A 115,343-nucleotide genomic window follows, 5' to 3' on the forward strand; every position below is an offset into this window, starting at 1 on the left:
TGCTGAGCAAATAAATAAGGTCAGCTCTGGTTCAGGCACATTCCATTTAGAATCTGCCCTGATGCGGATGTTTTCTCCAGGCCCTACTGTGCGGTAAGCGGGTGACTTAAAAAAAAGTTCGGGCCGGTCTGCATCGTATACCCTGGCATAAAAATCGCCACCTTTTGCATCTTTTGATTCTTCTATTCTGGCCTCCCTGCTCCGGAAATAAGTTACACCAGATGCCCATACTTCCTGGCTGCCGATGGGTGTTAAAATAGCGGAATGGGTGAGTGCCTGTAAATCTTCGTTAGGTTTAAGATTTTGCAACTCGTTACTTACTACTTTAAAGAGGTTGCTCCTGTTAACGAATGTATCCCAGTTTTTTTCTCCGATTAAGAAATATTGATTATTATGGTTGATAATAATCCCGCTCGAGGTATTATAGATTCTCATAATTATTTGGTTAAGTTTTTTTGGATACGTAAATTAGATTTAAACTTAATTTATGTATCCAGGCGGTAAAATCGAAAAGCAAATAAATGCTTTTAAAGCATATTTAGAGCATAATGTCAATATAATACAATAAAATGCTGCAATACTAAAATTACGGGTTTGTATGGGCTGATTGATTAGAATCTGATCTTTATTTACTAAAGTAAGTTTTGCCCTTAATTTCGTCATTGCGAGAAGGCTTTTTCAGCCGACGAAGCAATCTTACAACGATCGCTACTGGCGTGCGCATTAAGATTGCTTCGTTCCTCGCAATGACGATTCTTCACAGTTTTACAGCTCGTTAAAAATTCGCCTGTCCATTTATATGATTCTATAAAATAAACTACCACTACCATTTACGTTATTTTATAATTAATTATTTATTACTGTATTGCGGCATTATGCATTTCCATCTAGCAGGGCCTTACCAATGTATCTCCGTTCTACTTAAATCCGGCCTAACAAATTTTTCGGGCTCCAGTGACCAAGCCTTACCACTGGCTTTGAAAGAAAACGGCGCAGCCCTCATGAATGCAGCTGAAAATTATAACTACAAATGAATAAATTTTCAGCCGGCATTTTTTGTTACTTTTTGATGCCAAAAAGTAAGAGCCCTTCGGCGGCAATGAGCCGAGGCAAGACTGCACGGAGACAAAAAAAACGTCACTTATATCTATTTTTATAAAATAAATTATCCCTCGGAGTTATGGCTATGAGTGAAAAATATCTGTAGTAGACTTTTAAAGGAATATTAATAACCGAACTGAGGCTACTCAGCAAATTTCCGCTCTTCGGTTTTAATATAATTGGACCGGTAGTCCATTGGATTTTTTTTCGTAAGCGCTTTAAACTGGTGATAGAAGTGAGAAATATTGTTGTAGCCACAGGCATAACCTACCTCAGTCATATTAAATTCCTCTTCTAACAACAATCGGCATGCATTTCCAATTCTCACTTCCATTAAAAACTGGATGTATGTTTTCTTTGTTTTGGATTTAAAGTACCTGCAAAAAGAGTGTTTTCCCATGTTAATTAATTCAGCTACATCTTCCAGCGCTACTTTTTTGTGGTAATTATTAAACGTGTATTCGAATATCGTGTTAATGCGGTTTTGGTCGATGCTGTTCACCTCCGGGTTAAAGCCGTTGGATGATATAATTTCATATTCTTTGGTAGCCGCTATGATTTCTAAAGCGGACAATAAACTGATCAATTTACGGGCAGGCGATTCGTGAAGCATTTCCTCCGCTATTTTGCCAACCTTTCGCCTGGTTGCTCCTTTTAAACGCAAACCCAGCTTACTGGTATGGAGCAGTTTAACAATCGGACTAATTTCTGGAAGACTCAAAAATGTATCGCCCCAGATGTTATTCTGAAAAAGAACTACAATGGTTTCTCCAATTTTATCGGTATCACTTTCCAGATATTCCTGTTCACAACGGAAAGTATGTGGCAGGTTTGATCCAAAGAGAAATACGTCGCCATTTTTAAAAGGACCAACGTAGTCACCTATGAGGCAGGTGCCGTAGGTTCTTTTAACCACTAATAGCTCGCATTCGGGATGATAATGCCAGGCGCTTAATATCGCATGTCCGATATCCTTATGGATGTTAAAGGAATGCTCAGGGTTTGGAGTAGCCTTTTTTAAAGTAGCCTTCATGTTTATAATTGGTTAACGAACATGAAATTAAAAATTATGTGCAATATAAATGCATATCTATCAACTATTGTTGGTTAGGTATGTTAACAACGCCAGGTTTTATTATTTATATAACAGATTGGTTTTGTGCTGAGGAGTTGGTGTAAGTTATTGATAAACAGGTAGATTTATGGTGCTTTGTTAAAAGGGGCCAAAATTCAGAAAGACCTGCCTATGTTAATATGTTACAATTTTTTGCGGTAATACTGAAATTGCTTTTCATTAAAGTTGTCTTTATTTGCTTAAGTAACATAACTGTTTCACAACCAAATATAAATGAATGTAATGCTTATATGCTTACCACTATTTTCTTCAAATCAGATATTTCCCTAAGCGTGTTGGCCTTAAATTACCTAATCAGCGATTATTAACTAACCAATATTTTATATGAGATAGATTTACTTAACCTCCCAACTGCGGCACCTGGCTGCTCATACGGCTTATCTTCCGAATTGATTACACCGCGTTTTCCGGCGATAGATAAGCTACTTATTAAAAAACCAATTCTAACCAAACTATAAATTATGAAAAAAAAATTACTTCCACTGGTATTTACCTGTACTGTGTTAACGGTATTCATTCTTTTCGAATCCGCGAGCGCTTCAGCTGGTGGGCTAACAACCGCAATATTTAGAAAATCTTTACCAACAAAAAAGTTAAAATTAGCTCCGATAGGCATTACAGGTAAAGTTACCGATGAACAGGGCGTGGGTTTACCCGGCGTTAGCGTTGCTGAAAAGGGAACGCGAAATGCCACTATAACCAATTCATCTGGCAGTTATACGATAAATGTTGCCAATACCAATGCCGTGTTGGTGTTCACATCCATTGGCTATAAACCGGTAGAAATAACGGTAAATGCAAAAACCGTTGTTAATGTTTCAATGCTGGCGGCTACAAATGCTTTAAATGAGGTGATCGTAACTGCCCTCGGTATAAAGCGGGAATCCAAAAGCCTGGGTTACTCGGCTCAAAAAGCTGATGTAGAGGCATTACAAACCAACCGCACGACTAACCTTGCCAATTCACTTGAGGGCCAAATCGCCGGATTGGACGTTTCCCCTCCAGCTGCAGGGCCAGGTGGGAGTACAAAGATTCGTTTGCGTGGACAATCTTCTTTCACTGCAGACAATTCGCCGCTAATCGTAATCAATGGCTTGCCAATGTCACAGGGTGCAAGCAGTAGTAATGGTTATACACAAAATGTAGACCAGGGAGATAACCTGCAAGGCATCAATCAGGACGATATCGAATCGATGACTGTTCTGAAAGGATCTACAGCTGCAGCCTTGTATGGTTCGCGTGCCGTTAACGGAGCAATCATTATTACCACAAAGTCGGGAGCTAAGAATAGTGGAATAGGGATTGACTTTAACTCTAATTTCACGGTAAACCAGGCGCTTGATTATACAGATTTTCAATATGAATACGGGCAAGGTGAGAATAATATTCGCCCGTCTTCAGTAGGTACTGCGCAGAGTTCTGGTGCATGGAGTTTTGGTGTGCCATTTGACAATGTACCAACATTCCAGTTCGACGGCGTTCAACGTCCCTATGCGCCTGTTAAAGACCGGATAAAGACGTTCTTCAGACTTGCCCCATCCTGGAGTAATACCGTTGCACTTTCTGGCGGTAATGATAAAGGAAGTTTCCGGGTATCCCTCTCTAATCAGGATGCTCAGGGCATAGTACCAAACAACGATTTTCATAAAAAGATTTTTAACGTTGGCATTAACTATAAACTTACCGATAAATTATCTGCACAATTTTACGTTAACTACGATCACCAGTTTAATAACAATCCGCCACTTATAGGCGTACAGGGAAATGCAATTCCTACCTCAATTTACAGGTTGGCTAACTCCATTTCTTTTGATGTACTCAAGGCAGGCGCAATAGATGCCAACGGAAATGAAACACCTACTTCGAGGTTTGCTACCATTACCAACCCCTACTGGATATTAGCGAAGCAATTTCAAAGACAAACAAAAGATCATTTATTAGGTACTGCTGTGGTACGCTATCAGTTTTTCGATTGGCTATATCTTCAGGGCAGGGCAAATATGGACCTTTTGCAAACTACCTATGAATCGAACACGCCGACGGGTACGCTGGCTGTATCTGCAGCGCCAACGGGGCTGTATAACGGTAGCTATGGAATAAGTACATCAAGTACACGCCAGAATAATTTTGACTTCTTGCTGGGTGGCGGGCACAAGTGGAAAGATTTTTCATTTAATGCAACAGTAGGTGGTAATCACTTTCCCTTAATTACGTCTACATTTAACGAGGCGGTAACCAATTTTTACATCAGAGATTTATATACCATTGGAAACGGTGTTACGGCAAATTCGAGTTACAACCTAACTAAACAAACCGTAAATTCATTGTATGGTACTGCAGAATTTTCCTACAAAGATTTATTATACCTGAATGTTACCGGCCGTACAGACTGGTATTCTGTACTCGCCAGAGATATAGATCATTATTTCTACCCTTCAGTTAGCGGAAGTTTCGTTTTTTCGGAATTACTTCCAAAAACAAAATGGTTAAATTTTGGAAAGCTTAGAGTTGCTGTTGCAGAAACGGGGAGTGCCCAGGGCGTTGGTGCCTACAATGCATTAACATTTTTGCTTGCTCAGAATTCATTCAACGGGCTTCCCTTAGGCAGTATAAACGGAACAGCTTCACCAAACACCCAGATTAAGCCTTTTGGCGTAAATGAAAAAGAAATTGGTATTGAGTTGCGCATGTTCAACAACAGAGTGAATCTGGACGTAGCTGCCTACCATAAAAAAACGACTAATCAAGCCGTTCCGATAAGCCTGTCTGCAGCAACCGGATATGCCACAACGCTGGTTAATTTAGGTGGTTTAGCCAATAAAGGATTAGAATTTAACCTGGAATTAATCCCCATCCAGAACAAAAACTTTACCTGGAAAACGGCTTTTAATTCTGCTTTCAACTCTTCAAAGGTATTGTCATTAGCGAACAACCAATCGCAACTTGTAGTGGGCAGTCCTGAATTTTTTGGGTCTATTGTCCACATGGTAGGCTTACCCCTTAACCAGATTGTAGGTTCCACTTACAAGCGTGATGCTTCCGGAAACATCGTATTATCGGGAGGCAAACCCGTAGCAAGTGATAAACCGGTTAGTTTTGGTAGTGGCCTTCCTACAGCAACAGGGGGCTGGCTAAATACGTTGAATTACAAAGGCTTTACCTTTATCTCCCATATTGATTATAAAGCAGGTGGTAAATTGCTCTCGAGCACAAGTTTAAACTTATTAAGAGAAGGTTTATCAAAAGAATCATTACCTGGCCGTGAAGGTGGCGTAATTTTTCCTGGCGTAAATGCTACTAATGGATTACCAAATACCACTGCTGTAAACGCAGAAGATTTTTACGCAAATTATCGTTCAACGAATATCTTAGACCCATTCATTTACAGCTCAAGCTTTGTTAAATTAAGAAGCCTTTCGTTGGGATACGACTTGTCTAAATTTATCAATAAAAAATACGTAAAAAGCTTAGTGCTATCGGCCGTATGCCGTAATGTATTGATCATCAAGAAATATACGCCCAACATTGATCCCGAAGCAATAGCCTCAAGCGGTGATAACTTAACAGGTTATGAGCAGGCATCACTACCAACAACACGTACTTACGGATTTAACTTAAATGTAAAATTCTAACGCTTTATACAATATGAAAAATTTAATCAGAATTATAGCCATCGCCATCTGGGTTACAGTAATTTCCAGTTGCAATAAAGGGTTTGATAAATTAAATATTAATCCAAATAATCCGACAGAACTCGACGCGGCATTCTTGTTTACGAGTGCACAATTTGGAACGCATGGAGCCACGATGGAAACCGAGCCAACCATTGTGCAGCAATTTGTTAATCCGTTTTCGGGAATCACCTCGGCATTTAATTTTAACCAGCTGAATCAAACTTATACTTCGTCAAAATGGAATGCTGAGTATACGGGAACAAATACTGGCGCAACAAGTTCTTCAGGCCCTGTTCAATTACTCGTGCAGATATTAAGCCAAATCAAAGGCAATCCGGCAAGAACAAATTTATATAACGAAGCCAGAATCTGGAAAGCTTATCAATTTATGATGTTGGTAGACACTTATGGAAACGTACCGTACAGCGAAGCCGGACAAGCCTATTTATCGAATGTGCTTACCCCTAAATACGATAACCAGGCAGCGATTTACACCGACCTGATTAAAGAAGTTACGGAGGCAACGGCAGCTTTAGATCCGGCAAAGGATATCGTAAAGGCTGATGTGTTTTACGGTGGCAATATCGCCCAATGGAAAAGATTGGGTTATTCCTTATTGCTTCGATTGGGCATGAGGTATAGTAAAATAGATCCTGCAAAAGCGCAAGCTATTGTGCAAGCTGCCGTAACTGGTGGTGTAATGACATCAAATGCCGACAATTGTTATCTGAAATACAATACCACTTATGTGAATCCGGTGAGCCAAAGTATTACGGCGATAGCGAATACCTATTATTTAGCGGCCCCCTTTGTAGATCAGCTAAAAAATAGCGGCGATCCACGATTGAAGTATATATCTGGTAAATATGCAAATCCATTGGCAGCACCTACATCCGTGCCAGATACCACATCGGCAAATCAGTTCGGACTCCCTATAGGATATAGCAGTGCTACTTTACCAACTGCACCGGGATTTAGAGGTGCTAACGGCTCGGGTTTTAATTATTCGCAGGTTAATTATAGTATTTTTGGTAGTTTAACTGCACCGCAATTTTTTATCACCCACGCTCAAACGCAATTCCTGCTGGCAGAGGCCGCTGTTAGAGGCTGGATAACCGGTGGCAGTACACCAGATGTTTATTATGCTAATGGTATACGTGCGGCAATGGACCAATGGACAACCTATAACCCCGCAGCCATTATTCCTTTAGCTACGCAAAATGCATTTATTAATAATCCCGTTAATGCTTATAATGCGGCAAATGCACTCAACCTGATTAATACGCAATATTGGGTGGCTTCCTGGGGCAATGGTACCGAGGCATTTGCTAACTTCAGGAGAAGTGGTTTCCCTGCTTTATCGCCCAATACCATCCCAGGGCAAAGCATAACCGGAGGTTTTGTTCGCAGGTTTGTTTACCCAACGCTTGAGCTTTCTGCTAATTTAACAAATTACCAGGCAGCCGTTGCAGACAATGGCGGGCCAGATAATATGGACACACGTATCTTTTGGGATAAATAGAAATGCAAGAGCCTGTATCATAATTGATCAGGCTCTTTTTTTTGATAGAAGTACTAGTAAGAAACTAATGTCGTTACGCTGGAAGGAGCGAGATTAATTCCAAAGTTACTACCGGTTACAGCAAAACTGTTTGTACTAAGGTTGGCTGAGCTGGTTGTAAAATATCGGTTGAAACCGGAAACGGTGATACCACTGAAATTGAAGCTTTGATAAGTGGTCGCTGCATTTTGGTTGATGATCACAACAACTAATTTTGTTCCGCTTTTATATGCAGTAGCATATACACCTGTTGAAGGATTTTCTGAACAGGCTATTTTATTAAAACCCGGGCGTACATATCTGGCATATTGAGCTATAACGTAACCAATTTTTTGAATATTGCCGCTTTCACTGATCGGGCCGTAACTTCTTCTGATGTACCACCAGACATAGGCACTCCATCCTGAATTCATACAGTCGTGTATTTCTTTGGCAGCAGTCATGGCATTTGACCAGTCCTCTCCACTGATATTTGAGTTTGTATAGTGTTCTGTCATCCATACAGGTTTACCAATGTTGCCTAAGTTGTACGGGGTCTTACCATATATATGTCCGCAAACGAAGCTTGTTTTAGATTTTGCTGTGGCATTGCTGAGGTAATTGTTTATGTAGGTTTGATTCATCTGGAAAGGTTCGGGTGCCATAATCGGGGCACCACAATTGCTTCCTTGAGCAGCAACAAAGTCTGCTACTTCCGGAGCGGTGAGTTCCATAGATTCATAATTAACTTTGTAATCTGGTTCATTTGTAGGACTAATTGCAGCAAGCCCGCCGACTGCTGTGTTAAATGCACTTAAATGTGCAGCATAATTTGCGTAAGATGTTGTTTTTATTTTGCCACCTACAATACTCCCATTGGTTTTCATCGATGCAGGTGCTGACCAGGCGGAGGCAATTGCTGAGCCACCGAACGACTTGCAGGCATCTATGGTTGCTTTTTCAGCGGCAAATTCTGAACTGGAATTAGGAACCCGAACCCGGACTATACTAAGTCCGATGCCACTTGTAGGTGAGAACGCGGTATTTCTTTGGGTGCTCGTCAGGTCGCCTGTCCAGGCAACAATATTTGCTCCGCCAAAACCTTTGATCGTTTGTTGTACAGTACCAGCGTCAATTGTTGCTGTTGCTAAAAGATCAGCGTTGGTGATTTTTTGTTTATCAGCGCTAATTTCGGAGCTGAATTCGGGCTGAGTCTGGTTTTTAGCACAGCCAGCTAGCAATAGCATTGCAATAGCTACTTTAAATAGGTTTTTTTTCATGGTGAAAGATGTATTTAAATATTTGGTTATGTGGCATATACCACCAGAACTAATTTAAATGACTTAAGGAACAGGAAAGGTAACGGATGTTTATAATTAAGCTATAAATGTTGAATAAAAAAACTACCTTCATCATACTTCGTTATAATTTATAGCGAAAACAGTTAGACTGTGATTTACCTTTCAATTCACGTATATTCGTTCATGCTTTTCCAATTTGGCCTACGCAGTTCACTTTTACTCATCTTTTTTACGCATTTACTGGTTTACGCTTTTTTGTTTTGGAAACGCGGACACCTGCAGGAGCGTTTATCCGATAGGCTATTGGGTACATTTGTTTTTTTATCGGCGCTTTTTATATTTCCATGGATGTCTGGATTTGCCGGTTGGTATGATACACAGCCTTACCGCGAAATCTTATTTTACACGCCCTTCATTCATGCACTCTTTTTTGGCCCGCTGCTTTATCTGTATTTAAAAAGTCTGACCAATGCACAATACCGTTTGCAAAAACGCGATTGGTTGCATTTTATACCCGGATTACTTTATGTTATTTGGGCTTTAATTACGGCAGTTACCGACAAATTGATTGTAGGACATTATTACCTGATGAACGGGAAATCAGATCCGGATTTTGACAGTTGGTATAATTGGGCCTGGTCTACCAGTTTAATGGTTTATCTAATCTTATCCATCCGCTATTATCGGCAGTATGTTGTTTTTTCATGGTACGAATTCTCTTTTGCCGATGCGGCCAGTTTTAAATGGTTGCGCAATTTCCTGTATGCCTTCGCCGTGTTGACCATTTTGCTCATCTCTGAACATGTACTGGGTTTATTTATTGATCTTTTTTACATCAGAACCTGGTATTATTTCTTCGCTTTCGCGATCATTACTTATTATATGGCAATCAGCGCCTATTCAGCCAAGCCAATCATCAAGCTGAATTTTGAGCCCGCCTTGCTGCTGAACTATCAGCCTTTGCTAATAGAAGAACCTATTTCAGTAGTGGAAGACAATAGCTGGATGCTGGCGTGGATAGCCAGTATCGAAGTACTGATGGATATTCAAAAGGTTTATCTGGAACCGGAATTAACCTTGACTGAACTGGCAAAAAAGGCTGGAACAAATGCATCTGTACTGAGTAAGGTCATCAATAAAACCTATGGTTTAAATTTTAGTGATTATGTGAACCGTTATCGGGTTAACGAAGTAATCCGCCTTTTGGAACAACCTGAATATAAAAACTTCACTTTACTGGCGGTAGCCTACGATGCGGGTTTCAATTCCAAATCTACTTTTAACCGGGCCTTTAAAAAGGTAACCGGTATGAGTCCTAAGGATTATCCAAAAAAATAGTGGTGTCAGATCATATTTTGAAGCGACCTGCTTTAATCCGCAAGCGACTTTTGGAGTATGAAAACAATTCTCCTCAGTTTATTTCTTTTTTACAGTCTGAATGCAGTGGCCCAAATCACAGGTACTGTAAGCGACGAAAAAATGCAACCGCTATCCAGCGCCGTAATCAGGTTATATCAGTCCACTAAACCAGTCAAAATTTTACTCACAGATAATCAGGGACGGTTTGCCTCTAATGGTACAGCCGACTACATGATCATTAGCTATACAGGTTTTCTGGCAGATACCTTAAGAAACCTAGGTCCGGATATGATTATCCAACTCCGTCCAGATGTCAATATGTTAAAAGAGATCGGTGTAATGGCTCGCCAACCGATCATTAGTCAGGAAACCGATCGTATGGTAATCAGTGTTAATGCGCAGGTTAAAAATTTGGCCAGCAACGGGCTGGATATTGTGAACCTTGCACCAGGTGTAACGGTAAGTGATAATGAAGACATGATTATGATGAGTGGTAAGGCTGAAGTGCAGGTAATGATCAATGATAAAGTAGTGAGGATGACTGCCCGCGATCTGGCCAAAATGTTGAAGGCTATGCCAGCAAGCAGTATAAAACAGGTAGAATTCATGAGTAATCCACCGGCTAAATACGAAGTAAACGGCAATACCGGCATCATAAATGTTAAAACCAATGGCGTTACCAAAGGGTTAAGGGGTAATATAGAATACAGCACTTCGCAAAGTAATCATAACTGGACCGATCTTTCCGGCTTATTAAATTATGGTACAGGTAAATTAGCTATTAGCGGTTATGGCGCCTGGCATAGTGGTGGTTATCTGATTGAAAATACGAAAATTCGACAGCTGTATCCTGATGTGATCAATCAGCAAACCATAAGCCTTGATAAATGGAGCGATCCGGTTTTTCGGATAACTGCAGATTATGCTTCCAGCAGAAATAGCACTTTTGGTGCGGTAATAGAACGGGAGTCCAGTACGAATATGGGGAGCTATGATACTTATTCGCAGCAAGGCGCTAACAGCTATCAAACCTTCAGCCATAATTCTAGTGTGCGGTATTGGAATACCTATAACTTGAACTATCGGTACAGCGATACGTTGGGTACGGAGTTGACTGTAGATCTGGACCGTGCCGATTTTTATAAGGACGGCAGTATCGCCCAGGTAACTACCGGACAGCCGCAGCTGAACTACCAAATAACAACTGGTATAAAGATCACAACTTTTAAAGTAGATTATACACATTCATGGAACAATAAACTCAAAATCGAGTCAGGTCTTAAAATTGCTGCTGTACAAACCGATAATACCCAGGATGAAAAACTTTTTCATTATCATGAAAATATCCGGGCATTATATACCAGTTTAACACAATCTAAAGGCAATTGGGGCTGGCAATTGGGTTTGCGGGCAGAACAAACAGCAGCCAGGGGTGAAACCAATTCACTCATTAAGCCTGATACAAGTTATGTTAACTTATTGCCTTCAGCGTTTTTTACTTATGCGCCAAACGCCAAACATCATTTTGGCTTGTCGCTGAGCCGCAGGATCAAAAGGCCAAATTACAGTGATCTGCAGCCTTTTTCTTATGTGCTCGACCCACTTAACCAGCAAACGGGTAACCCTGGTCTGCATGTGCAGCGCACTGACCAGGCTGAGCTTACTTATACTTTTAACGATAGGGTATCGCTCATCAGTACCTTTAGCCATGCAACTGATTATTTCAATACTGTTTATCGCCAGTCGGGCAGTATTCTGATAGAAATGCCTGCTAATGCTGGCACATTCAGTACGCTGAATTTCGACTTGAACTACCCGGTGAAGATCAAAAAATGGTGGAATATGCTGAATAAACTTAATATTGGGAAAGATCACTTTAGCGGCGAATTGTTGCAAGGCAAACTTAATCAGGGCAAATGGCGCTATCAGATTTCCAGCAGCCAGCGTATTACCCTGTTCAGCAAATATCAGTTGCAATTGAGTGGGCGATATACTTCTGCTTCGCAAAATCTGATTTACCAGCAGCAAAGCAGCGCCAATGTTAGTACAAGTATCGGCCGTAAATTTTTTAATGATCAGGCTTTACTGCGGATCGGGATCAGTGATATTTTTAAAACCCAGCGTCAATATACGAGTGTAAATTTCGGTAGTTTACAATATACTGATTTGGGCACTTTTGAGAGCCGCCGTGTTTCCCTCAATTTCAATTGGCGGTTTGGCAATAACAAAATTCGGCAAACTGAAGAACGGCGCCGTGGTGATGCTGATGAAAAGGGAAGGAGCGGAAGTTAATTGATGTAGCATTGCTTCAGGTAAAAGAAGGCGATTTTTAAATTATTTGGCTTTGTTATGTAATTTATACGATGGTCTTAGCGAGACGCTAAGACTAGATTGTGACTAGGTTCTTATCAAACTCGTTATTAAGGTTTCTTGTTAGACTCAAAACCATATAATCGATTTTGGTAGAGGTAGGAAGCCATTTGGTAATTGGATATCGCCTCGTCAATCAATTTCTGGTTTGCTGGTATAGCTACTGCACCTCCAGTGGTAAAATCGGGCTTGTAAGTAGCTACTTTTTTATTCGGGTTAAGAATAACCAGGGTTTTGTTTTTGATGTATCCCAAGCTCTGGTAAGTGCTAATGAAAGCCCTTTCATCGCTATCTTTCATTTTAAATACGTCCTGACCAAAAAACTTGCTGTCGTAACTGAAATTCAGGTAACCCAAAATGGTCGGACCAATATCAATTTGCGCAGTGAGTTTTTCGAATTTGCCTGGCGCAATGTGTCCCGGGCTGTAAAAAATCATCGGAATATGGTATTTATCAACCGGTAACTCTACCTTACCTGCGCTTGAAGCACAATGATCGGCAACGATAACAAATAAGGTATTCGAAAACCAGGGTTTCTGCTTCGCTTCGCGTATAAACTTACCAATAGCATAATCAGTATATTTAACTGCACCTTCTCTGCCTGTATGCGAGGGAATATCAATTCTTCCTTCAGGATAAGTATAAGGACGGTGGTTCGAAACCGTCATAATCTGTGCGAAAAAAGGTTTTTTGTTTTGATAATCCTTATCCAGTTCGCGTAATGAAAGCGTAAATAAATCTTCATCTGCCACACCCCAAATATTCGAGTAATGGATTTCTGAATCCTGAAGCGCACTTCTATCCGTTACCTGATAACCATTATTAGAAAAAAACTCGTTCATGTTATCAAAATATCCATAACCGCCATAAATAAACCTGCTGTTGTAGCCTTTCGAACGAAATATGCTACCTAAAGTAAACAGGTTTTTATTATCAGGACGTTTTACAATAGATTGGCCTGGTGTAGGTGGGATACAAAGCGATAGCGCCTCTAAACCACGTACTGTACGTGTTCCAGATGCATATAGGTTACTAAAAAGCAGACCCTGTTTGGCCAGCGAATCGAGTTGAGGCGTAATGTGCTGTGTATTGCCAAATGCACCTAAAAATTCAGCACTTAAACTTTCTACACTAATCAGTACTACATTCATTTTGTTTTCGGTACCCGTGCTGCTGATGTTTCTGGACGTATTTTTAAATGCCCCTTTTGCAACTGTATCTTGTTGCAGCAAATTGCTCAGAATATTCTCCGCTTTTCTGATCGGAAGTGTTTTGTAAAAAGTGTTATAGTCCAGCTGATTATTCCAAAAAGCAAATCCAAAATCATACATGCCATTACCAGAAAGCTCGTTTACATATTGGTTTTTGCTCAGGTATTTCAGTTTATGGCTTACACAGAAATAGGTAAGTACAGGCAGGCACAATAGAATAAGGGCAGTTTTGGTCCGTTTACCAAAGCCTGTTGCATTGGTGGTAGAGGTGGTGATCGGTTTTCTTAACAAATAAACAACTAATGATGTTACGATAACCAGGCCAACCATAATACTGTTTATCGGGTACGATTGGCGGATATTTCCTATAACTTCTGTGGTGTAAACCAGGTAATCGACCGCTATAAAGTTGTAACGGACCGAAAATTCTTCCCAAAAGAACCATTCTGAAATGGCATTAAAAATAAGCGTAAAAACGACAAAGAAAAAGTAAATGAACAATAATACCCTGTTAAATTTGCTGGCATGCCATTTAGAAGGGAGCAGCCATAGGTAAATAACAATCGGAATGATGGCAAAAGATGCTGCTGCAAGATCATAAAATAAACCAATAATCAGAATTTTAAGCAGATTCAGAACCGACCAATCCACAGCAGACGCACTATAAATTAACAAGGCCACTCTTGTAATCAGCGAAATACTACACAATAGCGCAGTAACTAAAAAAACTGGTCCAAATCTGTGATATAGTAATTGATTGATTTTTTCTTTAATGCTCATAGTTGATGATGGATCCAAAATTTGAATTTACTTGCCAGGTGTTAAGTAATTGGCGAAGGTAGTTTTCAATTCTGAAGAAATCCTGAAGGTTTGGTTAGGCTTAAAGATATTATTAAAGTAATATATTTAATAATTTTTTAATCTTATTTTAATTTGGGGTATGATCCAGGGAAATCGCTTTTAACATTTCTCTGATAATTCTTCTTCTTTTTGCGAATGTCTAAGCGTTATGTTTGCCACTGAAGCACGAAAAACACGGAAAGACTTTAATTTCCTCCGTGATTTCCGTGTTTCCGTGGCTAGTTAATTTCTGCACATGTTTTAAAAGCAATTTCCCTTGGGTATGATCAATTACCACTTGAAAATTGCCTTCTATTTTAATTTCATCAAATAAAACGAATTCATAGCAGCCCAAGAAAGGTACTTATACTACAGTTTTCCTTCAGTATTGGCCGATAATATTGCCGTGTTTATGGGGAGAGAAGTACATGGATTTACTAAAATGATAATTGCATTTTTAATTTCCCGGTTTTAATGATTACTTTATGGATAACGAAATAATTAACTAATGAAAATTTTAGTCATTGAAGATGAACAGGCTTTACTGGAAAGTATCCTTGCCTATTTTATGGGAGAGGGCAATATTTGTGAGCATGCTTCAGATTTTGTCGCTGCCGATGAAAAAATATCACTTTATAGCTATGATTGTATTCTTTTGGATTTAGGCTTGCCCGGTGGGGAAGGACTGGCGCTCTTGACCAAGCTTAAACAACTAAAAAAAAGAGATGGGGTATTGATTATTTCTGCACGGCACTCTTTAGATGATAAACTAATGGGGCTTGATCTCGGTGCAGATGATTATTTGGTTAAACCTTTCCATTTGTCTGAGCTTAAAGCCCGTGTTAGTGCTATTATACGCCGCAAGAATTTTGATGGCAATAATGAGATTCTTTTTAATGAGATCACTGTAGATGTTTCGGCAATGAAAATTACTGTTAAAGGCAAGCAGGTCATCCTCACCAAAAAAGAATTCGATCTGTTGGTGTATTTTCTTTCTAACCGCAATAAAGTGGTTACTAAAAATGCAATGGCTGAGCATTTATGGGGCGATGAAATGGACCTCTCAGATGATTTCGACTTTATTTATACCCACGTTAAAAATCTCCGTAAAAAATTGATTGAAGCAGGATCAGCTGATTATCTTCGTTCTGTTTACGGAATCGGCTATAAATTTGGCGAGGTATGAAACTTTCCAACCGTTACAATAAGGCAAATATTTTAACCTCTATCGTTGTATTAATCATTACAGGGATTATTTACTATGTTGTAATTCATTTCATTCTGACAGAAAAATTAGATCGGGATTTAGCAGTTGAAGAGAATGAAATTAATCAATATGTAAATACTTATCATAAACTTCCCTTACCTGCAAATTATCTCGATCAACAGATATCATATAAAACCCTAAATGGAATTAATCCAGAAAGAGAATTTTTAAATACCATTTATTTTAATCCGAAAGAGCGCGAAAGCGAACCTGGACGAAGTCTCGTCACCATTGTACATTTAGATGGTAAAACCATAGCGGTCACCATAACCAAATCGAGGGTAGAATCAGAAAACCTGATCAGGATCATTCTCTTAATAACACTTGGAATTACTGTTGTTTTACTTTTATCCTTATTGCTGATTAACCGATTCGTATTGAACAGGCTTTGGCGGCCTTTCTATTCTATTTTAAACAGAATGAAAGCCTTTGAGGTGGCCCGAATGGATACCATTGAACAAGAACCTACTAAAATAGATGAGTTTAATGAACTCAATAAATCTGTAAACGCCATGGCCGAAAGGGTAAGGCAGGATTATAAAGAACTTAAAAGTTTTACCGATAATGCCTCGCACGAAATGATGACCCCACTGGCCGTAATTAACTCTAAATTGGATTCTTTACTGCAAACAGAATCGTTTACCGAGCAACAGGGCGCATTATTAGAAGATATTTATCATGCCACAGGCAAATTATCAAGATTGCATCAGTCACTATTGTTGTTGGCCAAAATTGAAAACAACCTGATTCCTGATTTTCAGCAGCTCGAACTTAAAGAAATGGTAGCGGTTAAAGCCCGTCAGTTCCAGGAATTATTGGAAAAGAATAAATTAACCCTGACCGCCGATCTTTCCCCGGTTAAAGTTACCATGAGCCGCTACCTGGCAGATATTTTGTTGAACAATCTTTTTAGTAATGCGGTGCGGCATAATATAACCGGCGGGCACATTTTTATTAAATTAGATCAACGCAGTTTAAGTATTTCTAATTCAGGTAAAGCCCGCCAGATACAAACAAAAATTTTCGATCGCTTTTCTAAAGCCGTAGATTCTGATGGGATGGGGCTTGGTTTGGCCATAACCAAACAGATCTGTAACCTTTATGGCTTTCGCATTGATTATCAGGAAAAAAATGGAGCGCATACTTTTACGGTCTATTTTAATGTAGAATTGTCATCCTGATGGTTAATTTATTTGATAAAATCAATATAAATTTACAGATGGATAAAGAATGAATGACCTCGAAGTATCATTTCGACCGTAGTGTAGAACCCGAAGACTCTGCGAAGCAAAATCTTTTAAATTTGATTTCAATAACTTAGTCCAAAGATCTCTCCACTTCGCGTTGCTCCGGTCGAGATGACGACCATTCTATTAGAGTCTGTCAATGGTAGCTTGTCGAAGGACCTGTTTTAAATGTCTTAAAAGGCGTTTCGACGACCTGTCCCGATTCATCGGGAGGCTAAACTTGATAAATTTAAATGAATTACAATTGATTAGACAGCCGCTGTCAAATTACCTGTTGCAAATCTGATTTAGAAACCAGAGTTCGACTAATACTTAAAAATTAATATACTTAATTAGGACAAATTGCTAGCCGTTTCGTCATGCTGAATTTATTTCAGCATCTTTCCTGTTAAACCGCCTTGCTATAAAGACCCTGAAACAAGTTCAGGGTGACGGCCGTTCATGCAAAAGTACCAAAGAACCCAAATTAAAGCACATTATTAATCGAACCCAGATTAGAAAATAGTTTCGTTCACCCATATCTTCAGAATTTCTCCATAATTCGATCATAGTTTTGATTAAAATTTAAACTATGAAAAGGTTTTTAGGAATGCTGTTGATTATGGTAATTTATTCCGGTCAAACTTATGCCGCTGCCCTTATTCAGTCGATCCAAATTATAGATTCGCTTAAAAATGTTCCTGCAGATTCGCTAGGGCGATGGTATGCGGGTAATCCGATTCCTAAAAAAAAGTTTCAGGCAACAGCGTTTATTGCACCTGTGTTACTTGCCGGCTACGGTTTTGCAGCGGTATATGATCATGGTGCATTAAAACAACTGGATGTAAGTACCCGGGCAGAATTACAGGAAGATCATCCTTTATTTGCGGCCCATGTTGATGATTATCTTCAGTTTGCACCTGCTGCAGCAGTTTATGCGCTTAATCTATCGGGCATAAAAGGCAGGCATAATTTATTTGATGCATCCATGTTATATGTAACCTCTGCTGCCATTATGGGCATTTCTACCCATTTTGTGAAACAGGGCGTTGGTAGGGAGCGGCCAGATGGGTCGGGGTATAACTCTTTTCCTTCAGGACATACTGCTTCTGCATTTATGGCTGCAGAATTTTTGCACCAGGAGTATAAAGATGTTAATCCGTGGATTGGTTATGCTGGTTATTTTGTTGCCACGGCCACCGGAACATTGCGGATGTATAACAATAAACACTGGTTTAGTGATGTTGTGGCAGGTGCCGGATTCGGGATTGCTTCCACAAAAATATCCTATCTGGTGTATCCATATATCAAAAGCCTTTTTACCACAAAAAAAGATGGGAATTTTACTTTCATGCCTTTCCATCAGCAAGGCAGTACAGGTTTAATGCTTTCGGGCAGATTTTAATATTATTCACACCAGAATGGATATAAAGGTTAAATGTCTGATTTTATGCTTGATTACTTTTTGTGTAACGAGGGCAGCGGCGCAAACCGCCTCAAAAAATCTGGGCTATTATCTAAAACAGGCCGAGTCGGTTAGTCCGCTACTTAAAGATTATCAGAGTCAGCAGCGTGCTGCTGGCATAGATAGCCTGATTGTCCGTGCTACTGCAGGAGCACAGGTTACGGCCAGTTCTACGGGCATCTACGCACCCACTGTTCGCGGTTACGGTTATGATGAGGTGCTTACCAACGGACAAGCGCTGGAAGCTTTACTTAATGTAAATTACGATCTGCTAAACAAAAAGCGGATCAAAAATCAGCTTGAGGGGATTAAAATTCAAAGCGATTCCATCAAATATGCAAGCCAGCTATCCTTATACGATTTGCAAAGAGCCGTAATCGATCAATATATTTCAGCTTATGCCAGTCAGGAACAGGTTGGTTTTAACCTCGAAGTGGTTAAACTGCTTGAAACGGAAGAAGTATTACTTAAAAAACTAACCCGGAGCAACATTTACAGGCAATCTGAATATTTAACCTTTCTGGTGACGCTGCAACAGCAGCAATTGTTGCTTAAACAAGCCGAATTGCAACTTAAAAATGATTTTGCAACATTAAACTACCTGGCTGGGCTTGCCGATACCATCCCGGTTAAGTTAGTCGATCCAAAATTACAGGCTGACTTTAGTACAACTGCTCAGGGTTTTTTTAATAAACGTTTCGATATTGATAGTTTAAAAAACATCAATCAAAGAAACGCAGTTCAATTTAATTACCATCCTAAATTAGGCGTGTATGCAAACGGTGGTTATAATTCTTCATTTGCGCTTCAGCCCTACAAAAATTTTGGCACCAGTGTGGGTTTCACTTTTTCTGTTCCCATTTACGATGGACACCAGAAAAAAAAGCAGTACGAAAAGCTCAGTTTGGCCGCTAAAACAACTTCAAGATACCGCGATTTTTTTACCCGGCAACAGCAGCAGCAATTACAGCTTATTCGACAGCAGATTAACCAGACTGATGCACTTTTTCCGAAAATTAAAGAGCAGATCCGTTTAAGCAAAGGTTTAATCGAGGTAGATAGCAAACTGATGCACACAGGTGACCTGAAGGTCGCTGATTTTGTAATTGCAATCAACAACTATATGGCAGCTCAGAACGTGTTGAGGCAAACCAATATTAGCCGATTAAAACTAATCAATCAATTAAATTACTGGAACCGATAACCATGAAAAATATATTAAAATTGTGTTGTGGGTCTATCGCCATATGGTTTGTTTTTTCGGGGTGTAACCATTCAGCCCCTGCAGATACTCAGGATGACCCTTCGCCAATTACTCCCGTTCAGGTCACTACGATACGCGATAGTGCACTGGCAGAATATGTAGAGCTTTCGGCAGCATCGGCCTATCTGGAGAAAAGTTTTGTAAAGGCAAACATCAATGGTTATGTAGAAAATACCCATGCCGTATTGGGAAAGCAAGTAAGCAGCCATCAACTATTATTTAGTTTAATTACCAAGGAAGCAAAATCTATTGGCAATAGCGTAAATAAACTCGATGCCGGTTTTAATTTTTCAGGTATTTCCAATATCAGAGCCGATCAGTCCGGAACAATTATCCAGGTAAACCACCAAAAAGGAGATTATGTCCAGGATGGAGAAGCCCTTGCTACTATTAGCAACCGCAATAGCCTGGTTTTTCTGCTCGATTTACCTTACGAATATCATCAACTGATTAATCAGAATAATAATGTGGATATTCTTTTGCCAGATGGAACCAAAATGACCGGAAAGGTTTCAGGCACAATGCCTGCTGTAGATTCATCTGCACAGACCCAACGTTATGTGCTTAAGGTAAGTTCTGGCAAAGATATTCCCGAAGGTTTGATTGCAAAGGTAAGATTAACCAAAATGAAACATGCACAGGCCCAGGTATTGCCAAAATCGGCGGTATTGGCTAACGAAACCGAAGATGAGTTTTGGGTAATGAAACTCATCAATGATTCAACAGCTGTAAGAATAAACGTGAAAAAAGGCATCGAAAACCAGAATACCATTGAGGTGCTCGATCCGAAATTTTCGAAGACAGACCGGATCATTACAACTGGAAATTACGGAATTGCTGATACGGCTAAAGTCAAAATCCAGAAATAGCCATGAACAAGTTTTTCATTTCCCATAAAAATCCTATTCTGGCCACGCTGCTCATCATTATTGTGGGTGGGGTATATTCCTTTAATCAACTCAAAACGGGACTTTTTCCTGAAATTACTTTTCCAAAGATCAAAATTATTGCCGATGCAGAATTACAACCGGTTGATAAGATGGTGGTTACCGTAACCCGGCCTTTAGAAAATGCGGTAAAACAAGTGCCCGATCTTCAATTGGTTAGAAGCACCACCAGCAGAGGCAGTTGTGAACTTTCTGCATTTATGAATCCTGGTGCCGATATTGATCTAAGTCAGCAGCGCATAGAATCGCAGATTGCCAAAATTAGTGCTTCATTGCCGGCAGGGGTTAATATTTCGGTAGAAAAAATGAATCCGTCTATCCTTCCGGTAAGTGGATACAGTTTGGAGAGCCATAATTATTCATCTGTTGAACTGAAAAAAATCGCTACTTATACCGTAAAACCTTTTCTTTCGCAAGTTGATGGGGTTTCCGAAATCCGCGTAATAGGAGGTAAGAGTAAGGAATATTGGCTGGAGCTTGATGTACAAAAAATGCAAACGCTAAGCATTACCCCAGATCAGATCAGCACGGCACTCAGTCAAACCAATTTTATAAAATCTAACGGCTACCTGTCCGATCACAATTACCTGTACCTGTCTGTCACCGATGCTACTGTAAAAAACAAAAGTGATCTGGAAAATCTGGTGCTGAGCAGAAAGGGCAACCGGATTATTAGGGTAGTAGATGTAGCAAAGGTAAACATCCAGCCAAGCGTAGAATATACCCGTATTAATGCCAATGGGAAAGACGGAGTCCTGATTGCAGTAATTAAACAGCCTAATGCCAATCTGGTCGATCTTTCTAACGAGATGTTTACCAAAGTAGCGCAACTGAAACGTATCCTGCCTGCGGGCGTAAATATAAAACCTTACTACATACAGGCCGATTTTGTAAACGAATCCGTAAAAAGTGTACGCGACAGTTTATTAATTGGTTTGGCATTGGCCATTTTGGTGGCTATTATTTTTCTGAGATCATTGAAGGCAAGTATCACCATTTTAATTACCATACCCATCACCCTTTGTTTAACCGTAATTGTACTTTATTTTATTGGTTATTCCCTCAATATCATGACACTTGGCGCCATTGCTGCTGCCATCGGTTTAATTATTGATGATGCCATCGTAGTGGTAGAACAAATTCATCGTGCACACGAAGAGCATCCGGAAGAATTGACCATGCGACTGTTGAGCAAAGCCGTTAGCTATCTTTTTCCGGCTATGCTGGGTTCTTCTATTAGTACGATAGTGATTTTTGTCCCTTTTGTATTGATGACGGGTGTTGCAGGCGCTTATTTTCAGGTAATGACCAACACTATGATTATTACACTGATTTGTTCTTTCTTTGTTACCTGGATCGGTTTACCCGTAATTTATCTTTTACTCACCCGAAAAGGGGGCAGCCACGCGGCTTCGGGTAAAACGTCAGCCATACACGAGGTTAAATCACAAAGTTGGGTGCCATACTTTATTCAACGACCTTATATTACCATTGCATTTATACTGGTGCTGATCACCTCGATTGTAGTCATTTTCCCAAGATTAGAAACCGGATTTCTTCCTGAAATGGATGAAGGCAGTATTGTACTGGATTATGCATCTCCCCCTGGTACCTCTTTATCGGAGACAGATCGGATGCTGAAAGAGGTAGAGAAAGAAATCGTTAAAATTCCAGAGGTTGAAGCTTATTCACGAAGAACCGGAACGCAGATGGGTTTTTTCATTACCGAACCCAATACAGGCGACTATCTCATCCAGCTGAAACATAAACGGACAAAAAGCACAGCGGAGGTAATTTCTGAGATCCGTAAACATATTGAAAATACACAACCCGCATTAACAATCGATTTCGGGCAGGTAATTGGCGATATGTTGGGCGATTTAATGAGCGCGACCAAACCCATAGAAGTGAAAATTTTTGGCAACGACCAGGAAAAACTGCAGAGTTTAGCTCAAAAGGTAGCCGATCTGGTTTCGCATGTGGGCGGTACCGCCGATGTGTTTGATGGCATTGTACATTCAGGGCCAACGGTAAATATTCAGCCAGATTTTATCATGCTGGCACAGTATGGTGTTAGTCCAGCATCCTTTCAATCGCAGCTCCAAACCGCCATGCAGGGTACTTTAATTGGCGATTTATATGATAATCAACAGCTTTCGCCCATTCGCATGGTTTACCCCGGAAGCAGAACCTTTAGCGTGGCGGATATCAATAAGCTTAAAATTTTCTTACCCAATGGAATTGCAGTGCCTATACAGCAATTGGCCAGGGTTGATCTTAAAGCAGGGAATGCAGAAGTAGAAAGAGAAAATTTGCAGACCATTGGCGTTGTTAGTGCAAGGTTAAATAACCGTGATCTGGGCAGTGTAATGAAAGATCTGAAGAAAACCGTAAATGCCAATATAAGCCTTCCTTCTGGTTATCATATTGAGTATGGCGGCGCATACAAAGAACAGCAACAATCTTTTTCTGAACTGCTTACCATCCTGATCGCCTCGAGTTTGCTGGTATTTAGCGTAATTTTGTTCCTGTTTAAAGATTTTAAAATTGCTTTTCTCATTTTATTGATCTCGGTACTGGGCATTTCCGGAAGTTATTTAGCCCTGTTTTTAACCCATACACCACTCAATGTAGGCAGTTATACCGGGTTGATTATGATTGTAGGTATTATTGGCGAGAATGCCATATTTACCTTTTTACAGTTTAAAGAATCTCTTGTAGAACAAAGTGTTGATGATGCGATAACCTTTGCCATTTCTACCCGGTTAAGGCCTAAATTAATGACTGCACTTGGCGCAATTATCGCCTTAATGCCTTTGGCTTTAGGCATTGGAGCAGGTGCACAACTGCACCAGCCATTGGCCATAGCTGTAATTGGTGGTTTTATTGTAGCGCTGCCATTATTACTCATTGCCTTACCAAGTTTGATCAGGAAAATTTATAGGTAGTAGAGTAAAACCCATTCTAGCGCGAGTCTTAGCGCCCATTGACTTAAGCATTGGCCAGACCTGTGCCTTAGCAGTATCTTAAAGATCGTTAATCAAAGCACAAGTCATCCAGCCCGCTTGCCTAGAAACTAAGACCCGCGCTAGTAGGGGGGAGTTGTAACATTCCTAGTTAAACTGCTCCAATTAATTGTCTTTTTTATTTGAATACAATTGAAAAAATAATTATTACTTAAAAAAAGTTGTATCAACAATTTTGATTTGGGGCAAATCCTTTTCAAGTTTTTCAATTTGTTTTTTATCAACTACAGAATCTGATATATCTATAATCTTAAGTGATTTAAATTTACGAAGATCAGCTATCATGTTATCGATATCTACATTTCTAGGAATTGAGAATTTCAGCTTTTCCAATTCTGTTAATGCCACTAGATTAGCGTCGAATGCAGAAATAAATAAGCCAACCAAGTAAAGTTCTTTTAAATTTTTCAAGTTGGTGATTCCTTTTGGCATATCTACTAAAACACCATTTTTCGGCATTATTTCAGTTTTGATGGCTGGAAAAACCAAAGTCGAATCATTGAATACATATAGCCGTTCGATATTCTTAATCTCCTCAAAATTATCTAAAGAAGTAAATTTTGAATAATTTATCGTCAGATCTTTTTGATGGCTTTGTCCAATAGCGGTATCCATGCAGCTAAAATAAATAAAAATTAAAGTTACTATATTTCACATAATAGAGATTTAAATACATTTTATAAGTCAACGTGCTCTTTGAGTTTTACTATAAATTGACCAATGATTCAGCTTACGATATAATTTATAATCATAGATCATAAATTTTTGGAATTCATAAATCCCAAAAGAAACTTTCGCAGTATCGTTCTGAATGGTAATTTTCCCAAAATCAATTCTTATTCTATTATCATTAAAGGAAGTTGGACTAAGATTGATCATATCTTCATTCTTTTTATCAGAATTAATATAGCGAAGATTAAACTTATTTGTTTTGACTGGCCACTTCTCATTAACCAGTTTTGTCTTTATGATAAATATAGTATCTGGTTTAGACACTAAATCCTTAAATAATTGTTCATCATCTAATATTTTAGTTATAATTTTGTTTGTATCAGTTATCAGAGTAGGTGATTGAATACTACTTTTACAAGCTATTAAGCAAAAAAATATCAGGAAAGGGTATGTTTTGTTTATCATTTTTATTGTCTAGATTTTACTCTGTAATATCTTAACCATTCTTGTGCATTTGCAGGCTCTAATCTATTAGAACCTGGAGCCGCAATAATATCTTCGAAGTACCAGCCTGCTTCATAAGAGCCTTTACCTGTTACAACTCCTGCCATTCTTTTCGGTAAATTGTTAGCATCTCTTCCAAAATGGACAAATTCATGTAATGTCGTTATCGTCAAAATTAAGCCAAGTGCCTGATATTTGGTTGGCGTATTAGCTATATCCAAATCGTTAACGTAACCATTATCAATTTTCAAAATTTTATTTTTATTATCAAATTGCCCGACTACGTCGTTACCGTTAGCATCTTTTAGATTATTAATCACTATTACTTTGGGGCCTTTACCTGGTTGCATTAGCTCCTTTATTCTTTTTTCTGTAAGTCCTGTTGTTAAGCTTAAAGCTTTAAGAATGTTAGGGTAATGCGTAAGAAAGTTTGGTAAATCATTAACTAAAAGCTTTGAATTTTGGATAACTGTTTAATTCTGAAATATCTAAGTTTGGCAAATTTACGGTTAGCGTATTATTGTCAATTAATTCTTTACAAAGGGTTTCTGGATTTTCAACTAAATATCCTACTGCCCATTGGCCAAACTCTATGTCAGGTTGGGTTATGGTATTCTGCCTATCTAGATAATCAGCAAGGGCAGCAGTAATTTCTACATTGGCAGGATTTCTTAAAAAAGCCTGTTGCTCGTACGTTCCTATACCCAATTTTGTAATTACATAATCTGCGGTTAATGTATTTAAATTTACGTTTGGACCATGCGTTGTTGGATAAGGTTCAAAGCTGCCCTCTAAACTTGTCGCATTCGGATCACCAACTGTTCCACCACCATCTGTAACTATGTTTCTACTACCATCCTCATAATAAACACCAGGAATATATGCGTTGTAAATGGGCCACCCGGAAGACAGATAACCGGTTTGTCCGCTACCACCGCTGCTACTCCCACCGCCACTGCTTCCGCCTCCAAATATAGATGACCATTGTACCGCTAGTCTCCATCCTCCAGTATTATAATGTTCTGATAATCCAAATAAATGGCCTATCCAACCAATCACATCATCAATTAGGGTAGCTGCCCATGTCCAAAAGTTAGATACTTTTTTATCATTCAGACCTCTTAATGATTGCAGTTTGTTATTTTTCAAGGTAGTTGCTAAATTATCTAAGGAAGGATCGTTACCAAATTTTAAGCAATAAACATCGGTAATAATATTGTTTTCTATATTTCGTACAAAAATGGTATCGCCTGTCAAGTTCCATTCATATAATTTGCCCTTTCGAGATCCATTATTGTTTGCCTTGTTATTCTCAGGTACGAAATTAAGCAGATAAGAATGTAACTTACCACCATTATTATCCTGTATAAAAAATACTTCAGGCGGCGTTTGATTGTTATAATTGATGTTCGAGCCTGGCTTTCGAACATAATTACTTTTTGATTCAGGCCGTAGGCTTTGTCCATGGGTATCGAATGCTCCGTTATTAATCAGTCCAGTTATGTTGTTATTGTTTATCACTGGTATACGTACAACATGCTTTCCTTTTAATGTGCCTTGCCTGGCCTTATTCCAGTCTAGCGTGAATAGCTTAAAAGCAGGATTGTTTTCGATACTTTGATTAAGCGTGCTTTCAGCTATAAGCTGATTTTCATGCTCTTCTACAGGTGGAATTGGGTAAAATCGATCTTTTCTACAACTTTGTGTCAGAAATAGGAACAATAAGACTAGGCAAGCCATAGCTTTGCCTTTACGGAGTGTTAATTTGGTCATTGTTAATTTAGATATTTAAAATTGAGAGGAACGATTACTCAAACATACGATAACATTCTCATTATTTCAAAGACGTTTATTAACAACTCCCGAAAAGACTGGTAAATTTATTTTCAGCTTTTTAACAGCGTAAAAGAATTTTATTTTATCACATCAAGAAGCTGTTTCTAAACAGACAACTTTATTTAGAAAGTAGTAATGCACTTCTAAAATGTATCCTCAACAGATGTTTTACTAATCAATTGTAGTAATTAAAAATTAATCAATCGTTTGCGCTGTTATTGGTCTTGTAATCCCCAATAGCTTGTAGTACTTTTAAAATACAAATCAACAAAACCAAAAAAATACCAATGGAACGTAGAGAATTTATCAAAAATGGCGCGTTTACGGCTGCGGGCTTAACCATCCTGCCAACCGGAAGTTTATTTGCATCATCAGACAATGCAAAAGTAAGATTAGGTTATATTGGGGTAGGCGCACGTGGGATGAGCCATATCTCTGAAGGAGCCTTAAGAGATGATGTAGAAATTGTTGCCATTTGCGATACCCAGGAAAGTTCACTTAAAATTTGTCGTAATTTTATAGCTAAAAAAGGCAGACCTGCTGCAACAGAATATACAGGAGGCTTGGATGCTTATAAAAAACTGTTATATCGTAAAGATATTGATGCCGTAATTATCGCAACACCATGGCAGTTTCACCGCGACCAGGCGGTTGATGCCATGAAAGCTGGAAAATATGTAGGCTGCGAAGTAATTGCTGGTTTAACGGTAGAAGATCATTGGGATATTGTAAATACTTCGGAAAAAACAGGCATGCCTTATATGACTTTAGAGAACGTTTGTTACCGTAGAGATGTAATGGCGGCTTTAAATATGGTGAGGCAGGGTCTTTTTGGCGAATTGATACACTTAGAAGGTGGATACCAACATAACTTAAGAAACGTACTTTTTAATAATGGTAAAGATTATTATGGTGGTGGAGTAGAGTTTGGCCCAAAAGCCCTGAGTGAGGCACAATGGCGTACCCAATTTAACATTGATCAGGATGGTGATTTATATCCAACGCATGGAGCTGGACCAATCATGCAGTACGCCAATATTAACAGAGGGAATCGTTTTACCAGCCTGGTATCGTTCAGTTCTAAAGCCAAAGGTTTGGCCGCTTATGTAGAAGAGATGTCTCCTGGCCATCCAAATGCCAAAATCAATTATAAAAACGGTGATGTAACTACCACCATGATCAACTGTGCAAATGGCGAAACCGTTTTGTTAAGTCATGATACACACTTGCCACGGCCGTATTCACTCGGTTTCAGGGTGCAGGGCACCAAAGGGATTTGGATGGATGTAAATAAATCTGTTTATATCGATCACCAATCAAAGAAAGACGATGTCTGGGATCCAGCTCAGGAATGGTTTGCCAAATACGATCACCCGCTTTGGAAAAAATACGAGGCAGAAGCAGTAGGCGCAGGCCATGGCGGCATGGACTGGTTTGTGTTTAATGGATTTATCCAGGCTGTAAAACAGAAAAAGCAAACGCCGATTGATGTATATGATTCGGTTACGATGAGTGTAATTGCCCCCCTGTCTACCAAATCGTTAAAAGAGGGCAATATGCCGCAGAAATTCCCTGATTTTACCAAAGGAAAGTGGAAAGACCGTAAAAATACCTTTGCTTTAGACGACAGCGGTTTTTAGTGTCGGTTGCGGGTATTGCCTTTAGCTTGCCCGCTATATTTCTAATAAGCAGCCTAATTGAGGATATCCTTGCATTGGTTTTTCAAAAACGATTTTTATTCAATTTATATTACCATCTTATGTTTCAGGCAGTTTTAGATGCTTATGGGCTTCATGCAGGCAAATGTACGATAGAACCTTTTGGCTCAGGTTTAATTAACCATACCTGGAAAGTTTATCAGGAGGGGATAGCCTATATCTTGCAAGAGGTAAATACAGTGGTTTTTCGCGAGCCTGTACATATTGCTCACAATATCAGGGCAATCAAAGAATATCTGGATCAAACTGCTCCCGAATATTTGTTTATTGCACCCATTAAGGACTTAAATGGAGATGATTTTATAGTTGTCAACAATCGTTTTTACAGAATTTTTCCATTTGTGGAAAAATCTTGCTCTGTTGATTTTGTACATCAGCCTGAGCAGGCTTATCATGCTGCCAGGCAGTTTGGTAAATTTACCCGGATGCTTCGTGCTTTTAACGTACAAAAATTAAAGCCCACCATCGAAAATTTTCATAACCTGCCCTTACGTGTAGCGCAGTTTAAAAAAGCACTCGAACAAGCCAGCCAAAAGCGGATTAGCGAAGCAAAATTTGCGATAGGAGAGATCATCAGGCATTATGGTATAGAAGCGCAGTACGTACACCTGTTAGATAGCGGCGCACTTAATTTACGTGTGATACACCACGATACCAAAATAAGCAACGTATTGCTACAGGCTGAAACCGGCGCAGGTTTATGCGTAATTGATTTGGATACCGTAATGCCGGGATACTTTATCAGCGATGTGGGTGATATGATGCGGACCTATCTCTCTGAAGCCAATGAAGAAGAAAAGGATTTTAGCAAAATAGCCATCAGGACAGATGTTTTTGCCGCAATACATAAAGGTTACATGGAAGAAATGGACCAGGTTTTGACTTCGACCGAAAAACAGTTCTTTATCTATTCAGGCAAGTTTATGATTTATATGCAGGCGGTAAGGTTTATAGCGGATTTTTTAAATGGCGACATTTACTATAAAACGAATTATCCTAAACACAACTTGATTAGGGGATTAAATCAGATCGATTTACTGAATAAGTATATTGCCAAAGAATCTGAATTTGAAGGAATTATTAAGAAGATTAATGATTTTCATGAGTAACAAAATGGAGAAATCTGTTATTTCAATTCTAAATGTTTTCTATTGAAAACTAACTTTAAGCATTGAAAGATCTCTATAGAAAAATCGTCATTGCGAGAAGGCACGACGAAGCAATCTCTCATACTTATATTCTTGCTATAAAGATTGCTTCATCCAATGAAGAATTGGCTTCGCAATGACGATTTTTGGAAAACAATTATTTCCTTAAATTCTTATAATTTACATTGACTTTAACATAAATTATCCCTAAAAATATCTTTATTTAACAAACAAAGCGCAAACGTTTGATTGGTTAAACGGATTTGTTGCAAAAAGCTTGTAAGCAGAGGCATTAAGCCCTTTGTTCTTCGCCAAGCCTTTCAAAATAATCTTCTTCATCAGCTTCAGAATTGCTCAATTTATTGATTTTAAATACCCAGTATTTCATTAAGGGATAATTAAAACCGTAAGAAACTATACTATCAATTAAAAGCCTGCCAAGTTTATAATCTAAATTGAGGCTACTGTGCAATAAATAGGTACCTGCTGATTTTAATGAGATACTTCCCAAAACCACGATAAAAAATCGGATTAGCTGTCCGCTTGTAGAACTGCAATAGCCATCGTTACTCTTAAAAGCCCAAAAACGGTTAATACAAAAGTTAACGATCCCACCAAGCGTGCCTGAAATTAAAATAGAAATGGTAAAGTGGATATGCAGCCATTCCGTTAGTAGTATCATTAATCCATAGTCGGTAACACCACCAGAAAAAGCCGATAGCTGCGCTTTGAGAAAAAGTTTAACAGACGCCCAGGTCATTATATTTTCTCCTCCTTGTCTTTAGCGTCGCCCGCTTTCAAAAGTTTAAACGTATCGATAATATTGATAACCAATAATAGCAACACCATAGCAATTGCGAAATAAGTAATGGCACCTGTAAATAAGGTTTCGGCAATTAAAATAAGCGAAATAATTACGCGTAATTCTGTTGGACCTAAATAGCCGGAATCGATTTGGTAAAAGCCGGTAATTTTATAACGCAGTTGGGAAATAATCATAGACCAACCGTATAATACCACAAAAAGAAATGCGAAAATCTGTGTGCCACCATCGGCGTAATAATAATAGCCCAAACCGATCAGGATAATGCTGAGCCAATCCATCACAATATCAAGTGCAAAGCCATACCACTTACGGGGGATTTTACGAAAGTACGCCAACCGGCCATCAAGCGAATCGCCAAGCCAGTTGATCATAAAACCTAAAATTCCGATCAGCAAATAACTTTTTGCATAAAAACTTGCCAAAATAAAGCTTAAAAACACAATCAGCGATCCAATCATGCCAATCCCTGTCATCATATTAGGCGTGATCCATTTAGGAACCCTTTGAAGCAAAAATAAGATCAGTGCTTGTTCGCCTTTTCTTAAAATATTTGTCCTCTCGCGGTCTGCAAATACCCTTTTGCCAGCTAAATGGTCTTTTTTTAGTTTAATAATAGCCTCCAATTTAAGTGCCCACCAAAATTACGCCAAATAGAATGGCCGTTTCCGGTCGGTAAAATTTTAAACTGATTTTCTTTGGAATACCTTTAGAATAATCAGTTATTCTTTTTAGCTTCCCCGATCTGACCAGGTAAGTAAACAATAGGGCAAATAACATAAATTTATTTTACAATTCCGGCGAAGCGCTGGTAAAATACTGTTGGACTATTCTCAATTTTTGGGGCATACTTACCTGCGATGATGGGTACGTAAATTACGCGTCTCCTACTTTCCTCTCCACGAATAGAAGATTCTGCCACCCGGTGCCAAAGCCGTCCGTCATGAATGGTTAAATCACCAGCTTCAGGCAATATCGATACTTCTTCAGCATCTGGTTTATTATCCAGAAAGTATTTTTTGCGGAAAAGCATCTGGTAAATACTTTGTTTGTGTGTACCGGGAATTATTTTTAATCCGCCATTTTCAGGTTTTAAGGTACTCAGGTGAATGCCTACATTGAGCATTGGGTTTAGTTTAGCACCATAAAAAATATCCCTTAAACCATCCGTGTGCCAGCCCATTTTGCTGAATTTGCTTTCAGGACCATTGATGTAATGGTTAAATACCATGCCGTCTTTTTCTTCTGTGCCCAGGCGTGCACCATCACCGGCCAATTGCAGCAGGGCATTAAAACGTGGGTCTAATAACAGTCCGCTTAAGGTTTGATGCTGTTGACTAATAAAAGCAAAACGTTGTACAATTGCTGAACCATCAAGATCTTTTCCGTATTTAATTGGCACGCCGTTTATTTTTTTAACATCTTCCTGTATCCATTTTTGTTCTACTTGTTTAGAAGCATCAATAATCGATGAAACCGTTTCGGTCTTAATGAAATTTTTGAAATGGATAAACCCATGTATGTTAAAAAAATCAAGCTGTTCTGATGTTAAACGTTCAGATAGGGTAAAGGTAGGATACGATGTTTCCATGTGTCGAAATTTAAAGTTTAAGAAAAAGATAAATTGGAATCAGAATTATGCGCAGCAACAGCACATTCGCATTGGCGAGTGGTTCGGTACTGAAGTGAAATAAAACAATTTTGTTTTATTATACATAATCTATAGAATTTGTAGTATTTAATACAAACGTAACATATTTTTAATATTCCGGAGAATTTTATTTCAAATATTTTAAAATAATTTTTTCGGAAAGGAGTTGCGGTAGAGAAGAGGTGTACAAATAAAGGCTACTGTAGCTGTTTTATTTTAATTTTATCCGTGGTGTTGGATGTTACCATCCGACACTCATATGTCGAAAATAGTAATTCATGAAATGAGATATACGGTCAGTCAGATGGTAACATCTGACTGCACAACCCTGAGGTGTTACTAGCTGACAATCAGATCTGTTATTAAATTAAAATAGATCTCTTATTACTGTATTGGAGCGCAATTGTAGTAGTAATAGGGTACTTTGTTCCCGTTTTTCGCTTTTACGCTTCGCTTCCTCGTACCTCGTTGCTGCAGGGTATCGCTGCACCCGGGGCTAAATGGCCTAAACAGTATTTCATTTTTAGGGTTGCATAGTGCACAAACCTTTGTTCCTAAACCCGAATGTAATGGAAAGCCCGTAAGCGAGGAACGAGTGCGGACTTGTAATGGAATGCGGGACTAAAAATGCCAAGCACACAGAACTGTTCATTTCCAAATCAATTTTGATATCATATCCGTGGTGTTGGATGTTACCATCCGACATTCATACATTAACTAGGATGATTTAGGGAATGAGGTATACGATCAGTCAGATGGAAACATCTGACTACACATGGAACTAAGTTTTATAAATCCCTGCGGCCATTTTTTCGATAAATCCCTTCGGCAAAATCCTATTGGCATATACACTGATGATATTGGTAAAACCTGGAATAATTTCAGCTTTCCCGGCGAACAATCCTTTAATGGCAATTTCGGCCACTTCATCGGGTTTCATATTAAATTTTTCTGCCATTTTACTAAAAGCATCCAGTCCGGCACGGTGTGCAAAACCCGTATCAACAGGACCAGGACTCAAACAACTTACTGAAACCGGACCATCCTTAAGTTCGAATCTTAATGCTCTGGTAAAAGATAAAATAAAGGCTTTAGTTGCCGAATAAATGGCCAGAGTGGGTACAGCCTGGTAAGCTGCGGTACTGCAAACGTTGAGTATGTACGCCTTTTTCTGTGCTGATAAAACCGGGACCAGCAAATGGCATAATGCGGTTACCGTGGTCATATTTAATTGACACATTTCTAACTGGGCACTTAAATCCAGCTCTGCAAATTTGCCCCACAATCCATAACCAGCGTTGTTAATCAGGATATTAACGGCATAATTATTTGCTGTTATCCAGTTTAATACTGCTTTGGGCGCTTCAACATGGCTAAGATCGATCGCCAAGCTATGCGCTTCAACCCCATATTGGTTTTTAATGTTTGTTTGTAAAGTATTCAATTCGTCTGCCGAACGGGCAATAAGCAATAAGTTGATTTTTCTTCTGGCCAGTGCAATGGCCATCGATTTGCCAATGCCTTTGCTGGCTCCGGTGATCATGGCATATGTAATCTTTGTTCCCAACATCTTTTTGCTCAAACGGTTTACCGCAAATATCAAATAAAATAAATCTTATGCCTTATTTATTTTAAAAAGATGAATAATTCAACATCAATTCAAGAACTTTTTCAAGTTATTATTTTTAACGAGTCTAAATAATGTTAGCTTTGCCGAAATTTTCAGATCAGCATGAGACATTTATATCAAAGATTTTTTGCCACAGCACTTATTATGCTTTTTACAATTACCTTATTTGCACAAGCAGAGAAAGGAACTATTAGTGGAAAAGTTGTAGACTCATTGGGCAATGGTATTCCTTTCGCCAATATACAGATTAAAAAACAAAACCTTAAAACCACTTCTGATAAAACAGGTGCATTTAAATTAAATGTTGTTCCTGTTGGTAATCAGCAGATTAAGGTTTCGGTTACGGGTTACAATCTGTTTGAACAGGTGGTGTCTGTTACTGCAAATGATACCATTTCGGTAACATTTGTTTTAAAAGAACAGGCAGAAGGGCTAAATGATGTAATTGTTTCGGCAAGCAGAAGGCCAGAATCATTATCGCAAACGCCATCATCAGTAACGGTGCTTACCGCTAAAGAATTGAATACACAATCAGCCATTAGTCCGAATTTAGCTAATATACTTTCATATAGCGTGCCTGGATTAGGTTTTTCAACCAATCAAACCGGTAATTCCGGTCAGACTTTGCGTGGCAGAAATGTTTTGGTTTTAATTGATGGCATTCCACAATCTACTCCTTTAAGAGCAGGAGGTAGGGATATCCGCAGTATAGATCCATCAGTTATTGAGCGTGTTGAAGTGATTAAAGGTGCAACTGCCATTTACGGTAATGGTGCAGAAGGTGGATTAATCAACTATATTACCAAAAAGGCCGACCAGGGAAAATCATTTGGAGGTTATTCTCAAGCCGGAATTACAGGAAACTTAAAAGGCGATAGCACCATTGGTTACCGTTTTTCGCAACAGCTTTATGGTAAAACAGGTAAATTTGATTACCTGGTAAGTGGGATGTTCGAAAAAACTGGTGTTTTCCGCGATGCTGAAGGCCTGGTCATTTCACCCGAATATGGTTTAGGCGAAACCAGGTCTTACAATGGCTTTGTAAAGTTAGGCTATACCTTTACGCCAAAGCAGCGTTTGCAGGTCATGTATAATTACTTCAGCTCCAGACAACACTCTAAATACATCACCAAAGAAGGTGTTTACGGTCAGTCGCCGGCTATAGGCATTTATGGTACGAGATTGGGTGAAGAGGAAGGCACAAGATTTAACCATAATGCCAATTTACAATATACTAATCAACAGATTTTTGGTAAAACTGATTTAACCGCTAACGTATATTATCAGGATTTTTATACCATTTATTCTAACTCCGCCTCATTTTTCGGCGGCGGACAGTCGGCTATTACCTCTACCAAAAAGGGGGCAAGGGTAAACCTGAACACACCGTTTAATTTAACAGCTCAGGTACCGATGCAATTGAACTATGGTTTGGATTTAATGAACGATAAAACTGCTCAAAGCTTAACTGATGGGCGTTTATGGGTGCCGAATATGAACATGGTAAACTTTGCGCCTTATTTACAGGCCTCAGCAACTTTAATTAATGATTTAACCATAAAAGGAGGTTTAAGGGTAGAAAATATCAACATCGATGTAGACGATTTTAACACCCTGGCTACCGGTGCAAACGGTGCGGGAAGTATAGCGGTACAGGGTGGCAAATTAAACTATAATGCTTTAGTGTTTAATGCCGGTGCACGTTATTCGAAATTCAAGTTTTTTAACCCTTTTATCAGTTATGCACAGTCGTTCTCGGTATTTGAATTAGGTAGGGTATTAAGAGCGGCAAAAAGTAATACCTTATCGCAATTAGAAACCAAACCCATTATCGTAAACAATTATGAAGCAGGGTTTAGCAGCAGTATAGATAAACTGAATTTTAGTGCGGCCTACTATTACAGTACCTCTAAACTGGGTGCCAATCTTTTAGAGGTAAATGGTACCTATATTTCTCAACGTATCCCTGAGCGTGTATATGGATTTGAAATCCAGGCTGATTATCAACTACTAAAAGAGTTGAGCATCGGTGGTAATTATGCGCAGGTAGAAGGAAAAGGAGATGTAGACAATGATGGTAATTTTAACGGAGAGAAAGATGTGTATTTGAACACAACGCGTATCCCACCATCAAAAACTACTGTTTATTTGAAATATTCAGGCATTAAAAACTTAAGTTTGGACGTAAATTGGATGCGTGTAGGAAATCGCGACCGTTTTAAAACTAACGCTGCGGGTAAATATTTAATTGGAGAGGGACCGGTAAAAGCTTTCAACTTATTTAACGTTGCAGCAGTATACCAGGTTTCACAGCCCCTAAAATTATCGTTAGGGGTAGAAAATTTGCTGAATAAAGTTTATTATCCAGCTATTTCCCAGTTTTATGGCAGTAATGTAAACTATGTACGTGGTAACGGGCGTCGGTTTAACTTATCGCTGGGTTACGCTTTTTAAGCAATGAGGAACAGGAAATTTAAAAATACCATCAGGAACATTCACCTCTGGCTCGGCCTGGCAACTGGCCTGGTGGTATTTATCATCAGTATTACCGGTGCGCTGTATATCTTTGAAGAAGAGATCAGGGATTTTACACAAAAAGATTTCCGCTATGTTCGGCTTCAGGAGAAGCCTTTTATAGGTTTGGATCAAGTGATTTCAGGATTCGAGAAACTTTCGCCTAAAGATGAATTAAGGCTGATCAGAATTGAAGATGCCTTGCCCAATGCAACGGTAGAACTGACCAGTAAAAAGGGTAAGGTTTACTATTTTAACCCTTACGATGCCACTTTAGTTAAAAAAGGTGGCGAAGATTGGCTCCAGGTGGTAGAACATCTCCATACTTCTCTATTGCTAGGTAAAACCGGGAAGTTCATCATAGAATGGTCGGTGGTTATTTTTGTACTGATGCTGATCACCGGACTGATTCTTTGGTTTCCTGGCCAAATGCGGCTGTTAAAACAATCGCTCACCATTAAAAGAAAAGCATCATTTAAGCGGTTGAATTATGATTTACACAACGTATTGGGTTTTTATGCATCGTTTGTGTTATTGATTACCGCCTTGAGTGGTCTGTACTTTGCCTTTAAAGAAGTAAAAAATGCGGCCAGCTTTTTCACCGGGAGTAAATTGGGGCAGGGCAAAGCTATCGTTTCGGCCAAACCGACCCACATTGACCCCTTACCTTTACGTTACAATAAAATTTACACCGAAGCCAAAATCAAATATCCTGGTGCTATTTCCACTAGTTTTTCGCTTAGGGGTAAAGGCGAACTACGTTTAAGAATGATTTATCCTTACCGTTGGACACGTAAGCAGAATACTTTTTTTTATGAGGCAACTACCGGTAGCATGATCAGGGCCAAACTGTACAAAGATTATAACGGAGCCGATTTAATAGAGGCCACCAATTATGATCTGCATACAGGTAGGCTATTTGGTCTTCCAAATAAAATTCTTTCGCTTGTAGCGGCATTGGTTGCTGCGAGCCTGCCTGTAACAGGTTTTATGATCTGGTGGCAAAAAAGAAAAAAGCGAAAAGGGAAATAACTACAGCTACAATACTGCTTCAACTCCGGTTAAACTCAAGATTTTCGGTCCGGTATTTTTTGATCATGATGACAGAAAATTGTCTTTTATTAATCTGATTAGTTATTCCTTTCACTAATATTTGAAATGGACATCATCTTCCTTATTGCAGGAATAATCCATCTCTTGTTTATTAACCAGAACTATTTGATCCAGCTGGTGTTACTCTGGCATGGATGATAGAGCAAATTTAATTTTAGGCATAGTTTTTTTGTTGGCAGGAATTTTTGTTTTTTATATTATTTTCAGGCCCGACAGGCAGAAGAAACGATAAGCTCACCGGCTTCATATGGCCTCAAAGTACACGAAGAATGGATGTATTACTGTGTTAAGTTAAATTTCAAATAGCCAGCTTCCCCCCTCGCTGGCGCACGCGTGTCGCGTGTGAGAATAAAAGCCACAAGATTTTAAAAGACCGCCATTGCCGCGGTCTTTTTGATTTTTAAGATATTTTTACGGATACGAGGTGGCTAAATTTCATATTAAAAACATTCTATGCTGAGGTACGAAGCATCTGTAACCTATTGGTACTGAAATTACTTTAAACATTAACGCTCATTAATTAAGCAGATTATTGAGTATATATTAAACAATTTGGGGCCACTGCAAGCTCCCAATTTTTATAAAATCCCCGTTACTAGGTATTTCACCAACGTTAACAATAATGTAACTTAGGTTTGTTAATTTGCAGTAAGCTAAATGCCTGATCATTAAATCTAAATAAGCCCTTACCATGAGTACCGATATTGTAAAAACCTATATTCTGAACAGAAGTTCGGAAGAAATTAAATTAAGCCTCATTATTGGTGGCATTGAGCAAACCGGCACGAGTTTGATTACCCTTAATGAAGACATGGTTTTAAAAGATTATCCCGGCGACCTGCACCAAAAGGTAATCGGGCAGAATGATAACCTGCACCTTAAAAAACTAAACATCATTACCGTGGTTACCGATACTTCACCAAATCATAACCACACCGATTTATACGTGCTGTTAGAAGGCGGTTTTGTAACCAAGGGTTATAAAATGGAAGAAGAAGTACAGCCCGGTGCCTCTACAGTGTATACCGCAGAAATCACTTTTTATCAATTTTAACGCTTATGAAATATCTCCTATTAATTGCCCTCAGCATATTTGGTACTACAGCCTTCGCACAACAAGCAGCTAAAAACGACGATAAAGAGATTAAACAGGTTAAATTCGACCTGCTTAAAGCACCCAGTTCGCCTGCTTCGGCACTATTGGGTTTCGCCGTATCAGATATCGAAAAACCGACTGATTTAAGCGATTTTATGCTTTCGCTACAGTCAGCTACTTCATCTTATACCAAACTTCCTTCCAGTTATGCGATAGATATTGCACCCTTTTACCTGTTCCGGAATAAAGGGGCAGATTTTAGTACCACAGGTAAAAACGGTTTACAATCTACTAAATTCAAAGATTATTTAAGGCAGAGTTTTGTGGTATCGCTAGCCTTGCGCAATCCCGATTCGGCTTTTAATAACTTTAAACCAACCAGTACGTATGGGGCACTAGGATTAAAGTTTTCCATAATTAGGCCTAAATATGACGATGAAACCAAGCTGAAACTCGAATCGATTCACGAAAAACAGGCTGCACTTCTCATGAATTATAAAAGCGGTCTGGAAAAGAAACGTAAATCGCCGGCTTACAGTAAATTTAGTGATAGAAACATTTTCTTGCTGGATTCGATAAAGAAACTTGAAAATTTAAGTGTTTCGGAAAAGCAAGAACAGGCATTTAAAATGATGGAAGATCCCTCCGGCGAATTTTATAAGAATGAATTAAAAAAAAGTGCACTTGATACAGTTTTTAAACGCGAAATAGAAACAGAGCATTCGAAACTGGAAGCCGATCTGCAGGAAGAAGCCAAAACTTTTACGGGTAACCGCGAAGGTTTATCGGTTGATATTGCCGGTGGTTTAAGTACCGAGTTTAGGGAGAAGCGGTTTGATAATTCTAAAATATTCAACTCAGGTGTATGGACAACCTTTGGTTACAACTGGGCCAATGGCAGTTCTATTTGGGGCTGGCCCGTTACCTTTACAACCCGGATGAAATATTTGCATTGGATAATCTAAAAAACAACATCGGTAACATTTCTACCTTCGATACGGGGCTGCGATTTGTTTTTACAAAGAATAAATTCGGTGGAGGTGCAGAGGCGCTTTACCGGAGCATTTTATCATCAGCTACCGTAAAACCTTCGTGGAGGGTAGTGGCAAATGCCGATTATGCCTTATCAGACAATCAAAAAATCATCTTCTCTTTTGGCCGCAATTTCGACGGAACAGTAACCAAAAACGGAAACCTGGTGGCAGCATTAACAGTATTGTTTGGTATCGGTACGAATAGGTAGGGTTTGTTGGTTCATTAGCCATTAATTCATTTTTATTGCAAATTGCCAAATGATAATTGCTTAACTTATTATTATGATTGATAAATTATTATTTATCAGTTAGATCAACATAATGACATTTTAATCTTTTAAAAACAGATAAACGATACATGAAAAGCTACATCAATGCCGTTCTCGGCAGTTTTGTTCCCGCCTTCGAAAAAGGAATTTTCGAAATCCGTTTCAGCTTTAAACGTTTAATGGTAAGAACATTGGTTCACGATTTTATTTCGGTAGCTGCTAGCATTGGTTTTGTTATTTTGCCTGCATTTTTAATTGGGTTTATCTTTCTGTTATTACCACAGGGGAGGGATACACTTTTGCTCGTGGTAGAGAACTTATCTGCCTTTAACTTTTGGCCCCTCTTTTTTTTACTATTGGGTATTGCAGCCTGGAGCATGGTATCAGAAATTAGCGTACGTTATGCGATTTATATCTCTGATAATTCCGGTAAAAACCTGAGTGATGATCGGGTGGCCTGGCGGAAAACTGTTCAAAAATTACTGGCTGCAGCTTTTTTGTTGTGGCCATCATTTATTGTTTTTGTGAGTATGTTTTGGTGCATGCTCAGCGCCACTTATATGGATAAAGCACCAAGGTTTATATGTTTTGGTATTTGCTTTATCCTGATTTATTGGTTAATGTCTTTTTTGTCCAACCAATATTTTCGCAAATCTGGTAAAGCAAGCGCCGGTGTTTATCTGAAAACAAAGTTGGGAGAACGCTCTTTGCCAGACCGGGAACAGAAATACCTGCGGAAACTATATGGCATCTATCAGGATTTTATTTATACTTTGCCAAAAGCATCCAGTTTCCAAAAAGGCTACAAAGAAGAATTGCAGCATTTTTCAGATTATTTTACAAAATCAACCAGAGATTTTACAGAAGGCTTTCCTCAAAATCCAAAAGTACTGATTGAAGCACGTATCGTACCTGCTGAATTTAACCTGATTGAGAGAGAGAAATTATTAAAAGGAAGAGGTGAGCTCTATAAATGGACCTATCAGATTCCTGCATCATTTTATAACGGCTTACATCGCCAGATTAAACTATTTGCTGGAGTTTCATTTCTATTATTCCTATTAATAGCATTTATTCCTGGATGGTGGCCTGTGTTTTCATGGATTGGAGCTCCAGCCTTAATCTGTTTTGCTTTTGCATGTTATACAGGTATATATACCGGACTCCTTTATTTGGATAAATCTCTGCTAAGAAAATGGAAAATTTCTGTCCGTTTTCTATTGGTCATTATTCTGATCATCTGCTCTTTCTATAATCAGGATCATCCTGTACGGATGACAGATCATAAAACCAATGCACGTGAAACCGTTGTCGATCATTTTAACAGCTGGTTTATTCACTACAAAGCGAATATTGATAAGCAAAAAGATAACGGAAACCGGCTAAAAAAATATCCTGTTGTTTTTATTTGTGCCGAAGGCGGTGCGCTACGTACGGGGGCATATACCAGTTTATTCTTATCCAGTTTAAGTGCAAAATTGGAAAAAGAACAAAATATTGATTTTAAAAGATCAATATTCGCCATGTCTGGCGTATCAGGTGGTGCTGTTGGTTTAGGTTTGTATAATGCTTTAACTTTCGAAAATAATACTCAGCTCCCATCCAACGTATCGGTAGCGTTATCAAAAAAGTTTTTTCAGGACGATACACTATCGCCAATAATTGGTAAAATGCTTTTCGGTGATTTCCTGAACTTGTTTTTACCCATACATATTAAGTTATTCGATAGATCAATTGCCCTTGAGAAATCTTGGGAACAATCCTATCAATCGTTAACCGACAACAATCAAGAGAATGTATTTTCCAGAAGTTTTGCTTCTGGAAAAATAAAGCCGACTCAACCATTGTTCATCATTAATACCACAGAGGTTGAAACAGGATTACAATGCTGGATGAGCAATCTTACACCCGATAGTCTGGCCTTAAAAAATCAGCGTGATTTATTAGCAGAAAAGGTAAATGATCTAAATTACAGTACCGCAATAAATTTTAGCACCCGTTTTCCTTTGTTTTCTCCGGCTGCAAAAGTTGGTGGTTTAAATGGCAATCCCCGTTTGCATTATCTTGATGGGGGGTATGTTGAAAATACAGGCAGTGCTTCCATGTTAGAAGTACTTCAACTATTAAAAAGTAAATCACCATACTTTAATCAGATTACGCCGATAGTAATTACGCTGCTTTTTAGCGAAGAAGATAAAGATGCACCCAATATCAGATTTGGTAATGAGTTTATCGAAATTTTAAATGCATTAACCCATACAAGATCGGGAAATAGTAAAATTAGCAGATTCCGGCTAAAGCAGTTTTTAAACGAAAATAGTGATGTTTGTCCTATTGACGAACCCTTAACACCTGAAGAAAAAAATGTACCGATGAACTGGGTTTTATCAGCACAGAGTATGAATAATATCACAAGCGATATAGAAGATAAGTTAAACAATACTTCCGAAACAGGTATAATTAACAAATTACGCATACATCATTTAAATTTCCCTCAAAATAAAGTAGTTAAATAGTTATTTAGTTGTTGTTCTATTTTTTGTACCCTTGTAAAAAAACGAAATGGAAAAACCGCTTGTTAGTATAACGTATTGCCCTAAATGTGGCTGGATGTTACGTTCCGCCTACATGGCTCAAGAAATTTTAACCACTTTTGTAGATGAGGTAAAGGGCGTAACCTTAATTCCAAGTGAAACATCTGGTGTTTTTACCGTGTATGTTGGCGCGAAACTAATTTTTGATCGAAAACAGGCGCAACGTTTCCCTGAAATTAAAGAATTAAAACAACTTATTCGTGATGAAGTGAATCCCACAAAAGATCTCGGACATTCTGATGTGAAGTGATTTAAAACTATAGATCTATGAAAATTGCCCATTATTATCTGATTATCGAAAAATACTATGCCTGCCTTAATGCAGCTATGTCTTAGAAATCTTTCACATTAAGCTATTTAATCCTAAATCATAGCAGCTTATGGAGTGTTAAGAAAATATGTATATTCGTTCCATACCAAATATTACCACAGTACTTTTTTCTTTATGCTCTTTTTACAAAAAAAAACGGCCTGCTTCATACTTATTCTTTGGATGGCTGCAAGTGTTTGTTTTGCTCAGTCGTCAACTATTCCCCTTAAATATCTTGGGGTAGAAAGCGGCCTGTCTAACAATGTGGTAAATTCCTTGTATCTAGATCATTATGGTTTTATGTGGATGGGTACCTATGACGGATTAAACCGTTATGATGGCTATCATTTTAAAGTTTTTAGAAATGTATGGGGAGATCAACATTCATTGGTAAATAACCATATAACTGTACTCACCGGAGATGGGAGAAACAGGGTATGGGTGGGTACACAAAAGGGAGTTTCATATTATGATTATGCAGATTCCAAGTTTCATCAATTGGTTTATCAGGATAAGGGGAAAAAAAATGAGTTAAATTATGCCATTAACTCTATTGCCATAAGTCAGGATTCAGGTGTATATGTAGCTACAGAAGAAAAAGGGCTTTTTATGCTCGAAAAGAATAGTGGCACAGCAAAGCGGATCCCACTTGGTAAAAATTTCGATTTTACGGTAAAAGCTTTATATATTGATAAAGATCAAACCCTCTGGCTTTTTATAAAAGACGTTGGACTGTGTAGATATGATCATGATAAAAATATACTCCGTTTAGTAACCAATGCCGTACGCACGGTAACTTGTATTACAAAAGGCATTGACCAGATGCTTTGGATTGGAACAGAACATGGACTCTTTCAATTTGAAAAAGGCAAGGGAAGCCTTACCAGGTTTAACCAGCATTTAAGTAATGAAAATATTATGGGGTTGTTGTTGGATGGAAAACAAAAACTCTGGATTTCGACTGATGGCGGAGGAATTAATATTTACGACACAAATAATCAAAAAATAGATTACCTAACTGCCGGAAAAGAAAAAGGCTTACTCAGCAGCAATTCTGTCGCTCAGGTTTACGAAGACGGAGAATCTAGAAAGTGGATTGCAACCTTACGTGGTGGAGTTAACGTCATTGATCCTGAAAGTGAACAGTTTACCACAATTAAAAATGATCCATTAGATAGAAATTCATTAATTAACAACTTCGTGCTGTCTTTTTGTGAAGATGAGGACAAAAACATATGGATCGGGACAGATGGTGGTGGTTTAAGTGTTTGGAACCGAAAGCAAAATACATTTACCAATTATGCTAAAAACAAGGATCCAAATTCACTAACCAGTAATTTTGTAACCAGTATTTTAAGCGATGCAAACCACAATGTTTGGGTAGCCAGTTTTAGTGGAGGGATAGACCGCTTTAATAAAAAAACAGGCAAATTTATGCATTACAGCTGTTATAATACTTTTACTGGCCTTGATGATATTAACATTTGGAAGCTTTACCAAGACAAGCAGCAGAATATTTGGGTAGGTACCACAAAAGGTGGCGCACTATACCGTTACAATAAAGAGATTGATAAATTCGAGCTTTTCGATCATAAATTAAAGGATATTCACACCTTATTCCAGGATTCGAAAGGCAGGCTTTGGGCAGGAAACTATACCGAACTGATTGAAATCGATACGATAAACAAAAAACATCGTTACACGAAGATCAATTATGCCATCAGGGCCATTCAGGAAGGATTGAATCATCAGATCTGGATTGGCACAGAAGGTGGCGGTTTATTGCTTTTTGATCCGGAAACAAAAAAGATTAAACGCTATATCCAGCGTGATGGATTGCCTGGCAATTCGGTGCTCAACATTCTTCAGGATAAACAAGGCAACTTATGGTGTAGTACCTATAATGGCTTATCTAAATTTGATATTAAACAGCATAACTTTAAAAACTATTATGCTACTGATGGTTTACAGAGCAATCAGTTTAACTATAATGCCGCATTAAAGCTTACCAACGGCGATTTATTGTTTGGTGGAATTGGCGGTTTTACCATGTTTTCTCCTGATAACATCAAGAAAAATAGAAGGGTACCTAAAATAGTGTTGACAGATTTTAGGATTAATAATATTTCACTAGATGAGGATTCGGCCTATAATGATATTTCTATCGTTAATTTAAAACGTATAGAAGTTCCGTACAGTGTTGCGGTGATTTCTGTTGATTATGCGGCCATAGAATTCTCTTTTCAGGACCAGATTTCTTATGCCTATTACCTGGAGGGCTGGGATAGAGATTGGAGTTATGTAAATAAATTGAGTACAGCTTATTATTCCAGGTTAGGTGAGGGCGAATATAAACTGCACATTAAAAGTACCGATACCGAAGGTGCCTGGAGTAATAATGAAAAGATCGTACTGATTCGGATCTTACCACCTTGGTATCGTACCTGGTGGGCATTTAGTATTTACCTTATTATTGGAGCTTCCCTGTTTTATGTTTTTCAAACCTATCGCAATCGGCAGATAAGATTAAAACATGAAATAGCGCTTACCAATTTTAAAATGGAGCGGGAGAAAGATCTGAATGAGAAAAAGCTAAATTTCTTTACCAATATTTCACATGAGCTAAGAACACCTTTAACCTTAATCGTTAATCCGATTAAAGATATTATCAATAAAAAAGAATCAGGACCGGAAAAGAACGATTTAAGTGTAGTTTATCGCAATTCGAGGCGTTTATTAAGCTTGGTAGATCAGTTATTGCTGTTTAGAAAAACGGAAAGTGAAAATGATACCTTGAAAATTGTAAGGATCAACCTATATAAATTTACAAATGAGATTTTCCTCTGCTTTAATTATCTGGCAAAGCAGAATCACATCGAGTATATATTTGAGTGCGAAGAAGAGGATCTGGATATATATGCAGATAAAGACAAACTCGAAATCGTTTTTTTTAATTTACTCTCTAATGCACTTAAATTTACTCCGAAGGGCGGTTTTGTGAAATTTAGTGTTAAAACCCTTGGTATGCGTGTGCAGATTGAAGTGAGCGATAGCGGTCCGGGCATACCAGAGCATGTGGGTGAAAAGTTATTCGATAAATTTTATAAGGTCATTTCTAACGAGTCATTAAAAATGGGTTTTGGTATCGGCCTTTATCTGGCCAAAAACTTTGTAGAATTGCATAAGGGTAAAATTTCCTTCCGCTCCAATCAGGGGTTGGGTACTATATTTTTAATCGATATTCCGGTTGGAGAGCCATGTTTACAACACAGCGGTGTTTTGCAAAACGAATTAACCTATGTAAATGAACTTATTGCACAAGAGGAAGAAGCAGAAAATAGTGAGTCTGAGAACGTAGGCAACCTCGAATTGCTTATCTCAGATCTGCACTCTATTTTGGTTGTTGATGATAACCCTGAAATTATAGATTACATCAAGCAGATTTTTCAGGATAACTTTAAAATTTATAAGGCCGTTGACGGTGTAGAAGGATTAAAAATTTGTAAAGAATATTTGCCAGACATTGTGATATCTGACGTAAATATGGATGGCCTTAACGGTATTGAACTTTGTAAGGCAATTAAAGAAGATTCGGCCCTAAGCCACATTCCGGTAATTCTCCTTACCGGCGATCCTAGTCCTGAAGTAAAACTTAAAGGAATTGAAGTGGGTGCCTACGATTTTATTGGTAAACCATTTGATAAAGAGCTTTTTACGGCTAAAATTAAAAGTATTATTAAAAACAGGACCAACCTTCAGTCTTACTTTTATAATGAAATAACTTTAAAAAGTGATGCACATAAAGTTTCACAAGAAGATAAGGGCTTTCTTCAAAAGTGCATCACAATTATCGAAGAAAATTTAATGGAAGATAGCTTCAATGTAAAAACCCTGGCATCTGATATTGGAATGAGTCATTCAAATCTCTACAAAAAGATCAAAGCAACTTCAGGCCAATCCATAAATGGTTTTATTCGCTTCATCAGATTAAGAAAGGCTGCCGAGTTGTTAATTAATACCAATTTAAATATTAACGAAGCTGCCTTTAGGGTTGGCATAAATGATAGTAAGTATTTTAGAGAGCAGTTTCAAAAGCTGTTTAAATTAACGCCATCAGAATTTATAAAGAAACATAGGAAAAGTTTTCATAAATATTATAATATCAATGGAACAACATAAAAGTTACGCTATTTTATACTTTAAAGGGTGTTTAGCTTAAAACGCCCCCTGCAAAATATGATTTAGCCCCCTGTGTAAAACTTAAAAAATTCGGTACTTCGGGCTTTACCAAATGAGAAGAAACCGAGCAACGTAACCTTGTATAATGTATCAGCCCTTTATTAAAAGTATATTTCTAATTTATGCGTTCATCAGCAGCAGTATGATGGGGGCTGCGCAAGAAACACAATTGAGTACTGTTGCCCGTAATGGCTGGGCAAACAACTCGGTAAATACAGTTATTTTTCGTAAAAATTCGCTAATCAGCTTTAAGGATAACCAGTATGCAGCTTATTATGATCACGAACAAAACGTGGTATTGGCTAAACGTAAAATCGGCTCCGCCCGCTGGGAAGTAACTACTACACCTTATAAAGGCGATGCCACCGATGCTCATAAATCGATTAGTATTATGGTAGATGGCGATGGTTTTCTCCACATGGCCTGGGGGCAGCATAACAATAAGTTAAATTACGCCAGATCTGCTTCAGCAGGTTCGCTAACGTTAGGAAATAAAGAAGAAATGCTCGCTGAAAAGGAAAATAAAATCAGTTATCCGGAGTTTTATAAGTTAGCTAATGGCGATCTTTTGTTTTTTTACCGTGATGGTGGTTCTGGAAACGGAAATTTAATGATTAACCGCTATAGCTTGGCAACTAAAAAGTGGACACGCGTACAGGATGGGATGATTGATGGCGAAGGACAGCGAAATGCCTATTGGCAGGTAGCAGTAGATCAGGCTGGAACCATCCATTTATCATGGGTTTGGCGCGAAAGCCCGGATGTAGCCAGCAACCACGATTTATGTTATGCTAAATCAACCGATGGCGGTATTACCTGGTTAAAATCTACCGGTGAAAAATATACACTTCCCATTACGGCAACAAATGCAGAATATACTGTAAAAATTCCGCAAAAAAGTGAGCTGATTAATCAAACATCGATGTATGCCGATGCAAAAGGTAAGGTATTTATTGCTGGCTATTGGCGCGGAGCGGATGAAAAAGGACCTCAGTATCATCTCGTTTTTAAAACCAATAGCAACTGGAGTGTAAGTAACCTGAATTTTCGTAAAACAACGTTTAGCCTAAGTGGCACTGGTACCAAGCAGATTCCGATTTCGCGACCGCAGATTATCGTTTGGTCTAAGGGGAAACGTGATGTCGCAGGTTTATTGTTTAGAGATGCCGAACGCCAAAATAAGGTATCTATCGCTATAAATAATTATCTTGGGTCAGAAAAATGGATTATTAAAGACCTTACTCAAACTGGCATGGGCGATTGGGAACCTACTTATGACACCGAACTTTGGAAAACAAAAGGGATATTAAGCCTATTTCTGCAAAATGTTACCCAAATAGATGGCGAGGGAAAAGCAGACCATTTGCCAACACAAGTGCAGGTACTGGATTGGAAACCAATAAAATAAAATAATATAATAATACAAGAAATGAAGTATTCGACCACAAAATATAGTATTCTTTTATTGCTGATATTTTTATCATGCAAAATCATGGCACAACCTAAAAAGGCCGCTAACCAACCTGGATCAAAAGAAAATGTAGCTTATTTATTTACCTATTTCACCGGGAATTCGAAAGCAGAAGAAGCCATTCGTTTTGCGGTAAGTACCGATGGTTATCACTATAAAGCTTTAAATAACAATAATCCAGTCATTTCTTCAGAGAAGATCAGTAGCACTGGTGGCGTTCGCGATCCACACATTTTGCGCGGTGAAGATGGCAAAACCTTTTACATGGTAGCTACTGATATGGTTTCGGCCAATGGCTGGAATTCGAACAGGGCGATGGTATTGTTGAAATCGACTGATCTAATCCATTGGACATCTGCAGTTGTTAATATTCAAAAACGTTTTCCAAATAACGAAAATCTGCTCCGCGTTTGGGCACCGCAGACCATTTACGACAAAACGACTAAAAAATATATGGTGTATTGGTCGATGAAACATGGCAATGACCCCGATAAAATTTATTATGCTTATGCAAATGCTGATTTTACCGACCTGGAAACCTCGCCAAAGCAGCTCTTTTTTAGTCCAACCAATGGCTCTTGTATTGATGGGGATATTATTTACGATAAAGGAAAATACAACCTTTTTTTTAAAACAGAAGGGAATGGCAATGGTATTAAAAAAGCAGTTTCCACTAAACTAACAGAAGGTTATGTGTTAGCGGATAAATACCTTCAACAAACAAAGGAAGCTGTAGAGGGTGCAGGTGTTTTTAAGCTGAACCATAGTGATGAGTACATCCTGATGTACGATGTTTATATGAAAGGCCGTTACCAGTTTACCAAAAGTAAAGATCTGGCCAATTTTAAGGTAGTAGATCAGGATGTTACCATGGATTTTCATCCCAGGCATGGAACTATTTTACCAATTAATCAACAAGAGTTAAACCGGTTGCTTAAACAGTGGTATACTGTTGAGTCTGTTCTGCAGACCCCATACAATAAGGCCATAAACAAAAATAACATCGTTCTTGATAGTGTAACCCAGAAACTTTATCTACCTGTTAATTATGGCACAGATCTAAAGGCTTTTGATCCACAATTTAATACCTTTAACCAGATCAGCCTGATGCCGAAAGGCAAACTGGATTTTTCTAAAGGCCCGGTGAAAATTAAGATCACTATTTCTGGTCAGCAGGCTAAAACCTATGCAGTAAATGTTGTCGTAGCAAATAATCCGGTATTAAAAGGTTATTATGCCGATCCTGAAATTTTATATTCCAATAAAACTGCCAAATATTATCTCTATCCAACCAGTGACGGCTTTAACAATTGGAGTGGCACTTATTTTAAATGTTTTTCCTCAACCGATCTGGTTAACTGGAAAGATGAAGGCAAAATATTAGACCTCGAAAAAGATGTATCATGGGCAAAAAAAAATGCCTGGGCACCTACCATCATCGAAAAGAAAGTAAATGGAGTGTATAAGTATTTCTATTATTTCTCGGCTGCGCAGAAGGTTGGCGTTGCGGTTGCAGATCATCCGGCTGGCCCGTTTAAGGATAGTGGAAAGGCTTTGATTGCAAGCAGACCAAAGGGCGTTAAAGGCGGACAGGAGATTGATCCGGATGTATTTAATGATCCTAAAACCAATAAAAGTTATTTGTACTGGGGAAATGGCTACATGGCTGTTGCACCATTAAATGATGATATGATTTCGATTGATACCAATGCAATTAAAATTATTACCCCTGATAATAGCTTCAGAGAAGGTACAGAAGTATTTTATAGAAATGGGAAATATTACTTTTTATGGTCTGAAGATGATACCCGAAGCGAAAACTACAGGGTAAGATATGGTTTTTCTGACTCGCCTACAGGAAAAATGACAATCCCTGAAAATAACCTGATTTTGGCAAAAGATGTTGCTCAAAAGATTTACGGCACGGGGCATAACAGTGTAATCAAAGTGAATGGCAAAGACGAATGGTATATGGTTTATCACCGTTTTACACGTCCAAAGGGAATTTCAATGGGCGATGCTGCCGGTTACAACCGTGAAGTGTGTATCGATAAAATGGAATTTAATGCTGATGGAACCATTAAACCCGTGAAACCAACTGTTAGCGGCATTAAACCCATACATTAATGAATCTGAAATTACATAAAGCATTTTTTTTGCTCTTTTTCCTGATCAGTGGGGTCGTAAATGCCCAAAACCAGCTGTCAAAAGAAGAAGTTCTTGAAATGATTAACCGTGCCAATGCTTATTGGCAACAGAACAACAAACCCGAAGTAAGGGCCTTTTGGGATCATGCGGCTTACCATACCGGAAACATGGAGGCCTACGAGGTTACCAAAAATGAAGCATACCGAAAATATTCAGAAGATTGGGCCGAATATAACAAATGGATGGGCGCAAAATCGACCGATAAATCCAATTGGAAATATAAATATGGAGAAACAGATGACCATGTATTGTTTGGTGATTGGCAGATCTGCTTTCAAACCTATATCGATTTATATCATTTAAAACCCGAAGAATATAAAATTGCCAGGGCGAAAGAAGTTATGCAGTACGAAATGAGTACACCCAATAACGATTACTGGTGGTGGGCCGATGGTTTGTACATGGTAATGCCGGTAATGACCAAACTTTATAAAGTAACTGGCGATCAACAATATCTGAATAAACTCTACGAATATTTTATGTATGCCAATAGCATCATGTACGATAAAAAGGAAAAGCTTTATTACCGGGATGCTAAATACGTATACCCAAAACATAAAACTGCCAATGGTAAAAAAGACTTTTGGGCAAGAGGAGATGGGTGGGTATTTGCAGGTTTGGCAAAAGTGCTTAAAGATCTGCCACTAACAGATCCGCACCGAAACAAATACTTAACCAAGTACCGTAATATGGCCAGAGCAATTGCCAAAAGCCAGCAGACAGGTGGCTATTGGACAAGAAGTATCCTCGATGCGCAACATGCCCCTGGACCTGAAACCAGTGGAACAGCATTTTTTACCTATGGTTTGTTGTGGGGGATAAACAATGGTTATTTAAAAGAAAAAAACTATTTACCGATAGCACAAAAAGCATTTACCTATTTAACTAAAACCGCATTACAGCCTAACGGTAAACTGGGTTATGTCCAACCGATTGGAGAAAAAGCCATTCCTGGTCAGGTGGTTGATATTAATTCTACCGCAAATTTCGGTGTAGGGGCATTTTTGTTGGCAGGAAGCGAAATGTACCGCTATTTATCAAACAAACATTAATTTTTACAGGGAGAATGAAACTTAAAAATATTTTAGTTACAGGTTTATTAGTCATTTGGACTTGTGGGATTGTTTTTGCACAAAAGAAAAACAAAAATACCAAAAGCACAGCTGTTTCTGACAGACAGTTTTGGCTGCAGCAAATGGATAAGATGGTGAAACCTGTATTATATAATTTGGCTAATGATAGTTTGAGGATTGCCATGCCTAAGATTACATCTGTACATATTGATAATAAAGAACACCGCATTAAAGTACAATATGTGGAGGTTTTAGGTAGGGTTTTAAGTGGTATTGCACCATGGTTACAATTAGAAGGAGGCTCGGTAGAAGAGGTGTCTTTAAGGAAGCAATACCGCGAGTGGGCCATTAAAGGATTAAAAAATGCATTGGATTCTAATGCTAAAGATTTTATGAACTTCGATATTGGTGGGCAACAACTGGTTGATGCTTCCTACATAGCGCTTGCTTTAGTCCGTGCACCATGGCTATGGGAAAACCTGGATAAGAAAAACCAGGAGCTCATGATGCAATCTATTGTAACGACCAGAAGATTTAAGCCTGTTTTTTCTAACTGGTTACTGTTCTCAGCAATGAACGAGGCTTTTCTGGCTAAGTTCGGTTACAGTTGGGACCCTATGCGTGTTGATTACGCGTTGCAACAAATGGAACAATGGTACACCGGTGACGGTATGTATACCGATGGAACATCATTCGCCTTCGATTATTACAATAGTTATGTTATACATCCCTATCTGGCTACTCTGGCCAATATTATTGGTGCTAAAACGGATGGTTATAAAGAAATGTTCGATAAGATTAAAAAGCGTAATGAACGTTATGCCATCATTCAGGAAAGATTAATTAATACCGATGGTACTTATCCGGCTACCGGCCGCTCCATCATTTACCGCGGTGCTGCATTTCATCACCTGGCTGATATGGCCTTAAGGAAAGCATTGCCCAAACAGTTAAGTCCTGCACAGGTACGTTGCGCTTTAACGGCAGTCATCAGAAAAACTTTAGAGAGCCCTTCAACCTATAAAAACGGTTGGTTAACAATAGGTTTATATGGCGATCAGCCCAACCTTGGCGATTTTTATAATAATCAGGGAAGCCCGTACATCGCATCAAATATTTTCTTGCCATTAGGTTTACCCGCATCAGATCCTTTTTGGGCTAATCCGGCAGCGCAATGGAGTGCTCAAAAGATCTGGAGCGGTGAGAATTTTGAGAACGATCATAGTGCCAGTTTAAAATAAACATCGAATTTGATACAGGTAAATACCCTCTTTATAATATTAAAAATTAGTTGATTAAAATGATGAATAAGAGAATCAGTTTTGTTATAGGATTTATCGCCCTCAGTTTGGGCTTAAGCAGTTATGTCTCTGCGCAGCAAACCTATACTTCTTTTACCCCCGGTAAAATCTGGAAAGATAATAAAGGCGTACACATTAATGCCCATGGTGGTGGTATTGTCGAATATAAGGGCATTTATTATTGGTTTGGTGAACATAAAATTGAAGGAGAAATAGGCAATACGGCACAGGTGGGGGTGCATTGCTATTCATCAAAAGATTTATACAACTGGAAAGATGAAGGAATTGCATTACCGGTTTCCAACGATTTAACGAGTGATATTGCCAAAGGGTGCATCCTCGAAAGGCCAAAAGTGGTATATAATAAGAAAACTAAAAAGTTTGTCATGTGGTTTCACCTTGAACTTTTAGGCAAAGGTTATGCAGCAGCCAGATCAGGAGTAGCTGTTGCCGATCGCCCAACGGGGCCATATACTTTTATCAAAAGTTATCGTCCAAACCCTGGTAAAATGCCTTTTTATGCTGCAGGCACAGCCGAAAAAGATATGATAAACTGCCAGCAACCAGCAAATGAAAGTGATGGATTTTTCTGTAGGGATTTACCTGGTGGACAAATGGCCAGAGATATGACCGTTTTCGTAGATGACGATGGTAAAGCTTATCATGTATTTTCTTCAGAAGAGAATCTGACATTGCAGCTAGCCGAGCTAACACCCGATTATTTAGGCCATACCGGGAAATTTATCAGAATTTATGTTGGTAAGCAAACTGAAGCACCAGCTTTATTCAAGAAAAATGGGACCTATTATATGGTTGGTTCAGGCTGTACAGGCTGGGCACCAAATGCCGCAAGATGGTTTAAAGCAAGCAATATCTGGGGTCCGTGGACATACATGGGGAATCCTTGCCAGGGCGAAGGCGCAAAGATCACCTTTGGTGGGCAGAGTACGCATGTGTTGCCTGTACCTGGTAAAAAGGGAGAATTTATTTTTATGGCAGATAAATGGGCACCCAAAAATGCAATCGACGGCCGTTATTTATGGTTGCCGATTAAATTTGAGAACGATAAAATTTCGATAAGCTGGGCAGATGAATGGGATCTGAGCGTGTTTAAAAAGTAAAGAAAAAACAAATTTTTTATATACCTCGATGATCGGATTGCGTAGAAATACGCAAAGTGGGATTGTTTTGCCCAAAAATCGGTCATCTCAAAAAAAACCTTAAAAAAAATGAAAGTAACATTACTGTGGCTGGTGGCGCTATGTTTCTCTTTATCGGCTTTTGGCCAGCAAGTTAAACATACGTTTAAGCTTGGAGAAACAGACTTTTTATTGGATGGAAAACCTTTTCAGATTATATCTGGTGAGATGCACTATCCACGTGTACCAAAAGAAGCCTGGCGTGCACGTATGAAAATGGCCAAAGCCATGGGGTTAAATACTATTGGTACCTATGTTTTCTGGAATTTGCACGGACCGCAAAAAGGGAAATTCGATTTTTCGGGCAATAATAACATTGCTGAATTTGTAAAAATTGCTCAGGAAGAAGGCTTATGGGTTATTTTGAGACCAAGTCCTTACGTTTGTGCAGAATGGGAGTTTGGCGGCTACCCTTATTGGTTGCAAACCGAAAAAGGCCTTGTGGTAAGAAGTACCGAACAACAATATTTAGATGAGTATAAGAAATATATTGTTGAAATAGGAAAACAGCTTGCACCATTGCAAATTAACCACGGTGGGAACATCATTATGGTGCAGGTAGAGAACGAATATGGTTCTTATGCTGCTGATAAAAACTATTTAGATATCAACCGTAAAATGTTTATAGAAGCAGGTTTTGATGGACTGCTTTATACCTGCGATCCTGCAGCAGATGTAAAAAATGGGCATTTGGATGGATTACTGCCTGCACTAAACGGAATCGATAATCCAGCAAAAATAAGGCAGTTGGTAGATGAAAATCATGGTGCCAAGGGCCCATATTTTATTGCTGAATGGTACCCTGCATGGTTCGATTGGTGGGGAACTCCTCACCACACCGTTCCAGCCGAACAATATACCCAAAAGTTAGACTCTGTTTTAACAGCAGGTATTTCGATTAATATGTATATGTTCCATGGCGGCACTACCCGCGATTTTATGAATGGTGCCAACTATAAGGATACTTCGCCCTACGAGCCACAAACCAGTAGTTATGATTATGATGCACCATTAAACGAAGCCGGAAATGTAACCGAAAAATTCAAAGCATTTAGAACCGTGATCGAAAAACACCTTCCTGCAGGGCAAAGTTTACCATCAATTCCAGTTGCAAAGCCTAGCATGGCCATTGCTCCTTTTAAATTGAAGACTAAAGTAGCATTATTTAATGCCCTGCCTAAAGCGTTGAAAAATAGTACACCTTTAACTTTCGAAGATCTGAATCAGGATTATGGTTACGTATTGTACCGCACCACCATTCAGGGAGGTAAAAAAGGAGCACTACAGCTTAAACAATTGCGCGATTATGCCCTCGTTTTTATCAATCAAAAAAGAGCAGGTATTTTAGACCGTAGGCTAAACCAGAATACCTTATCACTAGATCTTCCGGCAGGCGACGTACAGCTTGATATTTTTGTAGAGAATATGGGAAGGATAAATTTTGGAAAGTATTTACTCGAAAACAAAAAAGGAATTACCGAACAGGTAACTTTTGATGGTGCCGAAGTTAAAAACTGGTCTATGTATGGTTTTCCTTTTGGCAACGATCGCCTTACCATTACTGGTTCATCAAAAACCAATGGAAATGGGCCAACATTGCAGAAAGGTTCCTTTCAGCTTTCAGCTGTGGCCGATACTTATCTAGATATGACCGATTGGGGAAAAGGAGTAGTTTGGATTAACGGACACAACTTAGGGAAGTACTGGGCAATTGGTCCACAACAAACACTTTATATCCCACAAGAGTGGTTAAAAAAAGGAAAAAATGAGATTTCTGTTTTAGAATTGATTAAACCTGATCAGAATATTTTAAAGGCAATAGATCAACCTATTTTAAATAAAATAAAAATTTTAAACTTAGACTAAACGTTTAAGATTTTCCAAATAGGGGTTAAAAAGCTAAATTTTAACAAAAAGTAACAATTTAGCCCCTAATTATTACCATATTACCCCTCACTCCAGTGGGATTTTATGGTTACATTGTTGTATCAATCCAATCCCTGTTCATGCACAATTTATACATCCGGTCAGATTAAAAATTTAATAAAAATTTTTAATAGACTACTCTTTTGAATTCCCCTCTCGGTTAAACTATTAACTAACCAAATAATCTTAAAAAATGAAAAGAAAACTACTAGACACATCTAAGTGTGCGGTAATGTTTTTGTTTGTTTTAATCCTATGCTTAGGTAAATCAAACAATTCAATTGCACAAACAATCGCTCAAATCTCAATTTCCGGAAAAGTAAAAGATAATAAAGGTAATCCCATTCCGGGTGCATCCATTAGTGTTAAGGGAACTACCCAGGTGGTGGCCAGCGATGCCAACGGGAATTTCAAAATATCAGCTCAAAATGGAGAAAGTTTGGTGGTTACTTTTATCGGCTACGTTACCCAAACTATTTTAATTAATAACCAAGCACAGTTGAATATTACCCTGGCAGAAGATGCAGGTAAAAGCTTAAATGATGTTGTGGTAATTGGTTACGGTACTCAAAAAAGATCTGATGTTACCGGATCTATCGTTTCTGTACCTAAAGCAAGGTTGTCGCAATTACCTGTAACGAATGTTCTTCAATCAATCGAAGGGGCAGTAGCAGGGGTAAATATTTCCACTACATCATCTGTTCCAGGAAGTCAGCCGAATGCGCTTATCCGCGGGCAAAACTCTATAACAGCCAATGCAGGTCCTTATGTAGTAGTAGATGGTGTACCGCTAACCAAAACAGGTGGATCGTTAAATGACATCAATCCTAATGATATTGCTTCAGTAGAGGTTTTGAAAGACGCGAGTGCTACAGCCATTTATGGTACAAATGGCTCAAATGGCGTAATCTTGGTTACCACTAAAAGGGGAACTACCGGTAAGCCCGTAATCCGTTATAATGGTTATGTAGGAATTGATAATATTGCCCATATTTTAGAGCCTAGAAGCGGAGCAGAATATCTTCAAAAGTATGCCGATTTTCTTAAACAAACCAATCAAACCCAAACCAGGCCGGTTCCAAATATTGGCGAACTTCCGGCTTACAATGCAGGGACTACTACCGATTGGGTAGATGAGGCTACACAACAGGGTAAAATTCAAGATCATAACGTCAGTATCTCTGGCGGATCCCCTGATGTAAAATACTTTATTTCCGGAGATTATTTAGATCAAAAAGGAGTGGTAAAAGGATATCAGTTCAATCGTGTAAGTTTAAGATCGAACTTAGATGTAAACGTAACCAGTTTTTTAACTATAGGTACTTCACTTTTTTTAACCAGCAATAATTTTGATGGTGGAAGAGCAAACTTATTGTTGGCAACAGCAATGAGTCCGTATGGACAGGAGTATAACGCGAATGGATCATATACAATCTACCCAATGAATCCAGAACAGCTTTATACCAATCCATTGTTAGGCTTAAAGACTACACAGGTTAACAGAACAACTAATGTAAATGGTAATGGTTATGCCGAGATAAAATTTCCTGGTGTTTTAACAGGCCTTAAATTTAGGCTGAACGCTGGTTATACATATTTTCCTGAAAGATCTGGTAGTTATGTGGGACGTTTGGCAAATGATAATAATGGAACTGCAAGAAGTTATAATGCATCTACCAACAGTTATACCATAGAAAATATCTTAACCTATTCTAAGGATATTAAGAAGCATCATTTTGATTTTACTGCCTTGTATAGTGCACAAGAGCGTAAATACAATTCAACCACAGCAGGTGCTGTTGGCTTTATTAATGATGAATTAGGATTGGATAATCTTGGTGCAGGTGCTACACAAACAAGCAATACTAACCGCGATAGATATGGACTGAATTCTCAGATGGGCCGTTTGTTTTATTCCTATGATAGCCGATATTTATTTACGCTAACGGCACGTAGAGATGGTTCATCGGTATTTGGCTCAAGCACAACAAAATATGGTATTTTCCCATCAGCAGCTATTGGCTGGAATATTATTAACGAAAATTTTATGAAAAATGTTAAGCTCTTTAGCAATTTGAAATTAAGATTATCGTATGGTAAAACCGGTAACGAAGCAGTTGGTGTTTATAATACCATCACTAACGAGGTTTCTGCCCGTTCACCTTTTAATGGAGTGAGTACAATTGGCGTTATCGCAAATAATTTGGGTAATATATTGTTACAATGGGAGACTACCAAAACAGCAAACATTGGTTTAGATTTTGGAGTGCTGAATAACCGGATTACAGGTAGTTTAGAAGTATATCAGAATAAAACAAGCGGTCTGTTATTGAACAGAAGTTTGCCAATTATTACAGGTTACTCAAAAGTTTTAGAAAATATTGGTAAAACAACCAATAATGGTTTAGAGTTAACGTTGAATACCCAAAACATTGCAGGAAAAGACTTCCGTTGGGAAACAATGCTTGTTTTTGCAGCCAATAAAAATAAAATTGATGACTTGTATGGGGATGGTAAGGATGATTTAGGAAACAGGTGGTTTATAGGGCAGCCCATCAATGTGGTGTATGATTACAAAATGACCGGGGTTTGGCAAACCGGCGAAGATGTTTCAAAACAGGATCCAACAGCAAAACCGGGTAGCTTAAAGTTTGCTGATTTAAATGGCGATGGAAAAATTACTGCCGACGACAGAACCATTCTTGGGCAAACCGCTCCGAAATGGACTGGTGGTATAACCAACACTTTTCATTATAAAAATATTAATTTAAGCGTATTTATTCAAACTGCACAAGGTATAACGAGAAACAATCCTGATTTAACCTATGGCGATGAAACAGGTAGAAGAAATACACCTGCAGAAATCGGTTACTGGACTCCTGAAAACCAAAGCCAAACCCGCCCCGCTTTGTCTTACAATAATACTTTAGGATACGGTTATGCATCCGATGCGAGTTACACCAGAATCAAGGATGTAACACTAAGCTATGTATTTCCACAACATATTTTAGATAAACTTCACCTGGGTAGTTTAACCGTTTATGCAAGTGGTCGTAACCTGCACACTTTCACCAATTGGGTAGGCTGGGATCCTGAGCAAACCACTTATGGTAGAGGATCTGGGAATTCTAGTGCCAATCAACAGGCATTCGCAGCAGATTGGACCAATAATTATCCCATAACAAGAACTTTCGTTTTGGGTTTAAATGTTTCATTACGTTAATTGTCATCATCATGAAAAAATATATAAGCATATTCGCATCTCTACTCATAGTATTTATTGCATTTTCATCCTGCAAAAAATCTTACTTAGATGAGAAACCATTTTCTTTATACACACCATTAACACTTACTGATTCACTTGGATTTGAAGCTTCACTAATCGGTTTGTACAACCATACCAGTACCATATTTTCTTGGTCCGATCAACAAGGTTGGCCAAGCGTTTGGCAGGTAGGTACAGATGTGGCGAATGCCACTAACAACCAGCAAGGAGTTGAAATTCCTTATTATAATTATGCAACTTTAACACCTACTGATGTAGGCTCTGCACGCACCTGGAACAGGAATTATATTATGGTTAACCTAACCAATATCATTATCGATGGTATCGAAAACCCTGCGGTAACCAGTATCAGTGCAAAAGGCAAGAGTTTGGTTAGTGCAGAAGCAAAGTTTTTTAGAGCCTATGCCTATAATAACCTCGCAACCTGCTATGGTGGGGTTCCTTTAATTTTACACGCACTATCAGGCCCGAAAACCGATTTTGTTAGAGCTCCGCTAACCGATGTAAACAACCAGATTGTAAATGATCTGATTTTTGCCTCAAGCAATTTGCCCGATATTGAATCGGTGAAAACCAATACTAAAGGTAAAATGTATGGCAGAGCGAATAAATTTATGGCCATGCAATTGCTAGCTGAAGTTTATCTTCGAATCGGAAAACCAGATTTGGCAGAACAACAGGCACAAGCCATTATTTCAAGTGGCAAATTTAGCCTGATAAAAGCAAGGTATGGTGTTAAAACTGGCCAGCCAGGAGATTATTATTCGGACATGTTTCAATATGGGAATGAAAGAAGAGTTCAGGGCAATACAGAAGCCATTTGGGTGTTAGAACAGGAAAATCCAAATGCAGTTGTTGGTGGTATTACCGATAACCCACAGCAAAGAAGGGTTTGGGGTGCTGCTTATTACAACATCGCAGGCATGGCTTTGGCCGATTCGTTAGGTGGGCGTTCGATTGGCAGGTTGCGCCTAAGTAACTGGGTGCTTTACGGATTGTATAAGGGTAATGACATTAGAAATTCAAAATATAATATTCGCAGAAGATATTATTATAATGATCCAAGCCCTGCGTATGCAGCGAAATTTGGAAAACAAGTTCCTTTTACCGGTCCTGATACGTTAATCAATATTTGCCCAAGTACAACCAAATGGGGTGCTTTTGATCCAAATGATACTTTTGGTTATGCCATGATCAAAGATTTCATTTTGATGAGATTAGGTGAAACTTATTTGTTATTGGCCGAAGCACAGGTTGCTCAAGGCAAAACAGGAGATGCCGCTACCTCCATTAATGTATTGAGAACCAGGGCAGGTGCGGATCAGGTTACAGCTGCTCAAATGACTAAAGATTTTATTCTTGACGAAAGAGCAAGAGAGTTGATTGGTGAAGAAAATAGAAGAATGACGCTAATGAGAACCGGAACTTTAGTAGAACGTGCACTTCGGTTAAATTCGAATGATGCATCTAAACCCATCACAGGTTTAACAACAAGAAACTTATTATTACCTATCCCGTTAACAGAAATACAGTTAAATAAAGATGCCGTGTTGACTCAAAACCCTGGTTATTAAAATATTTAGTATGATTTATTGCACTCCCAGATTTTAATCTTTCAATTGCACCGAAGTCGAAAGGTAGACAAATTCAGGATACCATTACATGAAAAAAAGGGCCATGGAAATTAAACCATGGCCCTTTTCATATTTAATGTTTTAATAACTACTTCTGAACTTTAATTTCAGTTCTTCTGTTCAGTATCCTTCCTTCTTCGCTGTCGTTGCTGCTAATAGGGTTTTTATCGCCATGACCAACAACAGTAAAGTTATTTCCATTTAAACCAGCATTTATAAAATACGATTTTACAGCATTTGCGCGGTCTACAGAAAGTTGCATATTGTGTTCGGGCGTACCCTCAGCGGATGAATAGCCGTTGAGGATGAATTTTGTATCCGGCGATTTTTTCATCTCCGTAACCGCTTTGTCCAAAATAGGGAATGATGATGTTTTAAGTACAAATGAATTAAACTCAAATTGGATGTTATCTAGGTTGAAGTTAGGTTTTTCAGGCGGAGCAGGAGCTTCTTCTTTCTCTGGCACTGGCGCTGGTTTTTTCTCTTCTGCCGGTGGCGCTGGTTTTTCAACAGGTACCGGAGCAGGTTTTGCAGCCAGTTTTTTTGTTTTACAAGAATACATGGTTAATGTAAACAAAGCTAGGAGCGTAGTAAATAAAAGATTTTTGGTAATGTTCATGTTTTAAGATTAATTTAAGTTTATTGTGTGTTTGTTGCCCAAACATACTAATAAATGATTATAGCTATAACGATGTTTTTTTTAAGAACTTACATTTTATGCAATAATCCTTTTAATTTACTTCCATTTTACGCAAACATATTCACATCAATTTCCTTTATCTAGTATAATATTTTAGTATGGATCGTTTTAAAAACAAAATTGCTTTAATTACCGGAAGCAGTCAGGGAATTGGTGCCGCATGTGCCTTAAGGTTGGCCAAAGAAGGTTGTGATATTATTTTAAATGGCCATAAATTTGACGAGCGGGGTGAAAAACTGATAGCAGAAATAAAAGACATGGGCAGAAGGGCTGCTTTTTTGGAGGCCGATTTAAGTAAAGCCGATGCAGCTAAAAAATTGATAACCGACGCCGTGGCCGTATTTGGACATTTAGATATTTTGGTTAATAACGCGGGAGTTGAAAAGAAAGCCAGCTTTTGGGAAGTGACCGAAGAAGATTACGACCTGATTATGAACACAAATTTAAAGGGTGTTTTTTTTAGCATCCAGTCCTTTGTAAATTACTGTAGAAAGAATAAAATAGCGGGAACTGTAATCAATATGAGTTCTGTGCACGAGGAAATTGCATTTCCTAATTTTGCTGCTTACTGTGCAAGTAAAGGTGGCTTAATGATGTTAACCAGAAATCTCGCTTCAGAGTTAGCACAGTTTAATATCAGGATAAACAATGTAGCGCCAGGAGCTGTTTCAACGCCGATCAATCAGGATTTATTGAATAATAAAAAACAACTCGAAAAAGTACTGCAAAATATCCCATTAAAACGGATGGGAAAGCCGGAAGATGTGGCCGCCGTAGTAGCTTTCCTTGCTTCTGATGATGCTGCTTACGTAACCGGATCAACTTATTACGTAGATGGGGGATTAACCTATCATTACGAGGAACAATAGATTAACCGCTTTCCCGGCTAAGTTGTTTATTAAGTTCTACTGCCGCACTAATTAAAGCCAGGTGTGTAAAGGCCTGAGGAAAATTACCCAGGTGTTCGCCTTTTTGCCCCAATTCTTCGCTAAAGAGAAAAAGATGGTTGGAATAACCGATCATCTTTTCAAAATTTTCAACTGCACGTTCCAGTTCTCCACCTTTGGCCAATGCTTCAATAAACCAGAACGAACACATGTTAAAAGTTCCTTCTTCACCCTGTAACCCGTCTATTTTAGTCATGCCGTTTTTATAACGATAAACCAATACATCCAGTACTAATTCTTTATCAATTGCTTTCATGGTCGAAAGCCATCTGGGTTCCAATGGTGAGATAAAGTGAGTTAATGGCATCAGTAATGCACTGGCATCAACATGTGTAGCACCTTTATACTGAACCCATGCACCTAATTTTTCATTCCAGAAATTATAATAAATATCCTCGTAGATTTCGCTGCGGATACTGTGCCATTCCTGCTCCGGGTAAGGGAATGATCGGTTTTCGGCAATTTTAATTGCCCTATCCATCGCTACCCAGCACATTAGGCGTGTATGCAGAAACTCCTTTTTCTCATTCCTGATTTCCCAGATGCCATGATCTGGTTTTTTCCATTGTTTAATTACACATTGCACCTGTTTTTCTATCAACTTCCAGAATTCGTATGTAATTGGCTTGTGCGATTTGTTATAAATGTAAACCGTATCAATCAGTTCTCCGTAAATGTCAATCTGTAACTGACTGGCTGCTTCATTGCCAATGCGCACAGGCTTCGATGAGCGGTAACCTTCGAACTGATCGGCTTCTATTTCTTTTATTTTTGTATTGCCATCAATCTGATACACCAGTTGCAGGTCTATTTTCTGACAAAGGTTAAATATCCAGTCCATAAACGCAGTAGCCTCGTCAAAAAAGCCAAGCCTTAAAAAGGCATACATAGTAAAAGCCGCATCCCTGATCCAGGTAAAACGGTAATCCCAGTTACGGTTTCCACCAATCGTTTCAGGCAAGCCAAAAGTAGGCGCGGCCACTACCGAACCAAATTCTGCTGAGGTAAGTAACTTCAACGTAATTGCCGATCTTCTTATAATTTCATCGTAACGGCCTTTATAAGTGGTTTGGTTGATCCATTCCCGCCAGTAATCTACGGTTTTACGGTAACCGTGTTCTTTATAATGGGCTAAATCAGCCGCAACTTCATCATCTTGAATAATTTCCATGATGATGTGCGCCGTTTCAGATTGCTTTAGCGTAAATTCAGCATAGCCAGTACCTTTTTCAATATGTAAAGGCACATCCGCTTTTAGTTTTAAGGTCAGTTTTTCTGTTTTGGAAAAAAATACCAGTTCATCATTTTCATGCCGAACCGTATGTTTACTTTTAGTATAGCCAAAAGCTGGTACGCAGAAAACCTTAAAAGTAATATCACTCCTAATGGATTTCACCTGGCGCACAATAGCACTTGGGAAATCAGTTTCCTTTGATACCGGCATGTAGTCGCTAAGCTCTGCGATGCCCTGTCCGGCGAAAAATCGGGTAAGCAGAACCGCTGTTCCGGGTAGATAAAGTTGTTTGCTGGTAAAATCTTCAAGCTGTGGTTCAACTGAGAAATAACCGCCCTTTTCCGAATCGAGCATCGAGGCAAAAACAGTGGGCGAATCGAATTTAGGTGCGCACAAAAAATCTATAGAACCCTCTAGCGAAACCAGCGCTACAGTTTTCAGGTTGCCGATAACGCCATAGTTTTCTATAGGTTGGAAAGGTCTTTTCTTGTGCTTTGCCATATTTAGGTGTAATTTACCTAAGCAAAGGAATAATGCCTGGCTTTTGTTTTAACTCATATGGCACTAAGTATTGAAAAGGCAGAAATAGGCTATACTTTTAAGTTGGGTACCAGGTTTAAAAAGGCTTGTGCATTGGCTGCATATTTTTTCTTATCCAACTTAAAGTAGAATGCCCCTTTTTTAGAACCTGTTTTGTCTTTCTCTGCCAACTTGATCAATAATCCTGTGGAAGTAATTTTCCTGCTGAAATTTCGGGTATCAATTTTAGTGTCATTTACCTCCTCGAAGAGGATATGCAACTGTGGAATGGTAAATTTTTTCGGCAACATTTCGAACAATATAGGGTGTAGGGCCGCTTTATACCTTAACTTTTTTCGGGCATCAGCAACCATCTGGTTATGGTCGAAAATAAGTTTAGGCCTCTCGTTGATCAAAAACCACTCTGCCTCATAATCGTCGTTTAACTGCGCTTCATATTTGTGAATATCAATAAGAGCAAAATACCCTACAGAAAGCGTTCTTTCAATGGGGTCGCGAGCAGGTTCTCCGTAAATCTGCATCTGCTCCAGGTAAACACCTTCTAAACCCGTCATTTTTTTGAGTACCCTATTTGCTGCATCATCCGGACTTTCGTCAGGACCTACGAAACCGCCCATTAAACTCCATTTGTTTATTTCGGGCTCTAAACCCCGCTTAACCAACAGAATTTTAAGGTGTTCTCCATCAAATCCAAATACGATGCAATCAACAGCTACAAGATAATGTGGCTGTCTGGAATATTCAATCATTTTTAATCAGGGTTTTAAAGGGCTTAATATGTTCAAATTTTCACGAAAATAAAAATTAATATTAATTGTCTTTTTGACAATTAATATTAATTTTATAATTTGGCGCATTAGATAGGAGGGCCATGTGGCTTTCTTTTTTCTAACCAGTTTAAAATATACAATGAACCAAACATTCGAACTCGACAGTAATCCGCATACCCGGCTAAATATATTAACCGGCGAATGGGTTTTAGTATCACCACACCGCACCAAGAGACCGTGGCAAGGTAAGGTTGAAGACATTACACCAGATAACCGTCCGGAATATGATCCTAAATGTTATTTATGCCCGGGAAATGGTAGAGCAGACGGCGATAGCAATCCGGCTTATACCGAAAGCTTTGTTTTTAACAATGATTTTGCTGCTTTGCTGGAGGATACACCAGCTGGTGAAATGAATGAAAGTGATTTGTTGATAGCCAACAACCAGCGTGGACTTTGCAGGGTAATCAGCTTTAGTCCCAAGCATAACCTCACGCTTCCTGAAATGAGTGTAGCAGCCATAACAGCTGTGGTCAATGTTTGGCAGAATGAATTCAACAGCCTGGCCGAGAACGATTGGATTAAATATATTCAGATTTTTGAAAATAAAGGCGAAATAATGGGCTGTAGCAATCCACACCCGCATGGACAGATCTGGTCGCAGGGCGATGTACCTTTAGAAATCGCCAAAGAAACTGAGCGCCAGAAAACTTACTATGCCATCCACAGAAGAAGTTTACTCGCCGATTATTTAAAGCTGGAACAAAAGAAAAACGAGCGAATCATATTTGAAAATGATCATTTTGCGGTGTTGGTTCCTTTTTGGGCCGTTTGGCCTTACGAAACCATGATCATTAGCAAAAGGCAGATAAACAGCATTAAACTTTTTACTGATGCAGAAAAGAAATCGTTAGCAGAGGCCATTAAAGTGCTCACTACCAAATACGATAACCTCTTCGAAACCTCTTTCCCATATTCGGCAGGTATGCACCAGGCGCCTGTGAACAATGGCTATTATCCAGAATGGCATTGGCATATGCATTTTTATCCACCATTGTTGCGCTCAGCATCGGTTAAAAAATTTATGGTAGGTTATGAGATGCTGGCTAACCCTCAGCGCGATATTACGCCTGAGTTTGCCGCAAACCGATTGAAAGAAATGTCTATTATACATTATAAAAACAGCAAGGCTGAAGACTAAAATTATTAAATAATGAATGCTCAAGATTTAAAAAGTACGTTTAAAAGACTTTTCAATGCCGAACCCATTTTGGTTCGTTCGCCGGGAAGGATTAATATTATTGGCGAACATACCGATTATAACGGTGGTTTTGTAATGCCAGCAGCTATTGATAAGGCCATTTACGTAGCCATTTCAAAAAGAGAAGATGATGAAATTCATTTGTTCTCAGAGAGTTATCAGCAATTCGATATTTCATCGGCAAAAAGCTTAAATAAATCCGAAAATAGCTGGGCAAACTACATTTTAGGTGTTGCAGATCAGCTAAAAGAAAGAGGTTACCGCTTAGGTGGTTTTAATTTTTATATTGATGGCGATGTGCCATTGGGTGCAGGTTTATCTTCATCTGCAGCAGTAGAGTGTGCTACAGGTTTTGCGCTCGATCAGCTTTTTTCACTTAATGTTCCGAAAATGGATATTGCGTTAATTGCACAAAAGGCCGAACAGACTTTTGCAGGCGTTAACTGTGGTATTATGGATCAGTTTGCCTCTGTATTTGGTAAAAAAGACCAGGCCATTATGCTCGATTGCCGATCGATGAAACACATTTACATCCCTTTAAAATTAGATGGCTATAAACTTTTACTTTTAAATACGAATGTAAAACATGCCCTTGCCGATTCAGCTTACAATACAAGAAGAGCCCAATGCGAGCAGGGCGTAGCCTGGGTAAGAGAGCATTATCCCAATGTAAATACCTTGCGCGATGTAGATCTTAGTATGTTGGAAACACATGTTAAACCAAAAGATGAAGAAGTATTTACAAAATGCAGTTTTGTAGTCAAAGAAATAGGGCGTTTACTAACGGCTGCAGAACAGCTTGAAAACGGTAATCTACAGGGTTTAGGGAACCTGATGTTCGAAACGCACCAAGGTTTAAGTAAAGATTACGAAGTAAGCTGTAAGGAGTTGGATTTTTTAGTTGAAGCTGTTAAACCACTAGATTATGTGTTAGGTGCCAGAATGATGGGTGGTGGCTTTGGTGGTTGTACGATTAATATTGTTAAGGAAGAAAAAATTGCAGATTTAATCGAAGAACTCTCTTCTAAATATTTATTGCAATTTGGCCTTAAGCTAGATTCTTATACTGTTCAAACCGATAATGGAACCAGTTTATTCAATTAAAATTTAAACATCCAAGTTATATCAACCAATAAATAGATGAAAAACAATTTATTAGACACGAAGGATTACATTGTATTTGCAATTTACTTCGTTATTGTAGCCGCTTACGGGCTCTACATTTACAACAAGAAAAAATCAGAATCTACGGGTTCTAAAGATTATTTTCTGGCTGAAGGTTCTTTAACCTGGTGGGCAATCGGCGCATCTTTAATCGCATCAAACATTTCTGCTGAGCAGTTTATCGGGATGAGCGGTTCAGGTTTTAAAATGGGATTAGCCATTGCCACCTACGAATGGATGGGCGCACTAACCCTGGTAGTAGTAGCTGTATTTTTCATTCCGGTTTACCTGAAAAACAAAATAGCCACCATGCCACAGTTTTTGCATCAGCGTTATAACGGTACAGTTGCGATGATTATGGCTGTTTTCTGGTTATTACTTTATGTTGTAGTAAACTTAACTTCTATTCTTTATTTAGGTGCTTTAGCGGTGAGTAGCATTTCTGGTTTCGACCTGAACTTCTGCATGTATGCCATTGCACTTTTCGCCATCATCATCACCCTTGGCGGTATGAAAGTAATTGGTTATACGGATGTAATCCAGGTGTTTTTCTTGATTTTAGGAGGCTTGGCTACAACTTACCTGGCTTTAAACCTGGTTTCTACACACTACGGTACAAGCGGTGTATTTGAAGGTTATAGCTTAATGGCAACTAAGGCTTCTGAACATTTCCACATGATTCTCAAGCCTGATAACGAAAATTATATCAATTTGCCGGGTTTAAGTGTATTAATTGGCGGTATGTGGATCGTAAATCTGAACTATTGGGGCTGTAATCAGTATATCACCCAACGTGCATTGGGCGCCAATTTAGAAACTGCCCGTGGCGGTATTCTTTTTGCCGCTTTCTTAAAATTGCTCATGCCTATCATTGTGGTATTGCCTGGTATAGCCGCTTATGTGTTATATAAAGACGGTGTATTCCAGTCTGAAATGATTCAAGGTGGTTCTGTTGTTCCTGATCGTGCATATCCTGTATTGTTAAACTTGCTTCCTGCCGGATTAAAGGGCCTTTCATTCGCGGCATTAACTGCTGCAGTTGTAGCTTCTTTGGCGGGTAAAGCAAATAGTATTGCTACGATTTTTACCTTAGACATTTACAAAAAAGTATTAAAAACAGATGCCTCTGAGAATAATTTGGTCACAACAGGTAAGATCTCTATTGTGGTAGCCATGATTCTTGGTGTATTGATTGCGCCTCACTTAGGGATCGATAAAAAAGGTGGTTTTGAATATATTCAAGAGTATACCGGTTTTGTATCTCCTGGTATTTTTGCCATGTTTATTCTGGGTTTTTTTTGGAAAAGAACCACTTCAACTGCCGCACTATTTGCAACTATCGGTGGTTTCGGTTTGTCAGTTTTACTTAAATTCTTACCTATAGTAACTGATTTGTCATGGTTATCCGGAATGGGTTTCTCTGTAAAAAACGCAGATGGGGTTTACGAAATTCCATTCTTGGATCGGATGGGATTTGTATTTGTATTCTGTATGTTAGGTATGGTAATGATCAGCTTGGGCAGCAACAAAGAGAAGGCCGAAGCTAAAGGATTGGCCATTGATGCTAAAATGTTTAAAACGACTACCAGTTTTGCAGTAGGCGCTTTAATCATCATCGGTTTATTGGTGGCACTTTATAGCGTATACTGGTAAGCTAGAATTGATAGCAATGAAAAGGGATAAGATCAATAGATTTTATCCCTTTTGCTTTTAAATTTAGCCTAAAAGATAGAGTCTGTTCTATAAGATCCTGAAACAAGTTCAGGATGACGATTTCCATTAAATTTAGCCTTAATGTTCTTAATGTCTTAATGATAAAACCTGTTCGGTAAAAAGATCCTGAAACAAGTTCAATAATGCGTGATCTTCCTTGCATTCGTCTGCTGAATTTATTTCAGCATCCTTTCTTATAAAATTACTTAGAATTGATTGTTGTTTACCAGATATAATAGCCTACTACTAATCCGCTTCCGTAGCCAGTTTCTTCACCAACCACGGTAAAGTAAGTCCCTGCCCAATAAGGGTAAACAGTACCACCACTACGGAGATAAATATAATGGCATTTCGTTGCGGAAATGCACTCCCATCCGATAATGTAGTGGGTAGACCAATTGCAATCGCCAGCGAAACAATGCCTCTCATGCCCGACCAGCTAATGATCAGGCTATTTTTAAAGTCTAGCAGCGCATCCGCTGTAATCCGATGTTTCCCTTTCTGAAAAGCTTTTTGAAGATTAAATTTTTGTAAGAAAACACGTGCCATTCGCAATAACAATGCGACCACGGTAATCACCAGCGAATAACCTATATAAGGCAAAATATCGGTACTGCTAATATTTTTATATACATAAGGGAACTGTAAGCCAATTAATATAAAAATTAGCCCATTCAATAAAAAGATAATAATGTCCCAGATGTTTTTCGATTGATTTTTAAGCTGCTCCGGAAATACCTTGTTGCTAAACCTCGATATCCCAAGTCCTAAAATAACTACTGCAATAACTCCGGAAACATGTAACTCTTCGGCAATTAAATAGGTAACAAAAGGCATTAATAACATAAAGCTAATGGTTGCCAGTCTATTGTTATGAATCCGCTTAACAATAAATGCTAAAATTTTCGACATCACCAGGCCTGTTAAAAATCCACCTGCCATTAAAACGACAAATTCAAGTGATGCTTTCCAAAACACAAAAGCTGTTCCGGTTACCGCAGCTACAGCAAAACGATAAGCGACCAATGCAGAAGCATCGTTAACCAAACTCTCACCTTCCAAAATGGTATTGGTTTTATGAGATAAACCCAGTCCCTTTGTAATACTCATGGCAGCAACCGCATCAGTAGCAGATAGGATTGCACCTAATACAAAAGATAGCGACCAACTCATAGCCGGAATCATATAATGGGCAACTACAGCAATGCCGATTGCGGTGATAAAAACCAGTGAAATAGCAAGGGTAGAAATGGTGTTGATATTGGTTTTAAATTCCTTAAATGAAATATTAAATGCAGCATCATAAAGCAACGGCGGTAAGAATATCAAAAATATAATGTCGGGATTAATATCAATTGGTGGCAATGATGGCACAAAACCAACTGCAACTCCAGCAATAATCAGTAAAATAGGATAGGGGATTTTAATTCGGTCTGCGATTGCAGAAAGGCCAATCATTACAGCTAAAATAAATATTACAATGGCATAATTTTCCATATCTGTAAATCTGAAATAAAGTTTATGGTAAAGTAATCTTTACTTAGGGTATAACGAACAAGAAAAAGTGCTGGCTACTTAAAGCGGTTGCAGCCTGATTTTCAAGTCTTAGTAAAAGCCTGCTAAAAGATTAGCGCTGTAACCTGGGCCTTTTACCTTTAAAAGTTTGGTTGGCATTAGGGTTGGGTTTTGGCTTTGCTACTTTAGCGCCACTTTCCTCTTCAGATATTTTAACGGTAATTACATTACCTCTAAAGGTTTCGCCATTTAAAGTAGATACAATGTTTTTAGCATCGGGAAGGCTGTAAATTTCCAGAAATGCGTAACCTTTACATTTGCCTGTAGCCCTGTCGCGAACTACTTTAATTGTTTCAACCCTACCATGAAGGCTAACCAATATTGCCAAATCCATTTCTTGGATATTGTCAGGAAGGCCGCCTATGAAAATCTTAACCATTAATTTTTTTATTTGAGAGAACATTGATGGCCATAATATTAAAAGCGGCATTGTTCTTTTAGGCTTGCAAAATAAGTAAAATGATGCGCTTACCCAAAATAATTATATGAATTTTATCCCTTTTTGTGATAAACCTCAGGGATGGCAGGCCTACATATTGATGTTGACCGCTATAAAACGTACATTCGTTTTCTAATCATCAAAAACAGGTTAAATATGAGCACCCTCAGGCTAAGCACCACCATTCTTCTCATTGTAGCATTACTTTTCATATCTCCATTTACACAGGCCAAAATTTTGTTGCCTTCAGTTTTTGGTAATAATATGGTTTTACAGCAGAAAACGAATGCCGCAATCTGGGGCAAAGCGAATGCAGGTAAAGCAGTTAAAGTGATGGTTTCCTGGAATAAAATTAATTATGGTGCTATTGCCGATGCAAATGGTAATTGGAAACTTAAAGTGGCCACGCCAGCTTACGGAGGTCCGTATACCATCACGATATCAGATGGAGAATTGTTGGTGCTGAATAATGTATTAATTGGCGATGTATGGATCTGCTCAGGTCAGTCGAATATGGAAATGCCACTGGCAGGTTGGGGGAAAATCCTCAATAGCGAAAAAGAAATTGCAGCAGCCAATTATCCTAATATCCGTTTATTGCAGGCAGAACATATTACCAGTAATTTCCCACTTAACGATGCCAAAGTGGCCAATAACGGTTGGCAGGAGTGTAGCTCAAAATACATTGCTGAATTTTCCTCTACCGCATACTTCTTCGCCCGCGAAGTATATGAAAAAACTAAAATTCCTATTGGCCTGATTCACACATCCTGGGGAGGAACAATTGCAGAAGCCTGGACGAGTGCCGAATCGCTTAAAAAGATGTCTGATTTTTCTGCAGCAGTTGATCAGGTACAGAAAATGGCTAAAAATCCATCTGCAATCTCTTATGAGGAAAGATTGCTAAATTGGGTCAAAATCACGACAGATAAAGATTCAGGGAATCAAAATGGAACCATGAAATGGGCATTACCTGAAAGTGGTAATTGGAAAAATATGACTTTGCCAACCTTATGGGAAGATGACGCACTTAAAGATTTTGATGGCGTGGTATGGTTTACAAAAATGGTTACCATCCCGGAAAACTGGAAAACCGCAGGCACAAAACTTAATTTAGGTACTATTGACGATAACGACATTACTTTTATTAATGGTGTAAAAGTTGGTGAAACAACAGGGTATAATGTAGAAAGAGTATATAATGTACCTGCCAGGTTACTTAAAACAGGCGAAAATATCATTACTGTTAGGGTTTTTGATAGTGGCGGCGGCGGCGGATTATATGGTAATGCAAAAGATTTAAATTTAACAAATGGTACTGAAAAAATTTCTTTAGCTGGCGAATGGAAATACAAAATCGGTTTAGATTTCAAAAATATTGAGCCAAAGCCATACGAAGAAAATGGCCCTAACCGACCAACAGTTTTGTATAATGCCATGATCCATCCTTATCAACAATTTTCCATTAAAGGGGCTATCTGGTATCAGGGAGAATCTAATGCCGATAGGGCTAACCAATATCGGGTGTTATTTCCAACAATGATAAAAGATTGGCGACAGAAATGGGGGCAGGGCGATTTTCCTTTCTATTTTGTGCAATTGGCTAATTATATGCAGATTGATAGTACGCCATCAGCATCTGCATGGGCAGAGCTAAGGGAGGCACAGCAAAAAACACTTGCTTTGCCAAATACAGGAATGGCAACCATAATTGATATTGGTGATGCAAAAGATATTCATCCTAAAAATAAACAAGAGGTAGGTAGAAGATTGGCATTAATTGCTTTGGCTAAAACCTATGGTCAAAAAGTAAACTATTCCGGCCCCTTCTATCGATCAAATAAAATCGAAGGAAAGCAGATGCTTTTAACTTTTGGTAATAGCGAAAATGGATTAAAAACTGCAGATGGTACGGCGCCAACAGGTTTTGCAATTGCTGGCGCAGATCAGAAATTTTATTGGGCCAAAGCAATTATCAAAGGGAACCAGATTATAGTCAGTAGCGATCAGGTGGCCAATCCGGTAGCGGTTCGTTATGCATGGGGCAACAATCCGGTTTGTAACCTGGTAAGTAACGATGGCTTACCAGCTTCACCGTTTAGAACAGATGCCTGGCAGGGGATTACCTTTGGCAAAAAATAAATTTTAGATAAAGCTTTTCTACAAAACCCAAAAATTTAACATACATAATTTTTTGGGTTTTGGTATTTGTTTAATATTTGACAATTAGTGGTTTAATGGATTTAAATAATTTCACTAAATCGTTTTATTAATCGCGTATATTTGTTATTTTTACGTTAATAAGCTGCTAACCAAATTATCATTTTATGAAAAGCGTCATTCTCCTTTTTTATATCCTGCTGTCAGGTTTATCCATCCCATATTTACAGGCCCAAAGTTTAACAGAGTTTAATAAAATACCATTAAAACAGCATGTTTATGCGCAGTTACCCATAGGAAGTATTAAAGCCAGGGGGTGGTTGTTAAAGCAGCTGGAGCAACAGCGCGACGGTGCAACAGGGATGGCCGAAGAGCTCTATCCCGAAAAAGATAACCTGGGTAAAAATACCGATTGGCTTGGCGGTGATGGAAATGGCTGGGAGCGCGTACCCTATTATGTTAAAGGTTTGGTTGCATTGGCCTATACTTTAGATGATCCTAAACTAAAGGCGAAAGCACAAAAATATATTGATTGGACTTTGAACAATCAACAAGCTAACGGATTATTTGGCCCACCTAAAATGAATGACTGGTGGCCGCGCATGCCCATGATGTATGCTTTGCAAAGCTACTATGAGGCCACAAATGATAAAAGGTTTATTCCATTCCTCTCCAAATATTTTAAATATGAGCTTGATCACCTTGATGCAAATCCGCTAAGTGAGTGGGCTAAAGCAAGAGCGGGCGATAATATGGAAATTGCCATTTGGCTTTATAATAAAACCGGCGAAAAGGATTTATTAAAACTTGTAGAAAAGTTAAAACAACAAGCCTACCCATGGATTGATATTTACACCAATAACGAATTTTACTTTTTTGGTGATGATTTTCAGCCAAAACATATGGTCAACGTGGCTCAGGCGTTAAAATTCCCCGTAGTTTATGCACAACTTCAAGATCGTCCTGTTAACCTTCAGGCCTTTTCTAAAGGTATCACTCATATTATGCACGACCACGGTCAGCCAGAAGGTTTAGGTTCCGGAACAGAATTTTTGGCGGGTACCAGTAGCATGCAAGGTGTAGAAACCTGTACAGTAGTAGAGTGGATGCAGAGTTTAGAAACGGCAGCAAAGGTTATTCACGACGTGAAAATTGGAGATCAGTTAGAAAAAGTGGCTTTTAATGCGTTGCCTGCTCAGTTTAGCAGGGATTTTAGAAACCATTCTTATTATACTTTACCCAACCAGGTGCAGAGTATCCATGGCGAACACGGGTTTAATCAGGATTATAGCACAGGTATTGTTTCCAGTCCATATTCAGGCTTTGGGTGCTGCCGTTATAACATGCATATGGGCTGGCCTTATTATGTGAAAAATAGTGTAGTGGCCACACCAGATAAAGGTTTGGCCATAATTACCTATGGCCCCATGGAAATAGAAACGGTAGTTGCCAAGGATGAAAAAGTTAAAATTGCTGAAGAAACCAACTATCCATTTGGAGAACAGATCAGGCTAAAATTAGAGCTAGCTACACCTGTATCTTTTCCATTGATTTTAAGAATTCCAGCCTGGAGTGTAAAACCCAGTATTAAGTTAAATGGAATTATTTTAAAAGGTGTAAAAGCCGGAGAAATGTTTACCATAAGCCGCAAATGGGGAAATAAGGATGAATTAGAACTTAACTTTCCAATGGAAGTTACCACCAATAAGCAGGTTAACAATTCTGTAAGCGTAGAACGTGGACCGATTGTTTATGCCCTGGAAATTAAGGCCATAAATAGGGTAACGAAAACACATGCTGTTACGGGCTTTACAGATTATGAAATCCATCCCCAATCAGCATGGAATTATGGTTTAATGACCGATAAAAATGGTTTAAGCAATGCCAGTTTACTCCGATCAAATATGCCCGATAACCCTTTTATAGCAGCAGATGCACCACTTAAAATAAAAGTATTGGCAAAAAAGATTCCATCATGGGGCTTAGATTACAATAAGATGGCTGCTTTAGATGTACCATTTGGCCCAATTGCATCAACAGAAAAGCCGGAGGAAATTATCCTGGTTCCATACGGATCGGAAAATATCCGTTTAAGTTGCTTCCCAATGATCGGTGAACCCAAAATGGTAAACAATACTTTGGTCGAAAACTTTGATCATGGAATGGCCAACAACTGGGTTTTTTATGGAGGTGGTTGGTTTTGGAAAGATGGCCAGATGAATGCGTCTTCAAATCCGGGTTCAGGTGGTTATGGTATCAATGGATCTAAATATGTGGCTAACGGAACAGATTTTAAAGATTTTATTTATCAGGCAGATCTTAAAATAAATACCACAGGCGATGCTGGCTTAATGTTCAGGGTTGCTAAGCCTGCTATAGGGCCAGATGCTTATCAGGGCTACTATGTAGGCTTAGATCAACTTAATGGAACCATAGTGTTTGGGAAAGCTAACGGGCAAAAATGGACAGTTATAAGCGCAGAAAAATACCCTGTAGAAATGAATAAGATATATACATTAAAGATTACTGCTAAGGGTACTAAATTTGATGTTTTTATAAACGGATCAGCTAAACCATTACTTTCAGCATCAGATAATCAATATCATTCGGGGAGTATAGGCCTAAGAACATATAAAGCATTGGCAAGCTTCGATTCTGTGAAAATTAACACCTTTTAACATCCGTTTCTAGCCATTTAAACTTTACGGCAAGAAATTTGCTAATGCTGTAATAATAAATAAAGTAATATTATGAAATTATACAAATCAATTCCCATAATGCTCTTTACCGTGGCACTTGCTGCAGGTTGTGTAAGTAATAAGAAATACGCCGAACTTCAGGATACTTATTCGAAGTTAAGAGAAAGAAATCAGGAACTCAGTAATAAATATCAGGATAGTCAGCGTGAGCTTAGCGGAAGTACCAGCAGGGTTAAAAGTTTAGAAGAGCAGATTGCATCAGAAAAAGCAAATGTAACAGCATTGCAAGATGCATTAAACAAATGTTTAAATTCTAGTAGTCAGGGAAATGTTAATATTTCAAAACTGGTTGACGAGATTAATAGTTCTAACAAATACATCAAACAATTGGTTAATGCCAAAAACAAAAGCGATTCGCTTAATATGGTCTTAACAAATAACTTAACACGTTCATTAAGCCGCGAAGAATTGGGAGATGTTGATGTACAGGTGCTTAAGGGTGTTGTGTATATCTCGTTAGCTGATAACATGTTATATAAATCAGGTAGTTATGAAGTTTCAGATAAAGCTGGTGAAACTTTGAGCAAAATTGCCAAGATTATTAAAGATTATGATACTTATGATGTGCTGATAGAAGGTAATACAGATAATGTGCCTATTGCTCAAACCAATATCCGTAACAATTGGGATTTAAGTGCATTACGTGCTTCATCTGTTGTGCAGGTATTGCAAAGTAAGTATGCTGTAGATCCTAAACGTTTAACCGCTGGTGGTCGTGGAGAGTTTAATCCAATTGCAGATAATGCAACCCCAGCCGGAAAAGCTAAAAACAGGCGTACACAGATTATTATCACGCCTAAATTAGATCAGTTTATGGATTTGATTGGGAAAGCGCCTGAGCAATCTCCAAAATAAGTTTTACATTATACATTACAAAAAGGGCTGGGATTAAAATTCCAGCCTTTTTTGTATAAAAAGATTGTTTTCTTATTACAATAGATTCTAAAATCATTTACGCTTTATCAGTAAGCAAGCTCTGTTTTTCTTCAGCTAATAACCTAAGGTAGTTTATTCATAACCTGTAAATTATTTTTAAGCATTGATAGTTGTATTTATTTAGATGGATATGCATATAGATTTACAACACTAAGTTGTATAACTTTTATTTTTTTAAAGAATAATTCATTTACACGGAAAAAGTAAATCGTTATTTACTGTCTGTTAATTCGTTTTAGTAATAAAAATAATTATTATTCACTAATTATAATTGTTAATGAATGTTAAATGTATTTTTAATGATACATAAAATAGCTATAATTGCACATTATTTATGGAAAGAAATTCTTTTGGTGAGCAGATAAGAAGCGGAGAAATTACGCAAATTGACTTTGAAAATGGACAAGGAATCATAATCGATGAAAATGGCCAGGATATACATTTTCAACTAGAAGATGTAAAAGATCAAATTATCTTAAATTCAAAAATAACTTTTGAAATTGAATTAAACGAGCGTGGATTGATTGCGGTTAACGTTAAATTAGAAAGGGAGGAAGTAAAGGTCTGATTTTCTTTACAGAACAGATTCTATTGGCTTATTGCTCAATTGAGGTGGGCAAACTGAAATAAAATGTAGAACCTATTCCCAATCTGCTTTCTACCCATATTTTTCCTTTATGTCTTTCAATTATTTCGGCACAAATATATAGCCCGACTCCAAATCCTGCAATTGTTTTAGTATCAGGGCTCTCTACGCGATAAAAACGGTCAAAGAGCCGGGATATATCATTTTCTCTAATGCCTATCCCTTCATCTTCTACACTTACAATAAGATAATTATTTTGTATTTCGCATTTTATTGCAATTAATGATTCCTTTTTAGAGTATTTTGCTGCGTTGCCAATCAGGTTACTAATTACATTGCCAATTTTTTGCATATCTGCGTATACGTATAATTCTTCAGGACCAATAACCTGGATAAAATGGCTTGGCGATACCATTCTGCTTTCTTCCGTAATGGTTTTAATCAGTTCGATAAAGTTAAAATTTGTTTTGTTCAATAATATTTTACCGGATTCCAATAGGGAAACATTTAAAAAACCATCAATCATTAACGACATTTTCTTTAATTGAACATTTATCTTATCAGGTATGTCTGCATGAAGATAATTATCTGTTTCTTTAAGTTTATGTTGTAAAAGCTGTACATAGGCACTTAAAGATGTTAAAGGAGTTTTAAGCTCATGACTTACCATACCGATAAAATCATTTTTTCTTATTTCATCCTGCTTGTGTTCTGTAATATCCAAAACGGCTCCAGCTATATAAATCGCTTTTCCATCTTCATTATAATAGGCCTTTCCTGCAGTTCTTATCCATTTGCGCTTTGCACTTATACTCTTTAAGTTAATCTGGTATTCGATATTAAAAGCATTACGATGATGTAGTGCACGTATTATACCGCTGTTAAGATGCCCGATATATTCAGGACAGATCATAGATTTGGCTTCCTCAATACTCAACCGGTTATTTTCAAGTTCGTAGATCTGTTGCGCCCTTTCCGATAGCAGTATTTGTTTGTGCGCTAGGTCTATATTCCATGAGCCCATTTCTGAGGCATCCATTGCTATTTTTAAAATGTCTTTGGCTTTAAGTAATTCCTTTTTAAAGTTTACCTGCTCGGTAATATCCTTTATAATCACCAAAATTCTGGTTACTTCATTTTCATCGTTTTTTAAGGGTTCGTAAAGAGCAATAAAATAACCATCTGAAATTTCTGTGGAGAGTTTTAACTCATTGATCGTTAACGGTTGTTTACTTTTAAAAATATCTTTTATACGTTTTACGTGCGATTGTTGTATTTCGAATTCCGGCCGTGCCTCTTCCAAAGGTATTCCGATTACTTCTTTTCTGCTTTTGCCCCAAATTTTTAATATGTTATCATTCGCATATTCTGTAATTAGTTCCGGGCCTTTTAACACGCACATACCTAAAGGCGCTTGCTCAAAAAATCCCCTAAAACGTGTTTCACTTTCTGAAAGTTCAAATAAAATATGCTCCAGGTCATTCTCATCCATTGGGATTTCCCTTAACGAGCAAATGAGGTATTCAACCGGGCGATCGCTTTGTAATACCGGCGAAAATTCCAATTCCCATTTTACGTTTGGCGAGTTCGAATAAATAGGATGAATCATCAGGCGCTGTTTAGCCTTATGTTTACTCACTTTTTGAACTGTTTTAATCAGTATGGCTTTTTCAGCATCAGATAAGAGATTGGGAATAATGTCGATGTCTAAGAATTTTGATTTTCCACCAACACGTGCTATTAAAGCCTGGTAAGCATCATTATGTTCAACTACCACTAGTATAGGCTTTATTTTAAAAATGACTACCGGGCTTGTAGAATGTTTTAATAATGCCTTTAAGAATGGTGAAGCTAAATCTATCATAAATTATGAGATGACACTTTCTCAAATATAACCGTTAAACAATTAATTCCAACTGATTTGTGAGGAATTCATAATATTTATCATCCGTAATGGTATAGATTATAAGGTGATTGATTTTTTGAGGAGGGCTTATGTTTATTTTTCAATTTGGAACAGTAAACAATTTTGAACAAAACTTTTTCAAAGAAATCTATGTTTGAAAAATGATAGTAAATATTTCGTTTGTTCTTTTTTAGAACTTTAGTAGCAGTTGCATAACAGATAAGATCATGAATCCCGAATTTAACTATAGTACCCATGAAAAGTGGTTGCCATTCAATCGTTTTTCGCCGCTTATTACCGTTTTTAAATCTTTTCACGATTTAAGCCCAGAGATGGAATTTATCATCAATAATGAAACTTTTCCAGTTAACTTTAAAAAGAATAAGTTTATTTCATCGCCCTTACACCTCGATCAGTATGTGTATCTTATTGTTAAGGGTGTAGTAAGAGGATATATCAAGGATGATAATAAAGAGATTACCATGTGGATGGCTAAAGAAAATGAGTTTATAGGTAATGTGAGTAATATTTGGAATACGAACAACTCATTTGAAGAATATATACAGGCCTTAGAAGACGTTGTTGCTATTGCTATTCCGCATACCATGTCAAAAAAATTATATTTAAATTATCAAATTGCCAATTACATCGGTAGAGAAGTTGCCCAGCTCCACTATATGCAGGCATCAGAGCGGGCATTTGTTTCCAGACTACCTTCAGCAGAAAAAAAATATATCCGCTTTATTAAATCCTATCCAAAATTAGTTGAACGCGTTCCACTAAAATATATCGCCTCGTTTTTGAATATGAGGTTAGAAACATTGAGCCGTATCAGATCGAAACTTGCTTCCTCGTAAGAAGTTTTTACTGTCAGTTGTGAAAAATGTGCTTAATATTTATAGGCATACATACATGATGATGTTAGGTCAATATCAAAAAAATGTAAATTTTATGATATGAAAGGTGAACAAAAAACTCGGAGTTAATCATTATTTATAGCTGATGACTTATTTATAATACAAAATTACTCTTAATTTTATTAAAAAATACGTCTTTTTAAGTGGTAAAAAAGTTTTTGATTAATTTTATTTAAAATTATTAATCTGATAATCAGTATTTTGTATTTTATTTTTTATCTATTTAGCTGATTTAACATATTTAACGTTTCTCATTTATATTTTTTTAAAAATTTATATATATTTGTTCTTACCCTTTCGAGGGTATGTTTTTCATAGGTAGATGTAGGGTCAGGACATTGTTCTGGCCCTTTTTTGTTATAATGGATTTAGATAAACTATTTTTGTGGTTATGATGAAAAAGAAAGTGATTGTTGCGGTTACAGGCGCCAGTGGTTCTATATATGCAAAGGTTTTGTTTGAGCAGTTATTAAAATTAAAAGATCAGATTGAGGCAGTTGGTGTGGTAATGAGCGATAATGCAAAAGCAGTTTGGCAATTCGAGCTGGGAAATCAGGATTATAATCATTTTAAAGAATTTACTTTTTATAACAAAAACGATTTTAATGCGCCTTTTGCATCAGGATCTGCAAAATACGATACCATGATTATCATCCCTTGCTCAATGGGAACTTTGGGTAGGGTAGCACACGGGATATCTAACGATTTGATTTCCAGGGCTGCAGATGTGGTATTAAAAGAACGTAGAAAGTTAATAGCCGTGGTAAGAGACACTCCATTTAGCCTGATTCACATTAACAATATGAAAACGGTTACTGAAGCTGGGGGAATCATTTGTCCTGCCAATCCATCTTTTTACAGTTTGCCCCAAACCATAGAAGAAGTTGCCGGAACGGTAGTGAGCAGGGTATTGGACCTTGCAGGTTTCGAACAGGAAAGTTACCGGTGGCAGGAGAAATAGTTTTCAGTTTGCAATTCGCATTTTGTAGCCAGCTAAAAACTTAAAATTGCCAACTGCTTTGTTAATAGACTGTAATTTACCTTTAATCTCTAATCCATATCTTCATACTCAAATCTAATTTCATATCTTTGCAGGCTCAATGAAAAAGGTCGCATTTTATACATTAGGTTGTAAACTCAATTTCTCCGAAACCTCAACCATCGGTCGTTTATTTACCGATGCTGGCTATGCCGTAGTAGAATTCCAGGATCAGGCTGATGTTTACGTAATCAATACTTGCTCTGTTACTGAACATGCTGATAAAAAATGCCGTAAAGTAGTTAAGGAAGCTTTAAAGTATTCGCCAAATGCCTTTGTAACCATTGTAGGTTGTTATGCCCAGTTAAAACCACAGGAAATTGCCGAAATAGAAGGTGTTGATATGGTTTTAGGTGCGGCAGAAAAATTCAGAATTGTTGAATATATTACCGATTTAACCAAACAGCCAAAAGCACTTGTTCATCAACAAAATATAGAAAAAGTTAACCACAATTTTATTGCTTCTTATTCTATTGGCGATAGAACGCGTACGTTTTTGAAAGTACAGGATGGTTGCGATTATCCCTGTACCTACTGTACCATTCCACTGGCACGCGGTGCAAGCCGTAGCGATACTATTGAGAATGTAGTAAATCGTGCAAAAATGATTGCCGAAAGCGGTGTTAAAGAAATTGTATTAACCGGTGTAAATCTTGGTGATTTCGGAATCAGAAATGGGCAGCGGGAAGACAAGTTTTTTGATTTGGTTAAAGCATTGGACGAAGTAGAAGGAATTGAAAGAATTCGTATTTCATCTATTGAGCCAAATTTATTAAGCAACGAAATTATAGAATTTGTATCTACTTCAAAAAGATTTGTTCCGCATTTTCATATTCCCTTACAATCTGGCTCTGATAAAATTTTAGGTTTAATGCGTCGTCGTTACCGGAGTGATTTATATGTGGAGCGTGTGGCTAAGATTAAAGCCGTAATGCCAAACTGCTGTATTGGTGTAGATGTAATTGTAGGGTTCCCTGGCGAAACGAAGGAAGATTTCTTAGATACCTACCAGTTTCTAAACCAGCTTGACATTTCTTATCTACATGTATTTACCTATTCGGAACGCGAATTAACAGCTGCTGCCGAAATGAAAGGCGTTGTGGCAGGAAGTGAACGTAATGAGCGCAGTAAAATGCTTCATATCTTATCTGATAAAAAACGGAGGGCTTTCTACGAATCTCAAATTGGCAGCGAAGGTGAAGTGCTTTTCGAAGCTGATCAAAAATCGGGTTATATGCATGGTTTTACCAAAAATTACGTAAAAGTACGTGCAAAATACGACCCAATAATGGTTAACGAACTAAAAGCTGTTAAGCTGATCGAAATTACTGCTGATGGTGAAGTAGAAGTTGCAGAACTGGAAACGGTTTACGCACATCACTAGTTTAGTCCGTAATCTTTAGTCCTAAGTCGTTAGTCCGGAGTCTTCAGTCAAATATCCTTTATTGTCATGCTGAACGCAGTGAAGAATCTTTTAGCATGAAAGGTTAAACTGCTGAAAGCATTTAGAAAAAAAAACATTTTATCATCACAATATAGATCCTTCACTTCGTTCAGGATGACAAATGAGTGGAAAAGGAAGATTATTGGTTTTTGGGAACTGTTCACGTATGCCATTAGTTAAGTCCTAAGTAATTAGTCAGAAGTCTTCAGTCAAATATCCTTTAGCGTCATTCTGAATGCAGTGAAGAATCTTTTACCTATGAAAGGTTTGCTTGTTTAACAAGTTTTTAATCTGGAGAGTAAAGTGTAGAGCAGGACTTTGTTAACCGATGGAACACAGAATCACTTTTTCCAAATAGAAAAATAGATTTTTACCTCTTTCTCCCAGCTGTAAACGCTGGCTTTTAGTCTTTCTGCTTTAGTCTTTAAGCTTTGGTCTTTAATCTTTCAGCTTTGGTCTTTCTTTACTATCTTCGCTTCAAATTATTTGTATGTTTCCTACCGTTTCACATTTTTTAGAATACCTGTTTGGCATTAATTTACCGCTCCCATTTAATACATTCGGAGTTTTTGTAGCGCTAGCATTTGTAGCAGGTTACTGGGCATTTACCAAAGAGCTTAAACGTAAAGAGGCATTGGGCATACTCCATCCGATTAAAAAAACAATTATAGTTGGCAAGCCTGCTACTACATCAGAATTGATCATGAATGGCCTTTTCGGCTTCGTTATCGGTTATAAACTGGTTTATGCTTTATTAAACTATAAACTTTTTGTAAGTGACGCACAATCGGTTTTAATGTCGACCAAAGGAAATATAATTGGTGGTTTGTTTTTTGCCGGCTTATTTGCATACTGGGATTATACCGAAAAAAATAAGCACAAATTAGATAAACCAAAAGAAACACAGGTAACTATTCACCCTTACCAAACAATGAGTAACCTGATTGTTTGGGCGGCTATATGGGGCTTCTTGGGTGCAAAATTTTTCGATAATTTAGAGTATTGGGATGATTTTGTTCAACATCCTGTAGAGCGATTATTATCCTTTAGCGGTTTAACTTTTTACGGAGGCTTAATTTGTGGTGGTGCGGCTGTATTAATTATTGCAAAAAGAAACGGCATTAAACCCTTACATATGCTTGATGTAGGCGGTCCAGGTATGATGCTGGCTTACGCTGTTGGGCGTATTGGCTGTCATATGTCAGGTGATGGCGACTGGGGCATTGTGAATCCCAACCCAAAACCGTTCTCCTGGTTGCCAGATTGGTTATGGTCTTACAAATACCCAAATAATGTGGTAGGCGAGGGGATTCCAATTCCTGGCTGTACAGGCAAGTTTTGTAACGAATTGGCTCAAGGTGTGTACCCAACACCACTTTATGAAGTTATTATCTGTTTAATACTTTTTGCCTTTTTATGGAGTATAAGGGATAAAATAAAAGCCCCTGGTTTAATGTTTGGTATTTACATGATCTTAAACGGTCTTGAACGTTTCTGTATCGAGTTAATCCGTGTAAACTCCAAATACCACGTTTTTGGTTTATCTTTTACGCAGGCAGAAATGATTTCAACTTTTCTTGTTGTTGGTGGAATTGCACTAAGCGCTTATGCTTTAAGGAACAAGAACCAACTTGCACAATAAACACCCTATAAATTCATTTAAAACCCAACAATAGTTTTACGCTGTTGTTAAATAGTTATGAATTACGAATTACTATGCAATAAAGTGATCTCGATTGTTAAGCTTACCGGAAATTTCATCCGTAAAGAAGCCATGCAGTTTGATGTTCAGAAAATAGAATATAAAGGATTAAATGATATGGTTTCTTATGTTGATAAAACAGCAGAGCAGAAACTCGTTCAAAATCTGGAAAAATTAATTCCCGATGCAGGTTTTATCACTGAAGAGAAAACCATTAACCGCACAGGAAAAACCTACACCTGGATCATTGATCCTTTAGATGGTACAACTAACTTTATTCATGGTATTCCGGCCTATGGCATTAGCGTGGCGCTTTATGAAGATGGAATGCCTGTAATTGGTGTGGTTTATGAATTAAATAGGGGAGAAATGTTTTATTCGTACAAAGGCGGACCTGCTTTGATGAATAAAAAGGAAATTAAAGTTTCCGGTAACCCTGATTTAAAATCAAGTCTGTTAGCTACGGGTTTCCCATATTATCAGTTTGATAAACAAGAAAAATACTTAAAATTATTGGCCGAAATGATGCAGAAAAGTCATGGCGTACGTAGAATTGGTGCAGCGGCAATAGATTTGGTATATACAGCCTGCGGGCGGTTTGATGCTTTTTTTGAATACAATCTGCAGCAATGGGATTTTGCAGCCGGATGTTTCATTGTTCAGCAGGCAGGCGGAGCAGTTTATGATTTTTCTGGTGGAAATGATTATTTTGAGAAAAGGGAGATCTTGGCTACCAATGGTAAACTTACTGCTGAAATGTTAACTGCAATTAGGCAGTATTTTTAATCTATTACTCGTGGCTTTCCTCGGAGATCGTCATGCTGAATTTATTTTAGCATCTTTTCTGAAACTAAGACCCTGAAATAAATTCAGGGTGACGCCGGATTGAATAAAAAAAGGTCCCGATGTACACCGGGACCTTTTCACTATATATGTACTATGAAAAATGCACAATTTTAAAGCGCTTCAGAAACTACATCTGTAACCTCTGGCACCATTCTTTGTAATAAGTTTTGGATTCCTGATTTAAGCGTAATCGTAGAAGAAGGACAACCACTGCAAGAGCCACGTAACTCTACCGTAACTACACCTTCATCAAAAGATTTGTATGTAATTGCACCACCATCCTGTTCAACGGCAGGGCGTACATAATCATGTAAAATCTGCTGAATTTTAATCTCAGTTTCGGTACCTTCAAATGCGGGAGCTTCTTCAGCAGCAGCTTCTTTAATTTTTAATTCAGATTCTACCGCGCCCTTTACAAATTCTTTTAGAATGGCTTCAATATCTGCCCAATCTGCATCGTCTGTTTTGGTAATGGTAACAAAATTACTGGCGAAAAAAACGCCAGAAACAAAGTTGAACTTAAATAACTCTTTCGCAAAAGGCGAATGTTCAGCACTCTCTTTAGTCGCAAAATCCTCACTGCCGTTTATTAACAGTTTGTTTACCATAAATTTCATGGTAGCTGGATTTGGAGTCTGTTCTGTATATACGTTAATCGTCATGTCTTAATCAATTTGAATAAACAAAATTAACAATTACTCGTTAATAAACCTTTACTGGCTGTCTGCTTAACGTCAATTTAATTTAACTAAAAAACGCCAGTATAATTAAATGGTGTAATGGTTCTTAATTGTACTTTTATCGTTTCCGAAACCGCTAAGCCTTCAATAAATTCGGCAATACTTGCAGCATTGATTTTAGAATTTGTTCTGGTTAATTCTTTTAGGGCTTCGTAAGGGTTAGGATAGTTCTCTCTTCTTAAAACGGTTTGAATAGCCTCAGCAACAACTGCCCAGTTTTCATCTAAATCTGCATGTAAAGCTGCTTCATTTAATAAAATTTTATTTAATCCACGCAAAGTCGAATGAATGGCAATTAATGTATGTCCAAAAGGAACACCAACGTTTCTTAGAACGGTAGAGTCTGTTAAATCTCTCTGTAAACGCGAAATTGGCAATTTAGCAGCAAAAAATTCGAAAAGTGCATTTGCAATTCCTGCATTTCCTTCTGCATTTTCAAAATCGATCGGGTTAACTTTATGGGGCATTGCCGATGAACCGATCTCTCCGGCTTTAATCTTTTGTTTAAAATAGTTTTTGGAAATATAAGTCCAGATATCTCTGTCCAAATCAATGATGATATTGTTGATTCGTTTTAATGCATCACATTGTGCTGCAAACTGATCGTAATGCTCAATCTGTGTAGTGTGTTGTGCACGCGATAAACCTAATGTTTCATTTACAAATTGATTTGAAAAATCAACCCAGTTTACTTGAGGGTAAGCAATGTGGTGCGCGTTGAAATTACCGGTAGCACCACCGAATTTAGCACTGTTTGGGATATTTTTTAAGCTTTCTACCTGGATAGCTAAACGTTCAGCGAAAACCAAAAATTCTTTGCCTAACTTGGTTGGAGAGGCCGGCTGTCCGTGCGTATGTGCCAACATCGGAATATCTTTCCATTCTGTTGCCAGTGCATTTATTTTTTCGATTAAAGAATCAATAGCCGGATAATAACTTTCGTTTAATGCCAGTTTAATGGAATAAGGGATGGCCGTATTATTGATGTCCTGGGAAGTTAAACCAAAATGGATAAACTCTTTATAGTCTTGAAGCGATAAAGTATCAAATTTATTTTTGATAAAATATTCTACCGCTTTAACATCGTGATTGGTTACTTTTTCAGTTTCTTTAATTTCTAAAGCATTGGCCTCTGAGAAATTTTCATGTATTTTGCGTAATTCAGCATAAAGATTTCGATCAAAATTTGCTAAGCCTGGCAAGTTGATTTCGCAAAGCGCGATAAAATATTCGATTTCTACAAAAACACGGTATTTGATTAAGGCTTCTTCAGAAAAGTAAGCGGCTAAACCTTCTGTAGTTTTTCTGTAACGGCCATCAACAGGTGAAATAGCTTGTAGTGATGTTAAATTCATTATGCGGATTATATTTTTGCCGCAAATTTACTACAATTGATGGATTTTAAGGCCTTGATGTCTAAAATAAAAAGAGGCTGTATTATGAATTGTGATTATACTACTAATTTTCACGTTGAGTTCAGCTTGTACTGCGCCTGACGAAGTATCGAAGCGCTTTTAAACATTTTAGAGATCTTTCGACTGCTTGTTCCGAAACTTCGGGAAGCTACCATTGACAGAATCCACTTTGCGGTCGTCATCCGATAGTTATCGGATCTCGCGCATGCGGAAACAGCGAATTGCTCAAGCAAGCTAATCTTAAAATTATCGGTGGTGTATCTTATCAGTTGTATCTTTAAAAGCTAGTGCCCACAACTGGAGAGCCAATTTTAGTTGAATCTATTCAGCTATGTTTTAATGTTATTTAATCACTTATTTATACAAAAATTAACCTGTTTTTCTTAAAAGCAAAAGGGTCGCGATTTATGTTCGCGACCCTTTTGCTATAATTAGTTAATTAAACTAGTGTTTAACTTCGGTTTTTTCTGTTGTAGCTTTAACAGAAGTGTCTTTTACGGTAGAATCTTTTACTACTGTATCAACTTTAGTTGTATCCGTAATAATTGTAGAAGAATCTGTAACTGTTGTGTCGGCGCCATCTGCTTTTTTAGTTGAACCACCACAAGCAGCAACTGTTAGCGATAGGGTTAGGGCTAAAAAGCCTAATTTGAATGCATTTTTCATTTTGGTATCTGTTTTAGGGGTTAAAGTATACCATTAATACCAAAAATTTAAAAAGGTAACCTTATTGGTTTTGCAAAAATAAAAAAGCCTTTGAAAAATGAATTTCAAAGGCTTTTTTTATCAGTAAGTTAGACTAGTGTTTAACTTCTGTTTTTTCTGTAGTAGTTTTTACAGCTGTATCTTTTACTGTAGAATCTTTAACTACTGTATCTTTTTTAGTAGTATCAGTAACGATAGTAGAAGAATCAGTAGCTGTAGTATCAGTACCTTCTGCTTTTTTCTCTGAGTTACAAGCAACAACTGATAAAGATAAAGCTAAAGCTAAGAAGCCTAATTTGAATGCATTTTTCATTTTTGAGTATTTTTAAGTAATTAATTAATTTACCTGTTAATACCACATATTTAAAAAGGTAACCCAAAAAAAATAAAAAAAATGAATAAAAATAAAAAAGCGCTTTAAAGTTAACTTCAAGGCGCTTTTTTATATGGTAAAAGTTAGACTAGTGTTTAACTTCAGTTTTTTCTGTAGTAGTTTTTACAGTTGTATCTTTTACTGTAGAATCTTTTACTGAAGTATCTTTTGCAGTAGTATCAGTAACGATAGTTGAAGAATCTGTTAAAGTAGTATCAGCACCTTCAGCTTTTTTTTCTGAGTTACAAGCAACAACTGATAAAGATAAAGCTAAAGCTAAAAAGCCTAATTTGAATGCATTTTTCATTTTTGAATTTTTTTAGTAATTAATTTCTTATTAATGCCGCAAAGGTAAAAAGGTAACCCGAAAATTTACAGAAAAGTTAAAATATTTTTTTTTGGATATTTGGGTTACCGTTTGCCTGATGTTTGTATTAAGCAATAATAGTGGCTATCAATATTTTTTTGTCTAATATTGGGTTACTATTTACAGAAAAATGTATTAACTAGTGAATAACAGTTTAAAGAGTTCAGTTCCAACAGATAGAGAGGTTATTTTAGGTATCCTAAATAACTCAGAAGATACACTTAACAAGTTATACAAAGCTTATTATGCAATGGTTTTGCAATTTATCCTAAACAACAACGGTGATGAAGATGATGCAAAAGATGTTTATCAGGAAGGCATAATTATTTTATATAACAAAATTAAGGCGGGTAATTTTGAGCTCAGCAGCAAGCTGAAAACCTATATTTATTCAGTTTGCAGGCGCATTTGGCTGAAAAAACTCAGCTTAAACAGTAAAAAGACCGGTAGTATTACCGATTATGAAGATGTTTTCGCTGTTGAGGAGGATGTAGAAAACCACGAAGAGAAAGACGCCTCTTTTGTAAAAATGCAGTCGGCGCTTGATCATCTGGGCGAACCTTGTAAAACCATTATTCAGGATTTTTATATCCACAATTTATCCATGCAGGATATCTGCGAAAAGTTTGGTTATACCAATACCGATAACGCAAAAACGCAGAAATATAAATGCCTGCAAAGGTTAAAGAAAATATTTTTTCAACCATAATTTGAAATGAGAAACGATTTGGAGTTAGATGCAATTATTGAAGATTATCTGTTAGGTAAACTTAATGCACAGGAAATGGAAGCTTTTGAACAGTTGCGTCTTAGCGATGCTACAGTTGATCATAAAGTAGTTTCGCATAAGTTCTTTTTAGCTTCTATGGATACATTTGCAGAACAGTTACGCTTAAAAGAACAGTTAAGTCAGATCCATACAGAAATTGATGTGGAAGGCTTGGCTGCTACACTTAGGCCACATCCTTCACGTGTGGTGCAATTGTGGCGGAAACACAAATCTGCCATTGCGGTTGCCGCATCTTTTGTTGTACTTTCTTTGGTTTCTATCTATTCTATTCAGCATAGCACACAACAAGCCGAGCGCTACAGACAGTTGAGCAATAAAGTAAATAATGCCATTAAAACTCAAAATAGCCTGATCAGAAATATAAAGCATAATAACACTACTTCTGATAAGCCAAATAATCAAAATAGTTTTGGAGGTACGGGGTTTGCCATTTCTACAAATGGTTACATCTTAACCAACCTGCATATTATTAATGGTGCAGATTCTTTATATGTGCAAAACAGTAAAGGAGAATCTTTTAAAGTAAAATCGGTTTACACGGATCCTCAAAATGATATTGCTATTCTTAAAATAAGCGATAAACATTTCAGTAACTTATCTTCTATTCCTTATACCATTAAAAGAAATACCAGTAATATTGGTGAAATTGTATATACTTTAGGTTATCCGAAAGATGATGCGGTGCTGGGAGAAGGTTACGTAAGTTCGAAAAATGGTTTTGTAGGAGATACTACTCAGTATCAGGTAGCCATTTCGGTTAATCCAGGTAATAGTGGTGGTCCGGTTTTAGATAATAACGGAAATTTAGTTGGTATTATTAGCGGCAAGCCAGACCAGACTGAAGGTGCAGCCTTTGCTATCAAATCAAAATATATTTTAGAGGCCATGAGGGCTATCCCTCAGGATTCGCTGGGTGCAAATAAACTTTCTACCAACAAAAAAAGTTTGTTGTCTGGTTTAAAACGAACCAAACAGATTGAGAAAATACAAGATTATGTATTTATGATTAAAGCATATTAAAAATAATACCCCAAACAAATTAATATTTAAGCCCTGTAGATTATCTCTTCAGGGTTTTTTATTGGAATTGTAATTTGGAGGTCTTAAATTAATATAAAATCTATGTATTTACTATGGTATTGTTTAGATTTGTTATAGTCAAAATTAAATTAATAATATCATGAGTATAAGATTAGGCGATACCGCACCGAATTTCAAGGCCGATACATCCATTGGCGAAATAGATTTTTATGATTATTTAGGCGATAGCTGGGGAGTGCTTTTTTCTCACCCGGCAGATTATACGCCAGTTTGTACTACTGAACTTGGTAGAACTGCAGCATTGAAAGACGAGTTTGAGAAAAGAAATGTTAAAGTTTTAGCTCTAAGTGTTGATTCTGCCGATTCGCACAAAGGATGGATCAATGATATCAACGAAACGCAAAATACCACTGTCGAATTTCCGATCATTGCCGATCCGGATAAAACAGTAGCTAATCTTTATGACATGATCCACCCGAATGCTTCTGAAACATTAACGGTGAGATCATTGTTCGTCATCAGTCCAGATAAAAAAGTGAAATTGATTATTACCTATCCAGCGTCTACAGGACGGAACTTTAATGAAGTATTGCGTGTGATTGATTCTTTGCAGCTTACTGCTCATTATAGCGTAGCTACTCCGGCCGATTGGCAAGATGGAGAAGACGTAATTGTTGTAAACAGTATCAAAACTGAAGATATCCCTGCTAAGTTTCCGAAAGGACATCAGGTTATTAAACCCTATTTACGTACAACACCCCAGCCAAATAAATAATTCGATTTTTAGTAACGCAACATTCTTGTTGAATAGGCCAAAATCACTTGTATTAAATGTCTAAATTATTATATTTGATAGTTTTGTTTCAATATTAATGCTTAAACTGGTTGTTTTTATCTAAATTAATACACGATTGTTTAAATTAAGTGCTGATCAAGGCGTAAAAGGTTTATTTATTTATACAATTTTTATTTTTTTATGGCAACCGGAAAAGTTAAATGGTTTAATACGCAAAAAGGTTTTGGATTTATTGTGCAAGAAGACAATAAAGACATATTTGTACATTTTAAAGATGTTTTAGGTGGAATTGAAAGCTTGAAAGAAAACGATACAGTAGAATTTGAAGTAGCTGATGGTAGAAAAGGTTTACAAGCTGTAAACGTTAAAAAAGTTTAAGCATTAATTATAATATTTCTCCAAACTACCAAAAGCCTTTCATTAGAAGGGCTTTTGGTATTAGTTATATCGTCACCCTGAACTCGTTTCAGGGTCTGTTAGATAAAGTTCTTCACTACTGATTAAGATGAAAGGCTACTAATAGGATGTGAGGATCCTCACATATTTTTTTGAAAAGCAGTAGCAGTGATACTTGGGTTTCGATAGTCCCGCCATTTGCTTAATCCCGATTGAAATCCGCTAAAGATAAAATAATACTCAAATCGGGATAACGCTGTCTGTCCGGTTTATTTTACAAACAATAGCTGTACTATCCAAGCCAGCTAAAACCTGATCTTAGATACCGATATTTCATCAGAAGCTGGGTTGTGTGATCCTAAGTTTTTGGACCAGCTTTCCGAAAAAAATGTTTGATTTTTGTTTAATATTTTTTTTGGTAAAGATTCTTCACTGCGTTCAGAATGACAGAATCAATAGAATGGTCGTCATCTCGACCGGAGCAACGCGAAGTGGAGAGATCTGTTTAGGTAGATTTTTGCTTTGCAGACCCTTCGGGGTCTTGGCAGCGTTGCACCCGATAGCTATTGGGTTTGCTCGAAATGATGCGCGGAGACCTTAATAATACTGTATAATCGACGCTTTCAAAATCACATTCTCTCCATTGGTAATCTTTGTAAAAATCAAAAACTGATTCTGATCGGCTTTGATTTTATATTTTTTTACTAAATCTTCTGGTTTTGCAGGATAATTACGGACAATGACATTACCTTTTAAATTAATCTCTTTTTTAAGTTCACCAGTATTCAGTATAGATTCAATTTTAAAAATACGGCCTGGAAAATCTGTTTTTATACCATCAGCACTAAATAATTGCGTTTGCGAATGTAATTTTAAGAGACCGTAAGTTGTACCAATTAAATTAAAAGCACCCGATTTTAATAATGCGGCATCCGGCTCATACAGATACTCACCAATGTTCAAATGGTTTGTAAAATGCACAGAAGCATTTGATGATGATCGGTAAAAAGAAAAATCCTTTTCTATCCCATTATTTAAAGTTACGGCCTTAATTTTTGTGTCGTTTTCGTAACCTTTATCTATTACCCATAAAAGTTCTTTGCATTCGTTTTTTACACTTAAAATATGAATTTCACTAACCTGCTTCAATTCTGATAAACCAGCAGAAATATCGAGTAATGGGGCCGTTTTTATGATTATGCGTGACGATTTTTCCAGTAATAGGTCTAGGTTGCCTGCAACATCGGGTGTACAATCTTTGAGCATAAAAACCTTGCCTTTTTCAGCTCTTCGTGCAGGATCTACATAAATTGTGTCAAAAATGGTTTCACTAGTTTTAATATCAGCAATGCCATCTTCTGCTTTAAATTCAATATTGGTAGCACATAAGGCCAGTGCATTATGTTGTGCTATTGCCGACAGTTCATTATTAATTTCGCAATGCGTTACTTTTTTTACTTTTTGAGCAAAGTAATAGCTGTCAATTCCGAAACCCCCGGTAATATCAATTAAAGTATCACCTATGGCCAGTTTTGACTTGTATTTTGCCGTAATTTCAGAAGAGGTTTGTTCGATGGATAATACGGGGGGATAATAAATGTTTTTGGTATGAAACCAGGTTGGTAATTTCTTCTCTGATTTCTTTTTTGCGGTAATCTGTGTAGCTAATTCTGCAGAGCTAACGCCTTCGAACGGACTTTTTGCTAAAGCAATCTGATTCACATCCGCATTTAAATTTGCATTGATGTAATCTTGTACAGCTTTAGCTAGAATTTTATTGTTCATTTTTTAGGGTGAAAGTAGCAGGTATCAAGTAGCGGGTATCAAGTACTAGGTAGCGAGTAGCAGGTATCAAGGGTAGTATCCAATCTTGATTCTTGATACTAATTACTTGCTACTAATTTTATTCTTCATCACCATCTGGCAGGTGTGCCGGCTCTTCACTTCTAATAAAATATCTTTATCCACGGTTACACGGTCAATAGTTTGCTGATTGTAATAACGGATGGTTACCAGTTCAAGACCCTTATTATATTTTACGGTAAACTCTTCCGAAAGGTCTTTGATCAGTTTTTCAATCTGAACAGGATGATCATCTACACTTACTGAAAAGCTGATGGCAGAGTTAAGCATGGTATTGATTTTGATCCTGTGTGTATGGAACAGTTCAAAAATATTGCTCAGATTTTCTTCAATAATAAAAGAATAATCTTTTGGGAAAATAGAAATCAGTGCCTGGTTAACCTTAAAAATAAAGGAGGGGATAGGTAATGGATTATTCTCTTTGGTAATTGCTGTTCCTGAGCCATCAGGCTGGATAAATGACCTCACAAAAAGTGGAATACCCTTGTTTTGGAGTGGCTTTATGGTTTTTGGATGAATTACCGTTGCACCGTAATAAGTAAGTTCAATCGCATCATGATAAGAAAGCTGAGCAATCAACGCTGTCTCATCAAACCATTTCGGATCTGCATTTAATACCCCTGGAACATCTTTCCATATGGTTAAGGCGGCGGCATCTAAACAGGAAGCAAATATTGCTGCCGAATAGTCAGAACCTTCGCGACCTAATGTTGTGGTGTAATTTTCGCTTGTTCCGCCAATAAATCCTTGTGTTACAATGATGTTATCTGTTAAAAGAGGCACTAAATCTTTCTGGATGATCAGGTTGGTCTTAGCCCAGTCTACTTTACCTTCTTTATACGTATTATCAGTCTGGATGTAGTTGCGTGCATCGGCCCAAAGGGTTTTATTACCCGTTTCATTTAACCAGGCCGCTACAATTTTAGTAGAAACTATCTCACCAATAGATACAATCTGATCATAAATATAATCAGGATTGTGATCCGGCTCATCTTCAATCAACCAATCGATTTCAACAAAGGTATTGGCTATATCATCATAAACTGGATGTTGTTTGCCCTGAAAGAGTTCATCTATAATGCCGAAATGGAAATGTTTAATTTCTTCAAAAATTGCATGTGCCTCATCATTTTGTGAGAGGAAAGCGTGGGTTAGGTCTTCCAATCTATTGGTGATTTTGCCCATAGCAGAAATAACGATCAATAGGTTCCCTTTTTTGTAATCGCGTACAATATTAGCCAGATTTTTTACTCCATCTGCATCTTTTACTGAGGCACCACCAAACTTAAAAATATCCATATTAAAATGCCTTGATCTGTTCTGTCGATAGCGCTGCATTTAACCAGCCACTTTCTAAATGTGCTTTATATTTATTATAGAAGTTAATTGCTGGTTCGTTCCAGTCTAACACCTGCCAAACCATACCACTATATTTACCATTTTTAGCTTCTTCTATCACTTTTTCGAACAATACTTTACCCAAGCCTTTTCCTCTAAATTCTTCTGTTACAATAAAATCTTCAAGGTATAACCTGCAACCCTTCCAGGTAGAATAACGCGTATAATATAGGGCAAAGCCTACAATTGTACTATTTACTTCTGCCACGTATGCCTTCCATACGGGGTTTTTGCCAAAACCAGCATCAACGAAGTGATCTAAAGTAACGGTAACTTCCTCAGGAGCCCGTTCATAAATGGCTAGTTCATTAATTAATTCCAATAATCTTGAACAATCCTCTGCAGTTGCAAATCTGATTTTGAAATCCATATTAGTTAGCCGAAATATCGTTTTTGAAATGTTTGATCACCCTTTTTCCAAAAATACTGCTACCAATACGCACCATCGTACTGCCTTCTTCAATGGCGATTTTGTAATCGGCACTCATTCCCGTTGATATTTCCTTAAAAGAATCCTCTTTACGGAAAAAGCTTACTTTTATACCATCGAAAAATACTTTTAGTTCGTTAAACTCAACAGTAATCTGTTTTTCGTTTTTGGTATTGGTGGCAATGCCCATTAATCCAACTACACGGATGTTTTTTAATTCAGCAAAGGCTTCATCACGCAATAATTCAATCACTTCATCAAAGCCAAGTCCGAATTTAGTGTCTTCATCAGCAATGTAAACCTGTAACAAACAATCAATTACGCGTTTGTTTTTTTTCGCTTGCTTATCGATTTCCTGCAGCAGTTTCAAACTATCTACTCCATGTATCAGTTTTACAAAAGGCGCAATGTATTTTACTTTATTGGTCTGTAAATGGCCGATGAGGTGCCATTCGATATCTTTAGGGAGCTGCGCTTCTTTTTCAACCATTTCCTGCACGTGGTTTTCACCAAAAATACGTTGTCCGGCGTTGTATGCTTCTAAAATTGATTCTATTGGCTGTGTTTTTGAAACTGCAATCAGTTTAACTCCGTCTGATTCAACTTCGCTTTTATATTGTTTAAGATTATCAGCTATGCTCATTTATAACTATTTTTGGTAAAATTAATAACCTTGCCGCAATTTGGGCAAAAAATAATATTTAAATTAAGCATGAAGAGATTAATATGGGTTTTAATGACAGCTATATTATGGTTCGGCTGTAAACCTGGCGTACCTGATGACATTATTAAACCTGATAAAATGGAAAAGATCTTATACGATATGCACATTGTAGATGGATACCTTTCCAGTATTTACGTAGTCGATTCTGCAAAGAAGGTGGCTGCAGCATATTACAAAGGGATTTATAAAAAGTTTGGAACAGATTCTGCCCAGTATAATAAAAGTTTACTTTGGTATAATACCAACCCTGTAGCGCTGGAAGCCGTGTATAAAAATATACAGAAAATGCTGGCTAAACAAAAAAAAGGAACGGAATTAGCCGATTTAATGATTAAGAAAAAACAGTTTAAAGCTGATTCGTTGGTGATAGCAAAGAAATTTAAGGCCGATTCGCTTGCTATTAGAAAAAAAATGAAACCAGATTCTTTATCCAAGGTTAAAGCTGTGGCGGCTATTGCCAAAAAGAAAAAACAGGCCGATTCACTTATAAATATAAAAAAAGCCGGGATTGCGAGCGTAATGCCCACCCCGGCAGCAGTACAATAATATGTTATATCCCGATAATTGTTTAGAACGTTTAGGTTTTGTAGAAATCAGGCAACTGATCAGCAAACATTGTTTGAGCTCTATGGGCCAGGCAATGGTGGAAAAGATGCAGGTGATGAACCGTTTTGATCAAATTGATAAATTTTTACGTCAAACAAACGAATTTAAGCGTATCCTGCAAAATCAGGAACCCTTACAGATCAATACGTTTTTTGATATTAAATCGCTGGTTGAAAAAATCAGGGTAGAAGGTACTTATCTTTTAGAAGAGGAATGGTTTCAGGTATATACTTCCTTGCAAACTGTTTTTTCTGTACTCCGGTTTTTTGAAGAACGAGCAGAAGTATACCCAACACTTGAAGCTTTATTTGAGCATCTGCCAATCGAAAAAAACATTCTGCGTAAGATAGAAACAGTAATTGATGCCAAAGGAAAGATTAAACCAAATGCATCAAAAGAATTGCAGGAAATTACCTCAGCAATTTCGAAAGCAGAGCAAGATGTGCGTAAGCGCATGGATTCTATATATAAGCAGGCTATAGCCAATAATTGGGTTGCCGATGGGAGTTTAACCATTCGTGATGGGCGGATGTGTATTCCTGTTTTGGCAGAAAATAAACGCAAACTAAAGGGTTTTGTGCACGATGAATCGGCTACAGGTCAAACCGTTTATATTGAGCCTGAAGAAGTTTTTACTTTAAATAATAAGTTACGCGATTTAGAATTTGATAAACGCCGTGAAATTATTAAAATTTTAATTGCCTTAACGGATGATCTGCGACCGTATTCTCCATTATTACTTTCTTACCATGGTTTCTTGACTAAACTCGATTTCGTGCGTGCAAAGGCTTTATTTGCGATGGATATAGAAGCTGAAATGCCAGGTTTGTTAAAAGAACCTAAAACTAAGCTGATTAATGCAAGGCATCCTTTATTGTCAATTTCATTTGCTGCTGAGAAGAAAACGGTTACCCCCTTAAATATTCATATAGATGCAGAAACACGCGTAGTACTGGTATCAGGTCCGAATGCGGGTGGTAAATCAGTTTGTATGAAAACGGTTGGTCTTTTGCAGCTAATGCTACAAACCGGTTTGTTGATTCCCGTTGATGCCAACAGTGAAGTGGGTATTTTTGAGAATATTTTTGCCGATATCGGCGATGATCAATCGATAGAAAGTGATTTGAGCACCTATAGTGCGCATCTGAAGAAGATGCGCTATTTTGTAGAGCACGCTTCACCAAAAACTATGGTATTGATTGATGAATTTGGTACAGGTACCGATCCGCAGTTTGGCGGACCAATGGCTGAAGCTGTTCTTGAGGTATTAAACAATAAGAAGGTGAGAGGTGTAATTACCACCCACTATTCTAATTTAAAACTATTTGCAGGAAATACATCTGGTTTGGAAAATGCATCGATGCTTTTTGATAATGCAAAAATGAAACCGCTTTACATTTTAGAGATGGGTAAACCCGGAAGTTCTTACGCTTTCGAAATTGCACAGAATATTGGTTTGCCAAAAGAAGTGATCCAGCTTGCGAAAGAGAAAACGGGATCCAACCAGAACCGGGTAGATACGATGCTGGTTGATCTGGAGCGTGAAAAGAAAAATGTTTACGATGCAAAAGTAAGTTTGGCCAATCAACAGAACAAGGCCAAAAACCTGGTTGCCGAAAATGAAAAGTTAAAGACATTTTTAGAAGAGAATAAAAAAATCCTGATTAAGGAAGCCAAACAAGAGGCGCAGAACATTATTAAAAATGCCAATAAACTGGTAGAAAATACCATTGCCGAGATCAAGGAAAAACAGGCTGATAAGGAAGTAACCAAAGAACTTCGGCAAAACCTGCAACGCGAACTGGTTAAAAATACAATTCCGAAAGAGCGCCCTAAACCGGTACCGGTAGTGATTGGTGGTGAAATAGAAATTGGCGATTTGGTAAAGTTTACGGATAGTGAAACCATTGGCCAGGTTTTAGAAATTAACCGGAATGAACTGGTTTTGGCCATCGGCGATTTACGATCAACTGTTAAAAAGAACCGTGTACAAAAAGTGAGTAACCGCGAAGCTAAAAAAGTAGTTCAAAGTAGTGCCAATTCTTTTGCAGGGCGGATGAATGATGCTGTTTCTGGCTTTAGAGCTGAACTCGACCTTCGGGGAAAGCGTACAGAAGATGCCCTTTTCGAAGTAGAGAAATATTTAGACAAAGCCATTATGCTCGGCTTTCCATCTATCAAACTGATCCATGGCAAAGGTGATGGGATTTTAAGAAAAATGATCAGGGAATATTTACGCAAGTATAGTCAGGTAAACAGAATGGAAGATGAACATGCGGATAGGGGTGGTGATGGCATTACCTATGTGTATTTGAATTAGTGTTGTGAGATTTGAGTCGCTTAGGCGTCATCTCGACTGGAGTGCTACGTAATAGAGAGATCTGCTGTAGTGGTGTTGGATGTTACCATCTGATACTTAGAAAAATCTTTTTTGCTAATCTCTTTCTAAAATTAACTATAGTATTCTCTTATCAATTTAGCCTGTCAGATGGAAACATCTGACAGCACATATTTGTGGTGCAGGATGTTACCATCCTGCACTAATTATTTTTTTGAAATCTGTCAGATGGTAATATCTAAAAGTACTTACAGAAAAACTAAAACTTTTATAACTGTAACTATGTTATTTTTAAAACGTTACGGTTATGAAAAAAATCTTACTCTGCCTTTTTGTGGTATTATTTACCACAACTTGCAAAAAGACCGACAGTGGTAATGAAGATCCAGGTAACTTGCCTGATGTAGAATTAAAATCAAAAGTAATTGTATCTGGACTGAGTCTTCCCTGGGAAATGGTATATGGTCCGGATAATTTCATCTGGTTTACGGAAAAGGCCGGTAAAATCAGTCGATTAAATCCTGCTACAGGTCAGGTAACAGCCTTGCTAACCATAACCGAAGTACGTACAAATGGAGAGGGCGGCTTGCTTGGAATGACGCTACATCCCGATTTTACCGGTAATCCTTATGTTTATGTAGTGTATGGTTATGGAAGTACCTATAAAGCTAAAGTGGTACGTTATACTTACGCGGTAGGAAATTTAACCAGCCCGCTGGTTTTACTGGATCAGATTCCGGCTGCTTCTATCCATAATGGTTCGCGTTTGTTAATCAGTGGTGGTAAATTATTTATCAGTACTGGTGATGCTGCTGATACTAACCTTCCTCAAAATATTAATTCTTTGGCTGGGAAAATTTTAAGAATCAATCTAGATGGCACTATCCCTGCTGATAATCCTTACCCAAATAATCCGGTTTGGTCTTTGGGCCATAGAAACCCACAGGGATTGACTCAAGTGGGCAATAAAATTTTCTCTTCAGAACATGGACCTGATTCTGATGATGAAATTAATATTATTGAAAAAGGAAGAAACTATGGGTGGCCAAATATTAAAGGTTTTTGTAATGAAAGTGGAGAGCAGTCTTTTTGCAATTTGAACAATGTAGCAGAACCATTAATCAACTGGACGCCAACTATTGCACCAAGTGGTTTAACCTATTATAATAACAACTATATCCCGCAGTTTAAAAACTCTTTATTGTTGGCGGTATTAAAGGGTACAAAACTGATGCAATTGAAATTAGATGATGCACAGACTAAAATTACCGGCACAAAAGATTTTTATGTAAATACTTATGGTAGGGTGAGAGCTGTCTGCCAATCACCTGAAGGAAAAATTTATATCTGTACCAGTAATGGAAGTGATGATAAAATTGTAGAAATAGCAAAATAGTCGATTATTTTTTCTGTCCAGGACACTTTTTACAGCGTTTGCCTTTTTTGAATTTTTCGCAACATTTTTTGTGCGCTGCTGTACAACTGAAAATAAAACCCATGCCCTTCTGAAATTCAGGGTCAGTGGGCAATACGAATATGTTATCTTCTCTCTCGTTAATCATTGCAATACAAAGGTAGTGGTTATTTAGATTAATTCCAATCAAATAATATTCCATATAGATTTAAAAATTTAAATGCTGCATTTTTGTAGGCAATTTGTAATTTAGCGGCCTAACCAAAAATTCATAAAATGATAAATAAAGTGGTATCTGGGGCTGAAGAGGCCATCAAAGATATATCAGATGGTACAACTATCATGCTTGGTGGTTTCGGACTTTGTGGTATTCCAGAGAATTGTATAAATGCCCTGGTAACTAAGCAGGTGAAAAATCTGACCTGTATTTCTAACAACGCAGGTGTTGATGATTTTGGTATTGGCTTAATGCTGAAAAAACGACAGGTTAAAAAAATGATTTCTTCTTACGTGGGTGAAAATGCTGAATTTGAGCGGCAGTTGCTGAGCGGTGAACTTGAGGTAGAACTAATTCCTCAAGGTACTTTGGCTACCCGTTGTCTTGCTGCAGGATATGGCATGCCTGCAATTTTTACACCTGCAGGTGTAGGTACGGAAGTGGCAGAAGGTAAAGAAGTCCGTAATTTTGATGGCAAGGATTATTTAATGGAATATGCATTCGATGCAGATTTTGCAATTGTAAAAGCGTGGAAAGGTGATCGCGCAGGAAATTTAATCTTTAGGTCAACCAGCCGAAATTTTAATCCCGTAATGGCTATGGCCGGCAAAATTACCATTGCAGAGGTAGAAGAATTGGTAGAAGCTGGCGAATTAGATCCTGATTATATTCATACACCGGGTATTTATGTACACCGCATCTTCCAAGGTAAAAACTACGAGAAAAGAATTGAACAACGGACGGTAAGAAGAAAATCGTAATGAAGAAAATAATTGCAATTGAAGAAATGGCCATGTTTCTAATGGCAATATTTGCCTTTTCTAAATTGTCATTTCATTGGTGGATATTTCCGGTATTATTGCTTGTACCAGATTTGAGCATGTTAGGATATCTTGTAGGCCCGCAAGTGGGTGCGTGGTTTTATAATGTAGTTCACCATAAAGCGATAGCAATTTTAATTTTCTTGATCGGTTTTTATTATCATTTACCCGTATTGCAGCTAACTGGTATCATCCTGTTTGCCCACTCTTGTATGGATAGGGCATTAGGTTATGGTTTGAAGTATGGCGATGCATTTAATCACACACATTTAGGCTTAATTGGAAAAAATAAATAAATGGCATTTTCAAAAGAAGAGATCGCGCAGCGTATCGCTAAAGAAATAAAAGATGGTTATTATGTTAACCTTGGTATTGGCATACCTACATTAGTGGCCAACTATATTCCAGAAGGAATTAATGTAGTGTTACAGTCTGAAAACGGTTTATTAGGTATGGGACCATTTCCTTTTGAAGGGGAAGAAGATGCCGATCTAATTAATGCAGGTAAACAAACCATTACCACCTTGCCTGGATCGTCTATTTTTGATTCGGCAATGAGTTTTGGGATGATCCGTGCTCAAAAAGTAGATTTAACCATTCTGGGCGCCATGGAGGTGTCAGAAAATGGAGATATTGCCAACTGGAAAATTCCTGGTAAAATGGTAAAAGGAATGGGCGGAGCAATGGATTTAGTAGCGTCAGCTAAAAATATCATTGTGGCTATGCAGCACATTAATAAAGCTGGAGAAAGCAAATTGTTGCCAAAATGTACGCTTCCGCTAACTGGTGTTAAATGCATTAAAAAAATTGTAACTGAACTGGCCGTTCTGGATATTTTACCTGAAGGTGGTTTCAAACTTTTAGAACGGGCCCCAGGTGTGAGTATCGAATTTATACAACAATCTACCGCAGGAAGATTGGTAATAGAAGGAGAAATCCCTGAAATGAGATTAGATTAATCAGTAGTTTTTTTGGGGCAGAAACCACTGCGATTGAATGATTCCCATTTTCTCACGTTGAGCCTGCAGAAACGCCTTAAATTATATTATGGCGAGCTTTCGACTCCGCTCAGGCTGACAACCTACGGTCAAAAAGGAGTCAAACTCTTAAAGCTTGACTCCTTTTCTATTTACTGTATATCAACCAGGATGCTATTTCTTAAATTATTTGAAATATCTTCTGTAATGGCGATAATTTCATCAGGTTCGTTGGTATTGTTCATCACAACTTTATTGCATTGGTTGCGATAGGGTAGCAGATATTCTTTATAAGCGGGTACCACGTGATTGTGCCATTTGTACAATACATCTTCTTCAGGATATCCACGCTCTAAACCATCGCGTTTAATTCGGCGATCTAAAGCAACCTGTTCATCTGCATCTACAAAAATAGTATGATCTAATAGCGATGCAATTGCTTTAAAGTGAAGAATGAAAAGCCCTTCAACAATAATAATGGGAGCAGATTTAATCTCCAGGATTTTTACAACTGCCAGTGGATTGTTAAAATTATATTCCTTTTTATAAACTACTTCACCGTTAATGAGCTGTTTAATATCTCTTAGAAACTGTTCGCTATCAATGGTAGAAGGAAGATCAAAGTTGTATAGCTTGTTTTCTTCCTGAGTCATGTCGCCCGCAGGGATATAATAATCATCCTGCGATACAAGTGTTACTTCATCTTGTTTAAAATGGTGAAGAAAACAGTTTAAGAAGAATGTTTTACCCGATCCGCTACCACCGGCAATGCCAATTATAAATGGTTTTTTATTTACACTCATTGAGCACTATAAGTTAAATTACAGAAAAAACGTTTGTCTAAAGCACCTAATGAATCGGCTACAGCTTTAGTCATTACAATGATAACATCTTTTGTAGATTCGTTCTCTGTAAATTTACCAACAACTTTTGCAAAGGTAGTGCGGTTAGTCATTGGGTTGGTAATCTTAATTACCCTGCCTACAGGCGCTGTACGGTGTAAAACCAACATTTTAGTTCCATCAAGATCCTGGTCTGCTATCCAAACTGCAGTTCCCTTTTCTTCGATCTGGCTTAAGCCGTATACGCTCGGATCGCGGCGAAGTTTAGGATCTTTAACCATGGTACTGTCTGGCTCATTTTCCTGTTCTTCTTTGGATAAATCATTAACCGATTTAGGTTGTGGCGGTTTAGGAATAATCAGTTTCTGATCAACTTTAATATTATTATCCTCCAGTTTATTTGCCGTTCTGATCTGAAAAGCTGTTAAGTTGTATTTTTTAGCAATCGAAAAAATGTTTTCGCCAGTAGCTACCGTATGGATAAAACTCTCTTCATTTGCAGCGGGCGTTTCTTTTGCTTTTGTTTCTGCCTGTTTTTCTTTTGGAACCTGAACATCAGTAACAATACCTCCACCAGGCACCTTCAAAACCTGCCCGATGGTAATGGCATTATCAGGAAGATTATTCATTGTCCTGATCTGGTAAGCGGTAATGCCATATTGCTTGGCTATGGTGAAGATCGTTTCGTTTCTTAAAACGGTATGTGTGCCTGCAGCATCTGTAGATTTGCTTTCTTGTACCGGTTTTTCATCAGCAACAGTAACTACCTTATTTTCATTAATATTTTTGGTTGCAGGGATTTTAAGTTTTTGTCCGATCCGAAGGTTATTGCCTGAAAGATTATTGGCTTTTTTTACTTCTTCAACTGTAGTACCGTATTTTTCTGCAATTTTTCCTAAAAACTCTTTTGCCGCCACGGTATGTTCGATCATGGTTTGATCTGACAACGGAGTAGTGTTTGCAGTTGATTCTGTATTATTTTTTGCAGGTGGAGTAACAGCTGGCTCAGCTGCTACATTTTGTGTTCCGTTTTTTGCCGGTATTTTTAAAACCTGCCCAATGCTCAAATTATTGCCTTTTAACTGATTTAATGCCTTAATTTCATTTATTGTAGTGCCATATTTTTCGGCCAGCATATTTAAGTTTTCTTTTGGCTTAATGGTATGCTCAATCACATTGGCTGTTGCAGAAGTTGTTTCCGTATTCGATGATCCGGTAGCTGCAAAAGGAACATTTGTAGGGACTTTGATAATTACCCCAACCTGTAGATATTTATTGTTGTTAAAAGCCATAATATCCTTCGGAGATACGTTGTATCTTCTCCCAATAGAATAGTAAGTGTCTTTTGCTACAGTTTGGTGAACGATGAGTTTTTTGCCATTATTATTTTCTACACCGATAGAGTCTCTTGCTGTGTTGGCTTTTGCATTTGCAATATTTAAGGCAAATAACACAACAGCAGATAAATATATTTTATGCATTTATTTTTATATAAATTTCTAAATCAAGGACCGCAATTATACGAATAATATTGTTAACCATCTTAAGCTGAACTGTCAGCTTTTATGTGAAAATGAGATGGTTTTAACCTCATTATATCAGTATACTATTCATTTACAAATGTTTATGATGCCTTCCCTTTGTTTGTTTTCAGATATTAAACGATTTAATAAATAACGTATTGTTCAAAAGAAAAAATTGAGCAAACTTTTATAAATGTTGTTTGTTAAGTTCACATCAAAAACATTATAAATCATAATAAAATGGACGCTAAAGAAATAAGCTTGAACGAAAAAGAAGTTAAACCAGTGGTAGATCTGTTAAATGATTATTTAGCTAATTACCACATTCATTATCAAAAATTAAGAGGTTGCCACTGGAACATTAAAGGGCAGAATTTTTTTACGCTTCATGTAAAGTTCGAAGAATTATATACCAATGCACAGCTAACCATTGATGAAATTGCTGAGCGTGTACTAACCTTAGGTAAAGCACCACATAGCCGTTTTGCCGATTATATTAAAGAATCTAAAATTAAAGAGATTGATACCATAGGTATGAAAGACCTTGATATGGTTGATGCCATTTTAGATGATATGGCTTCATTGATTGAATTGGAAAGAGAGCTTTTAGAGGCCACTGATGCTGCTGGCGATGATGGTTCTAACGATATGGTTAACCGTTTTATGCAGTTTAAAGAAAAAAATACCTGGATGTTACGTTCTTTTGCTGGTAAGAAATAATATCATTATTGGTAGGTTATTGGCCTTATATAAGTAGCTTTATTGTAAAATCTGCTTATATAGGGCTTTTTTGTTTCATAGAAAGTCTAATTATTTATCTTTGGACATGGCATACAAAAGTTTAGCAGCATGTGTTTCCGATCTTGAAAAGCATGGTCATTTGGTCAGAATAAAAGAAGAAGTAGATCCTTATTTAGAAATGGCGGCCATCCATTTACGGGTTTATGAAAATAAAGGTCCGGCTATTCTATTTGAAAATATTAAAGGAAGTCCGTTTCCTGCAGTTTCAAATTTGTTTGGAACTTTAGAAAGATCAAAGTTCATTTTCAGAGATACCTTACCCAAAGTGCAGCAGTTGGTTTCGTTAAGGAACGATCCTATAAAAGCATTAAAAAATCCTTTCAAATATGCGGGTTCTGCAATGTCGGCTTTGTCTGCGCTGCCGTTAAAAACACCTTCTGCCAAAAGTAAATTTTTCAAAACGAGTATCAGTCAGTTACCGCAGATTGTGAACTGGCCTATGGATGGCGGACCATTTGTTACCATGCCACAGGTGTATACTGAAGATATAGAAAAGCCTGGTGTTTTGAATGCAAACCTTGGAATGTATCGTATTCAATTGGGTGGAAACGATTATATCCAGGATAAAGAAATTGGCTTGCATTATCAGATTCACAGGGGGATAGGTGTACATCAATCTAAAGCCAATGCACTGGGGCAGCCTTTAAAGGTGAGTATTTTTGTTGGTGGTCCACCGTCACATCCACTGGCTGCTGTAATGCCTTTACCTGAAGGTTTGTCTGAAATGACTTTTGCAGGTGCACTGGGCGACAGGCGTTTCCGCTATTTTTATGATGATGAAGGGTTTTGCATCTCTGCAGATGCTGATTTTATCATCACAGGAACCGTTTATCCAAATGAAAATAAACCAGAAGGACCTTTTGGTGATCATTTAGGCTATTATAGCCTAATACATCCATTTCCTTTAATGAAAGTGCACCATGTGTATCATAAAAAGGATGCCATCTGGTCATTTACAGTAGTTGGTCGGCCTCCGCAAGAGGATACCAGTTTTGGTGCATTGATTCATGAGATTACAGGTTCAGCCATTCCGCAGGAAATACATGGCTTAAAAGAGGTACATGCGGTAGATGCAGCTGGTGTTCATCCATTGCTTTTCGCCATAGGTAGCGAGCGTTATACACCTTATTTAAAAGAAAGAAGACCACAGGAAATTTTAACTATTGCGAACCACATTTTAGGTAAAAACCAATTAAGTTTAGCCAAATACCTTTTTATAGCGGCCAAAGAGGATGATCAGCAATTGAGTACCCATCATATTGAAGATTTTATCAAGCATATATTGGAGCGGGTAGATTTAACCCGGGATATCCATTTTTACACCAATACGACCATTGATACACTAGATTACAGTGGCGATGGATTAAATAGTGGATCGAAAGTAGTCATAGCAGCAGCAGGGGATAAGCGACGGGAATTATGGGACAAGATTCCAGAAGCGTTGAAACTGAGTAATGATTTTTACCAACCCAAAATAGCGATGCCAGGTGTTTTGGTTTTGGAAAGTAATAAGTATCTAAACCCTGAAAAAACGGCCGCTGAAATTGCGCTGTTAAATATTGCATTAATGGATCAGGATTTATCCGGATTACCTTTAATCATATTAGCAGATGATTCGATATTTACTGCCGCAACTATAGATAACCTAGTGTGGGTAGCTTTTACAAGAAGCAACCCGGCAGCAGATATCTATGGCGTTAACGATTTTATCGTTAATAAACACTGGGGATGTAAAGGCTCGATGATTATTGATGCACGAAAAAAGCCCCACCATGCACCCGAACTGATCAGAGATGCTGTGGTAGAGGCTAAGATTGATGAAATGAGTAAAGAAGGCGGGGCCCTTTACGCACTATTTAATCGCTAGCTATTATTGTATCGTCCCGCTTTTCGTTTTACTTTTACTTCATGTTCACTTCATCCGATTGCTATCGGATCGGGATTGGATGGCGTATCCTGTAATAAGATTATAGGCAGAGTACTTACTCATGAACTAAAGTTAGGTTTTTTGCAGCTACTTCTGTTTAATAAACCCGGTAGGAGCGGGCATCCCGATTTAAATACTGTTACTCTTGTTTCACAGGTTTCTATCGGGATAAAGCGGATAACGGGGCGGCTGTTACCGAAGAATTGCTGAACGATCGTTTTCAAAAAATAAATATTATTCTGTAGCCATTTTTTTAAGGAGCGCAATCGGTTACTTTTTATAGTTATAAACTAAGATTATTTTAGCCGACTAAACTTCAATACCTGCCTGGAGTAATTCAATTTAAGTATAACTTATCCTCAAGTATAAAATGAGTGAGAAAGTATTTTCTATTCTATAATCTGTAGCACCTTTCAGAATTCTAGCCATGCGATTAATTTATGCACAGCCGTTGTCAGGTCTGAGCTTAGCCGAAGACTTCTTAAATTACCGAATCGGCAATAAATGCACTAAACTATTTAAAAATTGATAGCATCCATTAAGAGGGTCGTCATCCTCTCGCGTGTAAAGAACTTTAAGTGCTTGCGTTAAGATTATTTCCAATCGGATAGCTATCGAACGATCTCTCTCAGCCAATAATCATGTTTTTCTGAGATTTGTACCCCTTAACTTTAATGGATGGCAGACAATATCCGTATTTATTAGTAATGCAGAAATGAAATCCCTAAAACCAGTAGATTTTGGAATAAATGCATTCAGATTTATCAGCATTTTAAATATCGTTTTAATTATTGTGTTAATTTTTGATTAGTACAAGGTAAAATCATCATTTAATCTGGCTTTTTATAAGCTTAATTTTGGTCATACTACTAACTAAACCGAAAACGATGACCAAACTAAAGATTACCTTCTTCACACTGGCCATGCTCTGTTTTGTACAGATTTATGGTCAAACGTCGCTTATCAGCGGAAAAATAACCGATGCACTGGGGCAGCCAATCCCGGGAATCTCAGTAAAAATAAAGGGAACAACCGGTGGTACTTCTTCTGACGCGAAAGGTGTATTTTCAATTAATAGTCCAAACCCGGCTACTATTGTTTTTAGTGGAATTGGTTATACCACCAAAGAATTTGCGTATAGTGGGCAAAGCAACATAACCATCACTTTAAGCGAAGATCAGCAAAACCTGAATGAAATTGTAGTAACTGCCCTAGGTGTAAAACGCGAAAAACGAAATTTAACTTATAGTTCGCAAGAAGTAAAAGGCGATCAGATTACCCAATCGAAAGAACCTAATCTGGTAAATGCATTAGCGGGTAAAGTTTCTGGGGTACAGATCACCAGTTCTTCTGGTACACCAGGAAGTTCATCCCGTATAGTAATCAGGGGTGCCAATTCCCTCTACGGTAATAATGAGGCTTTGATGGTAATTGATGGTATTCCGGTTAATAATGATGAAACAGGTAATCTCAACATGGGGCCAGGCACCAATCGTATTGCCGATCTTGATCCTAATATTATCGAAAGCATTAATGTGTTAAAAGGTGGTGCAGCAACAGCGCTATATGGATCTGACGGTGCAAAAGGTGTGATTATTATCACCACCAAAGCAGGTGGACTGAATAAAAAGCCTGGTATTAGCTTTTCTTCCTCTTTTTCGGTGGAAAAACCGCTATTGCCAGAAATCCAGGATAAATATTCGCTAGGCTCTAACGGTGTGTACTTTGATGGTGTAAATCAGAAAACCAGTACCTCCTGGGGTGCAAGAATGGATACATTAAAAATCAATGGCCTGCCAGCACCAGTGTATAATCAGTCTGATTTGTTTTTCAAAACCGGCAAAACATATTCCAATACGGTAGCTGTTACTGGTGGAGGTGCATACAATTCTTATTTCCTGTCTTATACCAATTTTGCTCAGGATGGAACGGTACCTACCACATCATTCGACCGTAATACGCTTTTCGGAAAATTTACGACGCAGATTGTAAAAGATTTGAATGTTACTTTTTCCTTAAACTATGCCAATACCAAAAACCGCCGTTTGCCAGAAGGTTATGCTTTAGAAAGCCCGGTATGGACTATTTTTTCGGCGCCCGTATCCTATAATTTGCAACCTTCTACAAATCCAGATGGGAGCCAGCGTTTATATCGTTTCTCTCGTAACAACCCTTACTGGGTGTTAGATAATATCAGTAATACTTCAGTAGTTAACCGTTTTCTGCCCACATTTACTGCCGATTATAAGCCGTTAAGCTGGTTAACCATTACCGAACGTTTTGGTGCCGATGTATATGTAGAGCAGGGTAAATACACCGAGTCGTTACTTTCGGTTTCTAATCCCAATGGAAGGATTGTAAATAATAATACCAATTTCAGACAGTACAATAACGATTTGATGCTGAATGCGAATAAAAGTTTTGGAGATTTCAATATCGAAGCTTTGCTCGGAAACAATATCATTTCTACGTATTCACAAAATGGTTACGCCAATGGTTTGGGTATTACCATTCCCGGATTTAATAATATTGGTTCTGCTTCTACGGTTAAGTTTACCGAAAACAGTTACCTAACACGCAAAGTAGGTTTTTACCTGCAATCTAATATTGATTACAAGAAGTTCATTATCCTATCCTTGACAGGGAGATATGATGGGGCTTCGGTATTAGCTAAAGACAATACTTTTTACCCATATGGTTCAGCTGCCACGAGTTTTATTTTCTCTAATTTCTTTTCGTCAGGTCTTTCTAACGTAATGAACTTTGGTAAACTTCGGGTATCATACAGTACTGTGGGTAATGCAAGCATTGGTGCCTATAGCTTACTTACACCATACGAATCGCAAACGATTAGAAACACCACTTTCCCTTATCAGGGGCAATCGGGTTTCTTAATAAGTCAGACACTTAACAATCCCAACCTTAAAAACGAACGTATTAACGAGGTTGAAGTGGGCTTAGAAACTGGTTTTTTTAAAAGCCGCATAGGGTTGGAAGTTACCTATTTTGATAAGAAAACCAGGAATGGGATTATTCCAACGGTTGCTTTGGCGCCCTCAACTGGCTTTAACGCTACCAGTGTAAATTCTGCCTCAATGCGCAACCGTGGTATCGAAGTACTATTAAATGCCAAACCTATTGCCACGAAAGATTTTAGCTGGGATTTAACCATTAATTACAGCCGCATCAGAAATAAAGTGCTTTCTATTTATAAAGACCTGAACCAGGTTGGCAACGGCTTCACATTTATTTTTGTTAACCAGCCATATGGCGTTATTTATGGTACCCGTTATGCTCGCAATTCTTCCGGACAGTTGTTGACGGATGATACTGGTCTTCCTTTTGCTGCCGATACTCAGGGGATTATTGGTGATATTAATCCTGATTGGATGGGTGGCATTGTAAATAATTTTAAGTACAAGCAATTTACTTTTAGCTTCTCATTTGACATGAAAAAGGGTGGAGATATTCAAAACAATGTAGATGGTTATGGCTATTTCTATGGTACACCAAAGGTTACAGAAGATCGCGGTCCGAGGGTAGTTGAGGGTATTAACGCTACAACTGGTTTGCCAAATACGATTTCGGTATTGGGCCAGGCCTATTATCAGCGTGTCAATGGTATTTTAGAATCTGTAATTCAGGATGGAACCTATGTTAAATTGCGTAATGTAAGCCTTGGTTATAATTTAAAACCAGGCTGGTTGCAAAAATCACCTTTTAAAACCATTGGTTTTCAGGTAACAGGTCGTAACCTTTGGATTTATGCCCCACACTTTACTGGTGGTGATCCGGAAGTGAGCTCATTTGGCTCATCAAATGGTTCGCAAGGGATTTATTCGTTCTCAACGCCAACCTCACGATCTGTTGACTTTAGTGTGAAATTGACCTTATAGACCTTAATAAATAGAAATAATAACATGAAAAAGATATATTTTATTTTAGTATTTGCCCTAATGGTAGCATTGGCCGGTTGCAAAAAATACCTCGATGTAAACGATGACCCCAACAGACCTATTGATGTTAAAGAGTCGTTGATGTTGCCACCTATACAAATGTTGATCTCACAAAATATCAATGCATCTGGTGACGGAAATTTAAGTGTAGTATTACAACAATACATGCAGGTAATGGCACTTAATCAGGTAGCCCCAAATTTTGGTACTTATTTGATGTATAATATTGATATGGATGGCGATTGGAACAATGTGTATGTTAGAACCCTGAATAATCTAAATCTATTAAAAATTAAGGCTTCAGCTGGTGGTAATTTCAAGTATACCGCAATTGCTAAAATTCTTACGGCTTATACACTTGGGTATGCAACAGATGCATGGGGAGACATTCCTTATAGTCAGGCATTTTTAGGAATAAACCAACCAACCCCGGTTTACGATAGTCAACAACAAATTTATTTTCAGATTCAATCACTATTGGATGAGGGCATAGCTGATATAGGCAAGAATGCTGGACTAGCACCTGGAAGTGATGATTACTTTTATGCCGGCGACATGACAAAGTGGAAAAAACTGGCCTATACTTTAAAGGCACGTTATTATATGCATTTAAGTAAAGCACCTGGTAATACGGCAACAGCGCAGGCGCAACTGGCTTTAACTGCTTTAACCAATGGCATGCAAAGTAATGATGATGATGCCAAAATTACTTTTAGTGGTGCTGCAGGTGCGGAAAATCCATGGCAGCAGAATTTTTTGCCAGCCAGCACATTTGTATTAGCCAATACTTTTGTTGATGCTTTTAAAACACGTAATGACCCTCGGCTAAGCAAAATGGTTAAACCAGCTAAACAAACTGGTTTATATACTGGTAGGGAAATCGGCTTGCCAGATATTGGAAGTCTGGAGGCTTATTCCATTCCTGGCGATTTTTATGCTGGTGCAAATGCAAATAACTACCTCGTAAATTACACAGAAGCTTTGTTTATTAAGGCTGAAGCTACTTTGGTTGTATCGGGTTTTACTGCTGCACAACCTTTTTACCAGGAGGGGATAAAGCAACACATGGCTAAAGTTGGGGTCAGCGCTGCCGATATAGATACATATATTGCTGCTAGAGGCACCCTTACCGCTACAAATGCACTCCGTTTAATTATGGAAGAAAAGTCTATCTCTAATTTTTTAAATGCAGAGAATTACACCGATTGGCGCCGCACCGGATTCCCGGTTTTAACGAAAGTGAAAAATGCACTTTCAGAAATTCCAAGACGGGTACTTTATCCAAATTCCGAAATTACCGCCAACCCACAACCCCAGCAAAAGGCTAAAATTACTGACAGGTTGTGGTGGGATGTGAATTAAATAATTAGTTTAGTAAATAACCTGAGTTCGATTAATGTTTAAAAATTAATGTATTTTATTAGAACGAATTGGCTAGCCGTTTTGTCATGCTGATCCGATAGATCGGATTTATTTTGCAAGCAGAAGTAGTATTTTCAATTGTCTTGTAGCTAGTACGTGGTCAACATCTTTCCTGTTAAACCACCGTGCTATAAAGACCCTGAAACAAATCCGATAGCTATCGGATCAGGGTGACGACCGTTCATGCAAGGCGCCAAATAACTCGAATTAAAGTACATTATTAATCGAACTCAGGTAAACAGTAATAAGGATATCCAGGTTTTGGGTATCCTTTTTTGTTTTAAGTACGCCAGGAATTTTGGTTTTGGAAAGCCAATAAGCATGTAAATCTTGAGTGAATTGCGCTGTTAAATTTCATTGATGAATCCAGGATGAACTAAAAAAGCCTCACCACGCATCAGAATTAATTAAGGATGGAGTGGTAGAGGCCAAGATTAATGAAAAAATGTTAAGACTGGTGGAGCGTTATTTGGTATTATTTGAGTTTAAAATAATGATTAAGCAGTATTCCAAACAGACTTAAGGTCTTTAATTGAATCTGCGATATTTTGCGGTGACTTACTAATTATTGCTGCTCCTAAATCGATAATTGATGTCGCTATATTAATTGCTTTTTGGACACTTTCAAGTGTTTTATATGTCTCGTTAATTTGAGCTGAAATATGGTTAATTGAAGCCAAAGATTCTTTGATATCGTTCATTACCAATGTTGCTGATAGTGTATAAAGATTATCGGAACATTCAAGAATTTTAAAGTGTAATTCTTTTATTTGTTGGTTTTCTGATTTTGATAATCTTTCAAAATTCTTATATCTATAATCACCAATAGATTGAGCTAAGGTTAAAAAAATGCCTGCAATCTGATTCGCTTGTTGTGATGTTAAATTTGCCATCTTTTTATTTATTTAATTTATTAAATTCTGAAATAATCTCACGGATATGGCTCGCATACTCTGTAAGAAGTTCTTTAACTCGTTCGTCCTTTATGTTGTCAATATTATCTACAAGCTTTTGATGCCCTTCTTCAATTTTTTTCAATGCTTTTGAAAAAACCATTAATTCTTTCTCCTTATCTTCGATTTTCGTTAATTGCTGATAATATGTTTCAACTGCTTTTCTCTTCTCGAGTGTAGATAGCGTTGCGTCTTTAGTCAAATCAAAATAGTAGCTTTCAATTCTTTGTTTCTGAACATTTAATTTGCCAATAAGATTTTTAGATAAATTGAAATCTAAAAAACTAATTAACACCTTTAAAGGCTCATTTGCATTTACTATGTATTTTTTGATTTCCTTTTTCCTATATCCATCTGTTAATGCTCTTAAAATTATTTTTGAAATTTTAGAATAGGCTTCAACTTGTTGCTTTTCTATTTTGACAGATCCAAAGTCATTTTCGGTTAATGCCTTTGTAAACTCGTCTATTTTATAATTGGTTAGCTCATTGTTAGAAAGATTAGCCAAACCTTCAATGTATCCTTTTGTAGCGTTATAGATTAGTAAGGTTACGCTATCTGCCTTTTCATTTAATTTACAATCACAATCTTTCGCATTTAAGTTAAGATCGTTAATCTTCTTATCCAGGCAATTATCCAAGCAATTTTGTTTGAAGCTATACTTAATATCTTCAAACTGATTAATACTTTTTTGTGATGCTGTAGCATAATTATTGACAGGTTTAAGGCTAATGCAGCTACTTAATACTATTGGGAATAGGATAAGTGCAAGTCCAATATTTCGAATTTTGTTTATCATTTCTATATAGTTTTAGAATTTAATTATTTAGTAATTTTTTAATTAATCTACTTCCTGGCTGCTGCTTGATGGTGCAAGCAATCCCGCTAGTGCTCC

At 37.8% G+C, this 115,343-nt stretch carries 87 protein-coding genes (2 of these 87 only partly in view); 55 read left to right on the forward strand and 32 right to left on the reverse strand.

The window, feature by feature from the left end; genetic code table 11:
* Together OQX63_RS06000 and OQX63_RS06005 are read right to left on the reverse strand one after the other, a co-directional pair.
* Positions 1 to 435, reverse strand: partial view of a fumarylacetoacetate hydrolase family protein gene (locus OQX63_RS06000; RefSeq protein WP_265849984.1) — the 5' portion only. It extends 402 nt beyond the left edge of the window; only the first 435 of its 837 coding nucleotides appear in the window; its start codon is at positions 433 to 435; its stop codon lies off the left edge, out of view.
* Positions 436 to 1,243: 808 nt separating this feature from the next.
* Positions 1,244 to 2,134, reverse strand: a complete 891-nt coding sequence (locus OQX63_RS06005) for an AraC family transcriptional regulator (protein WP_265849985.1) — start codon at positions 2,132 to 2,134, stop codon at positions 1,244 to 1,246.
* A 563-nt stretch (positions 2,135 to 2,697) separates the two neighbouring features.
* Here OQX63_RS06005 and OQX63_RS06010 point away from each other — a divergent pair.
* Positions 2,698 to 5,868, forward strand: coding sequence for a SusC/RagA family TonB-linked outer membrane protein (locus OQX63_RS06010; protein ID WP_265849986.1), 3,171 nt, complete (start codon positions 2,698 to 2,700; stop codon positions 5,866 to 5,868).
* A 13-nt stretch (positions 5,869 to 5,881) separates the two neighbouring features.
* Positions 5,882 to 7,432 carry a SusD/RagB family nutrient-binding outer membrane lipoprotein gene (locus tag OQX63_RS06015; RefSeq protein WP_265849987.1) on the forward strand — a complete coding sequence of 517 codons (1,551 nt, stop codon included), beginning with the start codon at positions 5,882 to 5,884 and terminating at the stop codon, positions 7,430 to 7,432.
* Positions 7,433 to 7,485: 53 nt separating this feature from the next.
* On the opposite strand, the gene OQX63_RS06020 is transcribed toward OQX63_RS06015, so the two are convergent.
* Entirely contained in the window at positions 7,486 to 8,730 is a 1,245-nt protein-coding gene (locus OQX63_RS06020) for a glycosyl hydrolase (protein WP_265849988.1), read from the reverse strand.
* 204 nt (positions 8,731 to 8,934) lie between these two features.
* Between OQX63_RS06020 and OQX63_RS06025 the strand changes: the two genes are divergently transcribed.
* Positions 8,935 to 10,089, forward strand: a complete 1,155-nt coding sequence (locus OQX63_RS06025; protein WP_265849989.1) for a helix-turn-helix domain-containing protein — start codon at positions 8,935 to 8,937, stop codon at positions 10,087 to 10,089.
* Positions 10,090 to 10,146: 57 nt separating this feature from the next.
* Positions 10,147 to 12,402 carry an outer membrane beta-barrel family protein gene (locus OQX63_RS06030; RefSeq protein ID WP_265849990.1) on the forward strand — a complete coding sequence of 752 codons (2,256 nt, stop codon included), beginning with the start codon at positions 10,147 to 10,149 and terminating at the stop codon, positions 12,400 to 12,402.
* A gap of 128 nt (positions 12,403 to 12,530) precedes the next feature.
* Here OQX63_RS06030 and OQX63_RS06035 read toward each other — a convergent pair whose 3' ends face one another.
* Positions 12,531 to 14,471 carry an LTA synthase family protein gene (locus OQX63_RS06035; RefSeq protein WP_265849991.1) on the reverse strand — a complete coding sequence of 647 codons (1,941 nt, stop codon included), beginning with the start codon at positions 14,469 to 14,471 and terminating at the stop codon, positions 12,531 to 12,533.
* A 568-nt stretch (positions 14,472 to 15,039) separates the two neighbouring features.
* On the opposite strand from OQX63_RS06035, the gene OQX63_RS06040 reads away from it, so the two are divergent.
* The 6 genes from OQX63_RS06040 to OQX63_RS06065 all read left to right on the forward strand — a co-directional run bounded on the left by OQX63_RS06040 (position 15,040) and on the right by OQX63_RS06065 (position 23,648).
* Positions 15,040 to 15,717: a response regulator transcription factor gene (locus OQX63_RS06040; protein ID WP_265849992.1), complete on the forward strand. Its 678-nt coding sequence runs from the start codon at positions 15,040 to 15,042 to the stop codon at positions 15,715 to 15,717.
* Positions 15,714 to 16,979, forward strand: coding sequence for a sensor histidine kinase (locus tag OQX63_RS06045; RefSeq protein WP_265849993.1), 1,266 nt, complete (start codon positions 15,714 to 15,716; stop codon positions 16,977 to 16,979). The genes OQX63_RS06040 and OQX63_RS06045 overlap by 4 nt, the downstream gene beginning before the upstream one ends.
* A gap of 637 nt (positions 16,980 to 17,616) precedes the next feature.
* Positions 17,617 to 18,429 (forward strand): phosphatase PAP2 family protein, encoded by an 813-nt coding sequence (locus OQX63_RS06050; protein ID WP_265849994.1) that lies wholly within the window; start codon positions 17,617 to 17,619, stop codon positions 18,427 to 18,429.
* A gap of 49 nt (positions 18,430 to 18,478) precedes the next feature.
* Positions 18,479 to 19,693 (forward strand): TolC family protein, encoded by a 1,215-nt coding sequence (locus tag OQX63_RS06055; protein ID WP_265849995.1) that lies wholly within the window; start codon positions 18,479 to 18,481, stop codon positions 19,691 to 19,693.
* Between the two features lie 2 nt (positions 19,694 to 19,695).
* Positions 19,696 to 20,622 (forward strand): efflux RND transporter periplasmic adaptor subunit, encoded by a 927-nt coding sequence (locus tag OQX63_RS06060; RefSeq protein ID WP_265849996.1) that lies wholly within the window; start codon positions 19,696 to 19,698, stop codon positions 20,620 to 20,622.
* Between the two features lie 2 nt (positions 20,623 to 20,624).
* Positions 20,625 to 23,648 (forward strand): efflux RND transporter permease subunit, encoded by a 3,024-nt coding sequence (locus tag OQX63_RS06065; RefSeq protein ID WP_265849997.1) that lies wholly within the window; start codon positions 20,625 to 20,627, stop codon positions 23,646 to 23,648.
* 225 nt (positions 23,649 to 23,873) lie between these two features.
* On the opposite strand, the gene OQX63_RS06070 is transcribed toward OQX63_RS06065, so the two are convergent.
* The 4 genes from OQX63_RS06070 to OQX63_RS06085 all read right to left on the reverse strand — a co-directional run bounded on the left by OQX63_RS06070 (position 23,874) and on the right by OQX63_RS06085 (position 26,675).
* Positions 23,874 to 24,341, reverse strand: a complete 468-nt coding sequence (locus OQX63_RS06070; protein WP_265849998.1) for a hypothetical protein — start codon at positions 24,339 to 24,341, stop codon at positions 23,874 to 23,876.
* A gap of 69 nt (positions 24,342 to 24,410) precedes the next feature.
* Positions 24,411 to 24,863, reverse strand: coding sequence for a hypothetical protein (locus OQX63_RS06075; protein ID WP_265849999.1), 453 nt, complete (start codon positions 24,861 to 24,863; stop codon positions 24,411 to 24,413).
* 2 nt (positions 24,864 to 24,865) lie between these two features.
* A complete protein-coding gene (locus OQX63_RS06080) occupies positions 24,866 to 25,369 on the reverse strand; it encodes a hypothetical protein (protein ID WP_322974285.1) in 504 nt (167 codons plus the stop codon).
* On the reverse strand, positions 25,344 to 26,675 hold the full coding sequence (locus tag OQX63_RS06085) for a hypothetical protein (protein ID WP_265850000.1): 1,332 nt from the start codon (positions 26,673 to 26,675) through the stop codon (positions 25,344 to 25,346). Before OQX63_RS06085 ends, OQX63_RS06080 begins: the two co-directional genes overlap by 26 nt.
* Positions 26,676 to 27,025: 350 nt before the next feature.
* On the opposite strand from OQX63_RS06085, the gene OQX63_RS06090 reads away from it, so the two are divergent.
* Entirely contained in the window at positions 27,026 to 28,378 is a 1,353-nt protein-coding gene (locus OQX63_RS06090) for a Gfo/Idh/MocA family protein (protein WP_265850001.1), read from the forward strand.
* 119 nt (positions 28,379 to 28,497) lie between these two features.
* Entirely contained in the window at positions 28,498 to 29,565 is a 1,068-nt protein-coding gene (locus OQX63_RS06095) for a phosphotransferase enzyme family protein (protein WP_265850002.1), read from the forward strand.
* A 331-nt stretch (positions 29,566 to 29,896) separates the two neighbouring features.
* Here the strand turns inward: OQX63_RS06095 and OQX63_RS06100 are convergent, their stop codons facing one another.
* The 4 genes from OQX63_RS06100 to OQX63_RS06115 all read right to left on the reverse strand — a co-directional run bounded on the left by OQX63_RS06100 (position 29,897) and on the right by OQX63_RS06115 (position 33,648).
* Positions 29,897 to 30,364 carry a GtrA family protein gene (locus OQX63_RS06100; RefSeq protein ID WP_265850003.1) on the reverse strand — a complete coding sequence of 156 codons (468 nt, stop codon included), beginning with the start codon at positions 30,362 to 30,364 and terminating at the stop codon, positions 29,897 to 29,899.
* Positions 30,364 to 31,053 carry a CDP-alcohol phosphatidyltransferase family protein gene (locus tag OQX63_RS06105; RefSeq protein WP_265850004.1) on the reverse strand — a complete coding sequence of 230 codons (690 nt, stop codon included), beginning with the start codon at positions 31,051 to 31,053 and terminating at the stop codon, positions 30,364 to 30,366. The genes OQX63_RS06100 and OQX63_RS06105 overlap by 1 nt, the downstream gene beginning before the upstream one ends.
* A gap of 158 nt (positions 31,054 to 31,211) precedes the next feature.
* Positions 31,212 to 32,018, reverse strand: a complete 807-nt coding sequence (locus tag OQX63_RS06110; protein WP_265850005.1) for a phytanoyl-CoA dioxygenase family protein — start codon at positions 32,016 to 32,018, stop codon at positions 31,212 to 31,214.
* 841 nt (positions 32,019 to 32,859) lie between these two features.
* A complete protein-coding gene (locus OQX63_RS06115) occupies positions 32,860 to 33,648 on the reverse strand; it encodes an SDR family NAD(P)-dependent oxidoreductase (RefSeq protein WP_265850006.1) in 789 nt (262 codons plus the stop codon).
* Positions 33,649 to 33,810: 162 nt separating this feature from the next.
* Between OQX63_RS06115 and OQX63_RS06120 the strand changes: the two genes are divergently transcribed.
* From OQX63_RS06120 to OQX63_RS06195, 16 genes are all read left to right on the forward strand, one after another.
* The gene (locus tag OQX63_RS06120; protein WP_265850007.1) at positions 33,811 to 36,162 is read left to right on the forward strand and encodes a TonB-dependent receptor; all 2,352 of its coding nucleotides are present in this window, start codon (positions 33,811 to 33,813) and stop codon (positions 36,160 to 36,162) included.
* Between the two features lie 3 nt (positions 36,163 to 36,165).
* Entirely contained in the window at positions 36,166 to 37,254 is a 1,089-nt protein-coding gene (locus tag OQX63_RS06125; RefSeq protein WP_265850008.1) for a PepSY-associated TM helix domain-containing protein, read from the forward strand.
* A 772-nt stretch (positions 37,255 to 38,026) separates the two neighbouring features.
* The gene (locus tag OQX63_RS06130; protein WP_205058820.1) at positions 38,027 to 38,389 is read left to right on the forward strand and encodes a hypothetical protein; all 363 of its coding nucleotides are present in this window, start codon (positions 38,027 to 38,029) and stop codon (positions 38,387 to 38,389) included.
* Between the two features lie 5 nt (positions 38,390 to 38,394).
* Positions 38,395 to 39,396 carry a hypothetical protein gene (locus OQX63_RS06135; RefSeq protein WP_265850009.1) on the forward strand — a complete coding sequence of 334 codons (1,002 nt, stop codon included), beginning with the start codon at positions 38,395 to 38,397 and terminating at the stop codon, positions 39,394 to 39,396.
* A complete protein-coding gene (locus OQX63_RS06140) occupies positions 39,384 to 39,674 on the forward strand; it encodes a hypothetical protein (RefSeq protein WP_265850010.1) in 291 nt (96 codons plus the stop codon). Before OQX63_RS06135 ends, OQX63_RS06140 begins: the two co-directional genes overlap by 13 nt.
* Positions 39,675 to 39,823: 149 nt before the next feature.
* The gene (locus tag OQX63_RS06145) at positions 39,824 to 42,250 is read left to right on the forward strand and encodes a hypothetical protein (protein ID WP_265850011.1); all 2,427 of its coding nucleotides are present in this window, start codon (positions 39,824 to 39,826) and stop codon (positions 42,248 to 42,250) included.
* A 46-nt stretch (positions 42,251 to 42,296) separates the two neighbouring features.
* Positions 42,297 to 42,578 (forward strand): SelT/SelW/SelH family protein, encoded by a 282-nt coding sequence (locus OQX63_RS06150; RefSeq protein ID WP_265850012.1) that lies wholly within the window; start codon positions 42,297 to 42,299, stop codon positions 42,576 to 42,578.
* 243 nt (positions 42,579 to 42,821) lie between these two features.
* Positions 42,822 to 46,817: a hybrid sensor histidine kinase/response regulator transcription factor gene (locus OQX63_RS06155; RefSeq protein WP_265850013.1), complete on the forward strand. Its 3,996-nt coding sequence runs from the start codon at positions 42,822 to 42,824 to the stop codon at positions 46,815 to 46,817.
* 145 nt (positions 46,818 to 46,962) lie between these two features.
* Positions 46,963 to 48,285: a BNR repeat-containing protein gene (locus OQX63_RS06160; protein WP_265850014.1), complete on the forward strand. Its 1,323-nt coding sequence runs from the start codon at positions 46,963 to 46,965 to the stop codon at positions 48,283 to 48,285.
* Positions 48,286 to 48,369: 84 nt separating this feature from the next.
* Complete coding sequence (locus OQX63_RS06165) at positions 48,370 to 50,475, forward strand: family 43 glycosylhydrolase (protein ID WP_265850015.1); 2,106 nt, start codon at positions 48,370 to 48,372, stop codon at positions 50,473 to 50,475.
* On the forward strand, positions 50,475 to 51,608 hold the full coding sequence (locus OQX63_RS06170; protein ID WP_265850016.1) for a glycoside hydrolase family 88 protein: 1,134 nt from the start codon (positions 50,475 to 50,477) through the stop codon (positions 51,606 to 51,608). The genes OQX63_RS06165 and OQX63_RS06170 overlap by 1 nt, the downstream gene beginning before the upstream one ends.
* A 14-nt stretch (positions 51,609 to 51,622) precedes the next feature.
* A complete protein-coding gene (locus tag OQX63_RS06175; RefSeq protein WP_265850017.1) occupies positions 51,623 to 52,870 on the forward strand; it encodes a DUF2264 domain-containing protein in 1,248 nt (415 codons plus the stop codon).
* 59 nt (positions 52,871 to 52,929) lie between these two features.
* Positions 52,930 to 54,051: a glycoside hydrolase family 43 protein gene (locus tag OQX63_RS06180; RefSeq protein WP_265850018.1), complete on the forward strand. Its 1,122-nt coding sequence runs from the start codon at positions 52,930 to 52,932 to the stop codon at positions 54,049 to 54,051.
* A gap of 108 nt (positions 54,052 to 54,159) precedes the next feature.
* Positions 54,160 to 55,995, forward strand: a complete 1,836-nt coding sequence (locus tag OQX63_RS06185) for a glycoside hydrolase family 35 protein (RefSeq protein WP_265850019.1) — start codon at positions 54,160 to 54,162, stop codon at positions 55,993 to 55,995.
* Positions 55,996 to 56,248: 253 nt separating this feature from the next.
* Complete coding sequence (locus OQX63_RS06190) at positions 56,249 to 59,278, forward strand: SusC/RagA family TonB-linked outer membrane protein (RefSeq protein WP_265850020.1); 3,030 nt, start codon at positions 56,249 to 56,251, stop codon at positions 59,276 to 59,278.
* Positions 59,279 to 59,289: 11 nt separating this feature from the next.
* Positions 59,290 to 60,915, forward strand: a complete 1,626-nt coding sequence (locus tag OQX63_RS06195; RefSeq protein WP_265850021.1) for a RagB/SusD family nutrient uptake outer membrane protein — start codon at positions 59,290 to 59,292, stop codon at positions 60,913 to 60,915.
* A gap of 148 nt (positions 60,916 to 61,063) precedes the next feature.
* Here the strand turns inward: OQX63_RS06195 and OQX63_RS06200 are convergent, their stop codons facing one another.
* Entirely contained in the window at positions 61,064 to 61,594 is a 531-nt protein-coding gene (locus tag OQX63_RS06200; protein ID WP_265850022.1) for an OmpA family protein, read from the reverse strand.
* Positions 61,595 to 61,773: 179 nt separating this feature from the next.
* On the opposite strand from OQX63_RS06200, the gene OQX63_RS06205 reads away from it, so the two are divergent.
* Positions 61,774 to 62,544: an SDR family NAD(P)-dependent oxidoreductase gene (locus tag OQX63_RS06205; RefSeq protein ID WP_265850023.1), complete on the forward strand. Its 771-nt coding sequence runs from the start codon at positions 61,774 to 61,776 to the stop codon at positions 62,542 to 62,544.
* Position 62,545: 1 nt separating this feature from the next.
* Here the strand turns inward: OQX63_RS06205 and OQX63_RS06210 are convergent, their stop codons facing one another.
* Both OQX63_RS06210 and OQX63_RS06215 read right to left on the reverse strand, forming a co-directional pair.
* Positions 62,546 to 64,357 carry a glycoside hydrolase family 15 protein gene (locus OQX63_RS06210; protein WP_265850024.1) on the reverse strand — a complete coding sequence of 604 codons (1,812 nt, stop codon included), beginning with the start codon at positions 64,355 to 64,357 and terminating at the stop codon, positions 62,546 to 62,548.
* Between the two features lie 89 nt (positions 64,358 to 64,446).
* A complete protein-coding gene (locus tag OQX63_RS06215) occupies positions 64,447 to 65,145 on the reverse strand; it encodes an NUDIX hydrolase (protein ID WP_265850025.1) in 699 nt (232 codons plus the stop codon).
* Between the two features lie 160 nt (positions 65,146 to 65,305).
* On the opposite strand from OQX63_RS06215, the gene OQX63_RS06220 reads away from it, so the two are divergent.
* Genes OQX63_RS06220 through OQX63_RS06230 form a run of 3 tightly spaced genes read left to right on the forward strand, consistent with a single transcriptional unit; the run spans position 65,306 to position 69,244 of the window.
* A complete protein-coding gene (locus OQX63_RS06220; RefSeq protein WP_265850026.1) occupies positions 65,306 to 66,367 on the forward strand; it encodes a UDP-glucose--hexose-1-phosphate uridylyltransferase in 1,062 nt (353 codons plus the stop codon).
* Positions 66,368 to 66,379: 12 nt separating this feature from the next.
* Positions 66,380 to 67,531 carry a galactokinase gene (locus OQX63_RS06225; RefSeq protein WP_265850027.1) on the forward strand — a complete coding sequence of 384 codons (1,152 nt, stop codon included), beginning with the start codon at positions 66,380 to 66,382 and terminating at the stop codon, positions 67,529 to 67,531.
* 36 nt (positions 67,532 to 67,567) lie between these two features.
* Positions 67,568 to 69,244 (forward strand): sodium/sugar symporter, encoded by a 1,677-nt coding sequence (locus OQX63_RS06230; RefSeq protein WP_265850028.1) that lies wholly within the window; start codon positions 67,568 to 67,570, stop codon positions 69,242 to 69,244.
* A 306-nt stretch (positions 69,245 to 69,550) separates the two neighbouring features.
* Here the strand turns inward: OQX63_RS06230 and OQX63_RS06235 are convergent, their stop codons facing one another.
* Both OQX63_RS06235 and OQX63_RS06240 read right to left on the reverse strand, forming a co-directional pair.
* The gene (locus OQX63_RS06235) at positions 69,551 to 70,801 is read right to left on the reverse strand and encodes a Na+/H+ antiporter (RefSeq protein ID WP_265850029.1); all 1,251 of its coding nucleotides are present in this window, start codon (positions 70,799 to 70,801) and stop codon (positions 69,551 to 69,553) included.
* A gap of 130 nt (positions 70,802 to 70,931) precedes the next feature.
* Positions 70,932 to 71,258 (reverse strand): RNA recognition motif domain-containing protein, encoded by a 327-nt coding sequence (locus OQX63_RS06240; RefSeq protein ID WP_265850030.1) that lies wholly within the window; start codon positions 71,256 to 71,258, stop codon positions 70,932 to 70,934.
* Between the two features lie 141 nt (positions 71,259 to 71,399).
* On the opposite strand from OQX63_RS06240, the gene OQX63_RS06245 reads away from it, so the two are divergent.
* The 4 genes from OQX63_RS06245 (at position 71,400) to OQX63_RS06260 (ending at position 77,741) form a co-directional block, all read left to right on the forward strand.
* The gene (locus tag OQX63_RS06245; protein ID WP_265850031.1) at positions 71,400 to 73,460 is read left to right on the forward strand and encodes a sialate O-acetylesterase; all 2,061 of its coding nucleotides are present in this window, start codon (positions 71,400 to 71,402) and stop codon (positions 73,458 to 73,460) included.
* Between the two features lie 185 nt (positions 73,461 to 73,645).
* On the forward strand, positions 73,646 to 76,156 hold the full coding sequence (locus OQX63_RS06250; RefSeq protein WP_265850032.1) for a beta-L-arabinofuranosidase domain-containing protein: 2,511 nt from the start codon (positions 73,646 to 73,648) through the stop codon (positions 76,154 to 76,156).
* A gap of 72 nt (positions 76,157 to 76,228) precedes the next feature.
* Complete coding sequence (locus OQX63_RS06255; protein ID WP_265850033.1) at positions 76,229 to 77,092, forward strand: OmpA family protein; 864 nt, start codon at positions 76,229 to 76,231, stop codon at positions 77,090 to 77,092.
* 415 nt (positions 77,093 to 77,507) lie between these two features.
* Positions 77,508 to 77,741 (forward strand): hypothetical protein, encoded by a 234-nt coding sequence (locus OQX63_RS06260; RefSeq protein WP_265850034.1) that lies wholly within the window; start codon positions 77,508 to 77,510, stop codon positions 77,739 to 77,741.
* 28 nt (positions 77,742 to 77,769) lie between these two features.
* Here the strand turns inward: OQX63_RS06260 and OQX63_RS06265 are convergent, their stop codons facing one another.
* The gene (locus tag OQX63_RS06265) at positions 77,770 to 79,623 is read right to left on the reverse strand and encodes an ATP-binding protein (protein ID WP_265850035.1); all 1,854 of its coding nucleotides are present in this window, start codon (positions 79,621 to 79,623) and stop codon (positions 77,770 to 77,772) included.
* A 269-nt stretch (positions 79,624 to 79,892) separates the two neighbouring features.
* On the opposite strand from OQX63_RS06265, the gene OQX63_RS06270 reads away from it, so the two are divergent.
* The 5 genes from OQX63_RS06270 to OQX63_RS06290 all read left to right on the forward strand — a co-directional run bounded on the left by OQX63_RS06270 (position 79,893) and on the right by OQX63_RS06290 (position 85,553).
* The gene (locus tag OQX63_RS06270) at positions 79,893 to 80,522 is read left to right on the forward strand and encodes a Crp/Fnr family transcriptional regulator (RefSeq protein WP_265850036.1); all 630 of its coding nucleotides are present in this window, start codon (positions 79,893 to 79,895) and stop codon (positions 80,520 to 80,522) included.
* Positions 80,523 to 80,973: 451 nt separating this feature from the next.
* A complete protein-coding gene (locus tag OQX63_RS06275; RefSeq protein WP_265850037.1) occupies positions 80,974 to 81,543 on the forward strand; it encodes a UbiX family flavin prenyltransferase in 570 nt (189 codons plus the stop codon).
* A 139-nt stretch (positions 81,544 to 81,682) separates the two neighbouring features.
* Positions 81,683 to 83,005: a tRNA (N(6)-L-threonylcarbamoyladenosine(37)-C(2))-methylthiotransferase MtaB gene (gene mtaB, locus OQX63_RS06280; protein ID WP_265850038.1), complete on the forward strand. Its 1,323-nt coding sequence runs from the start codon at positions 81,683 to 81,685 to the stop codon at positions 83,003 to 83,005.
* Positions 83,006 to 83,555: 550 nt separating this feature from the next.
* On the forward strand, positions 83,556 to 84,707 hold the full coding sequence (locus tag OQX63_RS06285; RefSeq protein WP_265850039.1) for a prolipoprotein diacylglyceryl transferase: 1,152 nt from the start codon (positions 83,556 to 83,558) through the stop codon (positions 84,705 to 84,707).
* A 57-nt stretch (positions 84,708 to 84,764) separates the two neighbouring features.
* Positions 84,765 to 85,553: an inositol monophosphatase family protein gene (locus tag OQX63_RS06290; RefSeq protein ID WP_265850040.1), complete on the forward strand. Its 789-nt coding sequence runs from the start codon at positions 84,765 to 84,767 to the stop codon at positions 85,551 to 85,553.
* Between the two features lie 170 nt (positions 85,554 to 85,723).
* On the opposite strand, the gene OQX63_RS06295 is transcribed toward OQX63_RS06290, so the two are convergent.
* From OQX63_RS06295 to OQX63_RS06315, 5 genes are all read right to left on the reverse strand, one after another.
* Positions 85,724 to 86,275 (reverse strand): NifU family protein, encoded by a 552-nt coding sequence (locus tag OQX63_RS06295; protein WP_090501954.1) that lies wholly within the window; start codon positions 86,273 to 86,275, stop codon positions 85,724 to 85,726.
* Positions 86,276 to 86,361: 86 nt separating this feature from the next.
* Positions 86,362 to 87,708 carry an adenylosuccinate lyase gene (gene purB, locus OQX63_RS06300; protein ID WP_265850041.1) on the reverse strand — a complete coding sequence of 449 codons (1,347 nt, stop codon included), beginning with the start codon at positions 87,706 to 87,708 and terminating at the stop codon, positions 86,362 to 86,364.
* Between the two features lie 504 nt (positions 87,709 to 88,212).
* Entirely contained in the window at positions 88,213 to 88,434 is a 222-nt protein-coding gene (locus OQX63_RS06305; protein ID WP_265850042.1) for a hypothetical protein, read from the reverse strand.
* Positions 88,435 to 88,567: 133 nt separating this feature from the next.
* Positions 88,568 to 88,786 (reverse strand): hypothetical protein, encoded by a 219-nt coding sequence (locus OQX63_RS06310; protein WP_265850043.1) that lies wholly within the window; start codon positions 88,784 to 88,786, stop codon positions 88,568 to 88,570.
* Positions 88,787 to 88,934: 148 nt separating this feature from the next.
* Entirely contained in the window at positions 88,935 to 89,153 is a 219-nt protein-coding gene (locus tag OQX63_RS06315) for a hypothetical protein (RefSeq protein ID WP_090985534.1), read from the reverse strand.
* Between the two features lie 202 nt (positions 89,154 to 89,355).
* Between OQX63_RS06315 and OQX63_RS06320 the strand changes: the two genes are divergently transcribed.
* From OQX63_RS06320 to OQX63_RS06335, 4 genes are all read left to right on the forward strand, one after another.
* Positions 89,356 to 89,922: an RNA polymerase sigma factor gene (locus tag OQX63_RS06320; RefSeq protein ID WP_265850044.1), complete on the forward strand. Its 567-nt coding sequence runs from the start codon at positions 89,356 to 89,358 to the stop codon at positions 89,920 to 89,922.
* 6 nt (positions 89,923 to 89,928) lie between these two features.
* Complete coding sequence (locus OQX63_RS06325) at positions 89,929 to 91,023, forward strand: S1C family serine protease (RefSeq protein ID WP_265850045.1); 1,095 nt, start codon at positions 89,929 to 89,931, stop codon at positions 91,021 to 91,023.
* 160 nt (positions 91,024 to 91,183) lie between these two features.
* Positions 91,184 to 91,819, forward strand: coding sequence for a peroxiredoxin (locus tag OQX63_RS06330; RefSeq protein WP_265850046.1), 636 nt, complete (start codon positions 91,184 to 91,186; stop codon positions 91,817 to 91,819).
* A 201-nt stretch (positions 91,820 to 92,020) separates the two neighbouring features.
* Positions 92,021 to 92,218, forward strand: a complete 198-nt coding sequence (locus OQX63_RS06335) for a cold-shock protein (RefSeq protein WP_265850047.1) — start codon at positions 92,021 to 92,023, stop codon at positions 92,216 to 92,218.
* A gap of 615 nt (positions 92,219 to 92,833) precedes the next feature.
* Here OQX63_RS06335 and OQX63_RS06340 read toward each other — a convergent pair.
* The 4 genes from OQX63_RS06340 to OQX63_RS06355 all read right to left on the reverse strand — a co-directional run bounded on the left by OQX63_RS06340 (position 92,834) and on the right by OQX63_RS06355 (position 96,570).
* On the reverse strand, positions 92,834 to 94,021 hold the full coding sequence (locus tag OQX63_RS06340) for a THUMP-like domain-containing protein (protein WP_265850048.1): 1,188 nt from the start codon (positions 94,019 to 94,021) through the stop codon (positions 92,834 to 92,836).
* Between the two features lie 102 nt (positions 94,022 to 94,123).
* Positions 94,124 to 95,398: an aspartate kinase gene (locus tag OQX63_RS06345; RefSeq protein WP_265850049.1), complete on the reverse strand. Its 1,275-nt coding sequence runs from the start codon at positions 95,396 to 95,398 to the stop codon at positions 94,124 to 94,126.
* A 1-nt stretch (position 95,399) separates the two neighbouring features.
* On the reverse strand, positions 95,400 to 95,867 hold the full coding sequence (locus OQX63_RS06350) for a GNAT family N-acetyltransferase (protein ID WP_265850050.1): 468 nt from the start codon (positions 95,865 to 95,867) through the stop codon (positions 95,400 to 95,402).
* 1 nt (position 95,868) lies between these two features.
* Positions 95,869 to 96,570 (reverse strand): YggS family pyridoxal phosphate-dependent enzyme, encoded by a 702-nt coding sequence (locus OQX63_RS06355; protein ID WP_265850051.1) that lies wholly within the window; start codon positions 96,568 to 96,570, stop codon positions 95,869 to 95,871.
* Positions 96,571 to 96,663: 93 nt separating this feature from the next.
* Here OQX63_RS06355 and OQX63_RS06360 point away from each other — a divergent pair, with 93 nt between their 5' ends.
* The 6 genes from OQX63_RS06360 to OQX63_RS06385 all read left to right on the forward strand — a co-directional run bounded on the left by OQX63_RS06360 (position 96,664) and on the right by OQX63_RS06385 (position 103,006).
* Positions 96,664 to 97,197: a DUF4296 domain-containing protein gene (locus OQX63_RS06360; protein WP_265850052.1), complete on the forward strand. Its 534-nt coding sequence runs from the start codon at positions 96,664 to 96,666 to the stop codon at positions 97,195 to 97,197.
* Position 97,198: 1 nt separating this feature from the next.
* A complete protein-coding gene (locus tag OQX63_RS06365) occupies positions 97,199 to 99,577 on the forward strand; it encodes an endonuclease MutS2 (protein ID WP_265850053.1) in 2,379 nt (792 codons plus the stop codon).
* Between the two features lie 325 nt (positions 99,578 to 99,902).
* The gene (locus OQX63_RS06370; RefSeq protein WP_265850054.1) at positions 99,903 to 100,991 is read left to right on the forward strand and encodes a PQQ-dependent sugar dehydrogenase; all 1,089 of its coding nucleotides are present in this window, start codon (positions 99,903 to 99,905) and stop codon (positions 100,989 to 100,991) included.
* A 294-nt stretch (positions 100,992 to 101,285) separates the two neighbouring features.
* Positions 101,286 to 101,987, forward strand: a complete 702-nt coding sequence (locus OQX63_RS06375) for a CoA transferase subunit A (protein ID WP_265850055.1) — start codon at positions 101,286 to 101,288, stop codon at positions 101,985 to 101,987.
* Positions 101,987 to 102,343, forward strand: a complete 357-nt coding sequence (locus OQX63_RS06380; protein ID WP_265850057.1) for a DUF4260 domain-containing protein — start codon at positions 101,987 to 101,989, stop codon at positions 102,341 to 102,343. The genes OQX63_RS06375 and OQX63_RS06380 overlap by 1 nt, the downstream gene beginning before the upstream one ends.
* Positions 102,344 to 103,006, forward strand: coding sequence for a CoA transferase subunit B (locus tag OQX63_RS06385; RefSeq protein ID WP_265850059.1), 663 nt, complete (start codon positions 102,344 to 102,346; stop codon positions 103,004 to 103,006).
* A 170-nt stretch (positions 103,007 to 103,176) separates the two neighbouring features.
* Here the strand turns inward: OQX63_RS06385 and OQX63_RS06390 are convergent, their stop codons facing one another.
* Positions 103,177 to 103,827 (reverse strand): uridine kinase family protein, encoded by a 651-nt coding sequence (locus tag OQX63_RS06390; RefSeq protein ID WP_265850061.1) that lies wholly within the window; start codon positions 103,825 to 103,827, stop codon positions 103,177 to 103,179.
* Positions 103,824 to 105,347, reverse strand: coding sequence for a muramidase family protein (locus tag OQX63_RS06395; protein ID WP_265850062.1), 1,524 nt, complete (start codon positions 105,345 to 105,347; stop codon positions 103,824 to 103,826). The genes OQX63_RS06390 and OQX63_RS06395 overlap by 4 nt, the downstream gene beginning before the upstream one ends.
* A 282-nt stretch (positions 105,348 to 105,629) precedes the next feature.
* Here OQX63_RS06395 and OQX63_RS06400 point away from each other — a divergent pair, with 282 nt between their 5' ends.
* From OQX63_RS06400 to OQX63_RS06415, 4 genes are all read left to right on the forward strand, one after another.
* Complete coding sequence (locus OQX63_RS06400; RefSeq protein ID WP_265850063.1) at positions 105,630 to 106,109, forward strand: Dps family protein; 480 nt, start codon at positions 105,630 to 105,632, stop codon at positions 106,107 to 106,109.
* A 106-nt stretch (positions 106,110 to 106,215) separates the two neighbouring features.
* The gene (locus tag OQX63_RS06405) at positions 106,216 to 108,057 is read left to right on the forward strand and encodes a UbiD family decarboxylase (protein ID WP_265850064.1); all 1,842 of its coding nucleotides are present in this window, start codon (positions 106,216 to 106,218) and stop codon (positions 108,055 to 108,057) included.
* A 947-nt stretch (positions 108,058 to 109,004) separates the two neighbouring features.
* Positions 109,005 to 112,013, forward strand: coding sequence for a SusC/RagA family TonB-linked outer membrane protein (locus OQX63_RS06410; protein ID WP_265850065.1), 3,009 nt, complete (start codon positions 109,005 to 109,007; stop codon positions 112,011 to 112,013).
* Positions 112,014 to 112,037: 24 nt separating this feature from the next.
* On the forward strand, positions 112,038 to 113,435 hold the full coding sequence (locus tag OQX63_RS06415) for a SusD/RagB family nutrient-binding outer membrane lipoprotein (RefSeq protein WP_265850066.1): 1,398 nt from the start codon (positions 112,038 to 112,040) through the stop codon (positions 113,433 to 113,435).
* 557 nt (positions 113,436 to 113,992) lie between these two features.
* Here OQX63_RS06415 and OQX63_RS06420 read toward each other — a convergent pair.
* The 3 genes in view from OQX63_RS06420 to OQX63_RS06430 are tightly spaced (at most 42 nt apart) and all read right to left on the reverse strand, a layout consistent with a single transcriptional unit that may run on beyond the window.
* Positions 113,993 to 114,388: a hypothetical protein gene (locus tag OQX63_RS06420; protein WP_265850067.1), complete on the reverse strand. Its 396-nt coding sequence runs from the start codon at positions 114,386 to 114,388 to the stop codon at positions 113,993 to 113,995.
* A gap of 4 nt (positions 114,389 to 114,392) precedes the next feature.
* Positions 114,393 to 115,247: a hypothetical protein gene (locus tag OQX63_RS06425; protein ID WP_265850068.1), complete on the reverse strand. Its 855-nt coding sequence runs from the start codon at positions 115,245 to 115,247 to the stop codon at positions 114,393 to 114,395.
* 42 nt (positions 115,248 to 115,289) lie between these two features.
* Positions 115,290 to 115,343, reverse strand: partial view of a hypothetical protein gene (locus OQX63_RS06430; RefSeq protein WP_265850069.1) — the 3' portion only. Its footprint extends 276 nt past the window's final position; 54 of the gene's 330 nt are visible here — the last part of the coding sequence; the start codon falls outside the window, past its right edge — the gene reads right to left on this strand; it ends in the stop codon at positions 115,290 to 115,292.

The organism is Pedobacter sp. PF22-3 (assembly GCF_026239555.1).
Lineage (GTDB): Bacteria > Bacteroidota > Bacteroidia > Sphingobacteriales > Sphingobacteriaceae > Pedobacter.

Bases quoted from the DNA above. Each gene is read 5' to 3' on its own strand.
- purB (WP_265850041.1), bottom strand. From the start codon at position 87,708: ATGAATTTAACATCACTACAAGCTATTTCACCTGTTGATGGCCGTTAC.
- OQX63_RS06235 (WP_265850029.1), bottom strand. From the start codon at position 70,801: ATGGAAAATTATGCCATTGTAATATTTATTTTAGCTGTAATGATTGGC.
- OQX63_RS06405 (WP_265850064.1), top strand. From the start codon at position 106,216: ATGGCATACAAAAGTTTAGCAGCATGTGTTTCCGATCTTGAAAAGCAT.
- OQX63_RS06350 (WP_265850050.1), bottom strand. From the start codon at position 95,867: ATGGATTTCAAAATCAGATTTGCAACTGCAGAGGATTGTTCAAGATTA.
- OQX63_RS06130 (WP_205058820.1), top strand. From the start codon at position 38,027: ATGAGTACCGATATTGTAAAAACCTATATTCTGAACAGAAGTTCGGAA.
- OQX63_RS06250 (WP_265850032.1), top strand. From the start codon at position 73,646: ATGAAAAGCGTCATTCTCCTTTTTTATATCCTGCTGTCAGGTTTATCC.
- OQX63_RS06170 (WP_265850016.1), top strand. From the start codon at position 50,475: ATGAATCTGAAATTACATAAAGCATTTTTTTTGCTCTTTTTCCTGATC.
- OQX63_RS06385 (WP_265850059.1), top strand. From the start codon at position 102,344: ATGGCATTTTCAAAAGAAGAGATCGCGCAGCGTATCGCTAAAGAAATA.
- OQX63_RS06425 (WP_265850068.1), bottom strand. From the start codon at position 115,247: ATGATAAACAAAATTCGAAATATTGGACTTGCACTTATCCTATTCCCA.
- OQX63_RS06355 (WP_265850051.1), bottom strand. From the start codon at position 96,570: ATGAGCATAGCTGATAATCTTAAACAATATAAAAGCGAAGTTGAATCA.
- OQX63_RS06415 (WP_265850066.1), top strand. From the start codon at position 112,038: ATGAAAAAGATATATTTTATTTTAGTATTTGCCCTAATGGTAGCATTG.
- OQX63_RS06325 (WP_265850045.1), top strand. From the start codon at position 89,929: ATGAGAAACGATTTGGAGTTAGATGCAATTATTGAAGATTATCTGTTA.
- OQX63_RS06310 (WP_265850043.1), bottom strand. From the start codon at position 88,786: ATGAAAAATGCATTCAAATTAGGCTTCTTAGCTTTAGCTTTATCTTTA.
- OQX63_RS06225 (WP_265850027.1), top strand. From the start codon at position 66,380: ATGAATGCTCAAGATTTAAAAAGTACGTTTAAAAGACTTTTCAATGCC.
- OQX63_RS06025 (WP_265849989.1), top strand. From the start codon at position 8,935: ATGCTTTTCCAATTTGGCCTACGCAGTTCACTTTTACTCATCTTTTTT.
- OQX63_RS06085 (WP_265850000.1), bottom strand. From the start codon at position 26,675: ATGACCAAATTAACACTCCGTAAAGGCAAAGCTATGGCTTGCCTAGTC.
- OQX63_RS06005 (WP_265849985.1), bottom strand. From the start codon at position 2,134: ATGAAGGCTACTTTAAAAAAGGCTACTCCAAACCCTGAGCATTCCTTT.
- OQX63_RS06095 (WP_265850002.1), top strand. From the start codon at position 28,498: ATGTTTCAGGCAGTTTTAGATGCTTATGGGCTTCATGCAGGCAAATGT.
- OQX63_RS06125 (WP_265850008.1), top strand. From the start codon at position 36,166: ATGAGGAACAGGAAATTTAAAAATACCATCAGGAACATTCACCTCTGG.
- OQX63_RS06180 (WP_265850018.1), top strand. From the start codon at position 52,930: ATGATGAATAAGAGAATCAGTTTTGTTATAGGATTTATCGCCCTCAGT.
- OQX63_RS06100 (WP_265850003.1), bottom strand. From the start codon at position 30,364: ATGACCTGGGCGTCTGTTAAACTTTTTCTCAAAGCGCAGCTATCGGCT.
- OQX63_RS06295 (WP_090501954.1), bottom strand. From the start codon at position 86,275: ATGACGATTAACGTATATACAGAACAGACTCCAAATCCAGCTACCATG.
- OQX63_RS06315 (WP_090985534.1), bottom strand. From the start codon at position 89,153: ATGAAAAATGCATTCAAATTAGGCTTTTTAGCTTTAGCTTTATCTTTA.
- OQX63_RS06165 (WP_265850015.1), top strand. From the start codon at position 48,370: ATGGCACAACCTAAAAAGGCCGCTAACCAACCTGGATCAAAAGAAAAT.
- OQX63_RS06255 (WP_265850033.1), top strand. From the start codon at position 76,229: ATGAAATTATACAAATCAATTCCCATAATGCTCTTTACCGTGGCACTT.
- OQX63_RS06265 (WP_265850035.1), bottom strand. From the start codon at position 79,623: ATGATAGATTTAGCTTCACCATTCTTAAAGGCATTATTAAAACATTCT.
- OQX63_RS06010 (WP_265849986.1), top strand. From the start codon at position 2,698: ATGAAAAAAAAATTACTTCCACTGGTATTTACCTGTACTGTGTTAACG.
- OQX63_RS06210 (WP_265850024.1), bottom strand. From the start codon at position 64,357: ATGGCAAAGCACAAGAAAAGACCTTTCCAACCTATAGAAAACTATGGC.
- OQX63_RS06115 (WP_265850006.1), bottom strand. From the start codon at position 33,648: ATGTTGGGAACAAAGATTACATATGCCATGATCACCGGAGCCAGCAAA.
- OQX63_RS06050 (WP_265849994.1), top strand. From the start codon at position 17,617: ATGAAAAGGTTTTTAGGAATGCTGTTGATTATGGTAATTTATTCCGGT.
- OQX63_RS06360 (WP_265850052.1), top strand. From the start codon at position 96,664: ATGACAGCTATATTATGGTTCGGCTGTAAACCTGGCGTACCTGATGAC.
- OQX63_RS06305 (WP_265850042.1), bottom strand. From the start codon at position 88,434: ATGAAAAATGCATTCAAATTAGGCTTTTTAGCCCTAACCCTATCGCTA.
- OQX63_RS06150 (WP_265850012.1), top strand. From the start codon at position 42,297: ATGGAAAAACCGCTTGTTAGTATAACGTATTGCCCTAAATGTGGCTGG.
- OQX63_RS06375 (WP_265850055.1), top strand. From the start codon at position 101,286: ATGATAAATAAAGTGGTATCTGGGGCTGAAGAGGCCATCAAAGATATA.
- OQX63_RS06215 (WP_265850025.1), bottom strand. From the start codon at position 65,145: ATGATTGAATATTCCAGACAGCCACATTATCTTGTAGCTGTTGATTGC.
- OQX63_RS06220 (WP_265850026.1), top strand. From the start codon at position 65,306: ATGAACCAAACATTCGAACTCGACAGTAATCCGCATACCCGGCTAAAT.
- OQX63_RS06370 (WP_265850054.1), top strand. From the start codon at position 99,903: ATGAAAAAAATCTTACTCTGCCTTTTTGTGGTATTATTTACCACAACT.
- OQX63_RS06035 (WP_265849991.1), bottom strand. From the start codon at position 14,471: ATGAGCATTAAAGAAAAAATCAATCAATTACTATATCACAGATTTGGA.
- OQX63_RS06090 (WP_265850001.1), top strand. From the start codon at position 27,026: ATGGAACGTAGAGAATTTATCAAAAATGGCGCGTTTACGGCTGCGGGC.
- OQX63_RS06345 (WP_265850049.1), bottom strand. From the start codon at position 95,398: ATGGATATTTTTAAGTTTGGTGGTGCCTCAGTAAAAGATGCAGATGGA.
- OQX63_RS06335 (WP_265850047.1), top strand. From the start codon at position 92,021: ATGGCAACCGGAAAAGTTAAATGGTTTAATACGCAAAAAGGTTTTGGA.
- OQX63_RS06400 (WP_265850063.1), top strand. From the start codon at position 105,630: ATGGACGCTAAAGAAATAAGCTTGAACGAAAAAGAAGTTAAACCAGTG.
- OQX63_RS06155 (WP_265850013.1), top strand. From the start codon at position 42,822: ATGGCTGCAAGTGTTTGTTTTGCTCAGTCGTCAACTATTCCCCTTAAA.
- OQX63_RS06045 (WP_265849993.1), top strand. From the start codon at position 15,714: ATGAAACTTTCCAACCGTTACAATAAGGCAAATATTTTAACCTCTATC.
- OQX63_RS06380 (WP_265850057.1), top strand. From the start codon at position 101,987: ATGAAGAAAATAATTGCAATTGAAGAAATGGCCATGTTTCTAATGGCA.
- OQX63_RS06020 (WP_265849988.1), bottom strand. From the start codon at position 8,730: ATGAAAAAAAACCTATTTAAAGTAGCTATTGCAATGCTATTGCTAGCT.
- OQX63_RS06015 (WP_265849987.1), top strand. From the start codon at position 5,882: ATGAAAAATTTAATCAGAATTATAGCCATCGCCATCTGGGTTACAGTA.
- OQX63_RS06275 (WP_265850037.1), top strand. From the start codon at position 80,974: ATGATGAAAAAGAAAGTGATTGTTGCGGTTACAGGCGCCAGTGGTTCT.
- OQX63_RS06145 (WP_265850011.1), top strand. From the start codon at position 39,824: ATGAAAAGCTACATCAATGCCGTTCTCGGCAGTTTTGTTCCCGCCTTC.
- OQX63_RS06160 (WP_265850014.1), top strand. From the start codon at position 46,963: ATGTATCAGCCCTTTATTAAAAGTATATTTCTAATTTATGCGTTCATC.
- OQX63_RS06185 (WP_265850019.1), top strand. From the start codon at position 54,160: ATGAAAGTAACATTACTGTGGCTGGTGGCGCTATGTTTCTCTTTATCG.
- OQX63_RS06110 (WP_265850005.1), bottom strand. From the start codon at position 32,018: ATGGAAACATCGTATCCTACCTTTACCCTATCTGAACGTTTAACATCA.
- OQX63_RS06030 (WP_265849990.1), top strand. From the start codon at position 10,147: ATGAAAACAATTCTCCTCAGTTTATTTCTTTTTTACAGTCTGAATGCA.
- OQX63_RS06290 (WP_265850040.1), top strand. From the start codon at position 84,765: ATGAATTACGAATTACTATGCAATAAAGTGATCTCGATTGTTAAGCTT.
- OQX63_RS06195 (WP_265850021.1), top strand. From the start codon at position 59,290: ATGAAAAAATATATAAGCATATTCGCATCTCTACTCATAGTATTTATT.
- OQX63_RS06040 (WP_265849992.1), top strand. From the start codon at position 15,040: ATGAAAATTTTAGTCATTGAAGATGAACAGGCTTTACTGGAAAGTATC.
- OQX63_RS06240 (WP_265850030.1), bottom strand. From the start codon at position 71,258: ATGGTTAAGATTTTCATAGGCGGCCTTCCTGACAATATCCAAGAAATG.
- OQX63_RS06205 (WP_265850023.1), top strand. From the start codon at position 61,774: ATGGATCGTTTTAAAAACAAAATTGCTTTAATTACCGGAAGCAGTCAG.
- OQX63_RS06075 (WP_265849999.1), bottom strand. From the start codon at position 24,863: ATGATAAACAAAACATACCCTTTCCTGATATTTTTTTGCTTAATAGCT.
- OQX63_RS06420 (WP_265850067.1), bottom strand. From the start codon at position 114,388: ATGGCAAATTTAACATCACAACAAGCGAATCAGATTGCAGGCATTTTT.
- OQX63_RS06410 (WP_265850065.1), top strand. From the start codon at position 109,005: ATGACCAAACTAAAGATTACCTTCTTCACACTGGCCATGCTCTGTTTT.
- OQX63_RS06230 (WP_265850028.1), top strand. From the start codon at position 67,568: ATGAAAAACAATTTATTAGACACGAAGGATTACATTGTATTTGCAATT.
- OQX63_RS06120 (WP_265850007.1), top strand. From the start codon at position 33,811: ATGAGACATTTATATCAAAGATTTTTTGCCACAGCACTTATTATGCTT.
- OQX63_RS06365 (WP_265850053.1), top strand. From the start codon at position 97,199: ATGTTATATCCCGATAATTGTTTAGAACGTTTAGGTTTTGTAGAAATC.
- OQX63_RS06135 (WP_265850009.1), top strand. From the start codon at position 38,395: ATGAAATATCTCCTATTAATTGCCCTCAGCATATTTGGTACTACAGCC.
- OQX63_RS06260 (WP_265850034.1), top strand. From the start codon at position 77,508: ATGGAAAGAAATTCTTTTGGTGAGCAGATAAGAAGCGGAGAAATTACG.
- OQX63_RS06060 (WP_265849996.1), top strand. From the start codon at position 19,696: ATGAAAAATATATTAAAATTGTGTTGTGGGTCTATCGCCATATGGTTT.
- OQX63_RS06175 (WP_265850017.1), top strand. From the start codon at position 51,623: ATGAAACTTAAAAATATTTTAGTTACAGGTTTATTAGTCATTTGGACT.
- OQX63_RS06245 (WP_265850031.1), top strand. From the start codon at position 71,400: ATGGCAGGCCTACATATTGATGTTGACCGCTATAAAACGTACATTCGT.
- OQX63_RS06190 (WP_265850020.1), top strand. From the start codon at position 56,249: ATGAAAAGAAAACTACTAGACACATCTAAGTGTGCGGTAATGTTTTTG.
- mtaB (WP_265850038.1), top strand. From the start codon at position 81,683: ATGAAAAAGGTCGCATTTTATACATTAGGTTGTAAACTCAATTTCTCC.
- OQX63_RS06270 (WP_265850036.1), top strand. From the start codon at position 79,893: ATGAATCCCGAATTTAACTATAGTACCCATGAAAAGTGGTTGCCATTC.
- OQX63_RS06390 (WP_265850061.1), bottom strand. From the start codon at position 103,827: ATGAGTGTAAATAAAAAACCATTTATAATTGGCATTGCCGGTGGTAGC.
- OQX63_RS06340 (WP_265850048.1), bottom strand. From the start codon at position 94,021: ATGAACAATAAAATTCTAGCTAAAGCTGTACAAGATTACATCAATGCA.
- OQX63_RS06065 (WP_265849997.1), top strand. From the start codon at position 20,625: ATGAACAAGTTTTTCATTTCCCATAAAAATCCTATTCTGGCCACGCTG.
- OQX63_RS06070 (WP_265849998.1), bottom strand. From the start codon at position 24,341: ATGGATACCGCTATTGGACAAAGCCATCAAAAAGATCTGACGATAAAT.
- OQX63_RS06395 (WP_265850062.1), bottom strand. From the start codon at position 105,347: ATGCATAAAATATATTTATCTGCTGTTGTGTTATTTGCCTTAAATATT.
- OQX63_RS06285 (WP_265850039.1), top strand. From the start codon at position 83,556: ATGTTTCCTACCGTTTCACATTTTTTAGAATACCTGTTTGGCATTAAT.
- OQX63_RS06330 (WP_265850046.1), top strand. From the start codon at position 91,184: ATGAGTATAAGATTAGGCGATACCGCACCGAATTTCAAGGCCGATACA.
- OQX63_RS06200 (WP_265850022.1), bottom strand. From the start codon at position 61,594: ATGAACATTACCAAAAATCTTTTATTTACTACGCTCCTAGCTTTGTTT.